This window comes from Bhargavaea sp. CC-171006 (assembly GCF_009761675.1).
GTDB classification, from domain to species: domain Bacteria; phylum Bacillota; class Bacilli; order Bacillales_A; family Planococcaceae; genus Bhargavaea; species Bhargavaea changchunensis.
Genome location: NZ_QUZH01000033.1, coordinates 113,111 through 228,453 on the forward strand (window position 1 = coordinate 113,111; position 115,343 = coordinate 228,453).

Genomic DNA, 115,343 nt, shown 5'->3' on the forward strand with positions numbered 1-115,343 from the left:
AGGCTCGCGAAGATGTGACCAACGGCGCCATCTCCATCAACGGGGAACGGGTGAAGGACCTGGATTACACGATCGGTGCGGATGACCGGCTGGACGACGCATTCACCATCGTCCGGCGCGGCAAAAAGAAATATACGATGCTCCGTTTTAACTGACCGGGAAACCCGTTGGGGGACCGCCATGCAGGGAGGGAATACCATGCTGAAAGACCGTCTGTACTATAAAGACCCTTACCGGACCGCATTTAAGTCAAATGTCGTCCGTGAAGGGGTGGAGGATGGCAGACCGTTCGCCGTGCTTGAAAACACGGTGTTTTACCCGACGGGTGGCGGCCAGCCGCACGATACCGGGAAGCTGAACGGCATCCGGGTGACGGATGTGGAAGAAAAGGACGGCGAGATTCGCCACTATGTGGAGGTGCCGCTGAATGCACTCATCGTCTCCGGCAAGATCGACTGGACACGACGCCATGATCATATGCAGCAGCATACCGGCCAGCACATCCTGACGGCTGCATTCATCGAAACGGCCGGCTGCCCGACAGTCAGTTTTCATCTGGGCAGGGAAACGGTCTCGATCGACCTGGATACCGAGCACCTGATCGACGAGCAGCTGGACGCAGCCGAAAAGCGGGCGAATGAGATCATTATGGAAAACCGGGAGATTGAAACCCGCTGGGTGACGGAAGGGGAGCTGGACCACAGCCGCCTGAGGAAAGCCGTCGCGGTGGAAGAGGAGATCCGGCTTGTCATCATCCCGGATTACGACTACAACGGCTGCGGAGGCACGCATCCTTATTCAACCGGCGAAGTTGGGCAGCTTAAGATTCTCGGAATGGAACGAATGAAGAAAAAAACACGTGTCCATTTTGTATGCGGCAACCGTGTTCTTAGACAGCTCGGGAAAAAGAACCAAGTGCTAAAAGAAGCGATGGGGATGCTGAGTGTACCGGAAGAGGAAACGGCCGAAGCAATCAGGCGGCTTCTTAACGCAAACCGTACGCTTGAAAAGCGTCTGCAGGAAGCTGAGGACAGACTGCTTGAAGCGGAGGCGCAATCCCTTATTTCCGGCGGGCGGTTGGTAAAGGCGGCATTCAGTGACCGTCCTATCACAGATCTGCAGAAATTGGGCAGAGCGGCTGTTGCAGCACGGGAAGATGTGATTATGCTGCTCGCTGTACGAAATGGCAGCAAGCTGCAGTTTGTCGCTGCACGCGGCAGCGAAGCCGGGTATTCCATGAAACAGGTGGCCTCTGCCGCGCTTGAAGCGACTGGCGGAAAAGGCGGCGGGAGCGATGCTTTTGTACAGGGCGGGGGAGACACATCCCTGACTGCGGAAGAACTCTTGGCCATCATGGCTGCATCCATCGGAGAATAAAGAATAGCCCCTGCGGGATTGGCAAATCCGCAGGGGCTATTTTTGTTCACTTTGCCGTACTGACCCATTCCGGCAGCCGGAGGTTTCCGTACAGTTCCGGATGAAGCATGTTTCCCAGTTTCAGTGCCCCTTCCAGCAGACGCGGCGATGGACGGCAGTAGAGCCATTCTTCCATGACATCGACCTGTCCATCACGCACTGCACGGAGTTCCGGCCATCCCGGACGTTTCATAAGCAGTTCCGGCCGGATCTTTTCGATATGGACACCAACCCATGCAAGCAGGATCCGGTCCGGGTCGCGAGAGGCGACATCCTCCCAGTCCGTCTGGATGCTGGCAAGCTCAACATCTTCATAAACATTTCGACCGCCTGCAATCCGGCTGATTTCTGTTAGCCAGTTGACGCTTCCGGGAGTGAACACCGGTTTCGGCCACCACTCCCAGTAGAGAGAGGGTCTGCCTGTTGCCGCCTCAGAGCGTTTCTTAAGATCATTGATGAAGTCCAGGTACTCCCGTGCAATCTGATGTGCCTTTTGTTCAATGCCGCATGCCCGTCCGACGGTGACCAAGTCCTCTGCAATATCCTCAAGGCTCTGCGGATTCGTAACGAGGTGGGGAATGCCGCGTTTCACCAGCTCTTCCACGTTTCGCTCCATTCCGGGGACGCTGAGCGAAGCGAGGACAAGATCCGGTCCGAGCGCTTCCAGCCCTTCCATGTTGATCGACAAATCCGGTCCGAGCTTCGGCAGTTCTGATACGGCCGGCGGCCAGTCGGAAAAGTCATCCACGCCTGCAAGCTGTCCGTCCAGACCGAGGTAAGCGAGTAATTCCGTATTGCTCGGGCAAATGGAAACAAGTTTCAATGCAACCCCTCCGTTCAGATAAACCGATTGTAACAGACAATTGGAATCACCCACCAGGCGAGTCGCAACCAATGGGGTGCTGAATTCCCACCAAGCCCCTGTTGAGTCGCAACCATGAGGTTCTGAATCCCTACCAAGCGGCGCTGAATCAAAACTAACGCCGTCCGGCCTCATCATCGACGCCGACGGCAATCCCCGTATGAATACAAAAAAGCTGCAGACAAGGAGGAGAACCTCGCTTTGTCTGCAGCCTGTAAGAGCTGATTAGCGGTTGTAGAATTCAACGATCAGCGCTTCGTTGATCTCTGCAGGAAGTTCGCTGCGCTCAGGAAGGCGGACGAATGTGCCTTTCTTTGCTTCCGCATCGAATGTCACGTAGTCAGGAACGAAGTTTGTCGCTTCGATCGCTTCGTTGACAGCCGACAGGTTCTGGGAACGCTCGCGGAGCGCGATTTCCTGACCAGGCGCTACGCGGTACGACGGGATGTCGACGCGCTTGCCGTCAACGAGGACGTGGCCGTGGTTGACGAGCTGACGTGCCTGGCGGCGTGTGCGGGCAAGGCCCATGCGGTACACGACGTTGTCGAGGCGTGTTTCAAGCAGGATCATGAAGTTTTCGCCGTGCTTACCAGGCATCTTGCCTGCACGGAGGAAGAGTGTGTGGAATTGGCGTTCGTTGACACCGTACATGTGACGGAGTTTTTGCTTCTCTTGAAGCTGCATGCCGTATTCCGAGAGTTTCTTACGCTGGTTCGGGCCGTGCGGGCCTGGAGCGTAAGGACGTTTTTCGATTTCTTTGCCCGTACCGCTCAGGGAAATACCGAGGCGGCGGGAGATTTTCCAAGATGGACCTGTGTAGCGAGCCATGGATGACTCCTCCTCTTAAGTTGGTTTTATTTTGAGTAAAATAAAAACCAGATGTGTTCAAACACGGTGCCATTTCATCATCTTGCACCTTCGCCCCAGCAGCCAAGGGTTACGCGATGCACCGTTTACCCGGACATTGTCCAGCGTAAAGGGATAAAATGATCAGCCTTGCTCACACAACTGCTGCGTTTATTTTACACAACGAATATCATATAACGCATGCAAAAGGAAGTCAAGGGACAAGGGCAGTTTCCTTTTCGTCCGCCGCAAGATATAATAGTAGAAAATGATAACGCTTTCAAACAGGAGGGGCAGCGATGAACAAGAAGGTACACCGGGATACACTCATTATCCACGAAGGGCATGATCCGCATGACCATCAGGACAGCCTGGCCGTTCCGCTTTATCAGACGTCTACCTATGTATTTCCCGATGCGGCTACCGGGGCAGCCCGTTTTGCCGGTGAGCAGGAAGGCAACATTTACTCGAGGCTGACGAACCCGACCGTAAAAGTACTGGAAGAGCGGATCGCCTCACTGGAAAAAGGAGCCGGCGCACTGGCATTCGGATCGGGCATGGCGGCGGTCAGCGCCGCGCTTGTCCACACGACGAAGGCCGGCGACCATATACTTTGCTCGAGAGGGATATACGGTTGCACATTCGGCCTCCTGAACATCATGGAAGAAAAGTACGGCATCACCCATGATCTGATTCCGATGAAGAGCGAAGAGGAGATCGAGCGGCATGTCCGGCCGGAGACAGCCGTCATTTATGTGGAAACACCGGTAAACCCTACGATGGAAGTGGCCGACCTCCGTGCTGCCGTCAACGTCGCCCGTCGACATGGCCTCAAAGTCATCGTGGACAACACGTTCTGCTCACCGTATATCCAGAACCCGATTGAATTTGGCGTGGATTTTGTTCTCCACAGTGCAACCAAATATATCAATGGCCATGGTGATGTCATCGCCGGCCTGCTGATCGGGGCGGATGAAGAGGAGATCGCCAAAATCCGGATGACCGTCCAGAAAGACTACGGCGGTATCATCTCCCCGTTCGATGCGTGGCTCATGATCCGCGGCCTGAAGACGCTGGCCGTCCGCATGGAGCGCCACACTTCCAATGCCGAGGCGGTCATCGGGTACCTGAAGACGGTCCCTGCAGTCAGGGAAGTGCACTACCCGCTCGATCCCGATCATCCGGACGTGGAGATTGCGAAGCGGCAGATGAATGCAGGCGGAGGGATTTTCTCCTTTACTCTGGACGGTGGCGTGGAGGAAGTGCAGATCTTCCTGGATGAACTCCGGCTCGTCAAACTGGCAGTGAGTCTGGGAGATGCAGAGTCGCTGATCCAGCACCCGGCCTCGATGACACACTCGCCGGTGCCGGAAGAAGAGCGGAAAGAAATGGGCATCAATGATTCAATGATCCGTTTTTCCGCGGGCCTTGAGCATCCGGACGATATCATCGCTGACCTGGATGCGGCCTTCAAAGCCCTTAAAAAGCGGACTCCGGCAACCGCAACCGAATAACCACATCAAGAAAAGGACAGCACGGCTATTGGCCGGCTGTCCTTGTTTTGTCCATCAGGGCGAGATTTCTTATTTCAGATGTTTCTCAAGCACGCCGACGAACTTTTCGAGTCCGCGGGCGTCCTCTTCCGAGAAGCGTGCCAGCTCAGGGCTGTCGATATCAAGGACCCCGAATACACGGTCATTCACGATGACCGGCACGACTACCTCCGAGCGGGAGGCGGCATCGCACGCGATATGTCCCGGGAAGGCATGGACGTCTTCCACCAGCTGAGTTTTGCGTTCCTGGGCGGCTGTTCCGCAAACCCCTTTTCCGAGAGCAATCCGCACACATGCCGGAAGCCCCTGGAAAGGACCGAGGACGAGCTCATCTTCTCCGTCCATAACGTAGAAGCCGACCCAGTTGGTGCGGCCGAGAAACTGGTTAAGGAGGGCGGAGGCGTTTGCGAGGTTTGCCATGGCGTTGTTTTCGCCTTCGAGCAGTGCATCAAGCTGCCTGCACAGCAGATCGTAGTTTTCCTGCAGGGTACCTTCATATTGTTGTTGAGTGAACACGGTAAATCTCTCCTTTCAGGGAAAGGCTCCCTGAGATGTGTGATGAACGATGGCGAATCATGCAATTTCTTGCGAAAAACAACGGCATAATCCCGTGAAACATGATACTATATAGGATAATACAGCGTTTACAGTGATTTTGGAACAGGGGGACTATGATGAAGTACATCATCATTGGTATTATCATTCTCATTGCTTTGATCATCGTCGCCTTCATAATGAGGCGAAAGCATACAGTCATCATCAATAAGCTGGAAGTAGAGAAGCTGCAGATCCAGCATAAGCCGATCCTTGAAGAATTGACAAAAGTGAAGCAACTGAATATGAATGGCGAGACGGAGGAGAAGTTCGAACGCTGGCGGAGCAGCTGGACGGAAGTCATGGATGAGCACATGCCGACCATCGACAACCTCCTTTTTGATGCGGAAGAGGCCATTGACCGGCTGCGATTCGGCAAGGCGGCCGGAATTGAAAAAGAGATCGAGTCTAAGATTTCCTATGCAGATGGTGAGATGAACCGGATTCTCGAAGAGCTGGATGAGCTGATCGGCAGCGAAGAGCTGAACCGAGTCGAGATGGAGGAGCTGAAAAAGCGCCATAAGGCCGCACGCAAGAGCCTGCTCGCTCATCAGCATTCGTTCGGAAATGCCATAGGCCTGCTTGAAAAGCGCCTTGAGGCCATCAACCCCCGCTTTGAAGAGTATGATGAGCTGACATCAGCCGGCAATTACCTGAAAGCCCGTGAGACCGTACTCGGACTTTCCGATGAAGCCAAAGAGACGTTTGCGCTGATCGAAGACGTTCCGGTCCTCCTGACTGAGATCCAGACGAAAATTCCGCAGTCAATCAGGGATTTGCGTGCAGGCATCCGGGAGATGGAAGACGGTGGCTACTATATCGGACATCTGAAGATGGAAGAGCGGCTATCGGAAATCGACCGTGAGCTGGAGGACCTGAAAGCGGCGCTTGAATCGCTTGAAGTAGCTGAAGTCAAAGAGCGCACTGCCTTCCTGGAAACGGAAATCAACGGATTCTACGACAAGCTGGAACAGGAAGTGTATGCCCGGCATTATGTCGAGGAGAATCATGCGCATATCGCCGCGAACCTTGGCGAGCTGAGCGCATTCACCAGAAGCACTGCGGACGAAGCACGGTTTGTGCAGCAGAACTACAGGCTGAGCGAGAAGGAAGCAGCCATTCCTGATGCGGCACTGGAACAGGTGGCCGGCCTGGAGAAGCGTTTTGGTCTGCTGACGGACCGGCTCAATGCCGGACAGTCCGCTTCGTCGGTACTTGAGGAAGAGCTGAAGGCGATCGATGAGGAGTCGAGGCAGCTGCTGGACGAGCAGGGCCGCTTCTCCGATCGTCTTAAGGAACTGCGCATCAATGAAACAGAGGCTCGCGCCCGGCTGTCAGAGCTCGGAAGAATTCTTCAGGAGACGGACCGGAAGCTTTTCAAGGCGAATACTCCCGGAATCCCGGAAGACATGGACGTTCGTCTCGAGGAAGCGGAAGAGCAGCTGTTCATCGTCAGCCGAAATCTTCAGGAAATGCCATTGAATATGTCGCTTGTGAATGAAAGCCTCACAAAAGCGGAAAGCTATATTCATGAGGTCTCGCAGAAAGCAGATGAAATGCTGGAAAACGTCGACTTGATCGAACGACTGATTCAGTACGGCAACCGTTACCGCTCCAACCCTGCAATCGATGAGCAGCTCGCAGAAGCCGAAGAGGCATTCCACCACTGCCGCTATGGAAAAGCGCTGGAAGACGCAGCATCCGCCGTTGAGGCAGCGGAGCCCGGGGCCCTTAAAAAAATCGAAGTACTTGTCAAACAGGAAGTCTGACGTACATAATAAGTCAGGGAATCAGCCACCTCACAACTTGTGATGGTGGCTTTCGTTTGGAAAGGAAGCATGCATCATGATCTATTTTGACAACAGTGCGACGACAATGCCCGACGATCGGGTTCTGGATACATTCGTTAAATCCTCGAAGGCTTTTTTCGCCAATCCTTCCTCGCTGCACCGGCTCGGCATAGAGGCCGACCGTCTCCTTGAGCGGGCAAGTGAGCAAGTGGCCGAGCTTGCCGGTATGCCGGGAGGCAAGGTCGTCTTCACATCCGGGGGCACAGAAGCCGACAATCTGGCTCTTTTCGGCCTGGCACGCGGCAACCGCAGCCACGGAAAGAAGATCATTGTGTCGGCAATCGAACATCCGGCCGTTCTGCAATCCATTCCGCAACTGGAAGCTGAAGGTTTTATGGTCGAGAGGGTCCATGTCGGCCGTGATGGAGTCATCGACATGGCTGACCTGGACCGCAAGCTGACGGCGGACACGTCAGTGGTGTCCATCATGCACGTCAACAACGAAACCGGCGCGATCCAGCCGCTTGAGGAGGCGGGCAAGCTCATCCGGGCCAAAACCCGGGCAGTTTTTCATTCAGATACGGTTCAAAGCTTCGGGAAAATCCCGGTTCCGATATCTGAGAACGGTCCCGACGCCATATCTGTGTCGGCGCACAAAATACACGGCCTCGAGGGATCCGGTGCGCTGATCCTAAAAAAACGTCATGAGCTCCAGCCAATCTTGTTCGGAGGCGGCCAACAGGAGGGCCTCCGGAGCGGAACAGTGCCGGTTGCGCATGCGGCGGCGCTGGCCAAGGCGATGCGCCTCTCCGTGGAAGAAAGGGACCTTGCACCCTATGCGGATTGGAGAAATGATCTCGTCCGCTATTTCGGGACTTTCAGCAAGGTGATGGTTCTCGGTTCCGAAAACAATGCGCCCCATATCCTCTCCGTTGCCATCCGGGGCATCAAAGGAGAAATTGCGGTCAATGCTCTGCAGGAGAGGGAAATCTATGTATCCACATCGAGCGCATGCTCTTCGAGAAGCCGCAAGGAAAGCCACGTTCTCCAGGCGATGGGTGTTCCTGATGATTACCGCCATGGGGTGATCCGGATCAGTTTCGGGCGGATGAACACTGCCGGGGAAATTGAGAAATTCAAGGAAGTATTCAATTCGTTCATGGAAACGATAGAAAGGGTTTGATCCGAAAATGATGTACCATGAAATCATGATCCGTTACGGGGAACTCTCATTGAAAGGGAAAAACCGGAACGTCTTTATCCGCAAGCTGAGAGACAATATCCGCCGCATCATGAAAGACCTTCCGACGGTCAAGGTCAAATCGGAACATGACCGGATGTACCTGTTCGCGGAAGAAGGACAAGAAATTGAAGAAGCTTTGGAGCGTCTGTCCGATGTTTTTGGAATCCAGTCGTTCAGTCCGGCGGTCCGCTGCAAAGCTGATCTGGAAACGATCAAAGAAACTGCGAAACGGATTCTTTCCGATATGGAAACAGAAGGAAAGACGTTCAAGGTTGAAGTTCGGCGCGCAGATAAGACTTTCCCGCTGAAAACAATCGAACTCCAGCAGGAAATGGGAGGTCATCTGCTCCCGCTCTTCCCGGGACTGGTTGTCAGGATGAAGAATCCTGAAATCCGCCTTCTCATCGATATCCGTGAGGACGGAGCTTACCTCTCGACAAAAACGCTCCAGGGAGCCGGCGGCCTTCCTGCGGGATCCAATGGACATGCGCTCCTGATGCTCTCAGGTGGGATCGACAGTCCTGTTGCCGGATATCTGATGATGAAGCGCGGCCTGAAACTGGATGTCATCCATTTCCACAGCCCGCCATTTACGAGTGAGCAGTCCAAGCAGAAAGTCGTGGAACTTGCAGAACGGCTAAGCGCATTCGGGACGCGGATCCGCATGCATACCATCCATTTCACCGAAATTCAGCAGGCTGTGCAGGATGCGGTTCCATCAGCGCTTACGATGACAACGATGCGCCGCATGATGATGAAAATAGCGGACCGGGTTCGGGAGGAAATCGGAGCCAAGGCGATCGTCACCGGTGAAAGCCTGGGCCAGGTCGCCAGCCAGACACTTGATAGTCTGAGTGCCATCAATGAAGTGACGACGACCCCGGTGCTCCGTCCGCTCATCGCGGTGGACAAACTGGACATCATCAGCATCGCCGAAAAGATCGGCACATACGAAACGTCAATCCGTCCATTTGAGGACTGCTGTACCATCTTTACGCCTTCCAATCCGGCCACCAAGCCGAAAACGGATAAAGTCATTTATTATGAGGGCAACGCAGATTTCGGACCGATGATCGAAAAAGCCGTGGCCGAACGGGAAATCATCGAGCTGCCGCTTAAAAAAGAAGAAGATCCATTTTCGGATCTTCTGTAATCAGACACAAATTTCCAGTTAACCTGCCGTATGATAATCCGCCTCCGGTACATTCTATGTGCACAAGGAGGTGATACATCATGGCAAACAACAACAGCAACAACTCGAATCAGCTTCTCGTACCTGGTGTCCGCCAAGCGCTGGACCAGATGAAGTACGAAATCGCTCAAGAGTTCGGAGTTCAGCTGGGTGCCGACGCAACATCGCGTGCCAACGGTTCCGTTGGCGGAGAAATCACCAAGCGTTTGGTTTCGATGGCACAGCAGCAAATGAAAGGCCAACAATAATGCAATGAAGGCCGCCCGTCCAAGACGGGCGGTCTTTAATTTATACCGGTTCTTTCTGAATAAAGTGTGCGGCATAGTTCCGGATTATCCGCCTGATCTATTTAATTTCCAGAGATCCTGCCGTATGATAATTCGCTTCCGGCACATTCTATGAGCACAAGGAGGTGATACATCCATGGCAAACGACAACAACAACTCAAACCAGCTTCTCGTACCTGGTGTCCGCCAAGCGCTGGACCAGATGAAGTATGAAATCGCTCAGGAATTCGGAGTTCAGCTGGGTGCCGACGCAACATCGCGTGCCAACGGTTCCGTTGGCGGAGAAATCACCAAGCGTTTGGTTTCGATGGCACAGCAGCAAATGAAGGGCCAACAATAATGCAAGAGAAGACCGCCCGTCCATGACGGGCGGCTTTAAATTTGCAACCGCACTTATTACATAATCTGTCCCGGTCCATTCTCCTGCATCCTCTGGCTATATCTTCCGAAAACAAATTCGATTTTGAAACGCCGAAATGTTAGGCGTATAATCGATAGTGAATATGGAAAAGGGGTGACTGGCATGAATAGAGAAGACCTGCTGGCACCGGAGCTGTATAACCTTGCTTCGGAATTTGAAAAATATGCCGATGACCCGGCGCGCAAAGCGTTGATTTGGACAGACGGACAACAGACACGGGAAGTGACATACCGTGAACTGATGGAGCGTGCAAACCGTTGTGCAAACGTGCTCGTGGCGCACGGGCTCGGAAAAGGCGATGTCGTCATCGTCATGATGCCCCGGCTGATCGAGGCTTATGTTGCTTATGTGGCTGCCCTTAAAGCCGGCATCGTCGTCATTCCAAGCTCTGAAATGCTCCGTGCATCGGATATCGACTACCGCCTCGTGCACAGCGGGGCCAAAGCGATCATCGCTTATGCACCATTTGCAGACCAGTTCAAGGAAGCCAGTCATATGGCCGGCGTAAAATTGTTTATTGTCGGCGATTCGGAGGAGGGGATTCCGCTTCTTGATGAAATGGAGCATGCATCAGACGCATTTGAATCTCCCGAGACCCGCAGCGGTGATATGGCATTTCTATCCTACACGTCCGGGACGACAGGCAAGCCGAAGGGGGTTGTCCATACACACGGCTGGGGCTACGCCCATCTCCGGACATCTGCCGCAAACTGGCTCGGCATAGAGGATGGCGACACGGTTTGGGCCACAGCAAGTCCGGGATGGCAGAAGTGGATCTGGTCACCGTTTCTCGCAACGCTGGGCAGCGGTTCGACGGGCTTTGTCTACAACGGACGGTTTGAACCGAAAAAATACCTGGAGCTTATCGGGCAGTACGGGGTCAATGTACTTTGCTGCACCCCGACAGAATACCGGCTGATGGCGAAGACGGACAATCTTTCGGATTATGACCTTTCTTCGCTCCACAGTGCTGTTTCGGCAGGTGAACCCCTTAATATTGAAGTGATTGAAACTTTCAGCCGTGAATTCGGCCTTGAGGTCAGGGACGGTTACGGGCAGACGGAAAACACGCTGCTCGTCGGAACAATGAAGGGAATGGAAGCACGCCCGGGCTCGATGGGCAAGCCGACTCCGGGCAACCGGGTGGAAATCATCGACGATGAAGGTAAACCTTGTCCTCCGGGCGAGGCGGGAGATATCGCAGTTCACGTCGATACACCGGCGCTGTTCAGGGAATATCTGAATGATCCGGAGCGGACGAGCAGACAGTTCCGCGGGGACTACTATGTCACGGGGGACCGGGCAAAGATGGATGAAGACGGTTATTTCTGGTTTGAAGGCCGTGCCGATGATATCATCATCTCCTCAGGTTATACGATCGGGCCTTTCGAGGTGGAAGACGCACTGACCAAACATCTGGCGGTTAAGGAATGTGCAGTTGTCGCAAGTCCGGATCCGGAACGCGGAAGCATCGTCAAGGCATTCATCGTGCTCCGGAATCCGGAAGAAGCTTCGGATGAACTCGTGAAGAACCTGCAGGATCATGTCAAAACAGTTACGGCTCCATATAAGTATCCGCGTGCGGTCGAGTTTCTCGACGAGTTGCCGAAGACCGCATCCGGCAAGATCATGAGGGTCGAACTGCGCAAGCAGGAGGCCATGAGCTGATTTTTGAGCGCTCCATCCTTCCCGTCCGGCTCAACCGGTACCGGATGGGCAGTGATCAAACCTCCCCCGGGTTCATCGGGGAGGTTTTTTAGTTTGGTGTGCAAGCGGACGTCCGCTGCGCAGGAAGGAAAGGAGGGACTGTCCTTGGAAAGCAAGGAGAAAGCAGGCATCATCTGGGCGGCCTCCGCTTACCTGATATGGGGAGTGCTGCCGATCTACTGGAAAGGCCTCGGTCATGTGCCGAGTGGAGAAGTTCTCGCCCAGCGGATTTTCTGGGCATCCATCACAACCGTCGCGGTGGTTTTATTGCTGGGCCAGGGAAAGCAGCTGGCCGGAGACCTTAAGGCCCTATGGGGAAACAAGCGTTCATTCTGGAGCCTGTTCGGCGCATCTGTCATCATCTCGGGCAACTGGTTCCTGTTTATCTGGGCGGTCAATAACGGACACATTGTGCAGACCAGTCTCGGCTATTACATCAATCCGCTTTTATCGATCCTCCTCGGGATCGTCTTTCTGAAGGAGAGGCTGTCTTCACCAGAAAAAGCAGCCGTTGTGCTGGCCCTCCTGGGTGTCCTGATCATCACCGTTTCCTACGGAACATTCCCGTGGCTGGCTCTCGGCCTGGCAGGAACGTTCGCCATCTATGGTTTTGCAAAAAAGACCATCCACTTGGATGCCCTGAGGGGCCTGACGATCGAGACGGCTTTTATCGCCCCGTTCGCCGCGGCCTATCTCATCTGGGCAGGAACATCCGACGGGCTGGCGTTCTTTGAGGCCGGAACGGGCACAGTCCTTCTCCTCGTTCTATCCGGAGCGGCAACGGCTGTCCCGCTTGTCCTTTTCGCGAAAGGGGCGCAGACCATGCCGCTTTATCTTCTCGGATTCCTTCAGTACATTGCGCCGTCGATGATGCTGTTCCTGGGGGTCGTGGTCTACGGTGAAGCATTCGGTTTAATTGAGGCGATCGCCTTTTCCTTCATCTGGGCAGGGCTGGTCCTGGTGACCGTATCGAAGTTCCGGATGATGAAAAAGATGAAGCCCGCCGAAGAAAAATGAAACGGGATGCAGTCCTCTCACGTATAGAGAGTTGGAAAGGGAGGTAGAAATCACATGAACATGAAACGATGGATCGCCCTCGGCGCGGCCGTACTCCTGTTCGTTGTAGCGGCAGGCATCAATACGGTGTCGTCCATTATGTCAATGAACTGGCAATCTGTAATGGAAGATCAGCTTGCGCCCGCCGGCGGACAGATGGAGCAAGTCGTCGAGGATGGGGACGCGAGGAACCGGATTGCGCTTCTGCGTGTAGACGGAATCATCCAGGACACGGGTGCAGCCTCCCCATTGTTTGCGACAACCGGATATAATCATCAGGCATTCATGGAGCAGCTTGATATGATCCGGGAGGACAATTCCGTCAAGGGCGTGGTGCTGTACGTGAACTCGCCAGGCGGCGGTGTTGTAGAATCGTCCGATATCCATGACAAGCTTGTCGAAATCCAGGAAGAGAAAGATATCCCGGTCTACGTGAGCATGGGCGGCATGGCTGCATCGGGCGGCTATTACATTTCAGCCCCGGCGGATAAAATCTTTGTACATAAGGAGACTCTGACCGGCTCGATCGGCGTCATCATGGAAAGCATCAATTATGGCGGATTCGCGGAAGAGCATGGAATCGATTTCGTCACCATCAAATCGGGCAAGTACAAGGACATCATGAGTCCGACGCGGGATATGACAGACGAAGAGCGTGACATGCTCCAGACGATGCTGAACGATTCCTATGAGCGTTTTGTGGACGTCATCGAGGCAGGCCGCGGAATGAGCGAGGCTGAGGTGAAGAAATGGGCCGACGGCCGCATCATGAACGGCGGTCAGGCAGTCGAAGCCAAACTGGCGGATGAAACAGGGCGGCTTGAGGATGCCATCGCCGGACTGCGGGCAGATCATGGTCTGGACAAAGCCCAGGTGTTCGAATACGGCATGGATGCCGGCTTCGGATCACTGTTCGGAGTAAAAATGCAGTCGCTCTTCCAGGGGGATCTGGAAAGCCGCATCATCGGGCAGGTGCTGTCCGATTATAACTCACCGCGCATGATGTACCTGTACGGTGAAAAGTGAGGAGGGATTCGAAATGACGGAACCAATGCAAGGAACCGGTCATCTTTCCGGATCCTTCCCTGAGCCCGAGGAGTTCCGGCATGCCTATGCCGGGTTCTGGATCCGCTTCTGGTCTTATCTGATCGACCTCATCGTTTTGGGGTCTCTCAGCATGCTTGTGGTGCGTCCGCTGTTCCGGCTCGCCGGACTTGAGATTGCTCCCGATGCCTGGTATGCACCTTACAATCTGCTGACCGCAGCCATCTTCTTTCTGTATTTCATCTTCATGACGAAATACTTCGGCCAGACAGTCGGCAAGATGGTCACGGGCATCCGGGTCATCCGGCGGGACGGCGGGCCGCTGGACTGGAAGACTGTACTGTTCCGTGAATGGATTGGCCGGTATTTCTCGAAGACATTGGCGATTCTCTATATTGTGGTCGGCTTTACGCCGAAAAAGGAAGCGCTGCATGATTATATCGCGGACACGCTGGTCATTCACGAGGAGCGATACCAGAAGGCGGCTCCAGCCCGCGGTTATGCGAACCGTTTGCAAGACGGTCACGCACTCTAGTACACTTGGAGAAAAGGAGGCGTTGCAAGATGGCACAAGTAACATTCAAACAACAACCGGTTACACTCCTCGGAACGGAAATCAAGGTCGGTGACGAGGCGCCGGACTTCACGGTTCTTCAAAATGACCTGACCCCGTTCACGCTGAAAGATACAGAAGGGAAGATCCGGCTGATCAGCGTCATCCCGTCGATCGACACAGGCGTCTGCTCGACACAGACCAAGCGCTTCAACGAAGCGGTCACAGAGCTGGGCGATGATGTGGCGGTGCTGACAATCTCCGTCGACCTGCCGTTTGCGCAGGCGCGCTGGAAGGCGTCCGAAGGCCTGGATAATGCCCATACCCTTTCCGACCACCGCGACCTGTCGTTCGGCACGGCTTACGGTGTTGTCATGAAGGAGTTGCGCCTCCTGGCAAGGAGCGTCTTCGTGATCGGCAAAGACGGCAAAGTCGCCTATGTCGAATATGTATCGGAAGGCACCAACCATCCGGACTATGACAAAGCAATCGACGCCGTCAAGAAACTGGCGGAATAAAAACGAAACCCACTCCGGCGAGTGGGTTTCTCATTTGCGGAGGATGAACATGGAAACCAATACAGAACGGATCTTTAATTTCCTTGACGGCCACTCGGAGAGAATTTCGAAAAAAGAGGGGACGATGTATCTTGAAGCCGTCCTTGAAACAGTAAGGGCATGGGCGGATGGGAAAATCGCCCCGGAAGCGGAAAAGCCGTCAAAGGAAGAAGTGCGCAAGGGACTCCAGCTTGCCATGCTGAAGGGCATGAAGGAGAGCGCCCAGCCGAATCACCACATGACCCCTGATTCCATCGGGCTGATCACCGGCTATCTGGCCGACCGTCTGACCGGCGGAAAACCGTATGTCACCATGTTCGACCCGGCAATCGGAACAGGAAATCTGCTCTATACCGTGATGAACTTCATGGATGGCCGCACTGCGGCAAGCGGTTCCGAAATTGATGATCTTCTGATCCAGCTTGCGGCCGCCTCGGCGGATCTGCTGTCACAGCCTGTCACACTGTATCACCAGGATTCGCTGCGCCCGCTGATGGTAGACCCGGCGGACCTTGTCGTCACAGACCTGCCGGTAGGCTATTATCCGGATGATGAAAACGCGATGAACTATAATCTGAGAGCGGAAGAAGGGCATTCCTACGCCCATCACCTGTTTATCGAGCAATCGATGCGGCACCTTAAAAAAGGCGGTCATGGCATCTTTGTCGTACCGGCAAACCTGTTCGAATCGGAATTTGCGACACAGCTCCATACGTTCCTGAAGGATGAAGCGGAAATCCTCGGTGTCATCGCTCTTCCGGAAGGACTGTTCAAGAATAAGGCCAATGCCAAGAGCCTGCTTCTCCTGAGGAAACCCGAAGGCCGGCCAGGACCAAAACCTGAGGTCCTGCTGGCGCAGGCTCCGGATCTGAAAAATGCCAATGCCGTCTCGGCGTTTTTTGGTAAGGTAGACGCGTGGGCGGAGCAAAACGGCTATAAAAAAGCATGATAAAAGGGATGTGCAGCGTTCGGCGGCACATCCCTTTTGCTTACTCTGCGACCGGTTCTTCACCGGGCAGCTCTTCGGTCCGGACGACGAGCACATCACATTTGGAGCTCCGGACAATCGTTTCCGAAATCGATCCGATCAGGAAGCGTTCAACCGCGTTGAGGCCGGTCGCTCCGCAGACGATCAGGTCCGCCTCGACCTTTTTTGAGATATCGCGCGGAATCATTGTCTTTGGAGAGCCGTATTCAACGATGATATTAACGTCCTGGACGCCGGCTGCCTCGGCTTCTTTGCGGTAGTCGGCAAGGAGCTCATCCGCGAATTTATGGGCCCGATCGGCGATGGAGCGGTCATACGCTTCGACAGCTGCAAACGAGCGGGTGTCGATGATGTTCACCAAGTTGAGTGTAGCCTTGTTGCGTTTTGCAATCCCGACAGATTTCTTGAATGCCCACTCGGCTTCCTTGGAACCATCCACCGCGACAAGAATATGTTTGTAGTTGAGTGTCATGTCGTTCCCTCCCTTTTCTATTGTTCTTTTTCGTCGAAAGGTTTAACGAATCCTGCATCAGACTGGTAGGAACAGTGGCAAAATTGTGTCCCTTCTGAAGAAAACCGCTTCCGTGTCGAAAAAAGAGTGTTATGATGGAACTGCAGAAACAGGGGACAAGCCAACCTTCTGCCCAGCAACCAAGGATAGACATATGGGAGGGTATAGGAAATGCGAATCGGTGTACCAAAAGAAATCAAGAACAATGAAAATCGCGTGGCGATGACGCCAGCGGGCGTGGTGACTCTGAATCTGGCGGGCCATGAAGTTCTGATCGAAACGGGGGCGGGACAGGGTTCCGGCTTTACAGATGAAGATTACAGCGAAGCAGGTGCGACAATTGTCGGCACTGCCCGCGAAGCATGGGATGCGGAAATGGTCATGAAGGTTAAAGAGCCGGTCGCATCCGAATATCCATATTTCCGTGAAGGGCTGATCCTCTTCACTTATCTTCACCTTGCTCCTGAGGAAGCGCTAACAGCGGCTTTGCTTGAAAATAAGGTGGTCGGCATTGCGTATGAAACCGTCCAGCTTCCGAACCGCTCGCTTCCGCTGCTCTCGCCGATGAGCGAGGTGGCAGGCCGGATGGCCACTCAGATCGGTGCCCAGTTCCTCGAGCGCATCCACGGCGGCAAAGGAATTCTTCTGTCCGGCGTGCCGGGTGTCCAGCGCGGGAAAGTCGCTGTGATCGGAGGCGGAATGGCCGGTGCGAATGCTGCGCGTGTGGCGGTAGGCATGGGTGCGCAGGTGACCGTTCTCGATCTGAACCCCGAGCGGCTCCGCCAGCTGGATGACCAGTTCGGCAATGATATCCAGACTCTCATGTCGAATCCGCTCAACATTGCGGAAGCGGTAAAGGATGCGGACCTCGTCGTCGGAGCTGTACTGATTCCGGGTGCGAAGGCTCCGAAACTCGTCACCGAGGAAATGGTCAAGTCGATGCAGCCCGGATCGGTCCTTGTCGATATCGCAATCGATCAGGGAGGGATTTTTGAGACGAGTGACCGGGTGACGACGCATGACGATCCGACTTATGAAAAACATGGTGTCGTCCATTATGCGGTGGCTAATATGCCTGGTGCCGTTCCTCGCACATCCACGATGGCACTCACGAACGTAACGGTCCCTTATGCGCTGCAGATTGCGAACAAAGGCTGGAAGCAGGCAGCGCTTGACAATGAGGCCCTCCGCAAAGGCTATAACACCCTGGAAGGGCATATTACTTACAAAGCTGTGGCAGACGATCAGGGCCGCGAGTATGTCCCTGTCGAATCGCTTCTTCAATAATGCACGAACAAAACCGCCGAAGAAAATTCCTTTCGGCGGTTTTTTGTATGGATTTGACTGTAATTACCCGATGATCTGAAGTTCTTTCGGGAACTTGGTCAGAACTTCTACACCATCCGAGGTGACGACGACATCGTCTTCAATCCGGACTCCGGTAATATCCGGGTGATAGATTCCCGGTTCAATCGTGAAGACCATGCCTTCCTCGAGTTTCATTTCGTTCGAACCATGCAGGGAAGGGAATTCATGGACGGAAATTCCGAGCCCATGGCCAAGGCGGTGGGTAAAGTACTCGCCGTACCCGGCTTCAGTGATCACATCACGGGCCGTCTTGTCGAGATCCATCGCCCGTACACCCGGCTTCACTGCATCGACAGCAGCCTGCTCTGCTTGCTTCACGGTCTCATATATGTTCCGCATTTCTTCTGTAGGCTCCCCGAACGCCACTGTGCGTGTGATGTCCGAGCAGTAGCCTTCCCAGACAACACCAAGATCGAACAGGACAAAATCGCCCTTCTGTATTTTTCGCTCTCCTGGGGTGCCGTGAGGAGAAGCCGTCTTCTTGCCGCTCAGCACCATCGTATCGAATGACATATGCGATACGCCTTTTTTCTTCATTTCGAATTCAATGGCTGTCAGGATTTCCAGTTCGGTCTTGCCTTCAGCGATTTCCCGGCAGCCGACTTCAATGGCGTAGTCCGCGAGTTCTGCAGCTTTGCGGAGCTTCTCGAGTTCGGCTTGATCCTTGATGTTCCGCATGGCATTCAGTTTGCTGTCGAGCCCGGTGAACGCAGCTTCCGGATAAAGCTCCTTCAGGCGTTCATAGCGTTCAACATTCATGTGGGACTTCTCGATTGCGATGCGGGAAGGCGTGTTGCCGCGCTTGCGAATCGTCCGGTCTACGATCATCCACGCATCGTCGGTATCCTCATGCCCTACGGATTCACCCGTCCAACCCGCCGCCTTTACATCAGGCAGTTCCATTTTCGGGGCAATGATGAATGGCTCGGCATCGCGGAAAACCGCAACTGCCAGCAGCCGCTCATGTGGCTCGCTATTGAAGCCGGAAAGATAGAACACATTATCGGGAGTGGTGACCAATGCCACGTCAATTCCGTTCTCCTCCATGTACATCCTGATTTCCTGCAATTTATCCATTCCGAACACCAGCCTTTCTGAATGAATCCATCATAGCAAAAAGAAGGATTCGGCGCATTCCCTGTCGAAACATGCCCGGGAGCTGAACAGAGAAAGGGGAATCTTTTCATGAAAGTATCCTACCACGGCCATTCCGTCGTCAAAATCAGGACGGAGCGCCATACGATCCTGATCGACCCGTTCATTACCGGCAACGAATTGACCGACCTGGACGCAAACGAAGAAAATCCTGATGTCATCCTTCTCACTCACGGACATGGCGACCATGTGGGCGACACAGTCGAAATCGCCAAGCGCACAGGAGCACTTGTCGTCGCACCGAATGAGTTGGCCGTCTGGCTCGGCTGGCAAGGGGTAAACGTGCACCCGATGCATATCGGCGGCGCTTATGAATTTGAATTTGGCAAAGTGAAGTTCACTCAGGCGTTCCACGGATCTTCTTTCATCAAAGAAGACAGCCAGGAAATCATTTATACCGGCATGCCGGCAGGGATCCTCTTCACAGCGGAAGGAAAGACGGTCCACCACCTTGGGGACACCGGCCTGTTCTCCGACCTTGAACTTATCGGGAAGCGCCACCCGGCGGATATCGCCTTTGTGCCAATCGGTGATAACTTCACGATGGGGCCTGAGGACGCAGCTTATGCCGTCAGCCTTCTGAAGCCGAAGGTGGCGGTCCCGATTCACTACGACACGTTTCCGCCGATCAAGCAGGATCCGGAAGACTTCAGAAAACTGGTGGAAGGAACTGATGTGAGGGTCATGAAAGCGGGAGACTCCGTCGATCTCTGAATCTATCCACTGCGGGAGGCACATGCCTTCCGTTTTTGCTTTTTCCAACCGGACGAATTCGCATGATAGACCCTATATGCCCAAGGGTTCTTTTTGCTACTCAGGCACGTCCACTATGGTAAGATGGAATCATCAGAAGTTGGGAAAAGGTGACGACGTGGCGACAAAACATGAAAAAATCCTACAATACATCGAGAGCCTGCCGGTCGGCGACAAGATCTCCGTCCGCCAGGTCGCCAAGGAGATGAATGTCTCCGAAGGAACGGCCTATCGCGCCATCAAGGAAGCGGAAAACCGGAAACTCGTCAATACGATCGAACGGGTCGGCACGATCAGGATCGAACAGAAAAAAAAGGAGAACATCGAGCGGCTGACATTTGCGGAAGTGGTCAATATCGTCGACGGCCAGGTTCTGGGCGGCCGGAATGGTCTCCATAAAACACTGACGAAATTTGTAATCGGCGCCATGCAGATGGAAGACATGATGCGCTATACCGATCCCGGCAGCCTCCTGATCGTCGGAAACCGGCTCAAGGTGCATGGAAATGCGATCCGGGCAGGAGCGGCCGTCCTGATCACAGGTGGGTTTGACGCATCGGAAGAAGTGAAGAAACTGGCCGACGAGGTGGAACTTCCGATCATTTCGACCAGCTACGACACATTCACCGTGGCGACGATGATCAACCGGGCCATCTATGACCAGCTGATCGAGAAGGATATCCTCCTCGTAGAGGACATCATTGTTCCCATCAGCCAGACGGCAACGCTCGATTCAGGCGATCTTGTCTCCGATTTCCATGCGCGCAATAAAACGACCTCTCACGGAGCATTTCCAGTAACGAGCGGCAGCGGAAGGCTTGTCGGAATCGTCACGGCTAAAGACGTGATCGGAATGGACGGGGAAGTGCCGATCGATCGGGTCATGACGCCAAAACCGATCTCCGCCGGGATGAAAATGAGTGTTGCTTCGGCGGCCCACAGGATGATCTGGGAAGGGATTGACCTGATGCCGGTCGTTTCCACCGGAGACAGGCTGGAGGGAGTCATCAGCCGCCAGGACGTGCTGAAGGCCCTTCAGGTGGCCCAGCGCCAGCCGCACCAAGGGGATACGTTCGAAGACCTGGTGCGATCGCAGATGGAAGAGGACAAGGAAGCAGAGTCCACCTTGCTCTTCACAGTCACTCCGCGGATGACAAACCCCCTCGGCTCGCTTTCCCACGGGGCTCTGACGATCATGCTGTCTGAAGCGGCCGATCAGTTTTTGAAAAAGCGCAAGCGCGGGGAGAGCGTCATCGAGAGCATGTCCGTCTACTTCATGAAACACGTCCAGCTCGGTTCGCAGGTCCGGATCAGGCCGGAACTCCTGGACATGAGCCGGCACTTTGCCAAGATGGAGTTCACGGTGTACAGCGGTGAGACCATCGTCGGCAAGGCCATGATGATGCTCCAGGTATTTGAACGGTAAAAAAAGTGATGCACAATTTGTGCATCACTTTTCATTCAGGCGCCGCTCTTCTTCGAGGAAGCCGGCATAGTGAGTCCGGGCCTTTACGTTATAGACCAGGACATAGAGTCCGAGCAGGATAAAGGCTGCCGCTACAAGATACGTGATCATTCCGGAAAACAGGAACAGCTGGTTTACACCGAACAGCATGATGAATGCACCAAGTGCGGCCGAGGCGCTGCTTCGGTGATACTGCCGCTCAGCCTGAAGCGTGGTCCGGAACTGCTTCGTCTTGAAGTAAAGGTAGGCAACCGCAGAAAAAATGATCAGTGCGGTGAAAATCAGATTAAGCATCGAATCCCTCCGGTCAAGCAAAACTGTCCTCATTGTATCTCGAATTTTGCCGGATTGCGAAGGGAAAAGACCGGGCGATGGAGGGAATAGGGTTGAAACGACAAATCATTGACACAATTGAACGCTACGATACCATCATCATCCACCGCCATGTCAGGCCGGATCCGGATGCCTACGGATCCCAGCTTGGGCTGAAAACGCTGATCCTGGACAATTATCCGGGCAAGCGGGTGTTTGCGGCCGGCGACCACGATTTCTCGCTGGATTATCTCGGGAACCCGGACGAAGTGACCGGGCCGCTCTACGAGGGAGCACTCGTCATTGTGACCGACACTGCAAACACCGGCAGAATTGACGGGAGCCACTACGGAAAAGGAGCCGAGCTCATCAAGATCGACCACCATCCGGATGATGACAGGTACGGCACTATGAGGTGGGTGGAGCCGGAGGCCAGCGCGACCAGCGAGCTGATCTATCGGCTGTTCAAGGAGGGGGAGCAGTCAAGCGGCTGGCGGATGAGCGTAGAGGCCGCCCGGCTGCTATACGCGGGAATTATCGGTGATACAGGTCGGTTTCTGCATCCGTCCGCCGGCCCCGGAACATTTCGGGCTGCGGCAGAGCTTGTTGCACACGGTTTCGACCGGCCATCCCTTCACAACGCGATGTACGAAATGGATGCCCCCCTCCTCAGGCTCAACGGATACATCCTCCAAAATCTCAGAGTGGATCGTGGGGTCGGTGTGGTGAAAATCACTTCGGAGACTATGAAGGAGTTTGGCGTCACCGCTTCTGACACGGCAAAGCTCGTCGGGGTACCTGGCGCAGTCAAGGGTCTGATCGCGTGGGTTTTCCAGGTCGAAGAAGAAGACCAGATCCGCCTCCGCTTCCGTTCCAAGGGTCCGGTCGTCAACGAACTGGCAAGACGATTTGGCGGTGGCGGCCATGCGCTTGCAGCCGGCGCATCCGCCGCGGACTGGGCGGAAGCCGAGCGCGCTGCGCAGGCACTCCGTGAATTGTGCAATAAATGACAGGGGGGGATCGGGATGAATATCGCATATGCGCAGATCATGACATCTGATGATCCGCTGCAAAGCATCATCCGGCCCGACATGCTCCCGGAAGCGCTTCAAACGCGGGGAGCCGTCGCAGCGGCGATCGTCAATACGAAACTGTACGGCATCCTGCCGTTTGCCAGGGCGGTGAAATCCGCCGGCATCCGGCCCGTCATCGGACTCACCGTGCAGATCGAGACGGAGGCCGGCGCTTTGCCGGCCTTTATCTATGCGAAGGACGACGGAGGCTATCAAAATCTGCTCAAGATGAGCAGTGCGCTGTCCGTCAAGGACCGCGGAACGCTTCCCCTGTCCTGGCTGAAGGCCTATAGCAGGGGTTGCCTGCTTGTTGCTGATCCCGCAGCGATGCCGGATGGGGACCCGGCAGTGGCGATGAAGACCGTACTTGAGGCCGGAGGCCCAGACAGGATGTTCATCGGTATTTCCCGGCCGGGCGGCCTGAGGCATGCTGATGAAGAAACTTGGACACATTTTGCGGAACAGGAGGGCCTGACCATATGTGCGACGGCCGTTGCCCGTTACTTGAACAGGGACGACGCCTTTGCATACCGGGTAGCCCGTCTGATCGATGAGGGAGGAAAGCTTTCGGAAAATGACCTCGCTGACCTTCCGGAAGCTGATCTGCCGATGCCGGATGAATTGTCGGCCAGGTTCTCCGATCATCCGGAATGGCTGGAAGCAACTGCAGATCTTCTGTTGTCCTGCAGCAACACGATACCCCATGCGGAGCGCCTCATGCCCCGTTACCCGCTTGGCGAAGGGGAGACCGCGGACGGACGTCTGCGCGCGGATTGCCTGGAAGGGTTGAGAAAGCGGCTCGGTTCAGTTCCGGACCGGTATGCATCCCGTCTGGACCATGAGCTGGATGTCATTTCTTCGATGGGGTACTCGGATTACTTTCTCATCACCGCGGATTTCATCGCTTATGCAGCCTCGAAAGGAATTCTGACAGGACCGGGCCGCGGATCATCGGCCGGGTCGCTGGTCGCCTGCGCGCTAGGGATCACGGATGTGGACCCGATCGCCTACGGCCTCATTTTCGAGCGTTTTCTTAACCCGGAACGGGTCAGCATGCCGGATATCGATGTGGATTTTGCCGATCACCGCAGGCATGAGGTGATTGAATACGTAGCAGAAAAATATGGACAGGACTACGTGGCGCAGATTATCACGTTCGGGACATTGTCCGCACGGGCTGCCGCCAGGAGCACGGCACGTGTATTCGGATTCCCCGAAGCAGAGCAGAGGGAAATCTCCAAAATGATTCCCGGACGGCCTGGGATGACACTCGCTAAAGCGGCGGCACCCGGAACTTCTCTGGCGCGCTGGGTGGAAGCCGCGCCGAACAGGCAGAAGTGGCTGAGCGCGGCGCTCGCCCTTGAAGGTATCCCTAGAAACGCGTCCACCCACGCAGCGGGGGTTGTCCTTTCGCCGGTTCCGCTGGTGGATGCGGTACCGTTGACGAGCGGTTCTGAAGGGATCTATCTGACCCAATGGCCGATGAAGGAAGTGGAGGAACGCGGTCTTCTGAAAATGGATTTTCTTGGGTTGAGGAACCTGACGCTCCTTGATCGGATCCGGTCCATGATCCGGTATGACCGCAATGTTTATCTGGACTTCGGGAAAATCCCGCTGGATGATCCCGCCACGATCCGGCTGTTCCAGGCAGGGGATATGACCGGGGTCTTCCAGTTCGAGTCGCAGGGCATGCGGGATACGCTAAGAAATCTGAAACCGGAACGGTTCCGCGACATCTATGCCATCAACGCGCTTTACAGGCCGGGACCGATGGACAATATCCCGGTGTTTGAACGGCGGATGCACGGGAGTGAACGGGTCCCGTCAATCCACCCTGACATCGACCCGATTCTGGAGGAAACCTACGGCATCATCGTCTACCAGGAGCAGATCATGCAGATCGCTGTACAGATGGCCGGTTTCACGATGGGTGAGGCGGACATACTCCGTCGGGCCGTCAGCAAGAAAAAGAGGGAAGTACTGGAGCGGGAGAGGGAGCACTTTGTACGGGGGGCAGAATCCCGCGGGTACGACCGGGGGTCTGCCGTGAAGGTCTACGACTACATCGTCAGGTTCGCTGATTACGGCTTTCCGAAAAGCCACGCCGTCGCCTATTCGCTGATTTCGTTCCGTCTGGCGTACCTGAAGGCTCATGAGCCGGCATATTTCTATGCGGCACTGCTTTCGCAGTCGGCAGGTGATGCGGACCGTGTTTCCAGGCTGGTCAGCGAGATCCGCATGAAGGGCATCCGCATCCTGCCGCCATCCGTTAAAAAGAGCGGTTATGCCTGCAGGGTGGAGGACGGAGCCATCCGCTACGGGCTCTCCGGCATCAAGGGAGTTCCCGCGCCGTTCATCAGAAAATTGCTGGAGGCCAGAAAACAATCCGCTCCGTGGGAGGATCTGTTCGACATGGCGGTCGCCCTGTCCGGTGCCCATTTCACTCGGGCTGCGGCCGAGCCGCTTGCACGGTCGGGGGCGATGGATGATTTTCACCCGGACCGGGCCGTCCTGCTTGCTTCGATCGGAGCAGCCGAAACCTATGCGAACCTCGTCCGGCCGTCTGAGGAAGATGACCTGTTCGGCGGCGATGCGGCATCATTCGGACGACAGAAGTATTCCGAAGCCGGGACGCTGCCTGAAGCCTTGAAGCTTCAGTACGAACGCGACGCGCTCGGCTTCTATATATCTGAACACCCCGCTGCAAGGCTAAAAGCTGGCAGCAACGGGTCATTTGCAGACGTGGCCGCAATCGGCGGCGGAAGCGGCCGGGTACGGGTGGCCGGCATCATCACTGATATCAAGCGTATCCGTACGAAAAAAGGCGAGGCCATGGCGTTTTTCAGGCTTCAGGATGACACGGGAGAAATCGAGTGCACCCTGTTCCCGAAAGAATACGCAGCCTTCAACCGCCTGCTCGTGGAAGAAGCCGGAATCCGGCTGTCCGGACAGGCAGAAATGCGCAACAGCCGGCTGCAGCTGATCGTGAAGAATATTGAAGGATAATCTCCAATGGCTGTCAGGCAAAGAAAACAACATCAAAACCAGGTCCGTAGGCACACAACCGGATCTGGTTTTTCAGGTGGGGAAATTAATTTTTTGAGAATTCATCGGATTTCCGCTGAGGGCCCTCGCTTGGACTGTACAGATACTCTGTGCAGTTTTTTCTTTACTCGTTTTTCCGATTCCGTTATGCTGTATGGGTATGAGTGGTCAGACCACTTTCAATTAAATGGGAAGACAAGGAGCGCGACATGACCGAAACAAAACCGTCCCGCAAGATGTTTCTTGAAGTGGTGCAGGAATTACGCACACTCATCAGGAATGAAAACATTCGGGCAGGAGATAAACTTCCTTCCGAGCGGGTGCTTGCAGAGCGGCTCAGAACCGGACGGTCGACAATCCGGGAAGCCCTGCGGAGCCTGGAACTGCTCGGGCTGATCGAGTCAAGACAGGGAGAAGGAACATTCCTGTCCGACTTCCGCAAACATCAGCTCGTCGAAGTGCTCGCTGCATTCATCCTGCAGGAACCGAAGTCGCTTGAGGACGTCAGCGCAACAATGCGGATCCATGAAAAGGAAGCGGTCCGTGTCTCATCCGGCCATGCGGAAATCCGCAAACTGCCGCTCTGGGACAGTCTTATCTCAGCAGTGGAATCAGATGAGCCCTATCTGCGGGAAGACATTGTGCGGGAAGTGCTGATTGCATCCGGCAACCGCCTGTCCCTGAAAATCTGGCATCTGCTGTATCAGTATGCCGGGAAGCCCTATACGGGAGAGGCAGAGGCAGATGAACGCACTGAAATCGCGGAAATGCTCCGGCTGATCCGGAGCGGCGAGACTGAAACAGCAATTGAGGCCTATGACAGATGGACCGATATTGTACACGCTCAAAGGGGGAATACCGATGGCGATCATCCGAGAGATGTTCAAGAAAAATAAGAAACGGTACATGACCGTCCCTTCCGAGGCGGCAAAGGATATGCCGGAAGGACTCATGACGAAATGTCCGGAATGCAAGTCCATCGTCCTGACGAAGGATTTAATGAAATGTGATAAAGTCTGTCCCGATTGCGGACACCATTATAAAATGACTGCATACGAACGGGTGGACTGCCTGTTTGATGAGGACACGTTCATTCCGATGGATGAGGGGATGAAAACCGTCAACCCGCTCGGTTTCCCTTCGTATGAAGAGAAAGTGAACTCGGATGCGGAGAAGACCGGCCTGAACGAAGCCGTGCTCACGGGCATCGGTGAAATCGACGGCCAGCGCACCGCCGTGGCAATCATGGATTCTCATTTCCGGATGGGATCGATGGGTTCGGTCGTCGGGGAGAAAATCACCCGTGCAATCGAAAAGGCAACAGAAGAAAAAATTCCATTCATCATTTTCACGGCAAGCGGAGGGGCAAGGATGCAGGAAGGCGTCCTGTCACTCATGCAGATGGCCAAGACAAGCGTTGCGCTTTCCCGTCATGCCGACCGCGGCCTCCTTTTCATATCGGTCATGACACATCCGACCACAGGAGGAGTGTCTGCAAGCTTCGCTTCTGTCGGAGACATCAACCTGGCCGAACCAAAAGCGCTGATCGGGTTTGCAGGGCGCCGGGTCATCGAGCAGACCGTACGGGAGAAACTGCCTGAAGATTTCCAGACAGCCGAGTTTTTGCTGGAACACGGACAGCTGGATGCCGTCGTCCACCGTTCAGAAATGAAAAAGACACTTTCCACACTGATCCGATTCCATACGAAGGAGGCACGCTAAGATGGTGAAGCCGCTGCCTTTTGAAGAGCCGGTTGTCCGGCTAAAGGATAAAATTGAGGAACTGAAGAACATTACCGATGATGCGCACGTCGATATGACAGATGAAATCCGCAGTCTGGAGGAACGCCTGCAGAAGCTGGAAGCCGACATCTACGGAAATATGACTGCCTGGGACCGCGTCCAGGTGGCGCGTCATTCAGAGCGTCCTACCACCCTTGACTATATCGCTTACCTGTTCGAGGACTTTATCGAACTGCACGGTGACCGTGCATACGGTGATGACGCTGCCATTGTCGGCGGCATTGCTTCGTTCGGGGGCACGCCGGTGACCGTCATCGGACATCAGCGCGGCAAGGACACCAAAGAGAATATCCGCAGAAACTTCGGGATGCCGCATCCGGAAGGTTACCGGAAGGCGCTGCGCCTGATGAAGCAGGCGGAAAAATTCGGACGTCCGATCATCTGCTTTATCGATACGAAAGGGGCTTATCCGGGCAAGGCCGCCGAAGAGCGAGGCCAGAGCGAGGCCATTGCCCGCAACCTGGTCGAGATGGCCGGACTCCGGGTCCCGGTCATCAGCATCGTGATCGGAGAAGGCGGAAGCGGAGGAGCGCTCGGGCTCGGTGTGGCAAACCATATCCACATGCTGGAGAACTCGACATATTCCGTAATTTCGCCGGAAGGCGCCGCCTCGATTTTATGGAAAGACGCAGCCCTTGCACAGCAGGCCGCGGAAGCCATGAAAATCACCGCTGCGGACCTGAAAGAGATGGATATCATTGATGAAGTCGTTCCCGAAGTGACGGGAGGCGCGCACCGTGACGCCGCCGGTCAGGCAGAGGCGATCCGGGAAGCGATCCGTTCTTCGATGGATAAGCTTTGCCCGATGAAAACAGATGAGATTATCGAAGACCGGTACCGTAAATTCCGCAATATCGGGGTATACAAAGAAGGCGAGAACTAAAGATTGACCGGGAGGTTGCCCGTATGAAGAAAATAGCGGTTCTGACAAGCGGCGGGGATGCCCCGGGCATGAACGCCGCCATCCGGGCGGTGGTCCGGAAAGGAATTTATGAAGATCTTGACGTCTTCGGGGTCTATAACGGATATCAGGGACTGATCGAAGGAAAAATCGAGCGGCTTGATGCGGGTTCTGTCGGGGATATCATACAAAAGGGCGGTACCATGCTTCATTCATCCCGCTGTCCCGAATTCAAGACACCGGAAGGCCGGGCGGAAGGTGTCCGGCAACTGCGTGAACGGGGAATCGAAGGGCTGATCGTCATTGGCGGCGACGGTTCCTACCGCGGGGCCCAGGCCCTGTCGGAAGCAGGATTCCCATGCGTAGGCGTGCCGGGAACGATCGACAATGACATCAATGGCACGGATTATACACTCGGCTTCGACACAGCGCTCAATACCGTGATTGACGCCATTGACAAAATCCGCGATACTGCCACTTCCCATGAGCGGACGTTCATCATTGAAGTGATGGGGCGTGATGCGGGGGACCTGGCACTGTGGGCAGGAGTTGCCGGCGGTGCCGAGTCGATCCTGATTCCGGAAAGGCCCCATGATATCGATGAAATCGTCACGAGGCTCAAGCAGGGGACCGAGCGCGGCAAAAAGCACAGCATCCTGATCGTTGCAGAGGGCGTCATGTCCGGCCAGGACCTCGCGGTGAAGCTGAAGGAAACCGCGGGAATCGAAACCCGCGTCTCCGTCCTTGGCCATATCCAGCGGGGCGGCAGCCCGACCGGCCGTGATCGCGTCCTCGCCTCGAAATTCGGTGCAAGGGCCGTTGAGGTTCTTCTTGAAGGCCGTGCGGGGGTCGCCGTTGGCATGCGAAACCACGCAGTGATAGACTATCCTTTAACGGAAGTATTCAGCAGAAGGGAAGGCATGGAAGACGGCCTGTATGAACTTTCGAAAGAACTATCGATTTAAAGGATTGGGGCGAACGATGTGAGGAAGACAAAAATCGTATGTACGATCGGACCGGCGAGTGAATCGCCTGAGATGCTGGAGCAATTGATCGGCGCAGGCATGAACGTGGCGCGGCTCAACTTTTCCCACGGTGACCATGAAGAGCACCAGGCGAGAATCGGCAATATCCGCGCAGCTGCCGAGAAGATGAACCGGGTTGTAGGTATCCTGTTGGACACGAAGGGCCCGGAAATCCGCACCCATAAGATGGAGGGCGGAGCGGTTGAATTGGAGAACGGTCAGGAGATCGACATCATGATGGCCGAAGTGCTCGGCAACGCAGAGCGGTTCTCGGTCACTTATGAAAAGCTTGCAGAAGACGTGCACGCCGGTTCGACAATCCTGCTGGATGACGGCCTGATCGAGCTGGAAGTCAGGGAAACAGATCCCGAAGCAGGCAGGATCCGGACGGTCATCAGGAATGCGGGGACACTGAAGGACAAAAAAGGTGTCAACGTTCCGGGTGTGTCCGTGCAGCTTCCGGGTATTACGGAAAAAGATGCATTTGATATCCTCTTCGGCATCAAAAACGGAGTGGACTTTATCGCTGCGTCGTTTGTCCGCCGTGCGTCCGATGTGATGGAAATCCGGAAATTGCTTGAGGAGAACGGTGCAGGCCATGTCCAGATCATTCCAAAGATCGAGAACCGTGAAGGTGTCGACAACCTGGACTCCATTCTTGAGGTATCCGACGGGCTGATGGTCGCCCGCGGCGATCTCGGAGTGGAGATTCCGGCAGAGGAAGTACCGATTGTCCAGAAGCGGATGATCGAAAAGTGCAATCAGGCCGGCAAGCCGGTAATCACTGCCACACAGATGCTCGACTCGATGCAGCGCAACCCCCGCCCGACACGGGCAGAGGCGAGCGATGTGGCAAATGCCATCCTGGACGGCTCTGATGCAATCATGCTGTCGGGTGAGACAGCTGCCGGCCAGTATCCGGCAGAGTCCGTCCGTACGATGGACAGGATCGCCAAGACGGCGGAAGCAGCCGTGGATTACCGATCCGTCATCTCAACCCGCCGACGCGAGAAGGAAGGCAACATGACGGATGCGATCGGACAGGCCGCCGCCTACACGGCTGTCAACCTGAATGTCAAAGCCGTCATCGCGCCGACCGAGAGCGGCCAGACCGCCAAGATGATCGCAAAGTACCGTCCGGGCTGCCCGATCATCGCAGTGACGGCTTCAGACGAATGTTCGCGCAGGCTGACACTCGTCTGGGGCGTTTATCCGATCGTCGGGGAGCGCGTGAAATCGATCGACGCCATCTTGGAGACGTCTGTCGAGGAAAGCATCAAACATAAATATGTCACCCACGGGGATGTCGTCATCATCACGGCGGGTGTCCCTGTCGGTGAAGCCGGCACAACAAACCTGATGAAGATCCACGTGATCGGTGATCTGCTGGCGAAAGGGCAGGGCATCGGCAAGGCGGTCGCATTTGGACAGGCCGCCGTCGTCCGGAATGCAGAAGAAGCGCTTGCCCGCGACATGAAGGGAAAGATCCTTGTCACTTACGGTACGGATCGTGACATGATGCCGGCAATCGAGCAGTGCGCCGGCATGGTCGTCCAGGAAGGCGGTCTGACAAGCCATGCGGCGGTTGTCGGCCTGAATGTGGGAATTCCGGTCATCATCGGCGTGAAAAATGCCATGACCGAAATCGAAGATGGGCAGGATCTGACGATCGACGCAGAAGCCGGCGTAGTCTACAATGGCCGAGCATCCGTGCTATAATTTAATTAAGAACTCAAGACGCCCTGGCCGGAACGGCAGGGCGTCTTTCGAAAGGATTTTGCATTTTGAAATGGCTGTTCCTTTTATTTATCGTTGTCCCGACAACCGAATTGGCGGTTCTTCTTTACGCGGGAAGCCATATCGGAGTATTTGAAACGATCCTTCTGATCCTCCTGACTGCCGCTGCCGGATCCTACTTGGCAAAGCGTGAGGGGCTGCGGGCTTGGAAGGATATCCGTAAGCAGGCGGCAGAAGGGTATCCCCCGGGCGATGCCGCCATGGACGGACTGTTTGTTTTGGCCGGTGGTCTCCTGCTCCTGTTCCCGGGCTTCATTACGGATGTGGCCGGCTTGTTCCTCCTGATCCCGGGAGTAAGGAAAATACTGAAACCGGTTCTCTACAGGCAGATCCGTAAAAAGATGAAAAAAGGCAGCGTGGTCATTATCCGCTGAATGCGGGCATCTTTCTGATGCGTGCCGCAACAAACAGCAGAATCGGACTTAACACGATACCGGCCAGTCCGAACAAGAGAATTGAGGCTGCTGTAATGAAGAACGTGTGGGATGGCCTGAGCTGGAATGTCGCCGCCCACATCCGAGATTCTGCAATCTGCCTGGTCAGCATGACAAAGACGTAGAGTACGATGAGCGCGGCGCCGAGAAGAGGGTTGCCGCTGATCAGGTAGTAGGCAGCCATCGGAATCAGGAAAATCCCGATGCCGAGAAACGGCAGGCTGTCCGCCAGGGCGATCAGAAAAGCCCGGCCGACCGGCGAGCCGAAACCGAGTGCCGCAAGGCCGATGCTCAGGATGGCGAATGTCAGCAGAATCAGCCTGAGCTCTACGAAGAGGAATGTTCCGAAGAGGCTGCCGCCTTCAAGGAACATTCCTCTTGCTTTTTTCCTGGCGGCCGCAGGGAGGGCGGCCAGGAACCAGAAGCGGTCCCTCGCAGACTCGTATAAGGCAAAGTAAAATGCAAGCAGGAAAAGGATAAAAGAGAACACTTGACCAAATGCAGATTGGATCATGCCGGCCGAGGAATCAATCAGATTATCGCCGGCCGCGGACACGGCTGTTTCTGCATAGGCCAGCCAGCCGGAAGCGACCGGATGGTCAAAGTGTATGGAGGAAAGCGCGGCGCGTATTGCCGGAAGGGCCAGAATGATCTGCTGGAGTGCGAAAAGCAGCGCAAAAGCCGCAGATGCCAGAATCAGAAGTTCTGCAAGAAGAGCGGCCGCAGGGAGCGGAATGCGGAGCCGTTGTTTCATGAACGAGACAGCCGGTGAAGCGATATAACCCGCCAGTACAGCCAGTGAAAGCTGGGGCAGGAAAAAACAGAGGGCTGCCCCGGCAGCGATCGGGCCGTAAGTTTTCACCCCTTTTTGGAATCTGATGCCGGTTTTCACCTTTTCACGCTCCTGTTTTCAGCCGGTTTTTTTAATGCTTCGTCCTTCTTTTAGCTTGTTCTGCCCAAGCATAAAAGAAAATCATGCATTTCCATTCACAAAAATGTAAGAAATGATTATAATGTTCTTGTAAGCGTTTAACAGATGGTACAAGCTTCATATGGCCAAAACCCGGTTTTTTTTATGCCCGGGCAAAGGCATTATAGGAAAAAAGGAGAGATTGATATGACTGCAACACGCGGACTTGAAGGAGTAGTGGCTGCCGAGTCTTCCATCAGCTCCATCATCGACGATACACTTACATACGTCGGTTATGACATTGATGATCTCGCGAATCATGCAAGTTTTGAAGAAGTCGTTTATCTTCTTTGGCACAAGCGCCTGCCTAAAGCGGACGAGCTGTCGGAACTGAAGCAGCAGCTTGCCGACAATATGGCAGTGCCTCAGGAGGTGCTTGACCACTTCAAGACTTATCCGATCGAAAGCGTACACCCGATGGCAGCACTCCGCACAGCGGTTTCGCTCTTGGGATTGTATGATGAGAAAGCGGAATACATGTCCGACGAAGCCAACTATGAAAAAGCCATCAAACTCCAGGCCAAAGTTGCGACGATCGTGACTGCATTTTCCCGCATCCGCAAAGGCGACGAGCCGGTTGCGCCGAAGAAGGAACTCAGCTACGCTGCGAACTTCCTTTATATGCTGAACGGCAAGGAGCCTGAAGCGCTCGAAGAAGAAGCGTTCAACAAGGCGCTTGTCCTCCACGCAGACCATGAGCTGAATGCCTCCACATTCACTGCACGCGTATGTGTCGCTACTCTTTCCGACATCTACTCCGGTGTGACAGCGGCAATCGGCGCACTTAAGGGACCTCTCCACGGCGGCGCCAACGAGCAGGTCATGAAGATGCTCACCGAAATCGGGTCTCCGGAAAACGTCGAATCCTATATCCAGGAAAAGCTGGACAACAAGGAAAAGATCATGGGCTTCGGCCACCGTGTCTACCGCAAGGGCGACCCGCGTGCAAAGCACCTGCGTGAAATGTCCGAGAAGCTGACGGGCCTTACAGGACAGGAAGACCTCTACAAGATGTCGGTCCAGATCGAAGAGCTTGTGACAGGACAGAAGAATCTGCCTCCGAACGTCGACTTCTATTCGGCATCGGTCTACCATTCGCTCGGCATCGATCACGACCTCTTCACGCCGATCTTCGCGGTGTCCCGCATGTCCGGCTGGATCGCACATATCCTTGAACAGTATGCGAATAACCGCCTGATCCGTCCGCGTGCAGAATACGTGGGCCCAGGCATGCAATCCTACGTTCCTGTAAATGAACGCTAATTGTATGTGAAATAGTGTACAATGTTAGGGACGGCAACCGCCGTCCCCTACTTGTGAACAAAGATAGAATCAGGAGGAATTCAACAATGGCAAACGGTGAAAAGATCACAGTATCCAACGGCAACCTGAATGTACCTGATGCACCCGTCATTCCATTCATCATCGGTGACGGTACAGGCCCTGACATCTGGAATGCAGCTTCCCGCGTCCTCGAGGCAGCGGTTGAGAAAGCATATGACGGCAAAAAGCAGATCGTCTGGAAAGAAGTTCTCGCTGGCGAGAAGGCGTTCAACGAAACAGGGAACTGGCTTCCTGACGAAACCCTCAAAACGATCGACGAGTACCTTATCGCGATCAAAGGGCCTCTGACGACTCCAATCGGCGGCGGCTTCCGCTCCCTGAACGTGGCACTGCGCCAGGAACTCGACCTGTACGCATGCGTGCGCCCTGTCCGTTACTTCGAAGGGGTTCCTTCTCCGGTCAAGCACCCTGAACATACGGATATGGTCATCTTCCGTGAAAACACAGAAGATATCTATGCGGGCATTGAATACCAGAAGGGCACGGATGAAGTAAACAAGGTCATCGACTTCCTTCAGAACGAAATGGGCGTCAAAAACATCCGTTTCCCTGAAACTTCCGGTATCGGCATCAAGCCGGTTTCTGAAGAAGGCACGAAGCGCCTCGTCCGCTCCGCGATCGAGTATGCGCTCAAGGAAGGCCGCAAGTCGGTCACGCTCGTCCACAAGGGCAACATCATGAAGTTCACGGAAGGCGCGTTCAAGAACTGGGGCTACGAAGTGGCTGAGCAGGAGTTCGGCGACAAGGTCTTCACTTGGAACGAATATGACAAGATCAAGGAAGAAAAGGGTACGGATGCTGCGAACAAAGCACAATCCGACGCTGAAGCTGCCGGCAAGCTGATCATCAAAGATGCCATTGCCGACATCTTCCTACAGCAGATCCTGACACGCCCGAAAGAGTTCGACGTCGTTGCGACGATGAACCTGAACGGCGACTACATCTCCGACGCGCTTGCCGCACAAGTCGGCGGCATCGGAATCGCACCTGGCGCGAACATCAACTATGTGACGGGCCACGCGATCTTCGAAGCGACACACGGCACGGCACCGAAGTATGCGGGCCTCGACAAGGTCAACCCATCCTCGGTTCTGCTGTCCGGCGTCATGATGCTCGAGCACCTCGGCTGGAACGAAGCAGCCAACCTCATCACGGCTTCCATCGAGAAGACGATTGCATCGAAAGTCGTCACTTACGACTTTGCACGCCTGATGGATGGCGCTACGGAAGTCAAGGCTTCCGAGTTTGCAGACGAACTGATCAAGAACCTGTAATCGGCAAGGCATTTTCTGCCGAATATCGGGAATACGAAAGGGAGGAGCCCAGGCTCCTCCCTTTTTCATGCAAAAATCTTCCACTGCAAAGGAGAGAGCGCAATGTCCATCAAGCGAAAGAAAATCTCGGTGATCGGTTCAGGTTTCACAGGCGCCACCACGGCATTCCTGATTGCGCAGAAAGAACTTGGTGACGTGGTCCTGGTCGATATACCGGACATGGAGAATCCGACCCGGGGGAAAGCACTCGATATGGCTGAATCCGCACCGGTATTGGGCTTCGATGCAAAAGTCACCGGCACTTCCGACTACCGGGACACGGAAAACTCAGATTTGGTCATCATCACGGCAGGTATGGCCCGGAAACCCGGAATGAGCCGCGACGACCTTGTCAAGACAAATCAGAAAATCATGAAAGCCGTCACATCTGAAATAGCCCGATATTCTCCTGATACTATCATTCTTGTTCTGACGAACCCGGTGGACGCCATGACCTACACGGTATTCCGGGAAAGCGGCTTCCCGAAGGAACGGGTCATCGGACAGTCCGGAGTGCTGGATACGGCCCGTTTTCGCACATTTGTCGCAGATGAGCTGAATCTTTCGGTCAAGGATGTCACGGGGTTTGTCCTTGGCGGGCACGGTGACGATATGGTCCCGCTTGTCCGTTACTCCTATGCGGGCGGCATCCCTATTCAAACACTCCTTCCGCAGGAACGGATCGGTGAAATCGTTGAACGAACCCGGAAAGGGGGGGCGGAGATCGTCAATCTGCTCGGCAACGGATCTGCCTACTATGCACCTGCCGCATCACTTGCAGAAATGGCAGAAGCAATCCTGAAAGACCAGAAGCGTGTGCTTCCGTCAATCGCCTATCTGGAAGGCGAGTACGGGATGGACGGCCTTTATATCGGCGTGCCCACAGTACTCGGGGCGGGCGGCATCGAGAGAATCATCGAGCTGGAACTGACGGAAGAAGAAAAGAAGAGTTTCGGGAAATCCGCAGAATCCGTCAGAAATGTGATGAATGTCCTGGAATGATGCGAATCGCCGTTAGGGTAAATATGATGAAAGTCTCAACACGGGGGCAATGCAAAGGACATGAAATCCTGTCTTTATGCAATGCCCCTTCTTTCTTGCTGAGATAGCCCGCTGTTTTAGCCGTACATGCTATAATAAGAATATTAAAAGTAAGCAGAGCGGCGGAATATTTCGGTCATCTGCATACTACACCGCCAAAGGAGAGATTGAATTGCTATTCAACCGGCGCCGTGTCCGGATCCGTCCGGCAGAAGAGCTGACCGAAGGGGAGTCCCTGAAGATCGTCGAAAAGATGGATGACCGGGATCTGCTCCTGTATCTGGGTCTTACCAATGACAGCAACCCGCTATATATCCAGCATGACTTCACGGCTGCGGCAGGCTATGAAAGGCCCGTGGTGCCGGTTGTGATGCTGACGGGGATTGTCAGTTCGGCTGTGTCGAAGCATCTTCCCGGTCCCGGTTCACGGGTACTGGAACAACGCTTCAGCTTTCCGGAAGCCGCCTGGCACGGATCCACGGTGACCTTCGATCTGACAATCGGCAACGTGGATCTGCTTTCCCGAACCGTGCTGATCCGTGTACATGCGGCAGACGAGGAAAATCGCACGGTAATGACCGGAGAGCTGGTGGCCGGAATGGCTTTGGTTGCCGGAGAAAGTACCGAAATTTCTGCGCTTGGTGCGCCTGATGGAGGCATGGATAAACGTGAAACGAATTCTGGTCGTGGATGATGAACGTCCGATTTTGACATTGCTTGAATACAACCTGAAACAGGCGGGCTACGAAGTAATTACCGCTGCGGACGGAGAGGAAGGTCTGCAAAAGGCAGAGGCGGAAGGTCCGGACCTGATTGTCCTGGACCTGATGCTGCCTAAACTGGATGGAATGGATGTTTGCCGTACACTCCGCCAGAGAGGTGTGGACACCCCGATCATCATGCTCACGGCAAAGTCGGATGAATTGGAGAAGATCCTCGGACTGGAGCTTGGAGCCGACGACTATATGACGAAGCCGTTCAGTCCCAGGGAAGTCGTGGCGCGGATCAAGGCGGTTCTGCGCAGATCGGACCAGAGGGGCACTGCCCAGACGGCAGACGAAGAACAGGCGGAATCGGTCTTCGAGGTTGGCCCGCTCAAGGTCTATCCTGAACGTTTCGAGGCATATAAAGACGGAAACGCTCTTGAATTCACTCCGAAGGAATTTGAATTGCTCGTTCATCTGATTTCAAACCGCAATCGCGTCATGTCCCGGGACCAACTTCTTAGTGCGGTCTGGAATTATGACTTTGCAGGTGACACGAGAATCGTTGACGTACATATCAGCCACCTTCGTGACAAGATTGAAGAAAACACGAGACGTCCGGTCTTCATCAAGACGATCCGGGGGACCGGTTACAAGTTCGAGGGTCCTCAGGAAGGATGAAATCGCTCCAGAGGAGACTGTTTCTGGCATTCATTCTCATCATGGCCATTACTTTGGCAGGCCTTGCCATCGTCCTGGGCCAAACCTTTCCTGTCCTGCAGGATCAGGAAAGCAGGACTGAGGCAGAGGCGATTGCAGGTCACCTGGATGAGATGGGAATCGAGATGGACATCGGACAGCGGAAAGAACTGGGTCAGAGAATGGCCGCAGATGAAACAGGGGTGGCTCCGACACGATTTCTCCGACTGCTCGTCATCACTTTCGCCATTGCGTTCATCGTAACCGTCATTGTGTTTCACCGTCTGACAGAACGATATATCCGCCCGATAGACCTGGTGGCGGATACGACCATTGAACTGGCAAAGGGCAATTATTCCGCAAGGGCGGGATGGACGGCACCCGGAATCCAGATTGGACTGGTCACCGCGGTCAATGCACTTGCCCGGAATCTTCAGGAGATGGATTCCATGCGGGAAACAGAAGCGGAGCGGCTGGAAACCCTGATTGCCAATATGGGCAGCGGATTGCTCATGATCGGGAGAAATTCCGAGATTTCCATGGCCAATACATTCTTCCTCAATCAGATCGGACTGAAAGAGGACCGGCTGATCGGCAGTCCATACAAGGCTGCCAGGCTTCCGGATGCACTTGTCACGTTAATCGATACGGTATCCGTCAGGGAAAAGCCGGTTACTGAACAGATTGATATCGAAACGGACAAGGGAAGCCACACGATGGCGGTTTATTCTGCACCTGTTATTGATAAACACGGCGGGTGGCTCGGCATAGTGGTCGTCATGCATGACATTTCAGAGCTGATCCGCCTGGAGCGGATCAGGAAAGACTTTGTCGCCAATGTTTCCCATGAACTCAGGACACCGGTCACATCGATCAGAGGTTTTTCGGAGACCCTCATGGATGGAGCCATCCATGATCAAGAAGCGGCGATGCAGTTTCTGGATATCATCCATAATGAGAGCGGAAGGCTTGAGATGCTGATTGAGGATCTTCTGGACCTGTCGAAAATCGAGAAAGAAGGTTATACCATCAGGCTGCAGACGGTCAGGGTGGAGGATGTGATCGGACGATCCATCAGTTCCGTTTCCGGCAGGCTGAAAAACCGGGAGATGACCATCCGTTCCGTCTGCCCGCCAGATCTGTTTGTCATGGCCGACCCGGAGCGTCTCGTCCAAGTGTTGGTCAATCTCCTTTCGAATGCCGTCAGTTATTCAAAGCCCGGGACGCACATCAAGGTTACGGCAACAGAATCTGCCGGCATGGCGTCCATATCCGTTGCTGACCAAGGCATCGGTATCCCTGCAGAGGAGCTTCCGAGGCTGTTCGAGCGCTTTTACAGGGTTGACCGGGCCAGGAGCCGTGATTCCGGCGGTACCGGACTGGGACTTTCCATCGTGAAGCATATTATGGAGCTTCACAACGGCACGATCTCTGTGGAGAGTGAGCCCGGCAAAGGCTCAACCTTCACTATTAACATTCCACTGAGTCATCAATGACCCTTCCCCCGTCCCGCTTTGGCTTACAGATAAGCGGGACGGGGGTTTTTGTGTGCTTTATTTGGCGGGAAACCGAAAATGATGAAACCGCACGGTGCTGATTCCCGTATAGGAACTATACATAGACTAATACAAAGGAGAATCCGACATGAGCGTTAAGCGCATATTGACGATTGCTGGAATGGCTGTGGCCGGAGTCATTCTCATCGTCCTTGCATTCACGACTTGGTATACAGTGGATGAAGGAGAACAGGCTATCATCATCACGTTCGGCAAGGCGGATGAAACGGTCACCGAGTCGGGACTGAAGTTCAAGCTGCCATGGCCGGTCCAACGGGTGGAGAAACTGTCCAAAGAAACCTTCAGTACGACATTCGGCTATAACCAGGACGAGGATGGAAATCTTATCTCCTATGACAAGGAGACCAAGATGATCACAGGAGACGAATATATCGTCCTTGCCGATCTGGTCGTCCAGTGGAAAATCACAGAGCCCGTCAAATACCTGTTCAATGCCGAAGATCCGAGGGAACTTTTGCACGATGCCACTGCAGCATCAATCCGGTCGATTATCGGTTCCTCACCGATTGACGACGCACTTACAGACGGAAAGGCTGAAATTGAGGCGGAAACGAGGGATCTGCTCGGTACACTCATCGACAAGTATGATATCGGGATTTCCATCCAGGGAGTGAAGCTCCAGGATGTTGAACTGCCGAATGAGGAAGTCCGATCCGCTTTCACCGCGGTCACCGATGCCCGGGAGACGAAGAGTACGAAGATCAACCAGGCAAAGAAATATGAGAACCAGAAAAAGAATGAGGCCACGGGTGAGCGGGATGCCATACTTTCCAGGGCACAAGGGGATAAGACTTCCCGGATCGAGCAGGCCCATGGTGATGTGGCCGTGTTCAACAAGCTTTATGATGAATATCGCGACAACCAGGAAATCACAAGGGAACGGCTGGTTCTTGAAACTCTTGAGCAAGTGCTCCCCGGCGCTAAAATTTATATCATGAATGACGGGGAAGGGACCGTGAAGTATCTGCCGATCCAGCCGCCTCAGCCGGCAGCACCTCCAAGTTCAGACGAAAGTACCGAGCAGGGAGGAGGCGAAAACAATGGCCAATAATGATAACAATCCATTCAAGAGCATCGAAGAGAAGTTCCTCGAACGCCAGCGCCAGGAACAGGCACGCAAAAACTCTGGCGATAAAAGCAAGCTCACCTCTTTTGGGAAAAAGCGGGCCAGGAAGCCGAAGGGTCCCTCGGAACCCAAGCCGCCTGCCGACCTGCGCAAGTTCATCAAGCCGGCCATTGTGCTCACGGCCATATTCGCTGTGCTGCTCATCCTTCTTGCGAATGTGTATGTAGTAAAGGAAAACGAATACCGCGTTGTCCGCCAATTTGGTGAGATTGTCCGCATCGATTCCGACCCGGGAGTCAAGTTCAAAGTGCCGTTTCTCCAGAGTGTGACCATGCTGCCGAAAAACCAGATGGCCTATAACGTTTCCGAAGCGGAAATCACGACCAAGGACAAAAAACGCATGATCATCGACAACTATGCGGTATGGCGCATCACCGATCCGAAAATGATGATCAACAACGCAAGGAACATCGTCAATGCCGAGGCGCGGATGGAAGAATACATTTATTCAGTCGTCCGCTCCGAACTCGGACAGCTGGACTACACGAGCATCGTCAACGACGAAGATTCCTCTCGCGGCAACCTGAACGACAAAGTCACCGAACGGGTGAACGAACTGCTGGAAGCCGGTAATTTTGGGATTGCGGTGACCGATGTACGGATGAAGCGGATCGATCTTCCTCCGGAGAATGAACAATCCATCTATACCCGGATGATTTCCGAGCGCGAATCGACCGCCCAAACGTACCTGTCTGAAGGGGACGCGGAAAAGCGGCGCATCGAGGCCGAAACTGACCGGGAAGTTCAGGAGCTCCTGGCCGAGGCGAAAAAACAGGCTGAAGTGATCCGTGCGGAAGGCGAGGCTGAAGCGGCCCGCATCTACAACCAATCCTTCTCGAAAGATCCTGATTTTTATGAGCTCTACCGGACACTGGAATCGTACAAGAAAACGATCGGCGAAGAAACGATGATTGTCATCCCGTCCGATTCCCCATATGCCAGAATCCTTTCCGGATTCACCGAATAAGCGCCATCACGTCGTTTCAGCTCCATCCTGCCCCTGTGGTAAGATGGAGGGAGACGACGTTTTTTATTTGCGGATGGAGGTTGACGGAATGACCAAGCAGAAAGTGCTGCTCCTGGACGGGAACAGCCTGGCCTACCGAGCGTTTTTTGCATTGCCGCTCCTGACAAATGACCAGGGCGTGCATACCAATGCCGTTTACGGCTTTGCAATGATGCTGGAGAAAATCCTGAAAGAAGAACAGCCGACCCATATGCTGGTCGCGTGGGACGCCGGAAAGACGACGTTCCGCCACAGCACCTATAAAGAATACAAAGGCGGCCGGCAGAAAACACCGCCCGAACTGTCCGAACAGTTCCCATACCTCCGCAAAATGCTTGATGCCTATAACATCAGGCAGTATGAGCTGGAGTCCTTCGAGGCTGATGACATTATCGGCACATTGAGCCGGGAAGCTGCGGCAGACGGTGTGGAGACCGTCGTGATTACAGGTGACAAGGATTTGACGCAGCTTGCGGATAAAGCCGTGACTGTACAGATCACCCGAAAAGGAATGACTGACATCGAGGCCTATACGCCGGAACATGTCATGGAGAAGTACGGTCTGACCCCTGACCAGATTATTGACATGAAGGGCCTGATGGGTGATGCCTCCGATAATATTCCGGGGGTGCCCGGGGTAGGGGAAAAGACGGCCATCAAGCTGCTGAAACAGTTCGGTACAGTTGAGGGTGTCTACGAAGGCATTGACGGGGTCAGCGGTAAAAAGCTGAAGGAGAAGCTGGTCGAGAACGAGGAACTTGCCAAGATGAGCAAAACGCTCGCCACGATCAACACCGAATCCCCGATCGAAATCGGATTGGCAGACATCAGCTACCCGGGACCGGACATGGAGCAGGTCATCCCGGTCTTTCGTGAGCTGAATTTCCGGACGCTTATCGAGAAGGCGGATGGAGCACAACCGGTCACAGAGACCGAGGAAGCGGAAGATATTGAATACAAGGTCGTCGAACAAGCGCCCGGTTCTCTTCTGAAGAGCGGGATTGCTTTCCATGTCGAGCTGTCCGATGAGCTATATCACACAGCGGACATTCTCGGCGTATCGCTCTCCGATGGAGACGAGACCGTGTACATCCCGGCTGCCGGCCTGGAAGGGGACAAGCAGTTCGCGGATTGGCTGGCGGATGATTCGATGAAAAAACTGACCGTCGACGCGAAAGCTTCTCTTGCGGCGCTTGCAAGGTTGGGGCTTGAAGCGGACGGAATCGTCTTTGACCTCCTGCTCGCGGCCTATATCGTCAATCCTTCAGTGTCGCTGACCGATGCGTCTTCCGCAGCAAGGGAATTCGGTTTTTCAGGGGTTTCGGAAGACCAGGCGATCTATGGAAAAGGTGCCAAACGGGCGGTCCCTGACCAAGAAACTGTTGCGGAACATGCAAGCCGAAAGGCGCTAGCCGTACACCGGCTCCGCGAAACAGTGGAAGGACGCCTGAAGGAAAATAAACAGTTCGAACTTTACAGGGAACTTGAGATACCGCTTGCGACAATTCTCGGACGCATGGAAGCCACAGGCGTGAAAACTGAACGGGGAATACTGGAAGAGATCGGGAAAGACCTCGCAGGAAAACTGGAAGCCATCGAGGAGCAGATTTATGCTTTGGCCGGACAGACATTCAACATCAATTCGACCAAGCAGCTTGGCGTGATCCTGTTCGAAGAGATGGAATTGCCGGTCATCAAAAAGACGAAGACAGGCTATTCCACTGCGGCGGATGTGCTGGAAAAGCTCCGGGGACGTCATGAGATCATCGACCTGATCCTTGAATACCGACAGCTCGGAAAGCTTCAGTCCACTTATATCGAGGGGCTCCTTAAGGAGATTCATGAGGACGGCAAGATCCATACGTATTATCAGCAGGCCCTCACCCAGACCGGAAGGCTGAGCTCCACCAGCCCGAATCTCCAGAACATCCCGGTGCGAATCGAGGAAGGCCGGAAAATCCGCAAGGCATTCGTGCCTTCGGAACCGGGCTGGGTCATGTTCGCGGCGGACTATTCACAGATCGAACTCCGCGTGCTTGCCCATATGTCAGGTGATGAGAGGCTGATAGCCGCATTCCGGGAAGGGGCTGACATCCATACCCGAACTGCCGGTGATGTGTTCCACGTGGAAGCGCAGGATGTGACACCGGACATGCGCCGAGCGGCGAAAGCTGTCAATTTCGGAATCGTCTACGGCATCAGCGACTATGGCCTTTCGCAGAATCTGAACATTACGCGGAAAGAAGCAGCTGAATTCATCGACCGCTATCTGGCCAGCTTCCCGGGTGTCAAGCAGTACATGGAAGATTCGGTTGCCGAAGCCAAGGAAAAGGGCTTTGTCTCCACACTCATGAACCGCAGACGCTATCTGCCGGATATCAACAGCCGGAATTTCAACCTCAGGAGCTTTGCTGAACGGACTGCGATGAACACACCGATCCAGGGAACCGCAGCCGATATCATCAAGAAGGCGATGGTCGAGATGGATATGCGTCTCGAACAGGAAGGCCTGCAGGCACGCATGCTTCTTCAGGTGCATGACGAGCTGATTTTTGAGTGCCCGGAAGAAGAGCTTGGGAAGCTATCCGAGATTGTGCCGGATGTGATGGAGGCGGCCCTGGAGCTCGATGTGCCGCTCCTCGTGGAATCTGCTTCCGGTCCATCCTGGTACGATACGAAATAATACCGACTGGAAAAGAACCAATTCATTAATGAAAGAAGTTGAAACACATGCCGGAATTGCCGGAGGTAGAAGGGGTCGTGCGGTCGCTTTCACCGGCCGCGTCCGGACGGACAATCCGTGACATCACGGTTTCCGATACGATTATCCGGTCGAAATCCGAGGCGAAAGAAGCTATCCTGAAAAATAGTTCACCGGAAGAGTTCGCTGAAAAGATGCGCGGAATGACGATCATGGATGTCACCCGCCGGAGTAAATATATTTACTTTCACCTAGAGAAAAACGGAGAAAGACATCTGCTTGTCAGCCACCTCGGCATGTCGGGGGCGTGGTTCGCGGTCAACGACATCGATGAGGTGAAGGAGGAGAAGTTCCGCAGGCATATTCATGTCATCTTCAGAATGGAGGACGGCGGATTGCTTGCCTATGCAGATATCCGCCGTTTTGGTGAGCTGCGGCTGATCGGGGAGGAAAGCGATCATCCGCCACTGCTCGCGATGGCGCCTGAGCCGTTTGATGAATCTGCCGCCGGGCATTTTCTGAGTTTGTCCAGGACGCCCAAATATGCCGGAAAACCGATCAAAGAAACGATCATGGACGGAAAAGTCATTTCCGGCTGCGGGAATATCTACGCAACAGAAGCGCTTTTCAGGACCGGAATCCACCCGGGCAGGAAGACGGGAAGAATCAGCATGGCCAGGCTTGAACGGTTGTTTGATGAGATTCGCCAGGTGCTTGGCGAAGCAATCGAAGCGGGCGGAAGCTCGATTTCGGATTACCGGAACATCAACGGGGAAGCAGGCGGCATGCAGGACCGGTTGCGTATGTACGGGCGTAAAAACTGTCCCGGGTGCGGTGCGGAAACAAAACGGATGACGATAGCCGGGCGTACCTCGGTCTATTGTCCAAAATGCCAGCATTGAAAGAGGTGTCATGATGATTATCGGATTAACCGGAAGTATTGCGAGCGGAAAAAGCACGGTCTCGAAAATGCTCGAGGAAAGAGGATTTCCGATTGTGGATGCGGACCGGGTCGCAAGAATCGTCGTCGAGCCCGGTCAGCCGGCACTCGAAAAGATCCGGGAGGCGTTCGGAGACGAAGTGATCCTCGAAGACGGGACGATGGACAGGGCTGCAGTCGGAGACCGGATCTTCAACGATCCGGCTGAACGCAAGAAATTGAATGACATCATGCATCCCGCAATCCGCCATGAAATGCTTAGCCAGCGCGACGCTCATTTTGACAGCGGGGCAAAGACCGTGGTGATGGATATCCCGCTACTGTTCGAAAGCAGGCTGCAGCACTTCGTCGATAAGATCCTTGTTGTATCCGTGACAGAGGAAACGCAGCTTCATCGGCTGATGGAGAGGAACGGTTTCAGTGAAAAGGAAGCAAGGGCGAGAATCAGTTCTCAATTGCCCATCTCTGAGAAAGAGCGGGAAGCGGATGCCGTCATCTACAACAACGGGACCAAAGAGGAGTCGGAAAAGCAGCTTGACCGGATTCTGGAGTCCTGGAACGCGGCTCCCTGAGTGTAAGACTTCTGAAAAATGGAACTTCACAGAACGGGATAAACGAGGGTGCATTTTTCATTCAATGTGATATACTAATTACGAGCAAAAGAAAAATGAGTATAACACAGTTACAGGAGGCCCCCTCATGAATCCTTCCATCGCTATTAACGGTTTCGGCCGGATCGGCCGTATGGTATTCCGCCAGGCAATCCTAGAAGACGGATTGAACATTGTCGCGGTCAACGCGAGTTACCCGCCGGAAACACTCGCCCATCTGCTTAAGTATGACACCATCCATGGCAAGTTCGAGGGAGACGTCCTGACAGAGGATGACGCACTCGTCGTCAACGGCAAACGGGTCCAACTGATCGCTGAACGTGATCCTTCGAAGCTCCCTTGGAAAGAACTCGGTGTCGATATCGTCATCGAAGCGACCGGCAAGTTCAACTCCCGCGATAAAGCGGCCCTTCACCTTGAAGCCGGTGCGAAGAAAGTCATCCTGACTGCTCCTGGCAAGAACGAAGATGTCACCATTGTCATGGGGGTTAACGATGACCAGCTTGATCTCGACCGTCATGATGTCATTTCCAACGCAAGCTGCACGACAAACTGCCTTGCGCCTGTTGCTAAAGTTTTGAATGATGAATTCGGCATCGACAGCGGCCTTATGACCACTGTTCATGCGTACACGAATGACCAGAACAACATCGACAATCCGCACAAGGACCTCCGACGCGCCCGTGCCGCTGCAGAGTCGATCATTCCGACGACGACAGGTGCAGCAAAAGCACTTTCCCTCGTACTGCCGGAGCTGAAAGGAAAGCTTCACGGCATGGCGCTTCGTGTGCCGACTCCAAACGTCTCGCTCGTAGACCTGGTGGTTGACCTGAACCGGGACGTGTCTGTCGAAGAAGTCAATGATGCGTTCATCCGTGCAGCAGAAGGCCCGCTCAAGGGAATTCTCGGATATACATCAGAACCGCTTGTTTCAAGTGACTTCAAGACAGATGCACATTCAGCTACAGTCGATGGGCTCACGACGATGATCATGGGAGACCGCAAAGTGAAAGTGCTTGCATGGTATGATAATGAATGGGGCTATTCCGCACGCGTTGTGGACCTCACCAAGAAAGTCGCTGCCGGAATCGGTGCAAAAGTCAACGCATAATGAATGAACCTAAACCCGGGACTGTTCCCGGGTTTTTTTGTTTGACGGTGCTTGGGTCGGCAGGCGTATGGAGAGTTAGTGAATCTGGATATTATTGGTCGGTTACCCTTCGTTTGAGATTAATAGTTGCGTTCAGGGGGGTACCGTCATATAATTATCCCGTGAACCTCAAAGTTCACACTGGGCAGCTTAAAGGGTTAGGACCTCATCGGACTAACTTTCCCCCGTGGTTGCCCGTTTGCCGACAGCCGGCAATCACTTACTGAAGAAGGGGGGACGAACCATGGAAACAATGGGTCGTCATGTAATTGCTGAACTTTGGGAGTGCGAATTCGACAAGTTGAATGACATGCCGTATATCGAGCAGACATTTGTCGAAGCCGCATTGCGATCGGGTGCGGAAGTGCGTGAAGTCGCGTTCCACAAATTCGCACCGCAGGGAGTCAGCGGGGTCGTCATCATTTCGGAATCGCACCTTACGATCCACAGCTTTCCTGAGCACGGTTATGCAAGCATTGACGTGTACACTTGCGGAGACCTTGATCCGACCATTGCCGCTGGGTTTATCGCAGATGCACTCGGAGCCAAGAACCGCCAGATGACCGAGCTGCCACGGGGCATGGGTCCTGTTGCGGCGGGCAAAACAGCCGTAACCGTCATGGCCTGATACCGTTTATGATTTTGGACATTTAAAGCAGAGGCAGCAGCTTCTGCTTTTTTATATTTTGGAGCAGTTTCCGTAACGGCAGAATCCCGTTTAGCCGTCCGGTGAACTCTGCTATAATGGAATGAATGGATCTTTACTGTTCATATGAAATGACGGGAAGATCACGAACTTATTCAGAAAGCGGGGATGCCGATGAAGTGCCCGGCTTGTCAGCATAACGGGACGCGAGTCGTCGATTCCCGGCCGGTGGACGAAAGCAAGGCGATCCGGCGACGCAGGGAATGCGAGGATTGCGGATACCGGTTTACAACGTTTGAAAAAGTCGAGGAGATGCCGCTGATCGTCGTGAAAAAAGACGGTTCCCGGGAAGAGTTTAGCCGCGAGAAAGTATTGCGCGGACTGATCCGGGCCTGCGAAAAGCGGCCGGTCCCGCTCGATGTCCTTGAGGAGATCGTCTTCTCGATCGAGAAGGAGCTCCGGCGTCAGGGCAATGCCGAAGTCAAGTCCGAGGATGTCGGGGAGATGGTGATGGAGCGGCTTGTCGAAATCGATGACGTCGCCTATGTACGGTTTGCCTCCGTCTACCGTCAGTTCAAGGATATCAATGTCTTCATCGACGAACTGAAGGACCTCCTGAAAAAAGAAGATGAATGATTGACCCGCGGAAAGAAAGGATGGGAATATGAATCCGCTCTACAAAGAATTGCAGCCGTCGGATGCGTATTGTGTCCGTCTTCCTTATCCCTTTTCCGACTTTGACCGCCAGATTCTGACCGCACTCTACCAGCCGCTTATCGGGCACGGAGCGATGGCGGTCTTCTTTGCCCTTTGGGGGGAAGCCGAACGGGAAGGGACCGTAGAGTCCACCCATTATCATCTCCTCAACCTTCTTGACATGCCGATCGGTACACTGTTTGATGCCAGGCTATCACTGGAGGGGATCGGGCTGCTCAAGACTTACCGGAAAAATGAGGGGGAGGCGCGCAACTTTCTCTACGAACTCAAGCCGCCTCTGGACCCGGACACATTTTTCCATGATCCGATCTTGTCGATGTTCCTGTTCGGCAAGGTGGGAGCACAGACATACAAGCGTCTGCGTGGCCGTTTTCTGAACCCGCCGGTTCCGGAAGGCTATGAAGAGGTGTCCAGGTCATTCCCTGAAGTGTACAAGTCCGTCAAGGCGGGTGCCATGGAGGAAGATGCCGATACATACGAATCTGATCAGCGGGCCCCCAAGCTCGCCTTCACCGGCTATCCGTTTGATTTCCCTCTCATGATGGAAGGGCTGTCTGCTCAGCTGGTGCCGAGAAAGGCGTTTACCCCTGCGGTAAAAGAAATGATTGTACGAATCGCCTTCCTGTATGGCCTATCGCCGGTCGATATGCAGCAAGTCGTCCTTCTGGCGATCGATGCCGACGGCAATCTGACGGAAGATCGGCTGAAGCGGGCTGCTGCCGACTATTACAAGTTGTCCAGATCGAACACAGCCCCGAAAATCACAAAAATTATGGCTTCGCCGGAAAAGGCGGCAGCTTCCGAAGAACCGAAGACCAAGGAAGATGAACTGGTCCTTTATCTGGAAACCTGTTCGCCGGTCGAGATGCTGAAAGACATCAACGGAGGGCGTGAGCCGATGCAGGTGGATGTGAAACTCGCCCAAAAGCTCGTGCTGGAGCATAATCTTCCGTCCGGTGTGGTCAATGTGCTGCTTCAGTACGTATGGCTCAGGAACGACGGGAAACTGACAAACAACTACGTTGAACGGATCGCCTCCCACTGGATGGCGAAAAAAGTCGATAATGTAAAGTCCGCGCTCGAGCTGGCCCGGACAGAGCATGACAAGTATATGAAGTGGAAGCAGGAGGGCGGCGGAACCCAGAGGTCCCGGAAGCCGGGTGCCAAAACCGAAGCCGTACCTGATTGGTTTTACCGGAAAGACCATAAACCCGAGGGCGAAAAAGAGCCTCGGCCAGAGGAGAAGGATCCGGATGTCGAGGCAAGGAGGATCCGCCTCATGGAGAAATTCGGCATGACGAAAGGCGGTGTCAACTGAGATGGAACCGATCCGGGACACACTAAAGCGAATTGTCAATGCACCGACATTCGCGGAACGATATTCTGAGATGCGCTCGGAGGTCCTGAACCATCCAGGCGTACAGTCATTCCTCGAAGCACACGCCGGGGAAGTGGACAAGGCGATGGTCGACCGCGGGCTAGGGAAGCTGTATGAATACACCTCACAGTCCCATGATTGCGGAAAGTGCGAAAGTCTTGAATCATGCATCAATATGATGAAGGGCTATGAACCGAAGCTGGTGATTGAGCGCGGTTCGATCGGCGTCGACTATGTGATGTGCAAGAGGAAGACTGCGGAGACGGAACGCCGCCGGGTGTCTTCCATGGTCCAAAGCATGCATATGCCGAAGGACATGCTTAACCTGGATATACGTGACTTTGATATTACCAAGGGAGAAAGCCGGCTGGCTGCAGTGGAGCTCGTGTTGGAATTCCTTGATAAATTTGACCGGACGGGTGAACTTCCCCCGCAAGGGATCTACATTCACGGCCCGTTCGGAACTGGGAAGTCCTACCTCCTCGGAGCGGTCGCGGGCGAACTGGCCAAGCGCCATGTGCCGTCTGTTCTGGTTTTTGTTCCTGAGTTCCTCCGCGAGCTGAAGCAGTCAATCCAGGATCAGTCACTGAACGAGAAAATCGACTTCGTCAAACGGGCTCCGGTCCTCATGCTCGATGATCTTGGTGCGGAGACGCTGACTGCCTGGACGCGTGACGAGGTATTGGCAACCATCCTCCATCACCGGATGGCGGAAAAGCTTCCGACATTCTTCACGTCGAACTTTGACTATAAGGAAATGGAAACCCACCTGACCTATACGCAGCGAGGGGACAAGGAAGTCGTCAAAGCGGGGCGCATCATGGAGCGGATCCGGGCAATGACCGTACCGGTCCGTCTTGACGGAGAAAATCGGCGCGACCGCAACTGAAGGAATGTCTCTCAATGAGTTAGGGTAAACGCGGTTGCAAATTTTTCGGTTTTTTCGTATGATGAGTTCAATACTTCTTCCAAATGCAATGACGGGGACAACGAACGGTTGTCCGGCCAGACAGAGAACGGGGCCTTAGGCTGAGAGCCCCCGATGGCGCGGCATCGGATCGACCACCCCAGAGCAGCGAAGGTGAACCCCGGATAAACCGTGGATTAGCCTGAGCCGGCCTCCGGTCCGTTATCCGATGCAGAGCTTCTCCGGCATGGTCGTTCATTGCCGGCAGGAAGAAGGGTGGAACCGCGAGCAAGCCTCGTCCCTTTTTGGGACGGGGCTTTTTTGCGTATTTTTGGAAGAACGAAAGGAGCCTATTGGCATGGCAGAACAGATCAAATTGACTTTCCCCGACGGCGCGGTAAAAGAATTCGCAGCGGGTACGACAACGGAGGATGTGGCCCAGTCAATCAGCCCGGGACTGCGCAAAAAGGCGCTGGCCGGCAAGCTCAGCGGACAGCTGATTGATTTCCGCACACCGATCACGGAAGACGGGGACATCGAGATCATCACGCCCGATTCTCCCGAGGCACTGGAAATTCTGCGTCACAGCACCGCCCATCTGCTTGCGCAGGCGGTCAAGCGTCTGTTCAAAGACGTGAAACTCGGCATCGGCCCGGTCATCGAAAGCGGCTTCTACTATGATTTCGACTCTCCGGAACCGATCCGCGCTGAAGACTTCCCGGCGATTGAGAAGGAAATGAAAAAAATCATCAACGAAAACCTTGAAATTGTCCGGAAGGAAGTCACGCGTGACGAAGCCCGGAAAATCTATGAGGAAATCGGTGATGAATACAAGCTGGAGCTGCTTGATGCGATTCCGGAGGACGAAAAAGTCACAATCTATTACCAGGGTGAATTCTTCGATCTTTGCCGCGGCGTGCATGTTCCGTCCACAGGGAAACTGAAGGAATTCAAACTGCTCAGCACAGCGGGTGCATACTGGCGCGGCGACTCCGACAACAAGATGCTTCAGCGCATCTACGGAACGGCTTTCTTCAAGAAAGAGGATCTGGAAGAACATCTCCGCCTTCTCGAAGAGGCACGTGAACGCGACCACCGCAAAATCGGCAAAGAACTTGATCTGTTCATGACGAACCAGCTGGTCGGTCAGGGACTGCCGATGTGGCTCCCGAAAGGCGCGACGATCCGCCGTCTCGTTGAACGTTATATCGTCGACAAGGAAGAAAAGCTTGGCTATGACCACGTCTATACGCCGGTGATGGCGAACGTGGAACTGTACAAGACGTCGGGCCACTGGCAACACTACCAGGACGACATGTTCCCGCCGATGCAGGCGGACAACGAGGAACTTGTCCTGCGCCCGATGAACTGCCCGCACCATATGATGATCTACAAAAACGGCATCCACTCCTACCGTGACCTGCCGATCCGCATCGCTGAACTCGGACTGATGCACCGCTATGAGATGTCCGGAGCATTGTCGGGCCTTCAGCGTGTGCGGGGCATGACGCTGAACGATGCCCATATCTTCGTCCGTCCGGACCAGATCAAGGAAGAGTTCAAGCGCGTCGTCGAACTGGTGATGGATGTCTACAAGGACTTTAACCTGAACGATTATTCGTTCCGCCTGTCCTATCGTGATCCGGAAGATACGGAAAAGTACTTTGATGACGACGAAATGTGGGAAAAGGCACAGAGCATGCTGAAGGAAGCGATGGACGATCTCGGCCTCGACTACTACGAGGCGGAAGGGGAAGCGGCGTTTTACGGTCCGAAGCTCGATGTCCAGGTCAAGACGGCCATCGGCAAGGAAGAGACCCTGTCCACAGTCCAGCTCGATTTCCTCCTGCCTGAGCGCTTCGACCTGAACTACATCGGCAGCGACGGCAAGCAGCACCGCCCGGTCGTCATCCACCGCGGCGTCGTCTCGACGATGGAACGGTTTGTCGCATTCCTTATCGAAGAATACAAAGGGGCATTCCCGACTTGGCTAGCACCGGTCCAGGTGGAAATCATCCCGGTTTCCCCTGAAGTCCACCACGATTATGCAGAGAAAGTCCGTGAAGCCCTCCAGGCACAGGGCCTGCGCGTCGATGTCGACAGCCGCGACGAAAAACTCGGCTACAAGATCCGCGAAGCCCAGACACAGAAAATCCCGTACATGCTCGTCCTCGGCGACAAAGAAGCCGAATCCGGCGAAGTCAACGTCCGGAAATACGGCGAACAAAAATCCGAATCCATCCCGCTCAACGACTTCATCGCCAAACTCCGCGAAGAAGTGGACGGGAAGAAGTAAGCTTATTCAGGAATTTGCCTTGTAGATCTCAAGCTGCAGACAGAGGAGCACTCACTTTGTCTGCAGTTTTTCTATTGACTCAAAATCCTGCGGATTTCCGCTCCAGACCCTCGCTTTCCGCGGGCGTTGCCTTAAGTCGCGGGGCTCGGCGCCGGCCCGCGAAAAGCGTCCGCCCGGAGCGGAAATCAACCAAGCCCTCTAATACAATCTTTCTTGAATGAACAATCTCCAACAAAATCATTGACAAGCCATGGTGCATAGGCTATTATTGATTAGGTTAAGGAATACAGTTTGTGGTAGAAGAAGGAGCTGCCCGCTTCTCACCTGATCGACGCTTCGGCTGTTGGCAGGTTTGCACCATTGTGACGTCCCGTGCCTGTTGGCGCGGTCACATATGCGGCGGGTGGACCCAGGTCCACCCGTTTTTCTTTCGGATTGGCCACGGGGACCATCCCCGCGAGCCTGCCCAAACCATGTATTCGCGAATTACTACACGGAGGTGGCTTACGATTAGCAGAGATAACCGAGACAAATTTGTCAACGAGGGCATCCGTGCCCGGGAGCTCCGCATCATCGACCAAAACGGTGATCAGCTGGGCGTAAAAACGCGGAACGAAGCGATGGAAATCGCGACGCGTGCAAACTTGGATCTCGTTCTGGTCGCACCGAACGCGAAACCGCCAGTAGCCCGGATCATGGACTATGGGAAGTTCAAGTTCGAACAGCAGAAGAAAGAACGGGAAGCGCGCAAAAACCAAAAAGTCATCAACGTCAAGGAAGTCCGCCTGAGCCCGTCCATCGACGAGCATGACTTCCAGACAAAGCTCCGAAACGCAATCAAGTTCCTTGAAAAAGGGGACAAAGTGAAAGCGTCCATCCGTTTCCGCGGCCGTGCGATCACCCACAAGGAGATCGGCCAGCGCGTCCTCGAACGTTTCGCCGAAGCCTGCAAGGAAGTGGGCACGGTCGAGCAGAGACCGAAGATGGATGGCCGAAGCATGTTCCTGCAGATGGCCCCGATCGAAGAAAAGAAATAATCTACGCACAGGATTAGGAGGATACTGACCATGCCGAAAATGAAAACACACAAAGGTTCCGCAAAGCGCTTCAAGCGCACCGGTTCCGGCAAACTCAAGCGCGGCCGTGCTTATACGTCCCACTTGTTCGCCAACAAATCGACAAAGCAAAAGCGTCATCTCCGCAAAGCTGCCGTCGTTTCCAAAGGCGACTTCAAGCGCATCAAGCAAATGCTCACTTACATGAAATAATCCGATCATAGAAATCGAATCAACATCAGGAGGGAAATCCAATGCCACGCGTAAAAGGCGGAACAGTAACACGTAAGCGTCGTAATCGTGTTCTCAAACTTGCCAAGGGCTACTACGGCTCGAAGCATACACTCTACAAAACAGCTAACCAACAGGTCATGAAGTCCCTGCAATATGCATACCGTGACCGTCGTCAGAAAAAACGTGACTTCCGCAAACTGTGGATTGCACGGATCAACGCAGCTGCACGCTTGAATGGCCTGTCTTACAGCAAGCTCATGCACGGCCTCAAAGTTGCAGGCATCGACGTGAACCGCAAGATGCTCGCTGACCTCGCTATCACTGACGAGAAAGCATTCGCACAACTCGCAGAAGCAGCGAAAAAAGCAGTTAACTAATCCAGTGAAGAGACCGGCGAAATGTTCGCCGGTCTTTTTGGATGGATCGGAGGTAGCGGCATGGAAAACGTGCTGATCGGCTGGATACTGATTTTGTCAGTCTATGGTTTTTTCATGATGGGCTATGACAAGAGACAGGCGAAAAACGGCGGCTGGCGGGTGCCGGAGCGAACGCTCTGGCTGATCGCCCTTATAGGCGGCGGTGCCGGTTCCTATGCCGGCATGCAGACATTCCGGCATAAGACGAAGCACACTGCTTTCCGTGTCGGCTTTCTGATGCTCGCTATTTTAGATCTTGCGGCTGTCCTGTATCTGGCGGGGAAATGGCAATTCGGTTAAATCAAAAAGGCGGGCCGCATTAAGCGGTTCCGCCTTTCTTCATCAACTGCTCAATCGGATTTTTCCAATTGATGTCCGCATCCGGATAGTTCATGCGGATTTCTTTTTCAAGGAATAGGAAGTCATCCCGCGTAAAGCCCTGAAGGGAAGCTTCATCCTTGACCCAGACAAAGATGGAAACAACCTCAAATGACCGGTCGGTCGTTCCCATGTATTTCTCACCTTCAAAGAGGGCGCCTTTATAGGTGATGAAAAAGTTTTTCCGGACGTTTTTCACGTCGTCATAAAAGTAATACCGCTCCTGCTCATAGGCTTCGTCCAGCTTCCTCTTTGGATCGGTGAGGTAGCGGATGCCCCGGTAGAACAGATAAACGATGACGGCGATTACGATCACTCGGATAATCAAGGCCATGGTGGTGCCCCCTTGCACATACTGGTTTCCTCCTATACGATTGAAACGCGAAAAGGTTTCACAATAACTAAAACTTTTTTCTGTTCGGAGGGGCATAATTGGAACTGACAGATTTGTTTATAATGCAGAAACAACTGGATACGTTTATTGAAGAAAACAACGGTGTGGAACGAGATGTATTCAGAGAGAAGTTGCTTGCTCTCACTGTTGAGCTGGCTGAGCTGGCCAATGAGACACGGTGCTTTAAGTTCTGGAGCCAGAAAGGGCCCTCACCCAAACCCGTCCTGATAGAGGAATACGTTGATTCTATCCATTTCCTGCTGTCCCTCGGGATTTTGAAGGGCATGGACGATTTGCTCGAATGGCCGGAAGGTGAGGAGACAGGTGACCTGACGGATCTGTTCATCCGGACACAGCGGGCTGTACTCGACTTCGGCGAACGGCAGGACCGGGCTTCGTATGAAGCCGTTTGGGTGCTTTATCGTGCGATTGCAGAAACGCTCGGGTTCACTCCGGATGAAATGATCCGGGCTTACCGGGAAAAGAATGATGAAAATTATGCGAGGCAGCAACGCGGGTATTAAAAGAAGGCCACTCCGGAAAGCAGACTAAACCGGATTGGCCTTCTTTTCATTTTATTCGGATGAAAGAAAGGCTATTGCCTCACCAGGATTTTGCCATTGTCAGATTCAAGTTTAACGGGAATCCGGCCGTCACCAAAGAGCGCTTCTTTTGTCCGTTCGCCGAATAACTCCACATGCCCATTGTCAGTCCGTACCCGGATCAGGGCATCTGCAGGCTTGACCATGGTATCAACTGTAATACTGCCATTATCCGTCTTAAGATCGATCGGATGGCTGATATGTTCAACGGATAGCTCAATGCGCCCGTTATCCGTTTTTCCGGTGATGGCTCCCTCGACGTTGTCCAGGGTGATCCGTCCGTTATCGGTTTCTGCCCATATTTTCCCTGATCGGATACGGGTTAGCTCAATGCGTCCGTTGTCTGTCACACACTGGACCGTATCTGATTCTGCCTTGTATACTTCAATACGCCCATTGTCGGTTTTTACGTCAAGTGTGCGAAAAGCACATTCCCTGACGGTGATCCGTCCATTATCGGAATGAGCGGCAAATTGTTTGGCCAGTTGTTTTTCGGCTGAGATCGAGCCGTTCTCCGTTCTGATCAAAAGAGAGTCATAAAGCTTTTTCGGCAGATGGATCACCAACCGGAACAATGGAGAGCTGCCGAAGCTGAACCAGCTTCTGATGCTGCGGCGTCCGACCAGGGTGATGCTCAGTTTACCGTCATTGATGTTGGCATCGAACTTCAGGTCGTTTCGCTTCCCGATCAGTTCGATGCGAGTTATCCCGTCCGTTGACGGAATGACCCTGACTGCACCCGTTTCGGTCATGATTTCAGCAGTCGTGTAGCGGCCGCCGGGAATTTCGATCAATTCATATTCATTACTTTGTTTACTTGCGCGGGCATCCATCTTTTTCGGGTCCGTAAATTCAGGATAGGCACTCAGGATATCAGAAGCGATGCTTTCCGGTGTACCGAGGGAGGCTGCTATTTCTTGTTCACTTTTGCCGTCCTGGATCCCCTCATCGAAGTATTCGTCCAAATCCCCAAGTACATCCTGTTTTTCTTCTGCCGGCAAAGCTGAAAGCTTTTCCCCGAGCACATGCAGAAATTGTTCCTTATTCATCATTGTCATCCCCTCCGATCAATTCATTGACACTTTCGGTGAAATTGCGCCATTCGGCAAGCAGATCCTGCAGATAGTCCTTTCCGTCAGCGGTCAGCCGGTAGTATTTCCTTGGAGGTCCTTCAGAAGATTCTTTCAGGTAGGTCTCAAAGTATCCTTCCTTTGTCAGTCGGCGGAGCAGAGTATAGACAGAGCCCTCGGAGACTTCAATCCGCCTGGAAATCATTTGCACGAGTTCATAACCATAGCGGTCCTGTCCGTCGAGCAGGGCAAGGACACACAGGTTCAGCACCCCTTTTTTGAACTGGACATTCATGGTCTCACCTGCCTTTTTGAGTACTGCACAAAGAGTAGTACTGTAATAACAGTATATTCCTTGGTACTGTATATTGACAAGTACCTAAAATAAAAAAAGAACAGAACCTTGTCTGTTCTTTCATTCAGACTCTCTTAACACGAAGGATTCGACAGTTTCGTATTTGGGAGTGCGTTGCGGTTGAACTTTAAACAGTTGGAAACAATCGACGGATATCGGATATGGATCGAACAGATCGGAGGAAAGGGAAAGGCGCTCATCTGTTTTTCGTTTTTTGGCAATCGTAATATGGGGAACGAAACGGTCTTTCGAAGGAAGGCCGGTGACCTCTGTCACGGCAGCTGTCACATCTTTTTGAAGGCGTTCCAGAACACGGTTTTTCGTAACGGACAGATAGGTTACACGCGGGCCGGAGGGCGGACCGAAGAAATTGAACCCGTCAATCTGAATCGTAAAAGCTGTATGCTCTTCGGCAATGGTGCGGAGCCTGGCAGAAAGCTTGGCAAGCATCCGATCATCGCAGGCTCCAAGGTAAAAAAGGGTGATATGCAAGTCTTCGGGATGTGAAACGACTTTGTACCGGTCGGCCAGCCGGTATTGGGACAAATATTTCTCTGCAATCGGCTGTACATCTGAAGGAATGCGGACACCAAGGAAATAATGCTGTTGCAGGCAGAACGCCCCCTTTTCATCGGATTGCTTATATTGTACCACCGGACTCCAAAATCATCAGACAAAATTCGGGAGGATTCGATTTCTTTCTGAAGTGAAAAAAGCAAAGGAGCCAGAGTGGAATAACGGAAAAGTAAACGTCAAGGAAAAATTTCTGAATAAGTTAAGCTGTGCTATGATGGGGAATAGAGAAGGAGGGACCCCCATGGCCTGGAATCAGACGGCATTCGGCAATCGGCTGAAGGCGCTCCGTGAGCAGAAAGGACTGTCGATGCTGGCTTTCGGAAAGGAAATCGGAACTTCCGCAAGTCGCATCAAGCACTGGGAGGAAGGCAAAAGCGCTCCCTCGGCCAGTTGGATTGTCACAATCTGTGAGCGTTTCGATGTACCGGCTGAGAGCCTTCTGACCGGCGAATTGATCAGCAAAAATGGAGAAGCTTCTCCTGAGCAAGCTCAATCAGCCGGTGTCGATGAATTGGCGGACTCCTTGATCCGCGCAAGTGAACTGAGGTATGGGGACCAGGGCGGACGGGAAAAGATGATGAAGGAAATTAACGCGCGGCTGCCCGTGATGAGCGAAGAAGATCTCAGGGAACTCCTGATGATCACCGTGCTCAAAAGCCGGCAGGCCTGACATTTTGGCGATTTCTACGAAATCGACGATTTATTTTGCGTGTTCATGGACACCCGTTCTTCCATCCCTTAAGATGGAACGAGAGTCACTGTAGGAAGGAGGTACACGAAGTGAAATTACTTCAAGTACGGAAAGGACAGTTCGTTTATTACAACAACGAACTGCACAAGGTTTACACGATTAATCCGCTTGCAAAGAAATCTGTACACATGTACCGAATCAAAGACATGGAACAGGTGACAAGCAAGGCGGAAGACATCACGCTTCACAGGCCGAGCCACATGGATGCATTTATGCTCATGGGGCAATGGTATACGATCCGTGAAGATCTTGAGCCGGAAGTCGACGGGTATATCCTGGTGACGAAGCCTGATCCGGAACCGATGAGCCATTATGGTCTCAATGAATTTGAGAAAGTGGAGCAGATCGAGGGACGGACAGTCGTTACAGCACGCCAGAATCCGATCAAACGCAAAGAGTTTGTCGTTCTCCAGGAAGGGCGGGTCCAGGAAAGCCGTAACATTGCTTACAAGGACGTTTCAAAAGTGTCCGAAGAGACGCTTACGGAAGATGCCAAGCTCGGGGAAAAACTTTCCAGAACTCAGGAAATCCAGCCGAATATCGGCGACATTTATCTTAACCTGCATAACGGCGGCCGTTCGATGGTCGTTGCTGTAATGGGTGATGATGTCTGGCTCGGCCACGGCGAGAAGTTGAAGATCGAAGACCTTCTTGACGCCGACCATTGGACACTTGTCTACGTGAATACGGAGTTTGTTCTCTGACGACATCATAAAAAGCCATCACTCCATTGGGAGGTGATGGCTTTTTGGCTTATCCAGAAAATATCCGATGGTGAAACGCTTAAGATCGGGGATAGCTCTTTACCAGCCCTCCTCCTCCATCCGCATCTCCTCCGCCGCAAAATTAAGGTCTTCGGCTGAGATGGCAAGCAATTCATAGTGGCCCTGTTCCGCTGCGGGAAGGGCAAGCCGGCGCAGCCATTTAGGAGATCCTTCATTCTCCTCATCGTAGACAAGGAGCAGGCCGTCAGAATTTCGGAGCAGAAATTTGTCGCGTTCTGAAAACTGCCACGGACCTTCGTAAGGCCGGTTCATCAGGACCGTTGAATAATCCGCCTGCTCGAGGATGGACTCGTAGGCCATCTTTTTCGAATCGTTCCAGTTTTTCTCCTGCTCAAGAAATGGAGTGATAATTGCGATTTTCAGCTCTGGATATTCTTCCCGGCGCAACTCAAAAGCAGCTTCTGCAGCCCAGGTCTCGACTCCGGGCTGACCGCTCACAATCACCCATTCAAGCCCTTCATCTTCCAGAAGGCCGCGGATCCTTCCGGTGATCGCACGGCGGATCACCGCGATTCCCGGATGCTTATCGTTGAATATCCCGAGTTCATGCGGCTTATAGCCGCTCACCAACAGGCGCTTCAGCATCAGCGTCACCCTTCCCGCAGAGAATAAATAAAAAAGGCCAGTCCGTGTAACGGACTGACCGGTTGGAGTTAAAATAAGAAGCCGCCTTTGCCGTAGGAAAATTAGAAAGTTAAAAACCATCACTCCACAAAGTGGGTGTCCTCAGAGATGTTCCTGCACGTCTCCGGAAAAAGTCCGGAGCTTATCATTCCGATCTCGTTTTTAAACTCCCTATTTCAGCTCAAAGGTTTAACTTTATAATCAATACGGTCAATGCAGCTTGTATTTAGAGTATAGGGCAAATCCGTCCGGGATGCAATGGAAATGTCTGGCCAAGAAAAAACGGCCTGCCTTCTGCCTGATGGTGCAGTGGGGGAATGTCCGCCGTGTTATAATGGAAACAGTATGAAAAGCGGGGTGAACCGTTTTGTTCAAATCGGTGATTTTTTACACAGATCAGCTCGCCGCGATGCGGCGGTTTTACGGAAATATTCTTGAACTCGAAATCACGGAAAGAGCGGAAGACCGATTTACGGTCAGGATCGGGACGACCGACGTGACGTTTGTGGCAGGGGACCGGCTGGCCTTTTACCATTTTGCAATCAACATCCCCGGCAATCAGTTTTCCATGCTGAAGCATTGGATCCAGGACCGAGTCCCGCTTAATTGGGAAGACGGCGTGGATGAGGTGTACTTCCGCGCATTCGATGCTGACTCCATGTATTTTGAGGACCCGGCAGGCAACGTCGTCGAACTTATCGGCAGGAGGAAAAAAGATGTCTATGGGGATATCACCCGTTCATCATTCCTGAATATCAGCGAGGTAGGCCTCGTGGTAAGTGACGTACAGGTGGCCGGGCAGACTTTGTTTGACGCGGGGCTGCCGCTCCGCGGTACGGATCTGGAGCCTGACGAGCTGAACTTCATCGGCAGCGGCGACTCATATTTCGTTCTTGTGCCTCACGGCCGCAGATGGTATTTCTCGAAGAAAGATGCTGAAATCCATCCGCTCACGGTCGTCTTGAACGGCGGAACGGAATTCCGGCTGGATGCTGCCGGACAGATTAGCCAGAGCTCCACCGGGGAGTAACAACGGCACCAACAGAAATTGGGAGTGTGTTAACATTGTTCGGACTGTTTAAGAAAAGATGCGGAATCTGCAAGCGGAAAACTTCTCTTCTGCGAACGTATCGCAGGGATCGGCAACATGTCATTAAAGTGTGCCCGGCATGCGGGGAATATGCTGAGCGGCGGGCTTACAAGAAGGCCTGACGGGATTCACGGACAAAGGAAGTGGCGTAATGGAACGCGCATTATCGGCCGTTGAAGGAATGGCGGGCATACTGAAAGCCTCCACGGGGAGCCAGATGATCTCAAAAGAAGATTATCTTTTCCGGGAGGGCGAGCAGGCTGAGACGCTCTACTATGTGGAGTCGGGAAAAGTGAGGGTCGGCAAGGTGACGCAGGATGGCAGGGAAATCACATTCCGCATCTGCGGTGAGGGAGACTTTATTGGAGAAATCATGCCGTTCTGCCCCCCGTCCGCCTATACAGTGGAAGCGAAGGCGACCGAGGATACACTGGTAGCGGCCATCCCGAAGGATCGCCTGGAGGAACTGTTGTATCTGGAGCACGAGCTTTCGATTGCCTATATGAAATGGATGGGAATCCTCCAGCAGAGGACTCAGTCCAAGTTCCGGGACCTTATCCTTCATGGCAAAAAAGGGGCCCTTTATTCGACACTCATCCGGATGTCCAACAGTTACGGCGTCCCGGCTGAAGACGGCGGAATCCTGATCGACCTGGAACTGACCAACCAGGAACTGGCCAACTTTTGCGGAATGGCACGTGAAGTGGCCAACCGGATGCTGTCGGAGTTGAGGAAAAGCGGAAAGCTGCGGATGGATGATGGAAAGATTGTACTGACTGATATCGAGTTTCTGCGGGATGCGATGCATTGTGAAAACTGTCCTGTGGAAATCTGCAGTATCGAGTAGCCGTAATTATATATATTTCAAGCCCGCCTGTGGGATATGCAGGCGGGCTTTTTGCATGGCCCCGGCCTTTCGCAGTGATTTTTGCACTGCGGAAGGCCGGGGCCTTTTTGTCTAATTTATTACAAAGGACCTGAAATCACCGGAAATCGTGTGATGTTTATCACAGTTTGAGGATGTGCCGAATTTTAAGATAGGACTATAGAAACTGTTCGGGAGGATGGTTGGAGATGAAAAACAATAAGAATCCGCACGAAGCGGATCTGCGGGGCACGCTGATCAGTGTGCTGGTAGTCGGGGTTCTCATCGCCGTCATGTGGGCGGCCGTCTATGCCATGTATGTGGCACTTTAAAGAAAGGGGAGGAACACCATGCATCTTCATAAGTTCGAAAAAATCTGGCTGATCTTCGGAATCGCCATGCTGGCCGTATTCCTGGGCATTGTCGGAGTTCAGGCTTTTACACAGGGCCAGACACCCGCAGGGGGATTGGAGAAAATTGACCCTGAAAAAGTTGATGTGACGGCTCCGTTTGATGATCCGGGCGTTCATCAGATCGATGATGATACGTACGAAGTGGTGATCAAGGCAATGGCCTACGGGTATGAGCCTTCAGAAATCAAAGTACCGGCGGGTAAAGAAATCATCTTCAAATTGACCAGCAAGGACGTCATCCACAGTTTCACGATACCCAACACGAAAGTGAACATGATGGTCGTTCCGGGACAGATCAACGAAAAACGCTACACCTTCAAGGAACCGGGGACGTTCCTGATTCTCTGCAACGAGTATTGCGGTACAGGGCATCACTTCATGCATACTGAAATCGAGGTGATTGAGCAATGATCCTTCACTCTGAACGCGGACCTCTGGCGGGTCGGCAAACATCATCCGCTGTTGCCGGTGCGGCAGCGGCGTCCGAACGGAAACTGGCACTCTGGAATATCGGTTTCGCCTATACGGCATTCCTGGTCGGAACATTTTGCGGGCTGATCCAGGTGTTCATGCGAAATGAGATGATAGAACTGCCCGCCTGGCTGGACTACTATCAGGTTCTGACCGTACACGGTGTCACGCTGGCACTGGTCTACACGACGTTCTTCATTTATGCCTTCCTGATTACAGGGATGAGCAAGGCACTCGGCAGTTTCGGACCGAAAGTGGCCCGCTGGTCGTGGATCGGATTTTTCGTAGCAGCGGGAGGTACTGTCTGGGCTACCATCGAAATCCTGTCGGGCAGGGCAAGTGTTCTCTACACGTTTTATGCACCGCTTAAGGCGAGCGGCTGGTTCTACGTTTCTCTTGCTCTTCTGATTGTCGGTACGTGGATCATCAGCTTCGCGCTGATTGCACACTATGTCAAGTGGCGCAAAGCCAATGCGGGTGTCTTGAGTCCGCTGTTCGCATTCATGACGATCTCGACACTGACCATGTGGATCATTGCCTGTCTCGGGGTTGTCGCCGCTGTTGTATTCATGTACATTCCATGGGCATTCGGATGGGTGGAGACGATCAACGTCGGACTGAGCCGGACCCTATTCTGGTTTTTCGGTCACCCGCTGGTCTACTTCTGGCTGCTTCCTGCCTATATGGCCTGGTATTTGGTCATCCCGAAACTTGTCGGCACAAAAGTGTTCAGTGATTCCCTGGCGCGCCTGTCATTCCTGCTCTTTATCCTTTTCTCCATTCCGGTCGGCCTTCACCACCAGCTGACCGAGCCGGGCGTCGCAGAGTTTTGGAAATTCCTTCAGGTTACGCTGACCTTTATGGTCGTCATCCCTACGCTCATGACCGCATTCTCGCTGTTTGCGACTTTCGAGATCTCAGGCCGCCAAAAAGGGGCCAAAGGTCTGCTTGGATGGTTCGGGAAACTGCCCTGGAACGATATCCGATTCACTTCACTGTTTATCGCAATGGTGTTCTTTATTCCCGGCGGTGCCGGGGGAATCATCAACACCAGCTTCCAGCTGAATGAAATGGTCCACAACACGCTCTGGGTAGTCGGCCACTTCCATATCACGGTCGGAACCCCGGTCGCAATGACATTCATGGGCATCTCGTTTTGGCTGATCCCTTATCTGACCGGACGGACACTTACGAAGACGACCAAAAAGCTCGCATTTGTCCAGATCATTTCCTGGTCGGTCGGCATGCTCTTCATGTCCACTGCACAGCACGTCCTCGGACTGCTCGGAGCGCCACGGCGCACGCAACACTCCAATTACAGCGATCATCCCACTGTGCTGGGATGGTTTGACGGATTCTTCTCGAATACGGCGACACTCGCTTTGGGCGGAATCATCCTGTTCTTCTCCGCGATGCTTCTCATGGTCATCGTGTTCCGGCTCTGGCTGATTGATCCGCGTTCGGAAGAGGGGGACTTTTATGCAGAGTTTCCGGTTGCGGAGAGCGATGCATCGGCAACACCAATGTGGCTTGAAAACTGGTGGATCTGGATCGGCATCGCAGTCGCCCTGATCCTCCTCGCCTACACGTTCCCGATCACCCACATGATCCAGGATGCACCTCCGGGATCCAAAGGGTTTATCAATTGGTAAGGAGATGAGAAAATGTTGCTGATGACTGTATCATTCATGATCGTCATGATCATCGTCATGGTGATTGCCATGGAGCTAGGTTCAGAAAAGGAAATGTAAAACGCAAGGCCTGTCCGGAACAGACACCGGGCAGGCTTTTTCATATTGCGGCACGGGCGGAAAACTGACAACATGGAAGCAAGAGTTTATTGGCGCACCGGAAAATGGAGGGGATGGAATGATCGTAAGGCGGGCACAACCAGGCGACGAAAGAGCGATGGCAGAAGTCCATGTGAGAAGTTGGAGAACAACTTATCGGGGAATCGTTTCAGAAGAGTATCTGGATTCATTGGAAATTGAAGAGCGGGAAAACAGGTGGAGATCGGGGATTTCCCACACTGAGGCATTCGTAGCAGAGGACTTGGAGGGCATCGTTGGTTTTGCCAATGGCGGACAGGAACGGTCCGGCAATTATCCGGGGTATGACGGGGAATTGTATGCCATTTACCTGCTCAAAGAATGCCAGGGGCAGGGTGCCGGCCATGAACTTGTCCGGCAGGTTGCCATTGCCTTGAATAAAGCAGGATTCCATTCACTTCTGGTTCGAGTATTACGGAATAATCCTTCACGCTATTTTTATGAAGCATTGGGAGGTGTCCGGTTAGGAGCAGAGAGTATAGAAATTGGTGGCGAATTCCATGAAGAATGGGTCTACGGATGGCCTGAACTGAATGTACTTTATGAAAAGAGGGGAGAAAATTGACTTTTATCGTATCGGATAGAGAAAGGGAACAGACATTGAAAAACTTGTTCAGGGAGGGGCCGGACGGGCCGCTGGATGTTTTTCCATCAAAAGAGAAGAAGAAGTTCATCGTGTCCGAGCATCTGGCGAAGCGCTTCGATAAAGGAAAAACATACAGTGAACAGGAAGTGAATGAAATATTGAAACGGGCACATCCGGAATTTGCGACAATCCGCAGGTTTTTTGTGGATTATGGATTGATGGAGCGGTCGGACGACGGCCGGGTCTACAAGAGGACAGTGCGGGTGTAGTGAAGACGCGCTTGAAGCCACTGAGGCGGAGTGGTACAATGCTGTCCTATTTTCTGCAGTGAATAGGGATGTGGGGGGAGTTCAATGGCGGCAAATGATCATCCGGATTATGCGGAAGAATTGGAACGGCTGGAATATACAAAGGAATATATGCAGCGGCTGCTAGGCGAAACCGAGCGGCAAGCGGCGAAGTCCAGGGAAAATATCAGGCAGTCCATGGGCGACCTGGAGCATCTGGACTCCAGTCTTAGCTACATCAATATCCTGACGAATGCACGGTTTTTCGAGATGGCGGCAGGACGGAAGGAAGAGCTGCAAGCGGTCCTTCAGAATCCATACTTTTCCCGGATCCACTTCAAAAAAGAAGGGGAAGGAGCCGAACTGCTTTACATCGGAAAGACTTCGCTTTTCCACAGGGAAACGCAGGAACCGGTCATCGTAGACTGGCGCTCGCCGGTCGCAAACGTCTATTATGACGGCCGGATCGGAGAGGTCACATACGAAGTCAACGGTGAAGAGAACCGGGGACATCTCTATGCCAAGCGCCAGTACAAGATCGAAGGCGGCACGCTTATGGATATCCGTGATGTCGACCTGACGACGAATGACGAACTTCTCCAGGAGGCGCTATCCGGGAAGGCGGACGTCCGGCTCACGGAGATTGTATCGACCATCCAGAAAGAACAGAACGAGATCATCCGTGCCAATCTGAAGCGGCCGATCATTGTCCAGGGAGCTGCGGGCAGCGGCAAAACGACGATCGCTCTCCACCGCATCTCCTACTTCCTTTATACGATGGGCAAGAATTTCCAGCCTGAGAAACTGATGATCCTTGCGCCGAGTGAATTATTCATCGGCTATATATCAGATGTCCTGCCCGAACTTGGCGTCGATAAAATCAGGCAGACCACCTTCGAGTCATTTGTTCTTGCCGCAACCGGGCTGAAGCTCAAAGTGGCGGATCCAAACCGGAAATTGGAAAGACTCGCCGAAGGAAGTGCAGTGGATGGGAAGACCCTTCTTCTCTCAAGACTAAAGGGGTCACTTGCTTACCGGGACGCCCTTGACCGGTATGTCGCCATAATTGAGCAAGAAACGGCCGGCCTGTTTGAAGATGTATACATCGAGAAGTTCCGGATCATCAAAAAGGAGCGGCTCAGGCGGCTTTTCCTCAAGGAATTCAGCTACCTGCCTCTCCAGAAGCGGCTTGATCGGATTGCAGGCATCCTCAAGACGGAGACCGCAAGAAAGCGGAAAGAAATCCTTTCCGTTTTGACTTCACGTTACGAACAGGCACTTGACAAGGCGCTGTTCGGAATCCGGGATGACCAGAGGCGCCGCGAACAGACGACCCGGCTGATTGATGAACGGGATGAGCGTCTTCCGGCCATTGAGCGGGAAGGGAAGAAAACAGCCTTTGCCTACATGAAACGTTTCCCGGCCTATAACATAAAAAAACTGTACCGCAAATGGAGCACGGACAAAGATCTCATCCAAAAAACCGCTCCCGATTGGACAGAAGCGGAAAGAGAGGCATGCGTAGAGACAGCGGGCATAGATCGGTGGGAAACGGAGGATCTTGCGGCCCTGCTTTATCTTCAGGCACGATTAAAGGGGATTCCTGAACAATGGAAGATGCGTTCGGTCTTTATCGATGAGGCGCAGGACTACAGTGCTTTCCAACTCGCTGCCCTCCGCGATGCCTTGGATACCGACATGTTCACCATCGTCGGGGACCTTGCCCAGGGCATCCATTCCTACCGGTCTGTCAGGGAATGGGATACGGTACGGAACCTGTTTCCGCGTGCCGCTTTCCGGACACTTCAGAAAAGCTATCGGACGACTGCGGAGATCATGGATGCCGCAAACACAGTTCTTGGCGGGCTCGCTGCCGGGCTACCGCTCGTGGAACCGGTCGTCCGGCATGGCCCGGTTCCGGAAGTGCACCAGGCAGAGTCGTTTGATCCCGAAGCGGTGCATCAACTTTACCTGTCTATCCGGGCCAAAGGTCACAGCTCTGTCGCATTGATCACAAAAACTGCTCGCGAGGCGGAAAAGATGGCCGCACGGCTTTCGGCTTTGGACAATGAAGTGATGCTGCTCGGCCAAGGATCTGTGCCCCAGGCCGGCCGTCTTCTTGTTGTACCCGGTCATCTTGCAAAGGGGCTGGAATTTGATGCAGTGATGGTCGCCGCGTTCAGTGATCCGTTCAGGGAACGGGAACTGGACCGCAAACTGCTGTATGTCGCAATGACACGTCCTATGCACGAACTGCATCTGATTGGTGATTTCGGGTCGTTTCTGGGCAACCGCTCAGATCAGGAGAATCCAGACGGCATGCAATAAGAACACGGTGACATAGACGATGAGGGATGCGTTCAGAAGGATCCTGACCGGCCGCGATTCGCCGATTGCATGGGATAGCACGACCAAGATCGAGGGAAGTGCCAGTTTCACCGCAAAGAAATAAGCAGGTTCAATTTCCAGGATGGCATTCATGAGGGGGTTGGCTTCGCGTATATAGCCCCCTGTGATTCCTGTTAGCGTAAGATAGGTGTCGGCAATGGACAGAAGCAACAAGAGAATGGAAGGGTGTTTGAGAGAATCAGACTTCATGGCGGCATCGCCTCCTTGATGTAAGGCCATCCTGCCCGTGCAGTCCCCATTTCACACCTGTTTTATGTAGAATTCGTGAACCGGAGCACTTCAACTTTACAATTTTTAACCCACCCCTTACACTCTCATAATGTTGTGTGGCTAAAGTAGGAAGGGAACAGTCAGCATTTTTCCCCGTCAGAGAAACCACACAAAAGGAGAGATTTCATGACAGGAAAACCGGCAGTGTCCATGGCTGGGCGGACAGCAATTGAAGAAGCGCGTGCGGTGAGGACAGTGAGCGTCATGTCCTACAATATCGCCCACGGCCAAGGCATGGATGGCAAGGTGGATCTTGAGCGGATTGCCGGGGTGATCCGTTCAAGTGGTGCGGACATCATCGCGCTCCAGGAAGTGGACAGCCATTATTCCGGCCGGAGCGGCTACGAAGATCAGGCCGCCCGCCTTGCCTCCATGTTGGATATGTCGTACAGCTACGGGCCGAACCTGGTCGAGCCGCCGTTAATTCCCGGGCAGCCGGCCAGGAAATACGGCAATGCGGTACTCAGCCGTTTTCCGATCAAATATGCGGTGAACCATTCTTATCGTGAGGTTGAGAAACCTCCGGAAGATGCAGAGCCGAGAGGGGTATTGGAAACCGTAATCGATCTCGGCGGAACGTACCTGATCCTGTTCAATACCCATTTGGCCCTGCATGAGGAGGGGCTGCGTTCCAATGTCTGCGAGCTGATGGACATTGCGGAAGCCACTCTTTTCCCGGCGGTGATTGCCGGAGACTTTAATGCTGTCCCTGACAACCCGCAGATAGAAAGAGTGCGGTCAAAATTCCAGGATGCTTTTGCCGGAGCCGGGCCGAAAGAATCGCTCACGTTTCCGAGCCGTTCTAGTGACACTTGCGCATTCGGGATGAAAGAGCCTGCGGCCAGGATCGACTATCTCTTTGCCAGGGGAGTTGAAGAAATCCGCAATGCGCGTGTCATCGACAGCAGCGCATCCGATCACATGCCGATCATGGCGGAACTGGTCATGCCTTCAGCAGTTGGGCCGACCCGCCGCGAGGCGTTCATATCTAACTGAACAGAATCTTCCTCAAGGACCGCAAACGCGGTCTTTTTTTGTGTCTCCGGGAAGGATTAAGCGGTTGCCGGTCGAAAGATAGTAGAGAACGGCCCGTGATCGGGCGTGGGAGGGATTGTATGAAACGGATCGGATTTGTCCGCCATGGCGTGACCTCGTGGAATAAGGAACGGAAGTGGCAGGGACATTCGGATATCCCGCTTGACCGTGAAGGCGTCGCCGAAGCGGAAAAAGCTGCTGTCCGTCTGGCGGGGGAAGACTGGGAAATCATCTACGCCAGTCCGCTGAAACGCGCGCTCAGAACCGCGGAAATCATCAGGGAAGCGAACCCGGGTATCCCTCTCGTCACTGATGACCGTCTGGTCGAAGTTTATGGCGGCCAGCTGGAAGGGACGACGGAGGAGGAACGGGTCGAGAGATGGGGAAGCGAGTGGCGGTCGCTGTTGCCTTCGCTCGGCATGGAGCCCGATGAAGACATGGTGGGCCGGGGAGTGGCGCTTCTTGAAGAAATCAGGAAGCGGCCCGAGGACAAAGTGCTCCTTGTCACACACGGCGGTTTTATCAGGCGGCTGCTTGAAGCACTTATTCCGGATCTCAACCAGTCAGACAGGATCCTCAATACGTCAGTGACGGTTGTGGAAATGCATGATGACCGGAACCTGTGCACACTTTATAACTGCACAAAGCATCTATCGGATACCTGAGACATTTAAAGCCCGGAGACTAGACGTCTTCCGGGCTTTCAGCTTTGCTGCTGTAGAAGATATGGTGAAGGGTGAATCCGGTCTCTGCTGTCTCAAGGATGCCGAATGAGAACTCCGGCTGTCTTCGTTTGTCGGTCGGAGATCCGGGGTTGAATAGTACAATCCCATCATGATGTTCGTGATAGGGAATATGGGAATGGCCGAAGAGGATGATATCCGGTTGCTCTTCCCTGAATATCTCCAGTGCGCGAAGGGGTGTAGTCTTTCCCTTACCGTCACCATGAACGAGAGAGACCGTGATGCCGTCGAAAGAAAAACGTTTTTTCCTCCCAAATTGCTCTCTGATCTCAGGGGGATCGGCATTTCCGTATACGCCGTCAACCGGCGCATAGCGATTTAGTTTGTGGAAAACCTCAAGCGTCTGCCAATCTCCTGTATGGATGATCCGGTCTGCGGTTTCAAGCTCTGGGATGAGCCGGGGAGGCAAAGCTTTGGCCATGCGGGGCATATGGGTGTCACCCAGGATCACAATCTTCATGTGCCCTCATCCAAGCCCAATGCACCAACAATCTGTTCTGATCCATGGACAGGAGCGCGGCACACATTGCCTTCGCAGACAAAGGCGGTCAGCGGATGGCTGTTATCTGTTTTCCCGGAGGTCAGACCGGAAAGCGGACTGTTGCCCTCTGCCGGTTCTGTCCAGACATCAAACGGCAGGAAAGCTTCCCGGAGCGCCTCGAGCAGTTCAGCGCGAAACTCCGGCCGGCTTCCGGTCACGACAATTTCACGTCCGCCGGCTTCGAACGCCATCCTTGCCATGAGAAGGCTGAGCGTGCCGTTCGGGTATTGGCCCGCTTCTCCAGCGAACTCCGCCAAGATCTTTTCCGCCCGCCGGACCCAGCGCTCGTCCGCCGTCAGCTTGCCTAGCCTCCACAGCTGCATGGCGGCGATGCCATTACCTGAGGGCAGTGCGCCGTCCAGGATATCCTTGCTTCTTGTAAGAAGCGATTCTCCATCCCGGTCGGTGAAGTAGAAGGCACCCGGTCCATCCGCGAAGCGGTCTTCCAGAATACTTGCGAGACGCACGGCTTCTTTGGCATATCGTTCCTGTCCCGTTGCCTGGTGCAGCTCCAGCTGTCCCCAGATCAGGTAAGCGTAATCATCCAGATAAGCGTGGAAGCGGGCTTCTCCGTCACGCCACCTGGCAAACAGTTGGTCACCTGCATCCAGGTTCCCGGTGATAAAATCTGCTGCCCGCATGGCAGATGCAACCATGGAGGAATCAGAAAGCGTGGCTCCGGCTTTGGCAAGGGCCGCAATCATAAGACCGTTCCAGGAGGTGAGGATTTTGTCATCGAGATGCGGATAGACCCTCGTCTCCCGGTATGCCCGCATCTTTGGAATCGATTCGTCCAGGATGCGCTCAACTTCTTCTTCAGAAATACCGAATTCCACTGTGACGGCATCCATATCGAGGCCGACCATGTTCGGGATGCTTTTGCCCTCAAAATTTCCGCCCGGCGTGATGTCATACACCGCACAAACGATTTCAGCCTCTTTTTCATCCAGTACCCCGAACACTTCTTCTTCCGTCCATAGGTAGTAGGTGCCTTCCGCACCTTCGCTATCAGCATCGATTGCAGAGTAGAAGCCGCCTTCAGGATGGGTCATCTCGCGTCTGATGAATTGGAACAGATCTTTTATAATACCGGCATAACGCACGTCTCCGGAAACCTGGAAAGCTTCCGTGTACGCCAGCATGAGCATGGCCTGATCGTACAGCATCTTCTCAAAGTGGGGGACGAGCCAGTACTCATCGACGGAATAGCGGGCAAACCCGGAACCGACCTGGTCATAGATTCCGCCCGAGGCCATCGCATCCAGTGTCAGATCCGCCATCTTGAATGCAAGGGGCTCACTATGCCATTTGAAATAACGGAACAGATAAAGCAGCTGATGGGGTGAAGGGAATTTTGGCGCACCGCCAAATCCTCCATAAACTCCGTCAAACTGTCGGGCAAGCTGGCCGAACGCCTGATGGAGGGTGGAGACGGGGAGTTCTCCTTTGCCGGATTCGGCTCTGACTTCAAGGGCTTCTTTCATCCGGTCTCCGATTTCTTTCACCCGGTCGGGATCATTCGTGTACACATCGTGCAGTTGGGGGAGGACGTCCATCATGCCAGGGCGTCCATACTTTCCCGTTTTCGGGAAGTAGGTCCCGATATAGAAGGGCTTCTGGTCAGGTGTGAGAAAGGCGTTCAGCGGCCATCCGCCCTGGCCTGTCAGCTTCATGCAGGCTTCCATGTAGATTGCGTCGATATCCGGACGCTCCTCACGGTCAACTTTGACGGGAATGAAGTGCTCATTGATCAGAGCCGCAACTTCTTGGTCCTCAAACGATTCGTGGGCCATCACGTGGCACCAATGACAGGTTGAATAGCCGATCGAGACGAAGACCGGCTTGTTTTCTTCCTTCGCTCTTTGGAAAGCTTCTTCCCCCCATGGATACCAGTCGACCGGGTTGTGGGCGTGCTGAAGAAGATAGGGGGATTTTTCATTAATTAACCGGTTTGTATGTTCAGAGTCGCTCATTTTCCCACTCCTTCCTGGTATAAGTATAGCCTGTTATGCCCCAGGCAAAAACAAATGCCCGGAAAGTGGGCAGGATCCGCATGGAACAGATTTATTCCGCATACCTTCATCATGTAGATGAACTTGTCCACCGCATGAGATATAGCCATATACGATGGAGGGGTAGCCGCATGAATGTAATCATAGAACCGGTCAGGCCGAAAACGGACGAGACTGAAGAAATCAGGACAGGCTTATCAGATGAAGAAGTCAGGCTAAGGCAGGAAGAACACGGATTTAACGAATTACAGGAAGAAAAGCGCAAAAGTGCCGGCGCGGTATTTGTAGATCAATTCAAGGATTTCCTGGTCATCATCTTAAATATTGCGGCCATCATCTCCGCGTTTCTGGGAGAAGTGGAAAGTTCAATTGTCATTTTGACAGTTGTCCTGCTGAATGCGGCACTGGGAACGATCCAGCACGTCAAAGCTGAAAAATCATTGAACAGCCTAAAGGCCATGGCGGCTCCATCCGCGAATGTCATGAGAAATGGCAAGGTCGTTCAGATTCCATCGAGAGAAGTCGTGACCGGGGATCTTTTGATCATCAACGCCGGAGACTATATCTGCGCAGATGCCCGCGTCTTAGAGAGCCACAGCCTTCTGATCAATGAAAGTTCGTTAACCGGGGAATCCGTTCCTGTCGAAAAAAACGAGGATTTCGTTACAACAGATGCGGTTGCTCTGGGCGACAGGAAAGACATGGTGTTTTCAGGAAGCTTTGTGACTGGCGGCAGGGGAAAAGCGGTCGTGACCGCGATCGGCATGGATACAGAAATCGGGAAGATTGCGGATCTGCTGGAAAACGCCAAGGAAAAAAGCACCCCGCTCCAGGAAAGGCTGGATCAATTCGGAAAAGCGCTGGCCATCGGAATCACGGTGATCTGCCTGATCGTTTTCGCATTGGATGTCATTCGCGGGCGTGAACTGGCGGATTCGTTCATGTTTGCCGTTTCTCTGGCGGTTGCCGCCATTCCTGAGGCGCTGAGCTCCATTGTGACCATCGTCCTCGCCTTCGGGACACAGAAGATGGCCAAGGAAAATGCCATCATCCGTAAATTGCATGCGGTTGAAAGTCTTGGCAATATTTCGGTGATCTGCTCAGACAAAACCGGGACACTGACCCAGAACAAAATGACGGTTCAGCATTTCTACACGGACGGGAAGATTTTCGGCTCCGATCAGTTGCAGCCCGGAAATAAACAACATGAAAAGCTGCTGCGGATGGCCTTGCTATGCAATGATGCCGTAACCGCGGGGGAACAGGAAATCGGAGACCCTACAGAAATCGCTCTCGTCAACATCGGAAAGCAATATGGATTTGATGAAAGGATGGAGCGGGAGCAGAATGAACGCATCGGAGAGGTGCCTTTTGATTCCCGCAGGAAGTTCATGTCGACGATCCACCGCATCGGCCATAAGCAGGTGATGATCACCAAAGGCGCAACAGATGTCCTGATCCCCAGAATCAGCCGCATCGAGACCGCAGGCGGAGTTCAGGTAATCACTCTGCAGCAGATCGAATCAATCAGGCAGGCTGCACATTCGTTTGCTGATGGGGGACTGCGTGTCCTTGCTCTAGCTTATAAGGAAGTCTTCCCGCTGAAAACGGGTGCCGTCCAAGAAGAGGGCCTGACTTTCCTGGGGCTGATCGCCATGATGGACCCTCCCAGGGAAGAAACCGAACAGGCAGTGGATGATTGTATCCGGGCCGGGGTCAAGCCCGTCATGATTACGGGTGACCATAAAATCACCGCCATCGCGATTGCCGGACAGATCGGGATTTTAAAAGATCCCTCCGAGGCGATAGAAGGGAAAGACATCGAGAAGCTTTCAGATGATGAATTAAAGGACCGCATTGAACAGTTGTCCGTTTATGCGCGGGTCTCTCCGGAACACAAAATCAGGATTGTGAGAGCCTGGCAGGAAAAAGGGAACGTGGTCGCCATGACCGGTGACGGCGTGAATGATGCACCGGCACTGAAGCAGGCGGACATCGGAGTGGCCATGGGAATGGCCGGAACGGAAGTGGCCAAGGATGCATCTTCGATGGTACTGACCGATGATAATTTTTCAACCATCGTAAAAGCCGTATCCAATGGGCGGAGCATGTACAACAATATCAAAAATGCCATCCAGTTTTTATTGTCCGGAAATGCAGGGGCGATATTCGTCGTGATGTACGCTTCACTTCTGGCACTCCCGGTTCCCTTCCTGCCGGCCCACCTCCTGTTTATTAATCTGCTGACGGACAGTTTGCCGGCCATTGCCATCGGACTGGAGCCGCATGGCAAAAAAGTGATGAAAGAAATGCCGAGAGACAAGGACGAGGGCCTGTTCAGTAAGCGGGATGTCATCCAGATCAGCCTGGAAGGCCTGCTGATTGCCGCTGTCACGATCATTGCTTTCCGGTATGGATTAACTGCTGGGGGCCCCGCAGATGCCACCACGATGGCGTTTGCCACGCTGTGCCTTGCCCGTCTGTTCCATGGATTCAACTGCCGCTCAAAGGACTCCATTTTCAGGATTGGTATTTTTTCCAACATCGCCTGCTGGACCGCGTTTCTGATCGGCGTCATCCTCCTGAACCTCGTTTTGACATTTGGTCTGTTTGAAGTGGCTCCACTTGGCAAGGAACAGTTATATATGGTCTACGGACTGGCATTTGTTCCTTTAATCGTTATCCAGACGGGTAAATTGATTTTCGTGAAATCGTAAAGAATAACAACAACCTTTCCGAATTCGACCCGCTTTCAGGGAGAATTCGGTTTTTTATTTGTTTAGATGTATTGACCCTGACGCAACGTCAGACTCTATACTGGATTCATGAGATAAAGGAGGGGGTTGGGATTCTCCGAAAAGTAAAGGAAGTTGCAGATCTGACCGGTGTCAGTATCCGGACACTTCATCATTACGACCGGATCGGACTTTTGTCACCGGAACACGTGACCGAGGCGGGGTACCGCCAATATTCTGACCGTGACCTGGAAACGCTCCAGCAAATCCTGTTTTTCAGGGAACTGGGCTTTCAGCTGAAGCGAATCGGCGAGATCTTGAAGAGCCCGGACTTTGATCGGGAAGATGCGCTTTTACTGCAGCGAGAAGCCCTCCTTGAAAAAAGGGCGAGGCTTGACCGGATGATCCGGACTTTGGATAAAACGATACAAGATGCGAAGGGAGAAATTGAAATGACCGATAAGGAGAAGTTCGAGGGGTTCGACTTCACGAATAATCCATACGAGGATGAAGCCCGGCAGCGGTGGGGGGATGAGGCGGTCGACCGTTCCAACCAGGCACTGGCAAACGTGGGGCCGGAAGGGCAGAAGCAGATTGGCGTACAGATGGAGGCACTGTTCCGGAAACTTGCGGCAATGAGGCATCAGAACGCGGCCTCCGATGAGGTCCAGCAGGCAATCGGCGAATGGCATGCATTCCTGAACAGCATGGGACATACTTATTCGCCGCAAGCCTTCAAGGGGCTTGGACAGCTGTATATCCAAGATGAGCGGTTCACCAAAAATATGGACAAATTCGGAGATGGATTCGCCCGGTTCATGGCGGAAGCGATGGCGATTCGTGCTAACCGACTTCAGAGCTGATTCGCTCCAATATAAAAGGCTTTCCGGAACAGAATTCCGGAAAGCCTTTTTCTATGGCGGCATCTTATACGAGATAAACCGCGAAATTCAGGATGAAAAGGACCGCAATCACGTAGAGCGGGGTTGCGACCTCCCGGGCCCGTCCGCTTGCCAGCTTCAATAGCGGATAAAGGATGAACCCGACGGCTACGCCGTCCGCAATGCTCTGGGTAAATGGAATCATCGCGATCAGGAAGATCGCAGGGAACGCCTCAGTCAGATCGGATGTATCCAGGTCGGTAATATTCTGGACCATCAGTCCGCCGATGATCAGAAGAATCGGAGCGATCGCATTGTCCGGAATATACTGGATGACCGGGATAAAGAAGACTGACAGCAGGAACAGGATGCCTGCCGTAACTGCGCTGAGTCCGGTCCGGCCGCCAGCTGCGATGACGGCACCCGTTTCCGCGGTGGCCACGGGAGTGCTGGAGCCGAACAGTCCTGACAGCATGGCGGACAGCGAAGTCGCCTGCAGAGCCCGTTCCGCCTTTTCGGGGCGGCCCGCTGCGGCTGTGTGTGACTGCACGAGTCCGATGTTCTCAAAGACGGTCACCATCGTCAGGGAAAACGTGCCGACGATAAACGCCATGGAAAGCACACTGTCAAACGACCATGCAGCAAACACATCGCCGTAAGAAGCAAGGGAGATGTCATCGTTCCCGGATCCATCAGGCAAAGTGCCGAACAGGGCTGCAATGGCGGTACCCGCGATCATCGCCCAGAGAAAGTGCCCCGTGATGTTCCTCAGAAACAGGACAAGCGCGATGAGGAGCGTCAGGACCGTAGCGATCAGTTTCGGATCTGACAGGTCGCCCAGTGCGATCATCGAACTTGTGCCGCGGTCGATGATGCCGCCTTTCTCCAGGCCGATAAAGATCAGGAACAATCCGATTCCGACTGTAATGGCCACTTTTAGCGATTGCGGTATCACCCGGTTCAGGATGGCCCCGAGCTTCGTGAAGGCGACTGCCACGAAGATGACGCCGGAGATGAACACAAGTGTCAGCGCGGTCCGATAATCCATTCCCATTGAATGGACAAACGTGTAGGTGAACATGACGTTTATGCCCATTCCGGGAACGAGGAGGATCGGCGCATTTGCCCAGAGTCCCATCAGGAGGCACCCTACGAACGAAATCAGGATCGTAGCGATCATGGCGCCTTCCAGCGGAATCCCGGATTCGGCAAGGATGAACGAGTTGACGGCAATGATGTAGGCGATCGTAAAGAAGCCGACCAGACCGGCCATCACTTCCGTCCGTACGTTCGTCCCGTGCCCCTTCAAATCAAAAAGATCTTTTTTCAATGGTAAAACCTGCTATTCAATTATCCCTCTCCCAACCCGCTTCGCTCTAAAAAAAGAGGAAGCCACAAGTCCTTATTATACTCCGGAATCACCGGGCCATCAAAGGAAACCCCTTCCACGACATGTGGAAGGGGAAAGGAAATTATGCTTCGGTATTGGCGGAAATCTCTTCTGTCAGCTTTTCAAGCTGGTCGATCAGGTTGCCGATGTAGGCGATGGTGTCGCGGAGCGGAGCATCCGTCGTGATGTCGACGCCTGCCATTTGGGCGAGTTCAACCGGAGACTTCGTGCCTCCAGAGCGAAGAACTTCCAGCCAGTCGTTCACAGCCGGCTCGCCTTCGTCCAGGATCCGCTTGGACACCTGTGTGGAGATCGTAAGGCCCGCACTGTAAGTATACGGATAGAGTCCCATGTAGTAATGCGGCTGTCGCATCCAGGTGAGTTCCGCACCTTCTTCGATCGTGACATCGCTGCCCCAGAACTCCTCGAGCACGCTGCGCTTCAGTTCATTCAGCACACCGGCATTGACGCTCTGGCCGGCATCGATCCGCTCGTAGACTTTGCGCTGGTAGGCAGCTTCGAGAAGGTGGGTGACGAAGTTGTGGTAGTACGTCCGTGCCACGATGGAAGCGATCACCCAGCGCTTGAACCGCGGATCATCCGAGTTCTTAAGCAGGTGATTGGCCATCAGCATTTCGTTCATCGTAGAAGGCGCCTCGATAAAGTAGAGGGAAGGCCTTGCGTTAAAGACACCCTGCTCTCTGTTGGCGTTGTAGAAGTGCCCGGCGTGGCCCAGTTCATGAGCAAGCACGAAAACATCTTCCATGCTTCCCGACCAGGAGATCAGGATATAAGGATGAACGCCGTACGGGCTGGAACAGAATGCGCCGGTCGACTTTCCTTTGTTTTGTGCGAAGTCGGTCCAGCGTTCATCATAGGATCGTTTCAGCATTTCGGAATAGTCTTCGCCCATGACCGAAAGGGCGTCGAAGATATACTTCTTCGATTCTTCGATGGTGATCTTCGGCTCATACGAAGGGTCAAGCGGCACTTTCAGATCGGCGAAGGTCATTTGGTCAATGCCGTGCACATCCTTAAGCAGCTTCGCATACCTGCGCATATGCGGCGCCAATTCATTCATGATCAGATCGATCTGGCGGTCGTACAGTTCACGGTCGACTTCCTGGTTGAACAGCAGGTAATCGAAGACCGTGTCAAAACCGCGAAGATCGGAAGTTGTTTTCTCCGTCTGGAGATGGGTGTCATAGGTTTTGGCGGTCGTGTGCTGATAGTCGGCAAGTTTCTTGTAGAACGCTTTGTAGGCAGCACGGCGCTTTTCTGTGTCAGGATCGGTTTCCCAGGTGCCTTCAAACAGGTTATAGCTGTTCGGGAACTGCTCGCCGCCGGCCTCAAAGTCCGGGAAGTCCATATCCACAAGCTTTGTCGTGTTGTAGAGCTCGTACGGCGCATCAAATACGGAAGAGAATGCTGCAAGAACTTTCTCCACTTCGGGATGGAGCTTGTGAGGTTTGAAGCGGAGGATGTCCCTCAGATAGATCCGGAAATCTTCAGATTGCTCCATCGCCTGTTTCAGCTCTTCTTCAGGAAGTTGGGAAAGCTCGCTTTCAAAGAAGCTCATCTCGGCTGAACTTTTCGCCATGAGCGAACCGAAAGCCGCCCCTCTCATCTGGTGGTCGCTGTTTGTCTGATCTTCGCTCTGAAGAAGGTTGACATAGGTGCCGGCAGGGATGATCTTTTCATAGATAGCTGCGTAGTCCTTGAGTGCTGCTAGAGCCGATGCAGCATCAGTGACTTTGCCCTTGTATTGTTCGGAAAATTTGTTCACGGCATCGCGAATCTCATCCAGTCTTGCTTCGTAATCGGATTCCGAAGCAAACAGGTCCTTCAGGTTCCAGGTTTCTTCAAGCTTCACTTCTGAACGCGGAATTGCGGACATTGGTGTATCCCCCTTATTCTTACGGTAGTCGAACTAATTGTATAACATCCGGGCCATCATTGAAAGCAGATTCTGAGCTTTCTGACTTGCCGCAACGCGTTATTCTATGCAGGAATCAGGGAATACATAAAACACTATCGACAGAAGAGGTGTGCTGATGACGAAACAGATTCCAGAGGTCAAGATGTTCGACAGTACGGTAAACGTGGTCACAGAAGGATACAACTTTGTCGGCAAGCGGATGTCCCAAATGGATACCGACGTGTTCGAGGCGAGGATCCTGGGTAAGAAAATGATCGTCATGACCGGACGTGACGCAGCGGAATTGTTTTATGACGAATCCAAGATCAAGCGGGAAGGCGCGATGCCGAAACGCATCCAAAAAACGCTCTTCGGCGTAAATGGAATCCATACGAAGGATGGGCAAAAGCACAAAATCCGGAAAGCGATGTTCATGTCGATGATGACCGACGAGAGGCTGGCACATCTCCGGACGATCCTTCAGGAAGAGTGGAAGCGCAAGGGCCTGGAAATGGAGCAGAAAAAGCGGGCCGTCCTGTTTGATGAGTCAGAGGAACTGATCTTGAGGGCCATGTGCCGATGGACAGGCGTCCCGCTGACGGACGCTGAATCCTGGCGGCGTGCCTATGAAGTAGGTGTAATGATTGACGCAGCAGGCGGTGTCGGCAAACGGTACCGCGAAGGGGAAAAGGTTCGGACAGAGACAGAAGGATGGATCCAGGAAGTGATCGAAGCTGTCCGGGACGGCAGGATGAAGACTGAAGAAGGTACTCCGGTCCATACGGTCGCTTTCCACGAAGAAGAAGGGGAACTGCTGGATGCCCACATGGCAGCCATCGAACTCCTCAATGTCATCCGTCCTGCCGTCGCGGTTGCACGTTTTGTCGCGTTTGCGGCTCTTGCACTTAATGATTTCCCTGAATGGAAGGGAAAACTGTCCACGACAAAAGAGCTGAACAACTTTGCCAACGAAGTCCGGCGATTTTACCCATTCACGCCTTTCCTTCCGGCAGTAGTCAAGGAGGACTTTGAATGGAAGGGCTATCTGTTCAAAGAGGACCGTCATGTGATCTTGGATGTGCATGGCATCAACCGGGATCCGAGAATCTGGGAAGAGCCGGAACAATTTAATCCCGACAGGTTCAATGACTTTGTCGATGACCGCTTCAACTTCATCCCGCAGGGTGGCGGAGATCCGGATACCGGCCACCGGTGCCCGGGTGAACCGATTGCGGTCATGATTATAGAAGAAAGCGTGCGGTATCTGACAGAAAGCCTGTCCTACGAAGTTCCTGAGCAGGACCTCACCATCAACATGGTCCGCATGCCGACCCTTCCGAAAGACCGCTTCGTCATGGAAAATATCAGGGTGACGGGCAAGTAATCCGGCAATAAAAATATATTTCAGACCTGCAGACGAAGGAGCGATTTTCTCTTTTGCTGCAGCTTTTTATTGGGAACCCTTTCAAGCGGCTCAGGCATGCAGGTGGCAGACGAGGTTTGCGTGCGAATCCAGAAAGCTCGCGTAGGAAATTGGGACGAATCGAAAGTATGCGCATGAACACATGAAATTATCTTGCGAAAAGTGGGACGCCCCAAAGGTTTACCTGCGAATCTAAAAAATTGCGTGCGAAAATTGCTGTCCCCGCTGAATTGCACCTATGCGCCATTAAATCAAATATTATATTGCTTGCAGGAACTCCGGAAAATCTGTCGAAAAGAGGAAGAAGATAAAGGGGAAATAGGAGGGATTTAGATGGTGCAGGAAGCAAAAGAAATCATCCATGCCATCCAGGATGAGTACCCGGACGATTACGCCTGGTGCTACGGGTGCGGAAGGCGTAATGCCAAGGGGCATCATTTCCGGACTGGCTGGGACGGGGACGTAACCGTCACATACTACGACCCGGCGGGTGATGAGCTGGCTCTTCCGGGGTTTGTCTACGGCGGTGTGATCGCCTCAATGATCGACTGTCACGGAACCGGTTCGGCATCGTTGGCGCTCCACAGGAAAAACGGCTACGAGCCGGGGGACGGAGAGGACCCGCCAAGATTCGTCACCGCTTCTCTCCATGTGGACTTCAAGAAGCCGACACCTCACGGAAAGCTCCTGAAGGCTATTGGACGAGTTGAGGAGATCCACCCGAAAAAGTTTAAGGTGAATATTGAAGTTGAAGCAGAAGGGGAGGTTTGCGTGACAGGTGAAGTGGTCGCTGTGGTCATGCCTGAAAACTTCCTTCAGAGATAAATAAAAAGGAGAAACCGCCCGATCGCCGGATCGGGCGGTTTCTCTGAAAACGGAAAATTTGCTGATTCAGGTACTGCTCTGACGAAGAAGAAAATCCATCCCGTCGGTTGCAGGTGATCGGCCAAACTGCCGTCGCCTTTCCGGCAAAGGTGTCAAATCGAGATTGACCACCAAATTTGCAGTCAGGCTGTCAAATGCACTTTCACAAAAAACTTACTGTTCGCCGCTGCCCATGTCGGACGTCCTCCGGGTTTCCATTGGCACCATCTCCTGAGTCACATGCAAGGATTGTACGGAAAAGCGATCCGTTCGTTCTCTGCTGAAAACCTAAGCCTGTTGAGGCGGGTTTTCTTGTGTCCTCCCGGTGTCCATCTTCTACCATCCCCTGAGTCCATTGCATAAGCTGTCCGGATTCACTCCGGTCAATTGGCAGAGATCTACTTCAATCTGCCTATTTTTTTGTCCTCCTGGTTTCCATGATCCATCATCCTTTTTGATGATTCGTCCTGCGGATTATCGGTCCGGCCGACTCGGATCATGCGGCGCTGACGAGAAAGAACTCCGTCACGTAATGCAAATTTTCCGCCAAGGCTGTGCAGTTCTCCGCCTTCGGCATCTTATACCGATGCATTCAGCGGTGTTCGCCTTGTACTATTACTTTACCCGGCAGGAATTGGGGTAAACATTTTGTGTATTATTTTTTATGAATTTTATTATGGGAAAAAGACAACTCTCTTTTCATGCCGAATGAAACCTGTTACCATTATCTTTAATTCGAGATAAAGAAAGTAGGGAACCAATTGAAGCACATCTATAAAGAAGGCAAAGAAGGCAAACCGACGCTGTTGCTCCTGCATGGAACCGGAGGAACAGAAAATGATCTCCTCCCGATCGGCAATTTCCTCGATCCGGATGCCGGTATCCTGAGTGTCCGGGGAGAAGTGCTGGAAAATGGCATGCCCCGATTTTTCAGGCGCCTGGCAGAAGGCGTGTTTGACCTGGAAGACCTGGTCAAGCGTACCGAAGACCTGAATGCCTTCATCGACAAGGCTGCAGCAGATTATGGGTTTGACCGAAAAAATGTGATTGCCGTCGGCTACTCAAACGGGGCCAACATAGCGGCCAGCCTAATGTTCCATTACGACGATGCATTGAAGGGTGCAATCCTCCACCATCCGATGGTCCCGATACGTGATAAAGAACTTCCGTCACTGGATGGAACAGCTGTATTCATCGGTGCGGGTACCAATGATCCCATCTGTCCGATGGATGAAGCGAAGGATCTGCAAAGTCTGTTGGAAGGAGCGGGTGCAGATGTCCAAATCCACTGGGAGAACTTTGGCCACTCACTGACCCAGACAGAAATTCAGGCGGCTGCGGCATGGTATCAAAATAAATACTGAAAAAAGCTCCAGTTCCCGTTGGGGAACGGAGCTTTTTAAAATGGGAGCAGTGTCGCTGCCGGACTTGGATCCGCAATGATGGACTCCAGTGATTTGAGAGGAATCGGAAAATAGGGAAAGCCGTAGACGTACGGCGTGAGCTCATATAACTGGAAAAACACAGTGAGGGAATGGTCGGCGAGATAGAAATCCTGATCAGGTGAGATCGACTCAAACGGTTCAAGAACAGGGACTTCCCACTGTTTAATCTTTTCACTGATGATTCCAGACAGTATTTTGGTATATTCGCTGTCCGGTTTGAATAGGTCTCCAAGGCGATATCGCTTTCCGGTACCCACGTCAAAGGTCAATCCTTTGGCCAGCGTCAGCCCATGTGCCCCGCCCGTAAAGGAATAAACAACGAGAAGTAGGCTGAGCACGCCCCTTTCGTTCGTCTTCACTTCATAGTAGCCAACCATTTCGACGAGGTTCGGATTTCCATAGCCAAGTTCTGTGGCCAGCCTGGTGAACTCGGTAATGATCTGCAAATTGATCGCCGACTGGGCAGTCGGATTGGCAAGGCCCGTTACCTGCGGATAAATCAAGTCGACTTTGGGAGTAGCCATGCGGATGGGGTGGGACACAATTTGGACAGGAAGAGCAAACGGAATCGGAACCATCCTTTCTGTTTTCTTCAGTTCATGCGGGCAGATAGGTTTGGGTGTCACTCTTTTGTAAGAAGTCTGAAGATGGCGGGTGTTTTCGGGGCATTATAATAAGAATAACAAAAGCACGGAGGGGGAGATTTGATGAAGACAACGACACCACTGACAGACCTGGAGATCGCAACCCGCGCCAAGATGAAGCCGATTGGTGAGATTGCAGCAACAGCCGGGATTCCGGAAGAGGCACTGGAACCATACGGCCGCTATAAAGGAAAGATCGATGTGACCAAGCTCACTCCTGCGGATACTGACGGCAAGGTTGTGCTTGTGACTGCGATCAGCCCGACCCCTGCCGGTGAAGGAAAGTCGACGGTGACTGTCGGGCTTGCCGACGCATTCTCCATTTTGGGCGAAAAAACGATGGTCGCCCTGCGCGAACCGTCACTTGGGCCGGTCATGGGGATCAAGGGCGGAGCTGCCGGCGGCGGCTATTCACAAGTACTGCCAATGGAGGACATCAACCTTCATTTCACCGGGGACATCCATGCGATCACGACGGCGAACAACGCGTTGTCCGCACTGATCGACAACCACCTCCACCAGGGCAATTCACTCGGCATTGACCCCCGAAGGATCACCTGGAAACGGGTCCTGGATATGAATGACCGGGCGCTCCGACATGTGACGGTCGGATTGGGCGGACCGTCAGGCGGCATTCCAAGAGAAGATGGATTCGACATCACCGTCGCATCTGAAATCATGGCTGTCTTCTGCCTGGCGAAATCATTGGATGACCTGAAGGAGCGGCTTGCACGCATCGTGATCGGCTTTACGTATGGAAAAGAACCGGTGACTGTCCGTGATCTGGGTGCGGAGGGTGCACTGACTCTTCTGCTCAAAGAGGCATTCAAACCAAACCTGGTGCAGACAATCGGCGGTACGCCTGCGCTGATCCACGGCGGTCCGTTTGCCAACATTGCACACGGCTGCAACTCGCTCGCGGCAACAATGACAGCGAAACGGCTTGCGGATATCGTCGTCACTGAAGCCGGTTTCGGCTCCGATCTGGGTGCTGAAAAGTTCATGGACATTAAAGCACGCCAAGGAGACTTCAAGCCGGATGCAGTAGTCATCGTCGCAACTGTCCGGGCACTGAAAATGCATGGCGGTGTTCCGAAAACAGACCTTTCCGGCTCAAATGCGCTTGCGGTCACAGAAGGACTCCCGAACCTGGCAAAGCATATCGACACGATCCGCTCGTTTGGCATCGAACCGGTCGTTGCTCTGAACCGATTCATCACCGATACGGAGGATGAAATCGAAACGGTTCTCGACTATTGCCGGGAACATGGTGTCCGGGCAGCGCTGGCCGATGTGTGGTCTAAAGGCGGAGAGGGCGGTACCGATGTCGCCCGTCTTGTTCTGGAGCAGATCGGGGATGGCAACCGGTTTGCCCCGGTGTATGACGAACTCGATGCTTTCGAGGATAAAGTGGCTGCCGTTGTCACAAAAGTTTACGGTGGGGCAGGGGTTAACTTCACAGACCGTGCACAAAAGCAGCTGGCCGACATCAGGAAGCGGGGCTGGGACATCCTGCCGGTCTGCATGGCGAAGACCCAGTACTCGTTCACTGACGATCCTTCTGTACTCGGCCGTCCGGAAGGCTTTACGATTACCATCCGTGAGCTCATCCCGAAGCTTGGGGCGGGGTTCATCGTCTGTCTGACCGGTGATATCATGACGATGCCAGGCCTTCCGAAAGAACCTGCCGCCATGCGCATGGACGTCGACCATGATGGTAATGCGGTCGGCCTGATGTAAATACGCATAAAACGGACCTCCCAAAAAATGAGAGGTCCGTTTTTCTATGCTTGCTGTTTGGAAGCATCGTCAATCCACCGTTTGATGGCGGCTGCTGTTTCTGCTGCTGTTAGTAACGTACTGTCAATCCTCAGATAATGGATGTCCGGGAGGAGCCGCTCTACTTCGCCGGTTTTCGAATTCAGCCGATGTTTCCTATGAGTATCCAGCAACTCATTTTTGGAGAATCCAAGATCACGTTTGGACGGTTTGGCCAGCAGCCGGTCCTCTCCGACATTCCTTTCAAGACGTATGTCCAGAGAAGCCTCCAGCTCAACATAAAAGACACTGCCGCCCGCCTGAATGAACAGATCACAAACCTCTTTGAGAAAAGCACGGTCGCTTTCCAGGTTATAAGCGACCACTACGGTAAAAATGATACCTGAGACGACATTCCTGTCACTTTTTACAAAAGCACGAAACAGGTTCTTCCTTGTTTCATCTGACAGGCAAAACGCTTCTTTTGTGTACCCGAGAAACCGTGCGAACAAATCGATTGTCTGGTGATTATAGAGAAGCTGCGCATCCATATGTTTTTCCAGTTCTCTGCCAACCGTCATTTTACCGACGGCTTGGGGACCGGTGACCAGAATCAGCTCCATATCTGTACCTCCTTCAGGATCGCAGGCTTTCCTCCACATACGGTCTTGTGATCGACTTGTCACTTTTAAGAAGCTCTTCGGGTGTTCCGGTGAAGAGAATGTTGCCGCCCGCACTGCCTCCTCCGGGGCCCAGTTCGATCAGGTAATCTGCCCGCTTCATGACATCCAGGCGATGCTCGACCAAAAACAGGCTGTTTCCTTCATCGACAAGCTGATGAAACAGGTCCATCAGCTTTAGCGTATCATCGGGATGGAGCCCTTCGGTCGGCTCGTCCATGATGAAAACGGCACCTTTCTCATTCAGATGACTCGCCAGTTTCACCCGCTGCAGCTCACCGCCTGAGAGGGTGGACATCGATTGGTTCAGACGGATATAGCCGAGTCCTACCCGATCAAGCGAGATGAGCTGTTCCTTGAACGGTTCGCTCTCGAAGAAAACGATGGCTTCCTGTACTGACATGCCCATCACATCGGCAATTGACTTTCCGTCCACCCGGTACTGAAGTACTTCGGGTGCATACCGGGTGCCGTCACACACTTCACAGACTGTTTCGATCGGGTCCATAAAATGCATGCCGGTCACGATGATGCCTTTTCCGCCGCAGGCAGGGCAGGCCCCTTTGGAATTAAAGCTGAACAGGGAGGCTGGCGCACCGGTTTCTTTGGCAAACCGTTTCCGGATGTCATCGGAGATGTCCAGATAGGTTGCCGGTGTCGAGCGGGATGTGGCTCCGATGGCTTTCTGGCTGATGGAGACGATCGGGCCTGTCCAATCCTGCTGAAACAGCTGCATCAGTGAACTTTTTCCGGATCCGGCCACGCCGGCGATCACTGTCAGCACGCCAAGGGGAAGATCAACCGTTACACGATTCAGATTGTGCAGTGAAGCTTGTTCGAGCCGGTGCCATCCTGCAGGCGTCCGTGGCCTGTTATTCAGAGGAACAGACTGCCGAAGAGACCGGCCGGTCAGCGTGCCGGATGCCAGGAGGTCCGTGTAGCTCCCGGTAAAAACTACCTCACCGCCATGTTCGCCGGCATGCGGTCCCATCTCGATGACGTGATCCGCCAGCCTGATGATTTCGGGATGATGCTCGACAATCAGTACGGTATTTCCATGGTCCCGCAGCTTCAACAGTGATTTGATCAGGCGTCTGATGTCAGAGTGATGAAGTCCGGCACTTGGCTCGTCAAATACGTACACCATATCAGTAAGCGAAGAATTAATGTATTTTGCAATTTTCGTCCGCTGTGCTTCTCCTCCGGACAATGTGCTGACGCCGCGGCTGAGCGTCAGGTAACCGAGGCCGATGTCGACAAGAGCTCGTAGCCGGAGTTCCAATTCCTTTTGGAGATCTCTTGCAATCGGATTGGAGATGGACCGGATAAATGGGACGGTCTCATCTATAGGCAACGCTACGACATCAGCAATGCTCTTGCCGTCGATTTTGCAGCTCCGCACTTTTTCATTGACCCGTGTGCCGCCGCATTCGGGGCACTCGTATGTCGTCACCATCTGGTCAAGCACTTTCTGGTGGCGCTTGCCCTCTTTCTGGGTGATAACGCTCCTGTACATACGGGGGACGATGCCTTCGAACTTCGCGGATTTGGGCCAGTTATCCGGCGGATTCTTGAGCTTGATCTGCGGGGAGTAAAGGAACAGCTCCAATTCTTCCGGAGAGTAGTCGCGGATTTTCTTGTCCAGATCAAACAGCCCGCTGTAGGCATACCGTTTCCATCGCCAGGCGCCCGTAGTGAAGGCGGGGAAATGGATGACTCCCTCATCATTCAGGGATTTATCGAAGTCGATCAGCCGGTGAACATCCAGATCCGTCACTTCACCGATGCCCTCGCAACGCGGACACATGCCCGACGGGTGATTAAAGGAAAAGGCATCGGAGTAGCCGATGAATGGCCGGCCAATGCGGGAATAGAGCAGACGGAGCTGGGCGTAGATATCCGTATAAGTCCCCACGGTCGACCGGGAATTTTGGGCGGGTTTCTTCTGATCAAGAATGATCGTCACCGGAAGGTTCTCGATCCTGCCGACCCGTGGCCTTCCGTACTTCGGAAGGTATTGTTGGACGAAGCTCGGAAAGGTTTCGTTCAGTTCCCTTCTGGATTCGGCGGCAATCGTATCCAGGCAGAGGGAAGACTTGCCGGAACCGGAGACCCCGGTGAAAACGGTGATTTTCTTTTTTGGCAGATCCACTGATACGTCTTTCAGGTTATTTTCATTTGCATGGATGATACGGATGACTTCTTGGCTGACGGATGGCATGATGACACTCCTTCAAGGCAATCATTATATAAATGTACGTTATAGGATACTTTACACGATTCGGAAGGTGATGAAAATTGACGTTGTTTTGCCCGGAAATCTGGCCGGAAGATCCGACGCCTGCAAATGAACGGGATTGCAGGGAATGCGGGCTTTATCTGCAGGGGACGAGGATGGTATGGGGCGAAGGGAACCCCGAAGCACCTGTTATGGTCATCCTTGATAACCCCGGGGCACGGGAGGACAGGGAGGGAAATCCGATCCTATGCGGAACCCGGCAAACCTTCCAGCAGGCCATTCATGAAACCGGATTGGAGAACAAGCTGTTTTATGTGACATATATTCTGAAGAGAAGACCGATCCGTAAATATAACAAGGAACAAACAAGAGACATCTGCATGCACCGCCATTTGGATGAGCAACTGCGAAAGCACCGGCCGACACTCATCCTCTGTCTCGGAAATGTTGCCGTACAATCATTCTTCGGGGATCCTGAAGCGTTGTAAAGGGACTGAGGGGCAGTTGGCATGAAATAAACGGCTACGAAACAACCGCAGCCTATCACCCCTTGGCGGTCAGGCGCCGTCCCAATCTCTATAAGCTTTTCCTTGAGGACATGGCGCTCGTTAAACACAGATTGATGAAATGAAAAACTGTCCGGCAACGCCGGACAGTTATTAAATCAGATCAGCAGGCCGAAAAGGTAGCTGTCTTTATTCAGTTCTTTGTAAGGGAAGCCTAAGATGTTCATGCGTTCGATCAGGCCGTTGTAATCTTCGGGATGCTTGATCTCAATACCGACAATCGCCGGTCCGCTTTCTTTGTTGTTTTTCTTTGTGTACTCGAACGTCGTAATATCGTCATCCGGACCAAGCACATTGTCCAGGAACTGGCGGAGTGCACCCGCACGCTGAGGGAAGTCGAGAATGAAGTAGTGGAGGAGACCTTCATGGATCAGGGACTTTTCCCTGATTTCCTGCATGCGGCTGATGTCATTGTTGCCGCCGCTGATCACACAGACGACGGTTTTCCCCTTGATTTCATCCTTGTATTCATCGAGTGCCGCGATCGGCAAGGCTCCGGCGGGCTCGGCGACGATGGCATGCTCATTGTACAGATCAAGGATTGCGGTACACACCTTTCCTTCAGGGATAGGGAGGATGTCGTCCACGTATTCGCTGCAGATTTCATAGGTGAGCGTTCCTGGGGTCTGAACGGCAGCTCCGTCAACGAACTTGTCGATGGAATCAAGCGGGGTGACCTTTCCTCTCTCTATCGAGGCTTTCATGCTGGCTGCGCCAGCAGGCTCTACACCGATCATTTTTGTCTGCGGCGAGACGTTTTTAATATAGGTGGAGAGCCCGGACATCAGGCCGCCTCCGCCGATGGAAGCAAAGACGAAATCAGCAGGCTCTCCGATGTCATTCAGGATCTCGACTGCGACAGTTCCCTGGCCGGCCATCAGGACCGGATCATCAAAAGGATGGATGAACAGCTGGCCGTGCTCCTTCTTATAGGCCATTGCCTGGGCAGATGATTCGTCGAACGTATCACCGGTCAGGATAATCTCGACCTGGTCGCGGCCGAACATTTTCACTTGGCTGATCTTCTGTTTCGGAGTGGTCTGAGGCATGAAGATTTTCCCTTCGATGCCGAGTTCGGCACATGCAAAGGCGACACCCTGGGCATGGTTTCCGGCACTGGCGCAGACGACGCCTTTTTCACGGGCTTCGTTTTCGACTGATTTGATTTTGTAATAGGCGCCCCGAAGCTTGAATGACCGGACGTGCTGAAGGTCTTCGCGCTTAACGTACAGCCGGCAGTCATATTTTTCGGAGAGCCGTTTGTTCAGCTGAAGGGGAGTGTGCTCGACGACTTCTTTCAGCTTCTGGTAGGCGATGAGGATATCCTCCACGTGAAGCAGTTTTGTCCGTTCATTTGTAGCTGGCATCCATAACACGACCTTTTTTTGAAATTGAATGGTTTTATTCTATCATGTATAAACCTAAATCTCACTGTAATTTTCAAAAGATTCGAGTACAATTATATCCCGGAAAACTAGCCATAAAATAGAAAGCGCTTGCAAGGTTCATGGCATTGCCGTACAGTCGGAGTAAATAGCAAAGGGGGACACGGAATGGCGAAAAGGACTTTGGAAGAGGCAAGGGAACTTGACCTGCAGGACAGCCTCAAGGATTTCCGGGAGGAATTCTACATACAGCCGGAAACGATTTACATGGACGGAAATTCGCTTGGACTGATGTCCCGCCGGGCGGAGCGTGCACTGCTCGATCTGATGGATTCCTGGAAAGCGCATGGCATCAACGGCTGGACAGGAGGAGAGCGTCCCTGGTTTTATCTTCCGGAGGAACTCTCCGCTAAAATGGCGCCCTTTGTCGGGGCCAAACCAGAAGAGGTGATGGTGACCGGATCGACCACCTCCAACCTGCACCAGATCCTGGCCACATTCTTCAGGCCGGAGGGGAAAAGGACAAAGATCCTGGCAGACGAACTCAATTTTCCGAGTGATATTTACGCGATCAAAAGCCAGCTGGAGCTCCGCGGCCTGGATCCCGCCGAACATCTGATCAGTGTGAAGAGCCGGGACGGCCATCTGATCGAGGAAGAGGACATCATCAGCGCCATGTCGGATGAAATCGCCGTTGCGATCCTGCCGTCGGTGCTATATCGGAGCGGTCAGGTCCTGGATATTTCTACACTGACAGAAGCGGCACGCCGCAACGGCATCCTGATCGGATTCGACCTCTGCCACTCGGTCGGTGCGATGGAGCATGCCCTTCATGATTGGGACGCCGACTTCGCCTTCTGGTGCACCTACAAATACCTGAACGGCGGTCCGGGCTCGACAGGAGGGCTTTTCATCCATGAACGCCACTTCGGTACCGCTCCAGGTCTTGCCGGCTGGTTTGGCTCAGATAAGAAAAAACAGTTTGATATGGAACATGATATGACTGCCGCTGCACATGCAGGTGCTTATCAGGTTGGGACTCCGAACCTTTTCAGCATGGCACCGCTTGCCGGTTCGCTGGAACTGTTCGAAGAAGCGGGGCTCAGTGCCCTGCGGGAAAAGTCACTCAGGCTGACGCGTTTTATGATGGATCTGGCAGACCAAGAATTGGGCGGCTATGGTTTCAATATGGTAAATCCCAAGGAAGATGCGCGGCGGGGAGGCCATGTCTATCTGGAACATGAAGAGGCTGCACGTATCTGCAGTGCGTTGAAGGCGGAAGGCGTCATTCCTGATTTTAGAGCACCAAAGGGGATCCGGCTGGCGCCGGCCGCACTTTATAACTCATTTGAGGAAGTCTATGAAACGATCCAGATCCTGAAGAAGATCATGGATGAGGAAGCCTACAAGAAGTTTGAGAACAAGCGCGGCATCGTCGCCTGACAAAGGAGGGGCGGGCAATGCCCAAGAAAATTTCCGATCTGAAAAAAGCGCTCGAACAGGAAAAAGACATCCATACGGATTTCAGGGACTCGATGACCTACGGAGAGTACCTGTCACTCGACAAAGTGCTTTCTTCACAAAACCGGCTGTCCGGACATCATGACGAAATGCTGTTCATCATCATCCATCAGGTGAGCGAGCTCTGGATGAAACTGATTCTGCATGAGCTCCTGTCCGCCATTGAAGACATCGGAAAAGACGATATGCAGCCCGCATTCAAAAAGCTGGCTAGGGTATCAAAAATTCAGTCCCAGATCATCCAGGCCTGGGATGTGCTGTCGACGATGACCCCGGCGGAATACCTGGAATTCCGGGACAGCCTCGGCAGGGCCTCCGGTTTTCAGTCGTACCAATACCGGCTGATCGAGTTTGCGCTCGGCTACAAGTCGGAGGCCATACTAAAAATCTATGAAAAAGCTCCTGCCGTGCATCAGGAGCTTCAGGAAGCCTACCGGGCGCCGGGCCTCTACGATGCGGCGATCGGAGCGCTGGCGAGGGCAGGTTTCCCGATTAATCCCGAACTGATCGGCCGGGACTATACGGTCGTCTATGCCGGAGATCCCACAGTGGCGGATGCCTGGGAAGAGGTATATCGGGATGTCGGCCGTTACTGGGATTTGTACCAGCTGGCGGAGAAAATGGTTGATGTAGAAGACTGGCTCCAGCAGTGGCGTTTCCGCCATATGAAAACAGTGGAGCGTATCATCGGGTTCAAGAAAGGCACGGGCGGATCTTCAGGTGTCGGCTACTTGAGGCAAGTGCTGGACCACCGGTTCTTCCCGGAATTGTGGGATCTGAGGACCACACTCTAGAAGGAGGGGGATAGGATGGAAAAAAGACGTTGGATTGATATTACCCAGCCCCTTACGAACGGCATGGCGCACTGGCCGGGAGACACGCCATTCCGCTTTGAGCTCGGTGTCACGAAAGAGCAGAGCGGATCGGTCAACATCGGGGAAATCCGCACGAGCCTCCATATGGGTACTCATGCTGACGCACCATTCCATTTTGATGAGAATGGAAAGAGACTTCATGAACTGGACGTGAACACTTACATCGGCAAGGCGAAAATCATCGATGTGACAATTCACCCCTCACTCGGACGAAGCGAACTGGAAGGCTACAACCTGGATGGCGTGGAGCGATTACTCCTTAAAACATCAGGAACGAACAATCCATTTGTGTTCCCGGAGTCGTTTATCGAACTCCGGCCGGATATCGGTCCTTATCTCAAGGAAAAAGGAATCTTCCTTCTCGGCATTGATGTGCCTTCTGTAGACCGCACAGACAGCAAGAATCTGCCGACCCACCATTCACTTGGCGACAACGGCATCCATATTGTAGAGAATCTGATGCTCGCTGATGTGGAACCGGGCGATTATGAATTTATTGCATTGCCGCTTGCCATCCAAGATGCTGATGGAAGTCCTGTAAGGGCAGTCATCAGAAGAATTTAAAACATAACCGGCTGAAGAGGGGTTCAAGCCCGTAGCTCCAGCCGATTTTTTTGTCGTTGCTCACAAAAAAACTTTTTGTCAACCCGGTTGACGATGGTGAAAAATAATTGGTAAGGTTAGAGAATCGGCGTTTCCAAAGGGAAGGAGTTCTTCTGCGGGGGCTTCACGTCAAAGAACTGCTCCGGTAGAGGCCGCAACTTCAAGAAACTGATTGATGACAAAGGCTGCAGGCCGGATTCCGCTCCGCCCTGCAGTCTTTCTGATTTTATGGGATCAAGGGAACGGGACGATCGCCCATCCGAGGAAGAAGATTACGCCTGTGAAAAGTATCAGGAACAGTGCAATTCCGATTCCCCACAGGCCAAGCGGCCGGCTATTTTTGCCGACCAGTGAAACGAGTCCCGAAATAATGATCACGGAAATCCACAATGACATCTGATTCGTGAATGATGAATCATATCCGGATAACAGGGTGATGTTCAGAAGTGCTAATGCAAGGATTCCTATGATGACACTGAACCATCCGAATACCTGAAATGATATATGCTTTACTCTGTCCAATTCCACAGTTTCACCTCACCCAATTTCATATACCGGATCAGCTCCAAATCTTTCAGTGCCCCGACCTCTTGCTTAGGTCCGGAGATCACCGCACCATATGCAGCAAAGCCATTTTCCTCGATAAAAGCTATCCGTTCCTTGAGTTCCAGGTTTTTATGGGAAGAAACTTCAACTGAAAGGTCCTCATACGGCTCAATTTCCTTAAGCAGCTGAAGGAACGTCTCTTCGTGTGACATTGAATCCCGGAAAGGTGACCAGTATGTCTGGTCAGGCTGTACCGGGTAACCGATCGGGGAAACGACATCACCATCCGTGCTAAGCATCTCATCTTCGGTTCCGGTGTAGATCGCCGCCCAGAGAACATCGGTGCCCTGCAACTCTTTTCTTATATCGGTCACCTTATAGAGATCATTGAATGATACGTAGGCTTCGACAACGGTTTCGTCAGGCAGTCCTTCAAGTACCTGCCACTCCTGTTCACTGTTGAATTCCGGCACCCCCTGTGCCGGATGGACGAGCCACTGATTGGTCTGTGTGGGGTACTTCGGCGGCGTCCTTTCCAGATCCGAGGACACATCCATGTCCACAAGATCATCAAAGACAAAATGAAGATCATAATGGCGTACCGGATATTGCTCGCTGCCGACTTGTTTATACTGATCAAATGACAGATCCATGGAGAACAGGGAGAAATCCATGTCAAATTCCAATTCTTCCAGAGCGGTGTTCGGTTCGGTGAGATAGAGCACTTTGCTGGCCGTATCCATCAATGTGGTTGATTTTGTTCCGAATGCATAAAAGACAAAGGTCAGTATATAGCTTGTCGGCACGATGAGAAGAGCTAAACTGAGTGTCGCCAGAAGCAGTTTAAGCCTGGATGCAGTCACTGTTTTCCCGGTTGGTGCAGCTTTTTTTGCAAAGCCGTTTCGTTCATTGCCCAGGTTCATTCCATCTGGCCTCCTGCCAATTTCGGATTCAGAATATCGTTTTTGTGGTATAGGTCTTTGAACTCCATCTGCAGATTTATCTGCTTACCATTAACGTGCCGAGCTTCCAAAAGGTTTCGTAAATGTGTTATCTGACCAAATCTTGTTTTCAACAACCCTTTGCATTTAGTACTAAACAGCGCAGAATCTGCAATAAAAATTATGATTTTGAAGTAAAAGGTAATTGACAATGTCGCTTTCCATATAATACATTACAAAAGCAGTGAAAAATGGTGAAGGAGGGCCGGCGTCACGCCAAAATCGGAAAACAATCAAAAGCGCCTGAGCTGGGGAAATTAGAACACAGCCCCAGCAGACGAGGTGGAGGTTCATCGACAATTCGGCGGATGCCTCCCGACCGCGATGCCCGGTTGTCATGCTTTTCAGCAAAACACACAAGCGATTGTGTGACACAGAAGGGAAAGCCGGCATCAATAGCCGCATACGGGAGCAGGAACTGCCTGCTCGTGCGGAATACCCCAACTTGCATGAACAGCGCCCACTGTCCGTTTTAAAAACGGAAAACCGGACGCTTATTTGACATTGACTGAAATCGGAGGAATTGAATATGTGCGGAATTGTAGGCTATATCGGTGAAACAGATGCCAAGGAAATCTTGTTGAGAGGGCTGGAAAAGTTGGAATACCGCGGATACGATTCGGCGGGAATTGCTGTGGTAAACCAGGAAGGAGTGTCGCTCTTCAAATCAAAGGGGCGGATTGCAGACCTGCGCAGCATTGTGGATGAATCGACTGAAGCCCAAACCGGAATCGGTCACACACGATGGGCGACGCATGGCGTGCCAAACGTGAAAAATGCGCATCCGCATCAGGATGTTTCCGGCCGCTTTACGCTCGTACACAACGGAGTTATTGAGAACTATGAAAAGCTCCGCCGCGAGGAACTTGCTGATGTGCAGCTGGTCTCGGATACCGATACGGAAATCATCGTCCAGCTGATTGCCAAATTTGTCTTTCAAGGAATGACAACGGAGGAGGCGTTCGCCGAAACGCTGGATATGCTTCACGGTTCGTATGCCATCGCCCTGCTTGATGAAGAAGATCCGGATACGATCTTCGTTGCCAAAAACAAGTCGCCGCTTCTCGTCGGCCTCGGAAAAGGATTTAATGTGGTCGCTTCCGATGCGATGGCGATGCTTCAGGTCACCGACCAATTCGTAGAGCTGCATGACGGGGAAATGGTGATTGTTACGAAGGAAGATGTCCGGATTCGGACTGTTTCCGGAATAGCAGTCAGCCGTGATCCGTACACAGCCGAGCTGGATGCTTCGGATATCGAGAAAGGCACCTATCCGCACTATATGCTGAAGGAAATCGATGAACAGCCGGCTGTATTAAGGAAGATCATCCAAGCCTATCAGGATGAAGACGGGAAGTTCAGCCTGGAGCGGGAAACCCTTGAAGCTATCAATCGTGCCGACAGGATCTATGTCATCGCTGCGGGAACAAGCTACCATGCGGGTCTTGTAGGGAAGGAATTCTTTGAAAAGCTGGCGGGTGTGCCGACCGAAGTTCATATCTCCAGTGAATTCGGCTACAACATGCCGCTTCTTTCCGAAAGGCCGCTGTTCGTCTTTATCTCTCAATCGGGTGAGACGGCAGACAGCCGCCAGGTGCTCGTCAAGATCAAGGAACTTGGCCATCCTTCCCTGACTGTGACGAATGTGCCGGGCTCTACCCTGTCACGCGAAGCGGATCACACGGTCCTGCTTCATGCCGGTCCTGAAATCGCTGTGGCCTCGACTAAAGCCTATACCGCCCAGGTTGCGGTGCTCGCCATCCTTGCAGCCCTTGCTGCCGAAGCGAAAGGCAGAGAAATCGGATTCGACCTGATCCGGGAGCTTGGTATCGCCGCGAATGCCGTCCAGACAATGATTGTCAGGAAAGAGGAAATGGAAGGCCTCTCCTTCGACTTCCTTGAACTGAGCCGGAACGCATTCTTTATCGGACGTGGCCTTGATTATCACGTCAGCCTGGAAGGAGCGCTCAAGCTCAAAGAGATTTCTTATATCCAAGCGGAAGGATTCGCCGGCGGGGAATTAAAGCACGGGACCATCGCCCTCATCGAGGAAGGTACGCCTGTGTTTGCGCTGGCCACTCAGGAAGCCGTCAGCCCAAATATCCGGGGCAATGTCAAAGAAGTCGGTGCCCGCGGGGCCAAGTCGTGCATCATTTCGATGGAAGGCATTGAAGAGGAAGGCGACCGGATCGTCATCCCTTCCGTCCACCCGATGCTGACACCACTTGTTTCGGTCATCCCGCTCCAGCTGATCAGCTACTACGCGGCTCTTCACCGCGGATGTGACGTGGATAAGCCGCGCAATCTGGCGAAGTCTGTCACTGTAGAATGATTTTCAGAAAAACGATTCAAGGCTCCGGTATATATTCCGGAGCCTTTCTTTATCAATCCCCCATATGTCTGATCAGCTTTTCGGAAAAGGGAGGGACGGGATGCTTGAAATGAATCCGGAAGACTTTGTACTGAAGCCGGCACTCGCAACGGTCCATTGCGAGCCGGATTGGAGATGGAAGAGAAGGAATCATCCCATGCCGAATTATGATCTGTTCTACGTATGGAACGGAGAAGGAACCGTCGTGTTGAACAAACGGACTTATGATGTGGGGAAGGGGCATTGTTTCTTGTTCCGGCCCGGTGATGAGATAGAGGCCCATCATAATCCCCAGAATCCTTTTGTCCTTACTTATATTCATTTCGACCTGGAGAGTGTCCCAAGAGAGACTCCGCGCCCGCACAGATTGCTGGCTGAATCGATTAGCTTCGAGTCGTTGCTGAGCCGGTATATCCGGCTGTTTCTGTTTGATACCTATGGCGCCGAAACTGAAGGGAAACTGATCCTCAAACAACTCATGATCCATCTGCTGAGAGAAGACCACGGATCGATGTCCAAGGAAGCGGACAGCACCAGCAGAAGGCTGGAGGAAACCATCCATGAAATCGCCAACTATATCCAGCGACATCCGGCAGAGCGGCATACTGTAGTGAGCCTGGCGGATAGGGCCCTTCTGTCCGAACGATACTTCTCCAAAATATTTAAACAGATGATTGGACACACCGTAAAGTCCTATGTGATCCACTGCCGGATCAAACGAGCCGAACATCTTCTGCACTTTACCGGGATGAACGTAACGGAAACTGCACATGCGCTCGGTTACAGTGACCTGCATTATTTCAGCCGTCAATTCAAGCAGTACACTGGCAAGAACCCGTCGGAAATCAGATGACATGCGAATAACGATTGAAGGCTGCGTGGAGTCCTAAAAGGGCTTCGCGCAGTCTTTTATGTTGATCGGGATATTCGGCTTATTTTTTTGAACCGGGCTATAAAAGTGCAAATCTTTATTCAAAACCTCTAACGACTTTTACTTTTCATAGCAATAAAATAAGACCAATGAATGGTTCATGAAAAATAGGCTTTTAAATCAGAGAGCCACAGGAGTTTGAGCGGAGGAGGATGATAATTTGGACTTTATCCAGAAACAGTTTGCCGAACGGATCGGGGGTTCCCGTTTCGGGATGGACAATGAAGTATACAAGTTCGAGAAGATCAAGCGGGCCAAGCGGGAAACGCTTCAGAAAAGTCCGGACAAAGCATTGATCGACCTGGGTGTCGGAGAGCCGGATGCCATGGCGGATGACGGTGTGCTCAGGGAACTGATGATCGAGAGCAGAAAGCCGGAAAACCGGTTTTATGCCGACAACGGGATACCGGAATTCAGACGGGCAGCAGCTGCTTACATGCAAGAAGTGTTCGGAGTGGCCGGCCTCGATCCCGAAACGGAGATCAATCATGTGATCGGGACAAAATCTGCCCTGGCCATGCTGCCCCAGGTGCTGATCAATCCCGGAGATGTATCGATCGTCACGACGCCCGGATATCCGGTTCTTGCAACCCATACCCGGTATCTGGGAGGTGAAGTCGTCAAGCTGCCGCTGAAGGAGGAAAATGGATTCTTGCCGGATCTGCGGGCTATCCCCGAAGAGACATTGGAAAAAGCGAAGCTGCTGTACCTGAACTACCCGAATAACCCGACCGGGGCGGTGGCCGGCATTAAATTCTTTGAAGAGGTCGTTCGTTTCGCCAAAGAACACGAACTGATCGTCGTCCATGATGCCGCATATGCGGCCTTGGTGTTCGACGGAAACAAGCCGCTCAGTTTCTTGTCGGTCCCCGGGGCAAAAGAAGTTGGGGTGGAATTGCACTCACTGTCCAAGTCGTTCAATATGACCGGTTGGCGGATCGGGTTTATCGCGGGAAATGCCATACTGATCGCTGCCTTGGCGGCAGTGAAAGACAACAGTGATTCCGGCCAGTTCATTCCGATCCAGAAAGCGGCCACCTATGCACTGGCCCATCCGGAAATCACGATAGAAACGGCTGAAAAGTACTCGAGAAGGCATGACGAACTATCATCCATATTGCGTGAAAGCGGATTGGACGCCATTAAACCAAAAGGGTCCTTCTTCCTCTATGTAAAAGTGCCTGCCGGAGTCGAAAACGGTCCAGCATTTGTAGATGCCGAAGCATTCAGCCACTATCTGATTCAAGAGCACTCGATTTCAACTGTCCCCTGGAATGATGCCGGTTCTTACGTCCGCTTCTCAGTGACCTTTGAGGCAGTAGGGCCGATCGAAGAGCAAATGGTTCTTGACGAAATCAGAAACAGGCTCCGGTCATGCAAGTTCTTCTTTTGAGGAGGTGAGGAATTGAAGTTCACGAAGATGCACGGACTTGGCAACACTTATGTGATATTCAACCAGCTGGATGATCCGGGCAACGTCCTGGAAGAAGATCGGTATCCCGAACTGTCCAGGAAAGTATCAGAAATCAAATTTGGAATCGGTTCTGACGGAATCATCCTGATCGGCAACTCGCAGAAGGCAGATTTCAAGATGAGGATTTTCAATGAGGATGGTTCGGAAGCGAAAAACTGCGGCAACGGCCTACGTTGCGTGGCGAAATATGTTTTCGACCATGGATATGCCAGCCGTAGGAACTTCACGATCGAGACACTGGGCGGGATTGTCAGTGTGGAAATGGAAGAAGGCCGGACAGGTGAGGACCATTTCAGCTTCGTATCAGTGGACATGGGGAAGCCGGGGCTGCAGAAGGGGTCGATTCCGATGCAGGGAGATCCGGACACCCGGACCATCGATGAACTCCACACCTTTGACGATCAATCACTGCGCATCACCTGTATTTCAATAGGAAATCCGCATGCAATCATTTTCACCGAGGATGTGCAAGCCGTCGAAGTGGAGCGGCTCGGCCCCCTCATTGAGTATTCCAGCCTGTTCCCGGAACGGGTGAATGTCGGCTGGGTCCAGGTGAAGGGTTCCCGGGAAATCGAGTATCGGGTCTGGGAAAGGGGATCCGGCATCACGATGGCATGCGGCACAGGCGCCTGTGCGGCCGTGGTCGCAGCGTCGCTCAATGGACTGGTTGATCTTCATCAACCCATCACCGTTCATTTGCCGGGAGGAGATCTGGAAATCATCTGGGATGGGGAGGGGCACGTCAGGAAAAGGGGAGAAGCCGTCTATATCTGCTCAGGGGAACTCATTGTCTGAACTTACCTAAATAGAAAAGGAGCTGGGGGAAATGGATAAACAGCGAGTGATGGAATTGGTGAAAGAAGAGAACGTGCGGTTTATCCGCCTGCAGTTCACTGACCTGTTCGGGACGATCAAAAATGTGGAGATCCCGGTCAGCCAGCTCCCGAAAGCGCTGGACAACAAGATGATGTTTGATGGCTCTTCTATTGAAGGGTTTGTACGAATCGAAGAATCCGACATGTATCTGTGCCCGGACCTTGATACGTTCGTCATCTTCCCGTGGACATCCGAAAAAGGAAAGGTAGCCCGTCTGATTTGCGACATTGCCCATCCGGACGGAACGCCATTTGAAGGGGATCCGCGTGCCAACCTGAAGCGGGTGCTGATAGAGATGGAAGAACTGGGTTTTACCCATTTCAATCTGGGTCCTGAACCGGAATTTTTCCTCTTCAAGCTGGACGTAAACGGGAATCCGACGCTTGAACTCAGTGACAGCGGAGGCTATTTCGACCTGGCGCCGACAGACCTGGGGGAAAACTGCCGGCGTGATATCGTACTTGAACTCGAAGAAATGGGCTTTGAGGTGGAAGCTTCCCACCATGAAGTGGCACCCGGCCAGCATGAGATCGACTTTAAATATCAGTCCGCCCTGAAGGCCTGTGATGATATCCAGACGTTTAAACTGGTCGTCAAAACGATTGCCAGGAAACACGGACTCCTGGCGACTTTCATGCCAAAGCCGCTGTTCGGCATCAATGGCTCCGGCATGCACTGCAACCTGAGTCTCTTCAAAGGGGAAGCAAATGCTTTCTATGACCCGGACGGCCCAATGGAAATGAGCGATACCGCCAGGCACTTCCTCGCCGGAATCCTGAAGCATGCCCCAGGTTTCACAGCTATCACGAATCCGACAGTGAATTCCTATAAGCGGCTCGTTCCGGGCTACGAGGCACCTTGCTATGTGGCATGGTCATGCAGAAACCGGAGCCCGCTCATCCGTATTCCGGCATCAAGGGGGTTAAGCACCCGTGTTGAGGTCCGGAGCGTCGACCCGTCCGCAAATCCGTATCTGGCAATGGCTGTGCTCCTGTCTGCCGGGCTGGATGGCGTCAAAAATCAACTAAAGGCGCCGGAGCCGATCGATCAAAACATCTACGACATGTCCCGGAAGGAGAGAAGCGAAAACGGGATAATTGACCTTCCGTCCACACTGGCCCATGCCCTGGAATTGCTGAAAGAAGATGAAGTGATCATCAAGGGCTTGGGGGACCACTTGTTTGAACACTTTGTGGAGTCCAAGGAAATTGAATGGGATATGTTCCGTATTCAGATCCATCCTTGGGAGCGGGAACAATATCTGACTCAATATTAAGCCGCCGCAGCCTGTGAAAAACTTAATAGAAAGAGTGAGCATGAATGTGCGGAATAACCGGTTGGGCAGATTGGCAGCGGGATCTCAGTCAGCAAGCGCCGGTGATACAGTCAATGGCCACCACACTTTCAAGACGCGGGCCGGATGCGTTGAACATATGGTGTTCCCGGCATCTGGCCCTCGGCCACACACGTCTGACCGTCGTCGACCCTGCCGGAGGATCACAGCCAATGACCAAAGAGTCACAGGGCCGAACCTATCGGATTGTCTACAACGGAGAGCTTTACAATACAGAGGAAATCAGAAAAGAACTGATCGGCAAGGGTTATCCGTTCCACTCACGTTCCGATACGGAAGTGCTGCTGACCGCCTATATCGAATGGGGAGAACGTTGCCTGGAGCGGCTGAACGGAATTTTTGCCTTCGGAATATGGGATGAGTCTCTGGACCGGCTTTTCCTTGCGAGAGACCGGTTGGGTGTGAAGCCGCTATTCTATCATGCTGATCCCGATTCCCTGATGTTTGCTTCAGAGATCAAAGCGATTTTGGTGCACCCGGAGATGAGAGCCGAAGTCGACAGAGACGGGTTAAGAGAGGTTTTCGGATTGGGTCCCTCACGCAGTCCGGGAAACGGTGTCCTTCGTGGAATCGAAGAGCTTCGGCCGGCGCACGCCATGGTTTTTGACAGAAGCGGCCTCCGAAAATGGCGTTACTGGAATGTGGAAAGCAGGAAGCATAACGAAGACCTGACTGAAACATTGGAAAAGGTTTCATTCCTCTTGAAAGATTCAATCAGGCGGCAGCTCATCGCAGATGTTCCGGTCTGTACCTTCCTGTCGGGAGGGTTGGATTCCAGCATCATCACTGCGGTTGCTGCAGAACGGTTCAGAGAAGAGGGAAGAGGGCAGCTGAACACGTATTCGATCGACTATGAACAGAATCGGCACTATTTCAAATCAAGTGCCTTCCAGCCGGATCAGGATGCGCCATGGATCGATAAAGTCTCGGACTACATCGGTACGGCACATCATGCCAAGGTGATTGATCATCAGACACTGGTCAATGGGCTGGACAGGGCGGTACAAGTTCGTGATCTCCCCGGGATGGCCGACGTGGACGCTTCTCTCCTATGGTTCTGTGAGCAGATCCGGCAGGACCATGTAGTGGCCTTGTCGGGGGAATGCGCGGACGAGATTTTCGGGGGATACCCGTGGTTTCACAGGTCTGATCTCCTAAAGGATAGCCGGTTTCCGTGGATGACATCACAGGAAGAAAGAGCAGGATTGCTGCTTGAGAGGTGGCAGAAGAAACTTTCACTCCAGGAGTATGTAAAGGAATGCTATGAACGGACAATTGCCGAGGTCCCGGGGCTTGATGGAGAGGATTTGATAGAAGCCAGGCGAAGAGAGATGTTTTACCTGAACATGACATGGTTCATGCAGACGTTGCTGGAGCGGAAAGACCGGATGAGCATGGGAGCCGGCCTGGAGGTTCGTGTTCCGTTTGCCGATCATCGACTCGTCGAATATGCCTGGAATATTCCATGGGAAATGAAAATGTTGGAGGGCCGTGAAAAGGGGCTTCTGAGAAAAGCGATGGAAGGGGTTCTCCCTAATGAAATACTCAATCGCAAAAAGAGCCCGTATCCGAAAACCCACCACCCTGCATACATGAAGCTGGTAAAGGAAAAGCTGCAGGGCATTCTTGAGAAACCTTCACCGCTTTGGGAGATTGTTTCAAAGGAAAAAGTCAAAGAGATCCTCGACTCCGACGGTTCCTCTTTCAAGGCGCCTTGGTTCGGCCAACTGATGACCGCACCCCAACTGATCTCACATCTGTCACAGATCCACACATGGTTCGATCATTACAGCATTGATATTATCGAAAGCTGAAGAGAGCAGCAGGACACATTCCTGCTGTTTTTTGCCGTCACCAGAACTGCCCTTGATGTTTTTTTGGTGTAAAGTGAATCTATAGGAGATGAACGGCTTGAAAGGATGAACGGTCAACGTTACCAACGAGGATTTAGAACCGCTCGGGGTCAGGACTGGAGACCAGTTGGTGGTGCCCGTGATGACAGCTCAATGCCAAACCTGCAACGATGTAAATCTGTCTGAGATTGAGCAGGGGGTTCAATCGGGAATACAGTAATCAGGGAATTCACTATGGAAAGAGGTAGAAGCATACATGAAACTAGTCGGTGTTTCCGGGACACTTGCCGGTGAGAAAACATCTTCCGCTGTAGGCAGCGTTCTGGCAGCTGCCCGTCGTCTGGATCCAAGTATAGAAACGGAATTAATAGACCTGAGGGACTATGAAATTGATTTTGCAGCTGGGCTTCCCTTGGCGGCCTACAATGAAGACACTTGGAATGTCGTTCAAAAAATAGTATCTGCAGACTTTCTGGTGTTTGGAACGCCAATCTATCAGGCATCTCTTACAGGTGCCTTGAAAAATCTTTTCGATCATTTGCCGGAACATGCATTTAGGAACAAGGTGACAGGTATGGTCGCAACAGGGCAGACAGAGAAACATTTCTTGGTGCTGGAATATCATCTCGGGTCGATCCTATCGTATTTCAAGGGTCTGATCCCCACAGACAATGTCTTCATCCTGAATGACTCCTTTGACCTCGAAACTGATGAAATTATGGACAAACGAATTTTAGAGAGAATCCGTAAACTGGCCGGAGAGATGATCGAATTACAACGCGGTATCATGAACAGAGGCTGACACGTTTCATATGCCTGACACGACAATGTAATCGGTTGGAGGGATTGGATATGGAAATAGAGCAGTACTTGCAGCGAATCAATTGGAGTGGCCCGGTCAGAGTGAATATGGAGACGCTCCTTCGGCTTCAGGAGCATCATATGCTGAATATCCCGTTTGAAAATCTGGATGTGATCCGAAAAGTCCCGATTCCGCTTGATGTGGAGACTTACTTCAGAAAGATTGTCGTAAATCATCGGGGCGGGTTTTGCTATGAGCTGAACGGATTATTTAACTGGCTGCTTCTAAATTTAGGGTTCAATAGCCGGTTGGCATCTGCAACGGTCAAACGGCCGGATGGCGGCTGGACGCTGTCGGGAAGTCATGCCTGTCTGATTATTGAAATGGAAAAGCCCTATCTTGTCGATGTCGGCTTCGGCGATTCAGTCAGGGTGCCGCTCCCATTATCAGGGGAGGAAAGGGAAGACGTCAGCGGCACTTACCGGCTGTCGAAATTAGCGGATATCGGCTTTGATCTCCAGAAATATCGGAAGCAAGACGGATGGGAGACACTCTATCGTCTCGATACGAGTGTGAGAACACTAAATGACTTTGAAGAGGTCTGCCAATTCAACCAGACTTCTCCCCGGTCCCCTTTTACAAAACAGCCACTTGTCTCTTTGGCGACACCTGACGGAAGGCTGACACTGTCAGAAAACACCTTTACTGCGACACGCCAAGATGAAAAGCATAAAACCGTCATTGAAGACAAGGAAGTGACGACCGTTCTGAAACAGTATTTTGGAATTGATCTGGACCGAAACCATTAATAGATATTCGGGAATGAAGCGAGGGGACAGACATTGAAAACAATCACGGTTTATCAATACGATGCATTCAGCACAGAGCCAGGCAAGGGAAACCCCGCAGGTGTGGTGTTGAGAAGTGAAGGTTTGACGGACTCCGATATGAAGGAGATCGCCGCTAAAGCTGGATACAATGAAACAGCGTTTTTACTCGATTCGAATCAAGCGGACCTGAGGATACGTTTTTTCACGCCTGGTTACGAGACAGATCTATGCGGACATGCCACCATGGCCACTATTTTCGCATTGGCCAGCAGAGGTGCGCTGGATGGCAAAGAGCTACTGACGATAGAAACGAAAGCTGGCATTCTTCCTATAAAAGTCACCTGGACCGAAGATGATGAATGGTCCATTACGATGAAACAGGCAACTCCGAAGTTCATCGATTTTGAGGGATCAAAAGAAGAGCTGATGCATTTAATTGGACTAAAGGAATCAGATCTTGATCCAACATTACCGATCCAATATGGAAGTACTGGAAGTTGGACATTACTCGTCCCGGTAAAACATCTTTCAAAGTTTCAGGAAATGAAGCCGGATAATCATCGGTTTCCTGAAGTGTTAAAGGAAGTTCCGAAAGCTTCTGTACATCCGTTCTGCCTGGAGACCCACGACCCGGCCGCAGACATGCACGGCCGGCATTTCAGCTCCCCTTATTCCGGAACGGTTGAAGATGCCGTCACAGGCACAGCCTCCGCAGTGATGGGCGCTTACTATGCCAAGTACATAAATCCCGGATCATCAGATCAGGACCTTCTGGTGGAGCAGGGACAGGAAATCGGAAAAGATGGACGTGTTGCTGTCCATGTCTTGAAAGATCAGCGGTCTTTTGATGTACAAATAACAGGTAAAGCTGTGTATGTGAAAGAGCTGCAAATTTCATTTCCTGATTAAAAAAAGATGATCGTTGGAAAGAATCTCAACGATCATCTTTTTATTTAGCATGGATTTCGCCTTTACTCCAGTGCCTGCAATAAATCTTCCTTAAGGTCTTCCACGTGCTCGAGACCGACTGATACACGCAGCAGATTGACAGGAGCAACAGCATGGACCCCTTCAATGGAAGCCCTGTGCTCGATCAGGCTGTGTGTTCCGCCAAGGCTTGTGGCACGGATAAACAGCCGGCATTTTGCAGCGACAGCCATTGCCTCAGCTTGTCCGCCTTTTACCTGGAAGGATAGCATACCGCCAAAGGAACTCATCTGCTTTGCTGCAATTTCATGTCCCGGATGTTCAGGGAGTCCCGGATAATGGACGGCTTCCACATTCGGGTGCTGTTTCAGGAAATCCGAAATTTCCGAGGCGTTTGAGCAGTGGGTGGCCATGCGCTGGGGGAGCGTCTGAACGCCACGCAGGGCAAGCCAGCATTCGAACGGGGAAGGGACAGCTCCTTTTGACTGTTGGGTTGCCCTCAATCTCGCCAACATCGCATTATCGGACTTGGCGATGACCGCCCCGAGGAGCAGATCACTGTGTCCGCCGATATACTTGGTCACGGAATGTAGTGAAAAATCCACGCCGAGACTGAGGGGTTTCTGAAGAACCGGTGTTCCCCATGTGTTGTCGACCACGGAATAGGCGCCGGCCGCGCCGGCCAGCTTTGCCACTGCCTCGATATCCGTCACTTTAAGCTGAGGGTTGGAAGGGGTCTCCAGCCAGACGAGTCCGGTCGGTGCCGCATTGATGGCCTCCTCCACTTGAGTGAGATCGGTCATGTCCACAAACACAACTTCGAAGTTTGTCCCGATATCTGTGTCTGTAAGCAGTGAACGGATTCCATGGTACATATCATCAGGCATCACCACGCGACGGGGTTTATCGGCAGGCAGTGATTCGATCAAAGAAGAAATTGCCGCCATTCCGGAACCGAACGTGACCGTATCGAATCCGTCTTCGAGCGATGTGAGGCAATCTTCCAAAGCTTTGCGGTTTGGGTTATCAATTCGGCTGTAAATATATTCATTCGGATAAGATCCGTCTCCTGCCCGTTCGTATGTTGAAGAGAGGTGGATCGGCATGGTGACCGCACTTGTCGATGGATCAATCGAACGTCCGGCGTGGATGGCTTTTGTTTCAAAACGCATATGAATGCCCCGCTTTCCATGGTTATGTATGAAGGTTTTTGTGTTGACCCAAAAACCTACCCAGTTCCATTTTACACGAATTTCATGCAAGTCCGACTTTATAATAAATGATTCCTTCCGTATGAGCACCGTTATGGTCATAGGAAGCCGACAATGGTAAATTCGTCTATAGAAAGAATTTAAGTGAGCAGTTTTGATGAAGGGATTTAATCCGAGACTATGGATATTCTGCGCGTCGCACGAAAAATCCGGCAGTTTTTTGTAGACTGGCCAATCCGGGAAAACACGATTCTTAATGGACGGTATAAAGTCTCTGACGTCATTGGAACAGGCAGTTACGGCATCATTTATGATTGCACCGACCTGCATACCGAACAGAAGACAGCTGTAAAGCAACTGCGGCCGAGCAAACGGCATAGCAGTAAAGAGGTCGGCATGTTTCTAAATGAGATGGAAATCATGAAACAGCTCTCACACCCGAATATGCCGGCCTTCATCGAAGACTTCTCTAATGACAATCAGCACCTGTACTATGCGATGACGTTCATCGGAGCAGAAAATATGGAAGAGCAAATCTTCACCCGGCAACAATCGTTTAGCGAAGAAGCATCATTGCTAGTTGTGGAACAACTGCTGCAGATGGTTCAATACCTTCACGCAAAGGGAATTTATCATCAGGACCTGCGCATCCCAAACATCCTGATTAACAAGGGAGAACTTCATTTAATCGATTTCGGGCTTTCGATATGTGAAAGTGAAGTTTCACAGGCAACCAGTCAAAGCGGATCATGCAAAAGGATCGAGCAGCTGAGGCGTCAGGATTATTATGACATGGGTGAAATCTTGTTATATCTGCTCTACACCGCTTACACACCCAAAAATAAAAAAGCTCTTCCTTGGACGGAAGAGCTGACCTTAAATCATGAAACCGTCCATCTGCTGAAACGGTTGTTGGGTGTTACGGATTCTTATACGAAAATCAGCGAAATCGCCGCTGATCTCCAGAATGCAGTTTCAAGTACCAGGATCGGAAGTTAGCTGCTGCTGCGGCCGCGCCTCTTGTAATATTTGCTTCCGCTCATAGGGGAACGGTTGTACCTCCGGCTGCTTGAGCTTCCCCGGCGATAATGGTTATGTCTTCGGGAGCTGCTTCCGCGTGACAGGTTTTTCAGCTGTTTCAAGATTTTCTTAAACATGCGCGACCTCTTTCCTTTTTAAATTGTTTTTCAGTATAACACGGTGATGACAACAAAGCTTTCCCGGCCCTTGGCTGGCAACATATTTGATGAAACAGGTGAAGGCTGTTTCATTGATATGAGCAATCAATTATGGAGGAGTAATCCGGTGAAATCTCTTTTGTTGGCCGTAGTTGCCTATTTGACTGCGGGCATGGTGCTTACCATACCTTATTCAGGGATGCCAGCTTTAATGGGATATTGATTCGGGCATGGGTGTAACGGCATTTTAAATGATGTTATTAAAGAGTAAAAGCCTTCCGGGACAGCTATGAACCTGTCCCCGGAAGGCTTCCCATTTACCCTTGTTTCTGATACCTGGTGCTTCCGCCAACATTGCAATACTGCGCAATGTATTCCTGATTTCGGCAATCGCATTCGAACTTATCCGATTTTATGGATTTTATTCGCCTCAACTTTTTTATTGTGTGCATAGCCGAGGAACAACACCAAGATAGTTAAAATTGCCGAAATCAGGTAGGTGACGGGTCCATGTTCGATATGAAGGAATTCAGTGAATCCTTTATCCTTCAGGATCATTTCTCCCGCAGTCCACGCAAGTATTCCTGCACCGATGTATGCGATCCAGGCATATTTGTGCATCGCTTTTACGATGAATTTCGAACCGAAGATCATAATTGGGATACTTACTGCAACACCCAATGCAATCAGCCCGAGATGCCCGTCAGCTGCACCCGCTACGGCCACGACATTATCAAGGCTCATGACGGCATCCGCCATAATGATGGTGCCGACTGCGGCAATCAGGCCTGTCGAAGCCTTCACATGTGCTTCCTCTTCCTCTTCGGCGAGTACTTTGTATGCAATAAGAAGAAGCAAGGCACCTCCAATCACATTCACATAGGGGATTTTCAGCAGGTAAACAATGATAGTTGCAAACAAGATGCGCAAAATAACGGCTCCTGCCGTTCCGATGAAAATGGCTTTGTTTTGCTGTTGTTTAGGAAGGTTTCTGGTTGCCATTGCGATGACTACAGCGTTATCTCCCGATAATACAATATCAATCGCAATGATTTTTAATAGCATCAGTACTGCTCCGGAAGTGATGGCAAGTCCGGTCAATGATTGGATGTCCACAGGACAATTCCTCCTAATAATCATAGGTATAATCTACAACTATTCATCTTACTCCTATTTTTTGTCACATTCAACGATGCGGTTCAGCATCGTGCGCAGCCCTAATAAGCCCGCAAATGATCAGACAATCATAAGAAAAGCCTTCCAGAGCAGCGTTTTGCCTGCCCGAAAAGGCTTTTTTAATTTCTGATATCAAGTGCTTCCGCAAGGAGTGCAATAACGTTCATGCGGTTTTTCGATCCAAATACATTGGGGACGATGGTCACTTCGTCAGCCTGATACTCTTCGGCTGTCTTTTGAATATCTTTTGAAACTTGTTCAGAGGTGCCGATGAACATGCGTTTTCTGTTGTTTTTGATCTTCTCCTTCTCCAGCGTGCTGAACCCACGCTTCAAAGCAGTGTCAACAGACGGATAATAAGGCGGAGGACTGGAAGATTCCACGCTAAGGAGCCACAGGTCCAATGCCTTGGCCAGTGCCTCCGATTCCTCAGGAGTCTCTGCCACAACCGCGAAAACGGAAATCATGACTTTGGGACGGCTGAGCAGGGAAGTGGGGCGGAAGTGATCCCTGTAATGTCGGACAATGTCATGTCCTCCTCCGGGTTTGGCAAGATGGGCGTAGGCATAAGACAAACCATGCTCTGCAGCGATTGCCGCGCTGCCCACGCCGGTTCCTAGAAGCCAGATTTCCGGAGCGGTGTCGATGACCGGCATGGCAGCCAGGTCCCGGAAGCGGTGATTATTGGCCGGCTCTGATAGGAAATGACGAATATCTTCTATCTGCTGTTCATAAGATAAGCGTTTTCCTTTTGTTTCATTCAGTGCGCGGTTGACAAGCTGATAGCTTGGAGAGCGGTCGATGCGGTTCGGATGCAACGCTTCGAGGACCCGGAAATTTTCGGCGACTTTATAAGGGCTGTAATGGGGAAGCATGACGCCGCCAGAACCGATCCGGATTCGTTCCGTCGATCCGGCGAGGTGCATCATCAGCATTTCAGGGCTGCTGCCGGCAACGGAGCGCACATGATGATGCTCGGATACCCAGAACCGCCGGTAGCCCAGCTTTTCCGCCAGCCGGGCCATTTCCGTTGTATGCATGAGGGCATTGCGTGCATCTGACCCTTCGTCGATGGGGGAATAGTCGAGGATATTATAGGTGACCATCCGTCATTTCTCCTTTTGCATTTCGTCGCTTGATTCCCACTCTATCACAGCGAATGGGCATCCGACAGGCTCACGGATTTGGGTGAAACGGGGAAAAGGAGACAGAAGGCCGCACAGCGAAATATATAGTGGAAGTTTGGAAAGACCAGGAGGGAAATAATATGTACAATGAGGCGCTGGTGACGATTGAATCGGCATTTCCGCTAAGCGGGACATTGACCATACCGGAAGAAAAACAGGACAACTATCCGGCTGTGCTCATCATCGCGGGATCGGGCAAAGGTGACCGTGACGGAAACCTTAAGAATCTGCAGATGAACATCTATAAAGACCTCGCGGAATTTCTGACATCCCAAGGATACATGACGCTCCGTTATGACAAACGCGGAACCTATAAAAGCGGAGGGAACTTCAATGAAGCCGGGCTTTCCGACCTTATTGATGATGCAGTAGAGGGAGTCCGTTTTCTGAAAAGCCACCCCAACGCTGATCCGGATCGGATACTGATTCTCGGTCATAGCGAAGGGGCACTGATCGGGCCTGCCGTCCACAACCGGGAGCCGGTGGATGGTCTGATCCTCCTGGCCGGGGCAGCCGAACGATCCGCCGACCTTATCCCGAGGCAAAGTGAAATGGCCTACGCGGAGATGAATGTAGCGGGTGGACTGAAGGGATGGTTATTCAGGACGTTCAAGGTAGCGGACCGGGCAAGGAAACAGAACACACAGATCTTTAGAAAAGTGTCCGACTCTGAAAAAACGGTTATGAGAGTCAAGGGCATCAAGGTAAATGCAAAATGGGTCAGGGAGACACTGGCTTATAATGTCCTCGAGTATCTGGAACGGGCTGACTGTCCGGTCCTTGCCGTAACGGGGGAAAAGGATGTCCAGGTTCCTCCTGGACATGCTCGGCTGACCGCGGAAACCGTACCGGGCAAGTCCGAGTGGCACATCATTCCGGACATGAACCATATGCTGAAAGATTATGAGGGCGAGCACACCATGCTTGGAATCATGAAAGAGTACAAATCCGTTGCCGACAGACCGTTGTCCCCTCGATTATTAGAAGTCATCGGTGAATGGCTAGTCGCTCAGGAATTGATGCACTCCAAATGAAAAACGGCGGTCCGGAGGATATCCGGCCCGCCGTTCTTTGATCTAAATGGTAAAATGGGTACAACTACGGAAGGGGTTGAGAAACGATCGCATCCATCATCGAATTCCAAAACGTGACAAAACAATACGGGGACGGTACGAAAGCCGTTGATTGCCTCGACATGGAAATCAAACGCGGAGAGTTCATCGTCCTGGTCGGACCGAGCGGGTGCGGGAAGACAACCACCCTCAAAATGATCAACCGGCTGATCGAACCGACCAAAGGCTCTGTTCTGATCAACGGAAGGGAAGCCGAAAAATACGATATTCACCGGCTGCGCTGGGATATCGGATATGTCCTGCAACAGATTGCGCTTTTTCCGCACATGACCGTGGAAGAAAACATCATGGTCGTCCCCGAAATGAAGCAAATGGATAAAATGGTGATGAAGCGGCGTGCGCATGAGCTCATGGAACAGGTCGGTCTGCCTCCGGCCGTCTTCGCTCAGAGGAAACCATCAGAACTATCCGGCGGACAGCAACAGCGGATCGGAGTCATCCGGGCATTGGCTGCAGATCCGGAAATCCTTCTGATGGACGAGCCGTTCAGTGCGCTTGACCCGGTAGCAAGAGAGAAACTTCAGGATGATCTGCTCCGTCTGAAACGATCATTCAATAAGACCACGGTATTTGTAACCCATGACATGAACGAGGCGCTGAAACTGGCTGACCGGATCTGCGTGATGCGGGATGGCAGCATCGTTCAGACTGGCACGCCGGATGAACTAAGGCGAAATCCATCCGGAGCATTTGTCCGGGATTTCATCGGCAGGGGAGAAAGCCGCCTCTGTGAAGTCCTGGATCTGAGGCAATCGGTTTCCTCTGTCCCTGCCGGAACTCCTCCCCCACAGGCATCCCTTCCTGCAAAGGTCCGTACAGATCAACTGCTCCGTATAATGGCCGACCATGAAACCGCCGGGGTGGAAGACGGAGGAGAAATGATCGGACTGATCACACGTGCATCGGCGTTCCGTCTTCTTGCAGAATCAGGGAAGGTGGCTGACCGCGATGAGTGATTTTCTGGCAGTCTTTAAAGAGCGGAGAGGTGAATTGTGGACAGCGCTCTTTGAACATATCGAGATTTCTTTTATTGCACTGCTGTTTGCAGTTCTGATCGCAGTGCCGGTTGGCATCTGGCTGTCCCGGCGGGGGAAACTGGCTGACGGAATCATCGGGGTGGCCTCCGTCATCCAGACGATCCCGTCACTTGCCCTGCTCGGACTGTTGATTCCTGTAGTAGGAATCGGGCGGGTGCCGGCCATCATAGCTTTGACGGCCTATGCGCTGCTCCCCATTCTGAGGAATACATATACCGGCATCCGGGAAATCGATCCGGCTCTGATCGAAGCTGCCGAGGCGATGGGCATGAATACTCGCAGACGACTTCTGAAAGTCGAGCTTCCCCTCGCCATGCCGGTCATCATGGCCGGCATCAGAACATCGACCGTCCTGATCATCGGGACAGCGACGCTGGCAGCACTGATTGGCGCAGGGGGGCTCGGCGACCTGATCCTCCTCGGTATCGACCGAAACAACACTGCCCTGATCGTACTCGGTGCCATTCCGGCTGCCATGCTTGCCATCGTCTTTGATCTGATCCTGAAGAAATTCGAGGAAATGCCTTTCAAGAAAAGTCTCGTCGCCATCGGGGGGATTATCGCGGTGGCAATGATTGTACTGATTGCCCCTCTTCTTTCAAATGAAGATAGCAAGCTGGTCATTGCGGGTAAGCTCGGTTCGGAACCTGAGATTCTCATCAATATGTACAAGATCCTGATAGAAGAGGAGACTGATCTTGAGGTTGAACTGAAGCCCGGGCTGGGAAAGACAAGTTTTGTTTTCAATGCGCTCCGCACGGGCGAGATCGAGATTTATCCTGAATTCACCGGGACGGCAATCTCTGAATTCCTGAAGGAGACCGCGGAAAGCACGGATAGCCGGGAAGTCTACGAGCAGGCTCGCATCGGGCTGACGGAACAATTCGGAATGACGATGCTGGATCCAATGCAATATAACAATACCTACACGCTGGCCGTACCGAAAACATTTGCGGAAGAACATGGTCTTGAAACAATTTCCGACCTGAAAAAAATCCAGGACCGTATCCGCGCCGGCATCACATTGGAATTTTCGGATCGTGAAGACGGTTACCAGGGCATCCAATCCTTATACGGCATTGAATTTCCCAATGTTGTCACCATGGAGCCGAAGCTGAGGTACACAGCGGTCGAATCAGGGGAAATCAATCTGGTCGATGCGTATTCGACGGACAGTGAAATCGAGCGTTACGGGCTGAAAGTGCTTGAAGATGACCGGAATCTGTTTCCGCCTTATCAGGGAGCCCCGCTTATGCTTGAGGAAACTGCTGAAGACTACCCTGAAATTGTGCAGGCACTGAATGTACTGTCCGGTAAAATTTCAGATGATGAAATGCGTGAAATGAATTTTCGGGTCAATGTTGACGGTATTTCTGCTGAAGATGTTGCCAGGGACTTTCTAGAATCAGCAAATCTGATCGATCGCCACTGAACCTTACCCTGTGTACGCTTTGCGTTACAGGGTAAGGCTTTTCATATTTGAAACCATTCACGGATCCCTTCGTATAGTCAATGAAGGAACATCAAATCGGATAAGGAGTGGGCATCGTTGAAAAGAGCTGAGGAGATCGTATTGGAAACAGTCCCGGAGGGCTCAACAGTCTATGAACTGATCAGGACGGGGTTTGCAGAGAAAAAGACCCGGATTTTGGACATGCTGTTTGATGAACTCCTGACATTGAATCGGACGGTCAGCCAGATCAAGGGAAAAGAGGCTTACTTTCTGGTGGTTGGAGGCAACCGTGCTGAACTTGTCAAAGTCAGCGGAGATTCCATTTCAGAACGAAAAGACGCACCGGCTGAAGCTGCCGGCAATAAGGCTTTCAATCTTGATGGCTATCGGTATAAGCGATATCGGAAA

The 115,343-nt window shown here is 52.8% G+C and carries 109 protein-coding genes and 1 other RNA gene (2 of these 110 running past the window's edge); 83 read left to right on the forward strand and 27 right to left on the reverse strand.

What is annotated here, in order from left to right:
* Nucleotides 1-155 carry the final stretch of a tyrosine--tRNA ligase gene (tyrS, locus tag DZC51_RS15485; RefSeq protein WP_157297387.1) on the forward strand. Its footprint begins 1,111 nt before the window's first position, so only the last 155 of its 1,266 coding nucleotides appear in the window; its start codon lies off the left edge, out of view; the stop codon is at nt 153-155.
* Nucleotides 156-198: 43 nt separating this feature from the next.
* Nucleotides 199-1,377, forward strand: coding sequence for an alanyl-tRNA editing protein (locus DZC51_RS15490; protein WP_198304139.1), 1,179 nt, complete (start codon nt 199-201; stop codon nt 1,375-1,377).
* Between the two features lie 46 nt (nt 1,378-1,423).
* Here DZC51_RS15490 and DZC51_RS15495 read toward each other — a convergent pair whose 3' ends face one another.
* Together DZC51_RS15495 and rpsD are read right to left on the reverse strand one after the other, a co-directional pair.
* On the reverse strand, nt 1,424-2,239 hold the full coding sequence (locus DZC51_RS15495; RefSeq protein WP_157297388.1) for a cobalamin-binding protein: 816 nt from the start codon (nt 2,237-2,239) through the stop codon (nt 1,424-1,426).
* 264 nt (nt 2,240-2,503) lie between these two features.
* Nucleotides 2,504-3,106 (reverse strand): 30S ribosomal protein S4, encoded by a 603-nt coding sequence (gene rpsD / locus DZC51_RS15500; protein ID WP_157297389.1) that lies wholly within the window; start codon nt 3,104-3,106, stop codon nt 2,504-2,506.
* A gap of 317 nt (nt 3,107-3,423) precedes the next feature.
* Between rpsD and megL the strand changes: the two genes are divergently transcribed.
* Nucleotides 3,424-4,638: a methionine gamma-lyase gene (gene megL, locus DZC51_RS15505; protein ID WP_157297390.1), complete on the forward strand. Its 1,215-nt coding sequence runs from the start codon at nt 3,424-3,426 to the stop codon at nt 4,636-4,638.
* A 69-nt stretch (nt 4,639-4,707) separates the two neighbouring features.
* On the opposite strand, the gene DZC51_RS15510 is transcribed toward megL, so the two are convergent.
* On the reverse strand, nt 4,708-5,193 hold the full coding sequence (locus DZC51_RS15510) for a GAF domain-containing protein (protein ID WP_157297391.1): 486 nt from the start codon (nt 5,191-5,193) through the stop codon (nt 4,708-4,710).
* A 158-nt stretch (nt 5,194-5,351) separates the two neighbouring features.
* Between DZC51_RS15510 and ezrA the strand changes: the two genes are divergently transcribed.
* From ezrA to DZC51_RS15565, 11 genes are all read left to right on the forward strand, one after another.
* Nucleotides 5,352-7,040 (forward strand): septation ring formation regulator EzrA, encoded by a 1,689-nt coding sequence (gene ezrA, locus DZC51_RS15515; RefSeq protein ID WP_198304140.1) that lies wholly within the window; start codon nt 5,352-5,354, stop codon nt 7,038-7,040.
* A gap of 76 nt (nt 7,041-7,116) precedes the next feature.
* Nucleotides 7,117-8,244 carry a cysteine desulfurase family protein gene (locus tag DZC51_RS15520; protein ID WP_157297393.1) on the forward strand — a complete coding sequence of 376 codons (1,128 nt, stop codon included), beginning with the start codon at nt 7,117-7,119 and terminating at the stop codon, nt 8,242-8,244.
* Nucleotides 8,245-8,251: 7 nt separating this feature from the next.
* Nucleotides 8,252-9,457: a tRNA uracil 4-sulfurtransferase ThiI gene (thiI, locus tag DZC51_RS15525; protein WP_157297394.1), complete on the forward strand. Its 1,206-nt coding sequence runs from the start codon at nt 8,252-8,254 to the stop codon at nt 9,455-9,457.
* A gap of 80 nt (nt 9,458-9,537) precedes the next feature.
* Nucleotides 9,538-9,744, forward strand: coding sequence for an alpha/beta-type small acid-soluble spore protein (locus DZC51_RS15530; protein WP_008300213.1), 207 nt, complete (start codon nt 9,538-9,540; stop codon nt 9,742-9,744).
* A gap of 175 nt (nt 9,745-9,919) precedes the next feature.
* Nucleotides 9,920-10,123 carry an alpha/beta-type small acid-soluble spore protein gene (locus tag DZC51_RS15535; RefSeq protein WP_008299759.1) on the forward strand — a complete coding sequence of 68 codons (204 nt, stop codon included), beginning with the start codon at nt 9,920-9,922 and terminating at the stop codon, nt 10,121-10,123.
* Between the two features lie 183 nt (nt 10,124-10,306).
* The gene (mbcS, locus tag DZC51_RS15540; protein ID WP_157297395.1) at nt 10,307-11,872 is read left to right on the forward strand and encodes an acyl-CoA synthetase MbcS; all 1,566 of its coding nucleotides are present in this window, start codon (nt 10,307-10,309) and stop codon (nt 11,870-11,872) included.
* Between the two features lie 144 nt (nt 11,873-12,016).
* Complete coding sequence (gene rarD, locus DZC51_RS15545) at nt 12,017-12,928, forward strand: EamA family transporter RarD (RefSeq protein ID WP_157297396.1); 912 nt, start codon at nt 12,017-12,019, stop codon at nt 12,926-12,928.
* Between the two features lie 54 nt (nt 12,929-12,982).
* A complete protein-coding gene (gene sppA / locus DZC51_RS15550) occupies nt 12,983-13,993 on the forward strand; it encodes a signal peptide peptidase SppA (RefSeq protein WP_157297397.1) in 1,011 nt (336 codons plus the stop codon).
* Between the two features lie 13 nt (nt 13,994-14,006).
* The gene (locus tag DZC51_RS15555; protein WP_157297398.1) at nt 14,007-14,546 is read left to right on the forward strand and encodes an RDD family protein; all 540 of its coding nucleotides are present in this window, start codon (nt 14,007-14,009) and stop codon (nt 14,544-14,546) included.
* Between the two features lie 29 nt (nt 14,547-14,575).
* The gene (gene tpx / locus DZC51_RS15560) at nt 14,576-15,082 is read left to right on the forward strand and encodes a thiol peroxidase (RefSeq protein ID WP_157297399.1); all 507 of its coding nucleotides are present in this window, start codon (nt 14,576-14,578) and stop codon (nt 15,080-15,082) included.
* A 49-nt stretch (nt 15,083-15,131) separates the two neighbouring features.
* On the forward strand, nt 15,132-16,070 hold the full coding sequence (locus tag DZC51_RS15565; RefSeq protein ID WP_157297400.1) for a class I SAM-dependent methyltransferase: 939 nt from the start codon (nt 15,132-15,134) through the stop codon (nt 16,068-16,070).
* A 40-nt stretch (nt 16,071-16,110) separates the two neighbouring features.
* Here the strand turns inward: DZC51_RS15565 and DZC51_RS15570 are convergent, their stop codons facing one another.
* Nucleotides 16,111-16,581 carry a universal stress protein gene (locus DZC51_RS15570; protein ID WP_157297401.1) on the reverse strand — a complete coding sequence of 157 codons (471 nt, stop codon included), beginning with the start codon at nt 16,579-16,581 and terminating at the stop codon, nt 16,111-16,113.
* 210 nt (nt 16,582-16,791) lie between these two features.
* Between DZC51_RS15570 and ald the strand changes: the two genes are divergently transcribed.
* Nucleotides 16,792-17,907 (forward strand): alanine dehydrogenase, encoded by a 1,116-nt coding sequence (gene ald, locus DZC51_RS15575; protein WP_157297402.1) that lies wholly within the window; start codon nt 16,792-16,794, stop codon nt 17,905-17,907.
* A gap of 63 nt (nt 17,908-17,970) precedes the next feature.
* On the opposite strand, the gene DZC51_RS15580 is transcribed toward ald, so the two are convergent.
* Complete coding sequence (locus DZC51_RS15580; RefSeq protein WP_157297403.1) at nt 17,971-19,065, reverse strand: M24 family metallopeptidase; 1,095 nt, start codon at nt 19,063-19,065, stop codon at nt 17,971-17,973.
* A gap of 108 nt (nt 19,066-19,173) precedes the next feature.
* Here DZC51_RS15580 and DZC51_RS15585 point away from each other — a divergent pair, with 108 nt between their 5' ends.
* Together DZC51_RS15585 and DZC51_RS15590 are read left to right on the forward strand one after the other, a co-directional pair.
* Nucleotides 19,174-19,857: a metal-dependent hydrolase gene (locus DZC51_RS15585; protein ID WP_157297404.1), complete on the forward strand. Its 684-nt coding sequence runs from the start codon at nt 19,174-19,176 to the stop codon at nt 19,855-19,857.
* 157 nt (nt 19,858-20,014) lie between these two features.
* On the forward strand, nt 20,015-21,322 hold the full coding sequence (locus DZC51_RS15590; RefSeq protein WP_157297405.1) for a DRTGG domain-containing protein: 1,308 nt from the start codon (nt 20,015-20,017) through the stop codon (nt 21,320-21,322).
* Between the two features lie 24 nt (nt 21,323-21,346).
* On the opposite strand, the gene DZC51_RS15595 is transcribed toward DZC51_RS15590, so the two are convergent.
* Entirely contained in the window at nt 21,347-21,655 is a 309-nt protein-coding gene (locus DZC51_RS15595; RefSeq protein ID WP_157297406.1) for a YtpI family protein, read from the reverse strand.
* Nucleotides 21,656-21,747: 92 nt separating this feature from the next.
* Here DZC51_RS15595 and DZC51_RS15600 point away from each other — a divergent pair, with 92 nt between their 5' ends.
* The 8 genes from DZC51_RS15600 (at nt 21,748) to DZC51_RS15635 (ending at nt 31,691) form a co-directional block, all read left to right on the forward strand.
* Entirely contained in the window at nt 21,748-22,683 is a 936-nt protein-coding gene (locus tag DZC51_RS15600; protein ID WP_157297407.1) for a DHH family phosphoesterase, read from the forward strand.
* Between the two features lie 15 nt (nt 22,684-22,698).
* On the forward strand, nt 22,699-25,752 hold the full coding sequence (locus DZC51_RS15605; protein WP_157297408.1) for a DNA polymerase III subunit alpha: 3,054 nt from the start codon (nt 22,699-22,701) through the stop codon (nt 25,750-25,752).
* Nucleotides 25,753-26,000: 248 nt separating this feature from the next.
* Nucleotides 26,001-26,687, forward strand: coding sequence for a FadR/GntR family transcriptional regulator (locus tag DZC51_RS15610; protein ID WP_157297409.1), 687 nt, complete (start codon nt 26,001-26,003; stop codon nt 26,685-26,687).
* On the forward strand, nt 26,653-27,513 hold the full coding sequence (accD, locus tag DZC51_RS15615) for an acetyl-CoA carboxylase, carboxyltransferase subunit beta (RefSeq protein ID WP_157297410.1): 861 nt from the start codon (nt 26,653-26,655) through the stop codon (nt 27,511-27,513). The genes DZC51_RS15610 and accD overlap by 35 nt, the downstream gene beginning before the upstream one ends.
* Before the next feature lies 1 nt (nt 27,514).
* Nucleotides 27,515-28,477: an acetyl-CoA carboxylase carboxyltransferase subunit alpha gene (locus DZC51_RS15620; RefSeq protein WP_157297411.1), complete on the forward strand. Its 963-nt coding sequence runs from the start codon at nt 27,515-27,517 to the stop codon at nt 28,475-28,477.
* Between the two features lie 23 nt (nt 28,478-28,500).
* On the forward strand, nt 28,501-29,460 hold the full coding sequence (pfkA, locus tag DZC51_RS15625; protein WP_157297412.1) for a 6-phosphofructokinase: 960 nt from the start codon (nt 28,501-28,503) through the stop codon (nt 29,458-29,460).
* Between the two features lie 18 nt (nt 29,461-29,478).
* A complete protein-coding gene (gene pyk / locus DZC51_RS15630; RefSeq protein ID WP_157297413.1) occupies nt 29,479-31,239 on the forward strand; it encodes a pyruvate kinase in 1,761 nt (586 codons plus the stop codon).
* Between the two features lie 65 nt (nt 31,240-31,304).
* Nucleotides 31,305-31,691 carry an FxsA family protein gene (locus DZC51_RS15635; RefSeq protein ID WP_157297414.1) on the forward strand — a complete coding sequence of 129 codons (387 nt, stop codon included), beginning with the start codon at nt 31,305-31,307 and terminating at the stop codon, nt 31,689-31,691.
* Here the strand turns inward: DZC51_RS15635 and DZC51_RS15640 are convergent.
* The gene (locus tag DZC51_RS15640; RefSeq protein WP_157297415.1) at nt 31,681-32,643 is read right to left on the reverse strand and encodes an AI-2E family transporter; all 963 of its coding nucleotides are present in this window, start codon (nt 32,641-32,643) and stop codon (nt 31,681-31,683) included. The genes DZC51_RS15635 and DZC51_RS15640 overlap by 11 nt on opposite strands.
* A 225-nt stretch (nt 32,644-32,868) precedes the next feature.
* Between DZC51_RS15640 and citZ the strand changes: the two genes are divergently transcribed.
* From citZ to DZC51_RS15745, 21 genes are all read left to right on the forward strand, one after another.
* On the forward strand, nt 32,869-33,984 hold the full coding sequence (gene citZ / locus DZC51_RS15645; protein WP_157297416.1) for a citrate synthase: 1,116 nt from the start codon (nt 32,869-32,871) through the stop codon (nt 33,982-33,984).
* An 86-nt stretch (nt 33,985-34,070) separates the two neighbouring features.
* Nucleotides 34,071-35,339, forward strand: coding sequence for an NADP-dependent isocitrate dehydrogenase (icd, locus tag DZC51_RS15650; protein WP_157297417.1), 1,269 nt, complete (start codon nt 34,071-34,073; stop codon nt 35,337-35,339).
* 102 nt (nt 35,340-35,441) lie between these two features.
* Nucleotides 35,442-36,380 carry a malate dehydrogenase gene (mdh, locus tag DZC51_RS15655; RefSeq protein ID WP_157297418.1) on the forward strand — a complete coding sequence of 313 codons (939 nt, stop codon included), beginning with the start codon at nt 35,442-35,444 and terminating at the stop codon, nt 36,378-36,380.
* A gap of 211 nt (nt 36,381-36,591) precedes the next feature.
* The gene (locus DZC51_RS15660) at nt 36,592-37,113 is read left to right on the forward strand and encodes a MaoC/PaaZ C-terminal domain-containing protein (RefSeq protein WP_157297419.1); all 522 of its coding nucleotides are present in this window, start codon (nt 36,592-36,594) and stop codon (nt 37,111-37,113) included.
* Nucleotides 37,070-37,804, forward strand: coding sequence for a response regulator transcription factor (locus DZC51_RS15665; RefSeq protein ID WP_304504518.1), 735 nt, complete (start codon nt 37,070-37,072; stop codon nt 37,802-37,804). The genes DZC51_RS15660 and DZC51_RS15665 overlap by 44 nt, the downstream gene beginning before the upstream one ends.
* Nucleotides 37,805-38,004: 200 nt before the next feature.
* Nucleotides 38,005-39,318: a two-component system histidine kinase PnpS gene (pnpS, locus tag DZC51_RS15670; RefSeq protein WP_370513707.1), complete on the forward strand. Its 1,314-nt coding sequence runs from the start codon at nt 38,005-38,007 to the stop codon at nt 39,316-39,318.
* Between the two features lie 148 nt (nt 39,319-39,466).
* Nucleotides 39,467-40,450, forward strand: a complete 984-nt coding sequence (hflK, locus tag DZC51_RS15675) for an FtsH protease activity modulator HflK (RefSeq protein WP_157297421.1) — start codon at nt 39,467-39,469, stop codon at nt 40,448-40,450.
* Nucleotides 40,440-41,492: a protease modulator HflC gene (gene hflC / locus DZC51_RS15680; protein ID WP_157297422.1), complete on the forward strand. Its 1,053-nt coding sequence runs from the start codon at nt 40,440-40,442 to the stop codon at nt 41,490-41,492. Before hflK ends, hflC begins: the two co-directional genes overlap by 11 nt.
* Before the next feature lie 88 nt (nt 41,493-41,580).
* Nucleotides 41,581-44,214, forward strand: a complete 2,634-nt coding sequence (polA, locus tag DZC51_RS15685; protein WP_157297423.1) for a DNA polymerase I — start codon at nt 41,581-41,583, stop codon at nt 44,212-44,214.
* Nucleotides 44,215-44,261: 47 nt separating this feature from the next.
* Complete coding sequence (mutM, locus tag DZC51_RS15690) at nt 44,262-45,134, forward strand: bifunctional DNA-formamidopyrimidine glycosylase/DNA-(apurinic or apyrimidinic site) lyase (RefSeq protein ID WP_157297424.1); 873 nt, start codon at nt 44,262-44,264, stop codon at nt 45,132-45,134.
* Between the two features lie 13 nt (nt 45,135-45,147).
* Nucleotides 45,148-45,744, forward strand: a complete 597-nt coding sequence (gene coaE, locus DZC51_RS15695; protein WP_157297425.1) for a dephospho-CoA kinase — start codon at nt 45,148-45,150, stop codon at nt 45,742-45,744.
* Nucleotides 45,745-45,871: 127 nt separating this feature from the next.
* Nucleotides 45,872-46,894, forward strand: a complete 1,023-nt coding sequence (locus DZC51_RS15700; RefSeq protein ID WP_157297426.1) for a glyceraldehyde-3-phosphate dehydrogenase — start codon at nt 45,872-45,874, stop codon at nt 46,892-46,894.
* Nucleotides 46,895-47,177: 283 nt separating this feature from the next.
* Nucleotides 47,178-47,561 carry an adenosylmethionine decarboxylase gene (gene speD, locus DZC51_RS15705; RefSeq protein WP_157297427.1) on the forward strand — a complete coding sequence of 128 codons (384 nt, stop codon included), beginning with the start codon at nt 47,178-47,180 and terminating at the stop codon, nt 47,559-47,561.
* A gap of 192 nt (nt 47,562-47,753) precedes the next feature.
* A complete protein-coding gene (gene nrdR, locus DZC51_RS15710) occupies nt 47,754-48,215 on the forward strand; it encodes a transcriptional regulator NrdR (protein ID WP_157297428.1) in 462 nt (153 codons plus the stop codon).
* Between the two features lie 28 nt (nt 48,216-48,243).
* The gene (locus tag DZC51_RS15715; protein WP_157297429.1) at nt 48,244-49,614 is read left to right on the forward strand and encodes a replication initiation and membrane attachment family protein; all 1,371 of its coding nucleotides are present in this window, start codon (nt 48,244-48,246) and stop codon (nt 49,612-49,614) included.
* Between the two features lies 1 nt (nt 49,615).
* Nucleotides 49,616-50,563, forward strand: a complete 948-nt coding sequence (gene dnaI / locus DZC51_RS15720) for a primosomal protein DnaI (protein WP_157297430.1) — start codon at nt 49,616-49,618, stop codon at nt 50,561-50,563.
* Between the two features lie 376 nt (nt 50,564-50,939).
* A complete protein-coding gene (thrS, locus tag DZC51_RS15725) occupies nt 50,940-52,877 on the forward strand; it encodes a threonine--tRNA ligase (RefSeq protein WP_157297431.1) in 1,938 nt (645 codons plus the stop codon).
* A 473-nt stretch (nt 52,878-53,350) separates the two neighbouring features.
* Complete coding sequence (infC, locus tag DZC51_RS15730; RefSeq protein WP_157297432.1) at nt 53,351-53,914, forward strand: translation initiation factor IF-3; 564 nt, start codon at nt 53,351-53,353, stop codon at nt 53,912-53,914.
* A 30-nt stretch (nt 53,915-53,944) separates the two neighbouring features.
* Nucleotides 53,945-54,145 carry a 50S ribosomal protein L35 gene (rpmI, locus tag DZC51_RS15735; RefSeq protein WP_008299689.1) on the forward strand — a complete coding sequence of 67 codons (201 nt, stop codon included), beginning with the start codon at nt 53,945-53,947 and terminating at the stop codon, nt 54,143-54,145.
* Nucleotides 54,146-54,186: 41 nt separating this feature from the next.
* On the forward strand, nt 54,187-54,543 hold the full coding sequence (gene rplT, locus DZC51_RS15740) for a 50S ribosomal protein L20 (protein WP_008299688.1): 357 nt from the start codon (nt 54,187-54,189) through the stop codon (nt 54,541-54,543).
* A gap of 60 nt (nt 54,544-54,603) precedes the next feature.
* On the forward strand, nt 54,604-54,882 hold the full coding sequence (locus DZC51_RS15745) for a DUF1294 domain-containing protein (protein WP_157297433.1): 279 nt from the start codon (nt 54,604-54,606) through the stop codon (nt 54,880-54,882).
* Between the two features lie 19 nt (nt 54,883-54,901).
* On the opposite strand, the gene DZC51_RS15750 is transcribed toward DZC51_RS15745, so the two are convergent.
* On the reverse strand, nt 54,902-55,294 hold the full coding sequence (locus DZC51_RS15750; RefSeq protein ID WP_157297434.1) for a sigma-w pathway protein ysdB: 393 nt from the start codon (nt 55,292-55,294) through the stop codon (nt 54,902-54,904).
* 98 nt (nt 55,295-55,392) lie between these two features.
* Here DZC51_RS15750 and DZC51_RS15755 point away from each other — a divergent pair, with 98 nt between their 5' ends.
* Nucleotides 55,393-55,878, forward strand: coding sequence for a dUTP diphosphatase (locus DZC51_RS15755; protein WP_157297435.1), 486 nt, complete (start codon nt 55,393-55,395; stop codon nt 55,876-55,878).
* Between the two features lie 71 nt (nt 55,879-55,949).
* On the opposite strand, the gene DZC51_RS15760 is transcribed toward DZC51_RS15755, so the two are convergent.
* From DZC51_RS15760 to thpR, 3 genes are all read right to left on the reverse strand, one after another.
* Nucleotides 55,950-57,005 (reverse strand): DUF4097 family beta strand repeat-containing protein, encoded by a 1,056-nt coding sequence (locus tag DZC51_RS15760; protein WP_198304141.1) that lies wholly within the window; start codon nt 57,003-57,005, stop codon nt 55,950-55,952.
* Nucleotides 56,998-57,321, reverse strand: coding sequence for a PadR family transcriptional regulator (locus tag DZC51_RS15765; RefSeq protein ID WP_157297437.1), 324 nt, complete (start codon nt 57,319-57,321; stop codon nt 56,998-57,000). Before DZC51_RS15765 ends, DZC51_RS15760 begins: the two co-directional genes overlap by 8 nt.
* A 120-nt stretch (nt 57,322-57,441) precedes the next feature.
* The gene (gene thpR, locus DZC51_RS15770; RefSeq protein WP_157297438.1) at nt 57,442-58,035 is read right to left on the reverse strand and encodes an RNA 2',3'-cyclic phosphodiesterase; all 594 of its coding nucleotides are present in this window, start codon (nt 58,033-58,035) and stop codon (nt 57,442-57,444) included.
* Between the two features lie 163 nt (nt 58,036-58,198).
* Here thpR and DZC51_RS15775 point away from each other — a divergent pair, with 163 nt between their 5' ends.
* Together DZC51_RS15775 and DZC51_RS15780 are read left to right on the forward strand one after the other, a co-directional pair.
* Complete coding sequence (locus tag DZC51_RS15775) at nt 58,199-58,627, forward strand: helix-turn-helix domain-containing protein (RefSeq protein WP_157297439.1); 429 nt, start codon at nt 58,199-58,201, stop codon at nt 58,625-58,627.
* Nucleotides 58,628-58,737: 110 nt separating this feature from the next.
* Nucleotides 58,738-59,412: a hypothetical protein gene (locus DZC51_RS15780; RefSeq protein ID WP_157297440.1), complete on the forward strand. Its 675-nt coding sequence runs from the start codon at nt 58,738-58,740 to the stop codon at nt 59,410-59,412.
* 99 nt (nt 59,413-59,511) lie between these two features.
* On the opposite strand, the gene DZC51_RS15785 is transcribed toward DZC51_RS15780, so the two are convergent.
* The gene (locus DZC51_RS15785) at nt 59,512-60,078 is read right to left on the reverse strand and encodes an SLOG family protein (protein WP_157297441.1); all 567 of its coding nucleotides are present in this window, start codon (nt 60,076-60,078) and stop codon (nt 59,512-59,514) included.
* Between the two features lie 74 nt (nt 60,079-60,152).
* Nucleotides 60,153-60,342, reverse strand: a non-coding RNA gene (ssrS, locus tag DZC51_RS15790) — 6S RNA.
* Between the two features lie 142 nt (nt 60,343-60,484).
* Between ssrS and DZC51_RS15795 the strand changes: the two genes are divergently transcribed.
* The 8 genes from DZC51_RS15795 (at nt 60,485) to helD (ending at nt 67,986) form a co-directional block, all read left to right on the forward strand.
* A complete protein-coding gene (locus DZC51_RS15795) occupies nt 60,485-61,147 on the forward strand; it encodes a hypothetical protein (protein ID WP_157297442.1) in 663 nt (220 codons plus the stop codon).
* 211 nt (nt 61,148-61,358) lie between these two features.
* Entirely contained in the window at nt 61,359-62,054 is a 696-nt protein-coding gene (locus DZC51_RS15800) for a Crp/Fnr family transcriptional regulator (protein ID WP_157297443.1), read from the forward strand.
* A 227-nt stretch (nt 62,055-62,281) separates the two neighbouring features.
* Nucleotides 62,282-62,404: a cytochrome C oxidase subunit II gene (locus DZC51_RS16240; protein ID WP_198304142.1), complete on the forward strand. Its 123-nt coding sequence runs from the start codon at nt 62,282-62,284 to the stop codon at nt 62,402-62,404.
* A gap of 18 nt (nt 62,405-62,422) precedes the next feature.
* On the forward strand, nt 62,423-62,896 hold the full coding sequence (locus DZC51_RS15805) for a cytochrome c oxidase subunit II (protein WP_157297444.1): 474 nt from the start codon (nt 62,423-62,425) through the stop codon (nt 62,894-62,896).
* The gene (locus DZC51_RS15810; protein ID WP_232524163.1) at nt 62,893-64,608 is read left to right on the forward strand and encodes a b(o/a)3-type cytochrome-c oxidase subunit 1; all 1,716 of its coding nucleotides are present in this window, start codon (nt 62,893-62,895) and stop codon (nt 64,606-64,608) included. Before DZC51_RS15805 ends, DZC51_RS15810 begins: the two co-directional genes overlap by 4 nt.
* A 217-nt stretch (nt 64,609-64,825) precedes the next feature.
* Complete coding sequence (locus DZC51_RS15815) at nt 64,826-65,350, forward strand: GNAT family N-acetyltransferase (RefSeq protein ID WP_157297445.1); 525 nt, start codon at nt 64,826-64,828, stop codon at nt 65,348-65,350.
* Complete coding sequence (locus tag DZC51_RS15820; RefSeq protein WP_157297446.1) at nt 65,347-65,640, forward strand: DUF2087 domain-containing protein; 294 nt, start codon at nt 65,347-65,349, stop codon at nt 65,638-65,640. Before DZC51_RS15815 ends, DZC51_RS15820 begins: the two co-directional genes overlap by 4 nt.
* An 84-nt stretch (nt 65,641-65,724) precedes the next feature.
* Entirely contained in the window at nt 65,725-67,986 is a 2,262-nt protein-coding gene (helD, locus tag DZC51_RS15825) for an RNA polymerase recycling motor HelD (RefSeq protein ID WP_157297447.1), read from the forward strand.
* Here the strand turns inward: helD and DZC51_RS15830 are convergent.
* The gene (locus DZC51_RS15830; RefSeq protein WP_157297448.1) at nt 67,954-68,256 is read right to left on the reverse strand and encodes a DUF5658 family protein; all 303 of its coding nucleotides are present in this window, start codon (nt 68,254-68,256) and stop codon (nt 67,954-67,956) included. The two genes, helD and DZC51_RS15830, sit on opposite strands and share 33 nt — an antisense overlap.
* Nucleotides 68,257-68,463: 207 nt before the next feature.
* Here DZC51_RS15830 and DZC51_RS15835 point away from each other — a divergent pair, with 207 nt between their 5' ends.
* Nucleotides 68,464-69,333, forward strand: coding sequence for an endonuclease/exonuclease/phosphatase family protein (locus DZC51_RS15835; protein WP_157297449.1), 870 nt, complete (start codon nt 68,464-68,466; stop codon nt 69,331-69,333).
* 119 nt (nt 69,334-69,452) lie between these two features.
* On the forward strand, nt 69,453-70,037 hold the full coding sequence (locus DZC51_RS15840; protein WP_157297450.1) for a histidine phosphatase family protein: 585 nt from the start codon (nt 69,453-69,455) through the stop codon (nt 70,035-70,037).
* Between the two features lie 19 nt (nt 70,038-70,056).
* Here DZC51_RS15840 and DZC51_RS15845 read toward each other — a convergent pair whose 3' ends face one another.
* A complete protein-coding gene (locus tag DZC51_RS15845) occupies nt 70,057-70,575 on the reverse strand; it encodes a metallophosphoesterase family protein (RefSeq protein ID WP_157297451.1) in 519 nt (172 codons plus the stop codon).
* On the reverse strand, nt 70,572-72,629 hold the full coding sequence (locus tag DZC51_RS15850) for a thioredoxin domain-containing protein (RefSeq protein WP_157297452.1): 2,058 nt from the start codon (nt 72,627-72,629) through the stop codon (nt 70,572-70,574). The genes DZC51_RS15845 and DZC51_RS15850 overlap by 4 nt, the downstream gene beginning before the upstream one ends.
* 170 nt (nt 72,630-72,799) lie before the next feature.
* On the opposite strand from DZC51_RS15850, the gene DZC51_RS15855 reads away from it, so the two are divergent.
* Together DZC51_RS15855 and DZC51_RS15860 are read left to right on the forward strand one after the other, a co-directional pair.
* On the forward strand, nt 72,800-75,385 hold the full coding sequence (locus DZC51_RS15855) for a cation-translocating P-type ATPase (protein ID WP_157297453.1): 2,586 nt from the start codon (nt 72,800-72,802) through the stop codon (nt 75,383-75,385).
* A 131-nt stretch (nt 75,386-75,516) separates the two neighbouring features.
* Nucleotides 75,517-76,266, forward strand: coding sequence for a MerR family transcriptional regulator (locus DZC51_RS15860; protein WP_157297524.1), 750 nt, complete (start codon nt 75,517-75,519; stop codon nt 76,264-76,266).
* A gap of 64 nt (nt 76,267-76,330) precedes the next feature.
* Here DZC51_RS15860 and DZC51_RS15865 read toward each other — a convergent pair whose 3' ends face one another.
* Together DZC51_RS15865 and pepF are read right to left on the reverse strand one after the other, a co-directional pair.
* Nucleotides 76,331-77,557, reverse strand: coding sequence for an NCS2 family permease (locus tag DZC51_RS15865; protein ID WP_232524169.1), 1,227 nt, complete (start codon nt 77,555-77,557; stop codon nt 76,331-76,333).
* A 199-nt stretch (nt 77,558-77,756) separates the two neighbouring features.
* Entirely contained in the window at nt 77,757-79,571 is a 1,815-nt protein-coding gene (gene pepF / locus DZC51_RS15870) for an oligoendopeptidase F (protein ID WP_157297455.1), read from the reverse strand.
* 157 nt (nt 79,572-79,728) lie between these two features.
* Here pepF and DZC51_RS15875 point away from each other — a divergent pair, with 157 nt between their 5' ends.
* The 3 genes from DZC51_RS15875 (at nt 79,729) to DZC51_RS15885 (ending at nt 83,243) form a co-directional block, all read left to right on the forward strand.
* Nucleotides 79,729-80,976: a cytochrome P450 gene (locus tag DZC51_RS15875; protein ID WP_157297456.1), complete on the forward strand. Its 1,248-nt coding sequence runs from the start codon at nt 79,729-79,731 to the stop codon at nt 80,974-80,976.
* Between the two features lie 372 nt (nt 80,977-81,348).
* A complete protein-coding gene (locus DZC51_RS15880; RefSeq protein WP_157297457.1) occupies nt 81,349-81,840 on the forward strand; it encodes a PaaI family thioesterase in 492 nt (163 codons plus the stop codon).
* An 800-nt stretch (nt 81,841-82,640) separates the two neighbouring features.
* Nucleotides 82,641-83,243 (forward strand): alpha/beta hydrolase, encoded by a 603-nt coding sequence (locus DZC51_RS15885; RefSeq protein ID WP_157297458.1) that lies wholly within the window; start codon nt 82,641-82,643, stop codon nt 83,241-83,243.
* Nucleotides 83,244-83,278: 35 nt separating this feature from the next.
* Here DZC51_RS15885 and DZC51_RS15890 read toward each other — a convergent pair whose 3' ends face one another.
* Nucleotides 83,279-83,902 carry a DUF3298 and DUF4163 domain-containing protein gene (locus DZC51_RS15890; RefSeq protein WP_157297459.1) on the reverse strand — a complete coding sequence of 208 codons (624 nt, stop codon included), beginning with the start codon at nt 83,900-83,902 and terminating at the stop codon, nt 83,279-83,281.
* A gap of 129 nt (nt 83,903-84,031) precedes the next feature.
* On the opposite strand from DZC51_RS15890, the gene DZC51_RS15895 reads away from it, so the two are divergent.
* A complete protein-coding gene (locus tag DZC51_RS15895) occupies nt 84,032-85,708 on the forward strand; it encodes a formate--tetrahydrofolate ligase (RefSeq protein WP_157297460.1) in 1,677 nt (558 codons plus the stop codon).
* Nucleotides 85,709-85,752: 44 nt separating this feature from the next.
* Here the strand turns inward: DZC51_RS15895 and DZC51_RS15900 are convergent, their stop codons facing one another.
* Both DZC51_RS15900 and DZC51_RS15905 read right to left on the reverse strand, forming a co-directional pair.
* Nucleotides 85,753-86,349, reverse strand: a complete 597-nt coding sequence (locus DZC51_RS15900; RefSeq protein ID WP_157297461.1) for a DEAD/DEAH box helicase family protein — start codon at nt 86,347-86,349, stop codon at nt 85,753-85,755.
* A gap of 13 nt (nt 86,350-86,362) precedes the next feature.
* A complete protein-coding gene (locus DZC51_RS15905) occupies nt 86,363-88,627 on the reverse strand; it encodes an ATP-binding cassette domain-containing protein (RefSeq protein ID WP_157297462.1) in 2,265 nt (754 codons plus the stop codon).
* A 77-nt stretch (nt 88,628-88,704) separates the two neighbouring features.
* Between DZC51_RS15905 and DZC51_RS15910 the strand changes: the two genes are divergently transcribed.
* Entirely contained in the window at nt 88,705-89,133 is a 429-nt protein-coding gene (locus DZC51_RS15910) for a uracil-DNA glycosylase family protein (protein ID WP_232524164.1), read from the forward strand.
* Nucleotides 89,134-89,309: 176 nt separating this feature from the next.
* Here DZC51_RS15910 and ilvA read toward each other — a convergent pair whose 3' ends face one another.
* Nucleotides 89,310-90,578, reverse strand: coding sequence for a threonine ammonia-lyase IlvA (gene ilvA / locus DZC51_RS15915; protein ID WP_157297463.1), 1,269 nt, complete (start codon nt 90,576-90,578; stop codon nt 89,310-89,312).
* Nucleotides 90,579-90,764: 186 nt separating this feature from the next.
* On the opposite strand from ilvA, the gene kynU reads away from it, so the two are divergent.
* From kynU to kynB, 3 genes are read left to right on the forward strand one after another with little or no spacing between them, the layout of a single operon-like run.
* The gene (gene kynU, locus DZC51_RS15920; RefSeq protein WP_157297464.1) at nt 90,765-92,039 is read left to right on the forward strand and encodes a kynureninase; all 1,275 of its coding nucleotides are present in this window, start codon (nt 90,765-90,767) and stop codon (nt 92,037-92,039) included.
* Between the two features lie 17 nt (nt 92,040-92,056).
* Nucleotides 92,057-92,911 (forward strand): tryptophan 2,3-dioxygenase, encoded by an 855-nt coding sequence (gene kynA / locus DZC51_RS15925; protein WP_157297465.1) that lies wholly within the window; start codon nt 92,057-92,059, stop codon nt 92,909-92,911.
* 15 nt (nt 92,912-92,926) lie between these two features.
* The gene (kynB, locus tag DZC51_RS15930; protein WP_157297466.1) at nt 92,927-93,556 is read left to right on the forward strand and encodes an arylformamidase; all 630 of its coding nucleotides are present in this window, start codon (nt 92,927-92,929) and stop codon (nt 93,554-93,556) included.
* A gap of 273 nt (nt 93,557-93,829) precedes the next feature.
* Here the strand turns inward: kynB and DZC51_RS15935 are convergent, their stop codons facing one another.
* Both DZC51_RS15935 and DZC51_RS15940 read right to left on the reverse strand, forming a co-directional pair.
* A complete protein-coding gene (locus DZC51_RS15935; protein ID WP_157297467.1) occupies nt 93,830-94,117 on the reverse strand; it encodes a hypothetical protein in 288 nt (95 codons plus the stop codon).
* Nucleotides 94,105-95,064 (reverse strand): anti sigma factor C-terminal domain-containing protein, encoded by a 960-nt coding sequence (locus tag DZC51_RS15940; RefSeq protein WP_157297468.1) that lies wholly within the window; start codon nt 95,062-95,064, stop codon nt 94,105-94,107. The genes DZC51_RS15935 and DZC51_RS15940 overlap by 13 nt, the downstream gene beginning before the upstream one ends.
* A 607-nt stretch (nt 95,065-95,671) precedes the next feature.
* Here DZC51_RS15940 and glmS point away from each other — a divergent pair.
* From glmS to DZC51_RS15985, 9 genes are all read left to right on the forward strand, one after another.
* On the forward strand, nt 95,672-97,474 hold the full coding sequence (gene glmS, locus DZC51_RS15945; RefSeq protein WP_157297469.1) for a glutamine--fructose-6-phosphate transaminase (isomerizing): 1,803 nt from the start codon (nt 95,672-95,674) through the stop codon (nt 97,472-97,474).
* A gap of 100 nt (nt 97,475-97,574) precedes the next feature.
* Nucleotides 97,575-98,366, forward strand: a complete 792-nt coding sequence (locus DZC51_RS15950; RefSeq protein ID WP_157297470.1) for a helix-turn-helix domain-containing protein — start codon at nt 97,575-97,577, stop codon at nt 98,364-98,366.
* A 238-nt stretch (nt 98,367-98,604) separates the two neighbouring features.
* A complete protein-coding gene (locus DZC51_RS15955) occupies nt 98,605-99,837 on the forward strand; it encodes an LL-diaminopimelate aminotransferase (RefSeq protein ID WP_157297471.1) in 1,233 nt (410 codons plus the stop codon).
* Between the two features lie 12 nt (nt 99,838-99,849).
* Nucleotides 99,850-100,713 (forward strand): diaminopimelate epimerase, encoded by an 864-nt coding sequence (dapF, locus tag DZC51_RS15960; protein ID WP_157297472.1) that lies wholly within the window; start codon nt 99,850-99,852, stop codon nt 100,711-100,713.
* Between the two features lie 31 nt (nt 100,714-100,744).
* On the forward strand, nt 100,745-102,070 hold the full coding sequence (gene glnA, locus DZC51_RS15965) for a type I glutamate--ammonia ligase (RefSeq protein WP_370513704.1): 1,326 nt from the start codon (nt 100,745-100,747) through the stop codon (nt 102,068-102,070).
* Between the two features lie 44 nt (nt 102,071-102,114).
* Nucleotides 102,115-103,962: an asparagine synthase (glutamine-hydrolyzing) gene (gene asnB, locus DZC51_RS15970; RefSeq protein WP_157297473.1), complete on the forward strand. Its 1,848-nt coding sequence runs from the start codon at nt 102,115-102,117 to the stop codon at nt 103,960-103,962.
* 295 nt (nt 103,963-104,257) lie between these two features.
* The gene (locus DZC51_RS15975) at nt 104,258-104,803 is read left to right on the forward strand and encodes an NADPH-dependent FMN reductase (RefSeq protein ID WP_157297474.1); all 546 of its coding nucleotides are present in this window, start codon (nt 104,258-104,260) and stop codon (nt 104,801-104,803) included.
* Between the two features lie 50 nt (nt 104,804-104,853).
* Nucleotides 104,854-105,612, forward strand: coding sequence for an arylamine N-acetyltransferase family protein (locus DZC51_RS15980; protein ID WP_157297475.1), 759 nt, complete (start codon nt 104,854-104,856; stop codon nt 105,610-105,612).
* A gap of 33 nt (nt 105,613-105,645) precedes the next feature.
* On the forward strand, nt 105,646-106,542 hold the full coding sequence (locus DZC51_RS15985; protein ID WP_157297476.1) for a PhzF family phenazine biosynthesis protein: 897 nt from the start codon (nt 105,646-105,648) through the stop codon (nt 106,540-106,542).
* Nucleotides 106,543-106,604: 62 nt separating this feature from the next.
* On the opposite strand, the gene DZC51_RS15990 is transcribed toward DZC51_RS15985, so the two are convergent.
* Entirely contained in the window at nt 106,605-107,732 is a 1,128-nt protein-coding gene (locus tag DZC51_RS15990; RefSeq protein ID WP_157297477.1) for a trans-sulfuration enzyme family protein, read from the reverse strand.
* A gap of 219 nt (nt 107,733-107,951) precedes the next feature.
* Between DZC51_RS15990 and DZC51_RS15995 the strand changes: the two genes are divergently transcribed.
* Nucleotides 107,952-108,770, forward strand: a complete 819-nt coding sequence (locus tag DZC51_RS15995; protein WP_157297478.1) for a protein kinase domain-containing protein — start codon at nt 107,952-107,954, stop codon at nt 108,768-108,770.
* Between the two features lie 581 nt (nt 108,771-109,351).
* Here the strand turns inward: DZC51_RS15995 and DZC51_RS16000 are convergent.
* Both DZC51_RS16000 and DZC51_RS16005 read right to left on the reverse strand, forming a co-directional pair.
* Complete coding sequence (locus DZC51_RS16000) at nt 109,352-110,014, reverse strand: TerC family protein (protein ID WP_370513705.1); 663 nt, start codon at nt 110,012-110,014, stop codon at nt 109,352-109,354.
* Between the two features lie 230 nt (nt 110,015-110,244).
* The gene (locus DZC51_RS16005; RefSeq protein ID WP_157297480.1) at nt 110,245-111,231 is read right to left on the reverse strand and encodes an LLM class flavin-dependent oxidoreductase; all 987 of its coding nucleotides are present in this window, start codon (nt 111,229-111,231) and stop codon (nt 110,245-110,247) included.
* A 161-nt stretch (nt 111,232-111,392) separates the two neighbouring features.
* Here DZC51_RS16005 and DZC51_RS16010 point away from each other — a divergent pair, with 161 nt between their 5' ends.
* The 4 genes from DZC51_RS16010 to DZC51_RS16025 all read left to right on the forward strand — a co-directional run.
* Nucleotides 111,393-112,346: an alpha/beta hydrolase family protein gene (locus DZC51_RS16010; RefSeq protein WP_157297481.1), complete on the forward strand. Its 954-nt coding sequence runs from the start codon at nt 111,393-111,395 to the stop codon at nt 112,344-112,346.
* Nucleotides 112,347-112,441: 95 nt separating this feature from the next.
* Nucleotides 112,442-113,401 (forward strand): ABC transporter ATP-binding protein, encoded by a 960-nt coding sequence (locus DZC51_RS16015; RefSeq protein ID WP_157297526.1) that lies wholly within the window; start codon nt 112,442-112,444, stop codon nt 113,399-113,401.
* Nucleotides 113,394-114,914, forward strand: coding sequence for an osmoprotectant update ABC transporter permease/substrate-binding subunit OpuFB (gene opuFB / locus DZC51_RS16020; protein ID WP_157297482.1), 1,521 nt, complete (start codon nt 113,394-113,396; stop codon nt 114,912-114,914). Before DZC51_RS16015 ends, opuFB begins: the two co-directional genes overlap by 8 nt.
* A 117-nt stretch (nt 114,915-115,031) precedes the next feature.
* On the forward strand, nt 115,032-115,343 hold the 5' portion of the coding sequence (locus tag DZC51_RS16025; protein WP_157297483.1) for a hypothetical protein. Its footprint extends 9 nt past the window's final position; 312 of the gene's 321 nt are visible here — the first part of the coding sequence; the start codon lies at nt 115,032-115,034; the stop codon falls past the right edge of the window.

What these genes read in the sequence shown, in the direction of transcription:
- DZC51_RS15490 (WP_198304139.1), top strand. Translation starts at nt 199, where the DNA reads ATGCTGAAAGACCGTCTGTACTATAAAGACCCTTACCGGACCGCATTT.
- rpsD (WP_157297389.1), bottom strand. Translation starts at nt 3,106, where the DNA reads ATGGCTCGCTACACAGGTCCATCTTGGAAAATCTCCCGCCGCCTCGGT.
- megL (WP_157297390.1), top strand. Translation starts at nt 3,424, where the DNA reads ATGAACAAGAAGGTACACCGGGATACACTCATTATCCACGAAGGGCAT.
- ezrA (WP_198304140.1), top strand. Translation starts at nt 5,352, where the DNA reads ATGAAGTACATCATCATTGGTATTATCATTCTCATTGCTTTGATCATC.
- DZC51_RS15520 (WP_157297393.1), top strand. Translation starts at nt 7,117, where the DNA reads ATGATCTATTTTGACAACAGTGCGACGACAATGCCCGACGATCGGGTT.
- thiI (WP_157297394.1), top strand. Translation starts at nt 8,252, where the DNA reads ATGATGTACCATGAAATCATGATCCGTTACGGGGAACTCTCATTGAAA.
- DZC51_RS15530 (WP_008300213.1), top strand. Translation starts at nt 9,538, where the DNA reads ATGGCAAACAACAACAGCAACAACTCGAATCAGCTTCTCGTACCTGGT.
- DZC51_RS15535 (WP_008299759.1), top strand. Translation starts at nt 9,920, where the DNA reads ATGGCAAACGACAACAACAACTCAAACCAGCTTCTCGTACCTGGTGTC.
- mbcS (WP_157297395.1), top strand. Translation starts at nt 10,307, where the DNA reads ATGAATAGAGAAGACCTGCTGGCACCGGAGCTGTATAACCTTGCTTCG.
- sppA (WP_157297397.1), top strand. Translation starts at nt 12,983, where the DNA reads ATGAACATGAAACGATGGATCGCCCTCGGCGCGGCCGTACTCCTGTTC.
- DZC51_RS15555 (WP_157297398.1), top strand. Translation starts at nt 14,007, where the DNA reads ATGACGGAACCAATGCAAGGAACCGGTCATCTTTCCGGATCCTTCCCT.
- tpx (WP_157297399.1), top strand. Translation starts at nt 14,576, where the DNA reads ATGGCACAAGTAACATTCAAACAACAACCGGTTACACTCCTCGGAACG.
- DZC51_RS15565 (WP_157297400.1), top strand. Translation starts at nt 15,132, where the DNA reads ATGGAAACCAATACAGAACGGATCTTTAATTTCCTTGACGGCCACTCG.
- DZC51_RS15570 (WP_157297401.1), bottom strand. Translation starts at nt 16,581, where the DNA reads ATGACACTCAACTACAAACATATTCTTGTCGCGGTGGATGGTTCCAAG.
- ald (WP_157297402.1), top strand. Translation starts at nt 16,792, where the DNA reads ATGCGAATCGGTGTACCAAAAGAAATCAAGAACAATGAAAATCGCGTG.
- DZC51_RS15580 (WP_157297403.1), bottom strand. Translation starts at nt 19,065, where the DNA reads ATGGATAAATTGCAGGAAATCAGGATGTACATGGAGGAGAACGGAATT.
- DZC51_RS15585 (WP_157297404.1), top strand. Translation starts at nt 19,174, where the DNA reads ATGAAAGTATCCTACCACGGCCATTCCGTCGTCAAAATCAGGACGGAG.
- DZC51_RS15595 (WP_157297406.1), bottom strand. Translation starts at nt 21,655, where the DNA reads ATGCTTAATCTGATTTTCACCGCACTGATCATTTTTTCTGCGGTTGCC.
- DZC51_RS15605 (WP_157297408.1), top strand. Translation starts at nt 22,699, where the DNA reads ATGAATATCGCATATGCGCAGATCATGACATCTGATGATCCGCTGCAA.
- DZC51_RS15610 (WP_157297409.1), top strand. Translation starts at nt 26,001, where the DNA reads ATGACCGAAACAAAACCGTCCCGCAAGATGTTTCTTGAAGTGGTGCAG.
- accD (WP_157297410.1), top strand. Translation starts at nt 26,653, where the DNA reads ATGGCGATCATCCGAGAGATGTTCAAGAAAAATAAGAAACGGTACATG.
- DZC51_RS15620 (WP_157297411.1), top strand. Translation starts at nt 27,515, where the DNA reads ATGGTGAAGCCGCTGCCTTTTGAAGAGCCGGTTGTCCGGCTAAAGGAT.
- pfkA (WP_157297412.1), top strand. Translation starts at nt 28,501, where the DNA reads ATGAAGAAAATAGCGGTTCTGACAAGCGGCGGGGATGCCCCGGGCATG.
- citZ (WP_157297416.1), top strand. Translation starts at nt 32,869, where the DNA reads ATGACTGCAACACGCGGACTTGAAGGAGTAGTGGCTGCCGAGTCTTCC.
- icd (WP_157297417.1), top strand. Translation starts at nt 34,071, where the DNA reads ATGGCAAACGGTGAAAAGATCACAGTATCCAACGGCAACCTGAATGTA.
- mdh (WP_157297418.1), top strand. Translation starts at nt 35,442, where the DNA reads ATGTCCATCAAGCGAAAGAAAATCTCGGTGATCGGTTCAGGTTTCACA.
- DZC51_RS15665 (WP_304504518.1), top strand. Translation starts at nt 37,070, where the DNA reads ATGGAGGCATGGATAAACGTGAAACGAATTCTGGTCGTGGATGATGAA.
- pnpS (WP_370513707.1), top strand. Translation starts at nt 38,005, where the DNA reads ATGGCCGCAGATGAAACAGGGGTGGCTCCGACACGATTTCTCCGACTG.
- hflK (WP_157297421.1), top strand. Translation starts at nt 39,467, where the DNA reads ATGAGCGTTAAGCGCATATTGACGATTGCTGGAATGGCTGTGGCCGGA.
- hflC (WP_157297422.1), top strand. Translation starts at nt 40,440, where the DNA reads ATGGCCAATAATGATAACAATCCATTCAAGAGCATCGAAGAGAAGTTC.
- polA (WP_157297423.1), top strand. Translation starts at nt 41,581, where the DNA reads ATGACCAAGCAGAAAGTGCTGCTCCTGGACGGGAACAGCCTGGCCTAC.
- mutM (WP_157297424.1), top strand. Translation starts at nt 44,262, where the DNA reads ATGCCGGAATTGCCGGAGGTAGAAGGGGTCGTGCGGTCGCTTTCACCG.
- coaE (WP_157297425.1), top strand. Translation starts at nt 45,148, where the DNA reads ATGATTATCGGATTAACCGGAAGTATTGCGAGCGGAAAAAGCACGGTC.
- DZC51_RS15700 (WP_157297426.1), top strand. Translation starts at nt 45,872, where the DNA reads ATGAATCCTTCCATCGCTATTAACGGTTTCGGCCGGATCGGCCGTATG.
- speD (WP_157297427.1), top strand. Translation starts at nt 47,178, where the DNA reads ATGGAAACAATGGGTCGTCATGTAATTGCTGAACTTTGGGAGTGCGAA.
- nrdR (WP_157297428.1), top strand. Translation starts at nt 47,754, where the DNA reads ATGAAGTGCCCGGCTTGTCAGCATAACGGGACGCGAGTCGTCGATTCC.
- DZC51_RS15715 (WP_157297429.1), top strand. Translation starts at nt 48,244, where the DNA reads ATGAATCCGCTCTACAAAGAATTGCAGCCGTCGGATGCGTATTGTGTC.
- dnaI (WP_157297430.1), top strand. Translation starts at nt 49,616, where the DNA reads ATGGAACCGATCCGGGACACACTAAAGCGAATTGTCAATGCACCGACA.
- thrS (WP_157297431.1), top strand. Translation starts at nt 50,940, where the DNA reads ATGGCAGAACAGATCAAATTGACTTTCCCCGACGGCGCGGTAAAAGAA.
- infC (WP_157297432.1), top strand. Translation starts at nt 53,351, where the DNA reads ATGTATTCGCGAATTACTACACGGAGGTGGCTTACGATTAGCAGAGAT.
- rpmI (WP_008299689.1), top strand. Translation starts at nt 53,945, where the DNA reads ATGCCGAAAATGAAAACACACAAAGGTTCCGCAAAGCGCTTCAAGCGC.
- rplT (WP_008299688.1), top strand. Translation starts at nt 54,187, where the DNA reads ATGCCACGCGTAAAAGGCGGAACAGTAACACGTAAGCGTCGTAATCGT.
- DZC51_RS15745 (WP_157297433.1), top strand. Translation starts at nt 54,604, where the DNA reads ATGGAAAACGTGCTGATCGGCTGGATACTGATTTTGTCAGTCTATGGT.
- DZC51_RS15750 (WP_157297434.1), bottom strand. Translation starts at nt 55,294, where the DNA reads ATGGCCTTGATTATCCGAGTGATCGTAATCGCCGTCATCGTTTATCTG.
- DZC51_RS15760 (WP_198304141.1), bottom strand. Translation starts at nt 57,005, where the DNA reads ATGAATAAGGAACAATTTCTGCATGTGCTCGGGGAAAAGCTTTCAGCT.
- DZC51_RS15765 (WP_157297437.1), bottom strand. Translation starts at nt 57,321, where the DNA reads ATGAATGTCCAGTTCAAAAAAGGGGTGCTGAACCTGTGTGTCCTTGCC.
- DZC51_RS15775 (WP_157297439.1), top strand. Translation starts at nt 58,199, where the DNA reads ATGGCCTGGAATCAGACGGCATTCGGCAATCGGCTGAAGGCGCTCCGT.
- DZC51_RS15785 (WP_157297441.1), bottom strand. Translation starts at nt 60,078, where the DNA reads ATGCTGAAGCGCCTGTTGGTGAGCGGCTATAAGCCGCATGAACTCGGG.
- DZC51_RS15800 (WP_157297443.1), top strand. Translation starts at nt 61,359, where the DNA reads ATGGAACGCGCATTATCGGCCGTTGAAGGAATGGCGGGCATACTGAAA.
- DZC51_RS16240 (WP_198304142.1), top strand. Translation starts at nt 62,282, where the DNA reads ATGAAAAACAATAAGAATCCGCACGAAGCGGATCTGCGGGGCACGCTG.
- DZC51_RS15805 (WP_157297444.1), top strand. Translation starts at nt 62,423, where the DNA reads ATGCATCTTCATAAGTTCGAAAAAATCTGGCTGATCTTCGGAATCGCC.
- DZC51_RS15810 (WP_232524163.1), top strand. Translation starts at nt 62,893, where the DNA reads ATGATCCTTCACTCTGAACGCGGACCTCTGGCGGGTCGGCAAACATCA.
- DZC51_RS15815 (WP_157297445.1), top strand. Translation starts at nt 64,826, where the DNA reads ATGATCGTAAGGCGGGCACAACCAGGCGACGAAAGAGCGATGGCAGAA.
- helD (WP_157297447.1), top strand. Translation starts at nt 65,725, where the DNA reads ATGGCGGCAAATGATCATCCGGATTATGCGGAAGAATTGGAACGGCTG.
- DZC51_RS15830 (WP_157297448.1), bottom strand. Translation starts at nt 68,256, where the DNA reads ATGAAGTCTGATTCTCTCAAACACCCTTCCATTCTCTTGTTGCTTCTG.
- DZC51_RS15835 (WP_157297449.1), top strand. Translation starts at nt 68,464, where the DNA reads ATGACAGGAAAACCGGCAGTGTCCATGGCTGGGCGGACAGCAATTGAA.
- DZC51_RS15840 (WP_157297450.1), top strand. Translation starts at nt 69,453, where the DNA reads ATGAAACGGATCGGATTTGTCCGCCATGGCGTGACCTCGTGGAATAAG.
- DZC51_RS15845 (WP_157297451.1), bottom strand. Translation starts at nt 70,575, where the DNA reads ATGAAGATTGTGATCCTGGGTGACACCCATATGCCCCGCATGGCCAAA.
- DZC51_RS15850 (WP_157297452.1), bottom strand. Translation starts at nt 72,629, where the DNA reads ATGAGCGACTCTGAACATACAAACCGGTTAATTAATGAAAAATCCCCC.
- DZC51_RS15855 (WP_157297453.1), top strand. Translation starts at nt 72,800, where the DNA reads ATGAATGTAATCATAGAACCGGTCAGGCCGAAAACGGACGAGACTGAA.
- DZC51_RS15865 (WP_232524169.1), bottom strand. Translation starts at nt 77,557, where the DNA reads ATGGCCGGTCTGGTCGGCTTCTTTACGATCGCCTACATCATTGCCGTC.
- pepF (WP_157297455.1), bottom strand. Translation starts at nt 79,571, where the DNA reads ATGTCCGCAATTCCGCGTTCAGAAGTGAAGCTTGAAGAAACCTGGAAC.
- DZC51_RS15875 (WP_157297456.1), top strand. Translation starts at nt 79,729, where the DNA reads ATGACGAAACAGATTCCAGAGGTCAAGATGTTCGACAGTACGGTAAAC.
- DZC51_RS15880 (WP_157297457.1), top strand. Translation starts at nt 81,349, where the DNA reads ATGGTGCAGGAAGCAAAAGAAATCATCCATGCCATCCAGGATGAGTAC.
- DZC51_RS15890 (WP_157297459.1), bottom strand. Translation starts at nt 83,902, where the DNA reads ATGGTTCCGATTCCGTTTGCTCTTCCTGTCCAAATTGTGTCCCACCCC.
- DZC51_RS15895 (WP_157297460.1), top strand. Translation starts at nt 84,032, where the DNA reads ATGAAGACAACGACACCACTGACAGACCTGGAGATCGCAACCCGCGCC.
- DZC51_RS15900 (WP_157297461.1), bottom strand. Translation starts at nt 86,349, where the DNA reads ATGGAGCTGATTCTGGTCACCGGTCCCCAAGCCGTCGGTAAAATGACG.
- DZC51_RS15905 (WP_157297462.1), bottom strand. Translation starts at nt 88,627, where the DNA reads ATGCCATCCGTCAGCCAAGAAGTCATCCGTATCATCCATGCAAATGAA.
- ilvA (WP_157297463.1), bottom strand. Translation starts at nt 90,578, where the DNA reads ATGCCAGCTACAAATGAACGGACAAAACTGCTTCACGTGGAGGATATC.
- kynU (WP_157297464.1), top strand. Translation starts at nt 90,765, where the DNA reads ATGGCGAAAAGGACTTTGGAAGAGGCAAGGGAACTTGACCTGCAGGAC.
- kynA (WP_157297465.1), top strand. Translation starts at nt 92,057, where the DNA reads ATGCCCAAGAAAATTTCCGATCTGAAAAAAGCGCTCGAACAGGAAAAA.
- kynB (WP_157297466.1), top strand. Translation starts at nt 92,927, where the DNA reads ATGGAAAAAAGACGTTGGATTGATATTACCCAGCCCCTTACGAACGGC.
- DZC51_RS15940 (WP_157297468.1), bottom strand. Translation starts at nt 95,064, where the DNA reads ATGAACCTGGGCAATGAACGAAACGGCTTTGCAAAAAAAGCTGCACCA.
- glmS (WP_157297469.1), top strand. Translation starts at nt 95,672, where the DNA reads ATGTGCGGAATTGTAGGCTATATCGGTGAAACAGATGCCAAGGAAATC.
- DZC51_RS15950 (WP_157297470.1), top strand. Translation starts at nt 97,575, where the DNA reads ATGCTTGAAATGAATCCGGAAGACTTTGTACTGAAGCCGGCACTCGCA.
- glnA (WP_370513704.1), top strand. Translation starts at nt 100,745, where the DNA reads ATGGATAAACAGCGAGTGATGGAATTGGTGAAAGAAGAGAACGTGCGG.
- asnB (WP_157297473.1), top strand. Translation starts at nt 102,115, where the DNA reads ATGTGCGGAATAACCGGTTGGGCAGATTGGCAGCGGGATCTCAGTCAG.
- DZC51_RS15975 (WP_157297474.1), top strand. Translation starts at nt 104,258, where the DNA reads ATGAAACTAGTCGGTGTTTCCGGGACACTTGCCGGTGAGAAAACATCT.
- DZC51_RS15980 (WP_157297475.1), top strand. Translation starts at nt 104,854, where the DNA reads ATGGAAATAGAGCAGTACTTGCAGCGAATCAATTGGAGTGGCCCGGTC.
- DZC51_RS15990 (WP_157297477.1), bottom strand. Translation starts at nt 107,732, where the DNA reads ATGCGTTTTGAAACAAAAGCCATCCACGCCGGACGTTCGATTGATCCA.
- DZC51_RS15995 (WP_157297478.1), top strand. Translation starts at nt 107,952, where the DNA reads ATGGATATTCTGCGCGTCGCACGAAAAATCCGGCAGTTTTTTGTAGAC.
- DZC51_RS16000 (WP_370513705.1), bottom strand. Translation starts at nt 110,014, where the DNA reads ATGCTATTAAAAATCATTGCGATTGATATTGTATTATCGGGAGATAAC.
- DZC51_RS16005 (WP_157297480.1), bottom strand. Translation starts at nt 111,231, where the DNA reads ATGGTCACCTATAATATCCTCGACTATTCCCCCATCGACGAAGGGTCA.
- DZC51_RS16010 (WP_157297481.1), top strand. Translation starts at nt 111,393, where the DNA reads ATGTACAATGAGGCGCTGGTGACGATTGAATCGGCATTTCCGCTAAGC.
- opuFB (WP_157297482.1), top strand. Translation starts at nt 113,394, where the DNA reads ATGAGTGATTTTCTGGCAGTCTTTAAAGAGCGGAGAGGTGAATTGTGG.